Raw genomic sequence first — 115,343 nt, 5'->3', positions numbered from 1 at the left:
TCTCAGTAGGTATTATGTTTTATACCGAAACTAGAAAATCTAATAAAGTTCCAACCAATAAATTATTTGGCATAACTACTGGTTTTTTGGCAGGTTTTACAACTATGATTGGTAATCTCGCTGGGCCAATTTCAAATATTTACTTTCTAGCTATGCGTTTCCCTAAAAATGAATTTATAGGTACTGCCGCATGGTTGTTTTTTATAATTAACGTGTTTAAACTACCCTTTCATATTTTTGTTTGGAAAACGGTTACAAAAGAAACACTTATTTTAAATTCGGTTTTGGTTCCAACTGTTATTATAGGATTCTTCTTAGGAGCATATATTGTTAAACTCATTTCAAATGTAAACTACAGGCGTTTTATTTTAATTGTAACAGCTATTGGTGGTATTATAATGTTATTTAAATAAAATATTAATTGTTTTGTAGTGAGCAATTTAAGTGACATACTAATTAGAAAGCAACTTATTTTTTATTAGCTTTACAATCTAACCTAAAAAATAATATTAAAATGTCTGATGAAAAAAATTTAAGTGATGACCTAAATGATATGTTAGGTGATGCTAAAGATAGGGCTAAAAAAGCAGCTGATAAAGCAAGTGAAATTGCTGACGACGCTAAAGAAAAAGCAAAAGAGTTTGCGAGTGAAGCCAAAGAATCTGCTTCTGAGTTTGCCCAAGATGCTAAGGAAGTTTTAAGTGATGGTAAAAATGTTGCAATAATAGCACATATTACTATTATAGGTTGGGTTATTGCCTTAGTAATGAATAATAGTGATAAAACTGACCTAGGGTCTTTTTATATTAGACAAATGTTGGGTCTTTTAATATTATCATTTGTTTTATGGTTTATTCCTGTTGTAGGATGGATTTTAATTTTAGTAATGATAATTCTTTGGATAATGAGTTTAGTAGGTGCATTAAGTGGCGAAAAAAAGCTTACACCTGTATTAGGAGAACATTTCCAGAATTGGTTTAAAGCACTATAAAAGTTAAAAAAGTCAAAAAATTTCGTTTTGGCTTTTTTATTTAAAACCAACATCGTAATATTGCAATATATAAATAGAATAGTGGGAGTTACAAAAACACAAATATTTACAGAAAAGCAAAATGATTTGGCGCAGTTTTTTAAAGTTCTTGGTCATCCAGCGCGTTTAGCTATACTAGAGTATATTAGTAAACAAAATGCATGCATTTGCAACGATTTGGTTGAAGAAATTGGGTTAGCTCAAGCCACAATATCTCAACATTTAAAAGAACTTAAAAGCATTGGCTTGCTTAATGGGGAAGTTGAAGGAAAGAGTATGTGTTACTGTATAAATGTGGAACGCTGGACGGCCATTCAAAACCAATTGAACGCCTTTTTTAATAACACTAAATATAATTGTTGCTAGCCCTTAAAGGGCATTTTATTATCTCACTCAGGTGAATAAAAATTTTAAACTTATGAAAACACAAGAATTATTTAATGTATTAGAACAAAACAAAGACAAATCATTAATATTTGAATATGTACCAGGTTTGTTAGTTGGTGCTAATTATCACATTACTGAAGTAAAACACATTACTGTAGATTCTGTAGACTGCGGAGCTCAAACTGATGCTTGGAAAGAAACTATTGTGCAACTTTGGGAAAGTCCAAAAGAGCTAGATAAAACAGAATATATGACTGTTTACAAAGCCATAGCTATTTTAAAAAAAGTGGGTTCTATAAAACCTTATGATTTAGATTCTGAGGTGAAATTTGAATATAGTAATGCAAACTTTCATACAGCACAATTATTTGTTAATGATTTTGAAATACAAGGAAGCAATTTAATAGTTAAATTAGCCATCGAAAAAACAGATTGTAAAGCGAAAGAACTTTGCGGAGTACCTGAAAAAGTAGTTGAAATTGCTGAGAAGATTACAGAAAAAGCTGAAGCTTGTTGCTCACCTAGTTCAGGTTGTTGTTAATTAAAAAAATATATGAATAACACCATTTTATTTGAAGCCATTTCTAATACCATAAGAGCATTAGAGATAACTGAAATTTCAGAAGACAGAAAAGCAATTCTTAAGCCTTTAATAGACTATTTGAATGATAAGATAAAAACAAATAAATCTATTCGTTTAAATTTTATTTGCACACACAATTCTCGTCGTAGTCATTTGTCACAAATTTGGGCACAAACTATGGCGGCCTATTATGATGTTAGTAACGTATCTTGTTATTCTGGAGGAACAGAAGCCACAGCCATGTTTCCAAAAGTTGGAGAAATTTTAAATAATCAAGGGTTTAAAATCAGCAAGCTTTCTGAGGAAAGTAATCCTGTTTATAGCATTAAGTTTTCAGGAAATGAACCTGCTATTATAGCGTTCTCAAAACAGTTTAGTGATGAATTCAACCCGGCTTCAGAGTTTGCTGCAATTATGACTTGCTCTTCGGCAGATAAAGGGTGTCCTATGGTTTTTGGAAGTGATAAACGTATAACAATTACTTATGAAGACCCAAAAAAATCTGATGGAACACCGCAACAAACCGAAACCTATTTTAATAGAAGTTTGCAAATAGCTACTGAAATGAAGTATGTTTTTTCTAATTTAAGATAGATAATATATTTTTAAGAACTAGAATAAGAGGCTCTTAAAAAAAGCCTCTTATTCTTTTGTATCATTATTACCAAAAATTTTCTGTTCTAATTCTGCTTGAAACTCTTCCATAACTGGTTTTACAGTACTTTCAGGTAAATCTGCAATTCGGATGTACATTAAGCCATCAACCGAGTTATTAAATAAAGGATCTACATTAAAGGCAACTAAACGTGCATTTTGTTTAATGTATTTTTTAAGTAGAACAGGTAAGCGTAATGCACCTGGTTCAATTTCGTCAATAAACTTATCAAATTTATTTAAATCGGCTTCGGCTTCATCAAATACAAAATCCTTGTCAGCGTCTTTCAGCTTTACTTTAAATTCTTTTTTAGGATGTACATATTGTGCAATATAAGGGTCGTAGTAATGCGATTTCATAAACTCAACCATCAACGATTTCGAGAAATTTGAAAACTGATTACTTATGCTTACACCTCCTATTAAATATTTATGTTCTGGATGGCGTAACGTAGTATGCACAATACCTTTCCAAAGTAAAAATAAAGGCATTGGTTTTTGTTGATATTCTTTGATAATAAAAGCACGCCCCATTTCAATGGATTGGCTCATCATTTTGTAAAGTTCTGGTTCAAACCTGAATAAGTCTTGCAAGTAAAACCCATCAATACCATAGCGTTTAAAAATCTGCGAACCAAGACCCATTCTATAGGCACCAGCAAGTACATTCTTTTCATTATCCCACAAAAACATATGGTGGTAATAATTATCGAAAGTATCTAAATCTATGGCCTCATTAGTGCCTTCTCCTACTTCTCTAAATGTAATTTCTCTTAACCGCCCAATTTCACGAAGCATGTTAGGCATATTTTCGGATTGAGCCAAAAACACTTCATAATTTTTACTTTGTAAAAGCCTAGAATCATTTTCTCGAAGAGCATCAACTTCAGCAATCATTAGCCCATTATCAACAGGGGTAACAATGTTTTTTGGAGCCTTAGGAACTTTTAATGTGGATGATATATTGTCTAATATTTTCGATTTGTCTTCAAAAGCATTAGAGAGCATATATGTTTTTCGTCGTAAAAATTCTGAAAATTCTTCAAGTGTTCCATACTCTTTTTGGTCGGTTACCGAAATAGATTTCCCAATTCTAACTTTAATGGTACGGTGTTTTTGAGTTAGTAATTCTGATGGTAATTTGGCTGTTCTAAACGTATCACTAATTTTAGAAAGTTTATAAAACAGCCTACTGTTTTTAGCATGAAAATAAATTGGAATTACTGGAACTTCAGCTTTTTTAATCAATTTCATAGCAGCTTCTTCCCATGGTCTATCTATAACTAATTTTCCATCTCGGTAGGTTGATACTTCTCCAGCAGGGAAAATACCTAAAGGATGTCCGTTTCTTAAATGTAATATGGCATTCTTAAACCCTGAAATACTAGATTTTACATCTTTCCTGTCTTCAAATGGGTTAACAGGCATAATGTAGGGTTTCAAAGGTTCTATTCTATGTAATAAAAAATTTGCTATTATTTTAAAATCTTTGCGTTGTTCTAACATTAATTTTAAAAGCAAAATACCGTCAATTCCTCCAAGTGGATGGTTAGAGATAGTAATATAGGCACCATCTTTTGGTAAGCGTTTTAAATCTTCTTCAGGAATTTCAAACTTAATTTGAAAATCATTTAAAATAGCATCTAAAAAAGGGAGTTCATTGAGGTGTTTGTTACGTTTGTATATTTTATTTAATGTGGATATTTTAAGTACTTTCATTAAAAGCCAACCTACAAAAGTTCCAATAAATCCATATTTATCAAGTTGAATGGCTTTTGCAACTTCTTTTGCGGTTACCAATCCTAAATTTTGCGGTTTGCTCATGAGTGTAAAAGTACTAAATAAACTATTTAGTTATTATTTGAACGGTTTCTTGTGTTAATTGTTTTAGTAGCACCGTTTTACCAGTTTCAATTTGGTTTATTGCTGTATTATTATAATGGCGAATGGTATAGAGTGATACATTTTCATTACAAGTAACCTTGAATTTTGCTTTTAAATGCTGCAATAGTTTATTAAGATTGTTATAAATATTATCAACACATACAGAAAAACTAATTGCTGAATTTTGAATAACATCTACCTTCATTTTGCATTCATGTAATAGATTAAATATTTCACTTATGTTTTCTTCAACTATATATGAAAAATCTAAGGATGATAATGAAATTAAAACCTGATTTTTCTTCACTATAAAACAAGGAATCATAGGTTCTAGAGTTGTATTTTTGCCTATTTGAGTTCCTGAGGCTTCGGGGTTTAAAAATGATTTGACAAACAAAGGGATTTCTTTGCCTTGCATAGGTTGTAATGTTTTTGGGTGAATGACTGAAGCGCCATAAAACGCTAATTCTATTGCTTCTCGATAAGATATTTTATTTAGAAGTTGAGCGTTTTCAAAATAACGGGGGTCTGCGTTTAATACTCCAGGAACATCTTTCCAAATAGTTACGTTATTTGCATTTAAACAATAGGCATAAATTGCAGCGGTATAATCACTACCTTCTCTACCAAGCGTGGTGGTGAAATTATTTGAATCACTACCTAAAAAACCTTGAGTTATATTTAAGATAGAGGTGTTAAAATTCGAAGAAACTAATTGCTGTGTGTCTTTCCAATTTACATTTGCACGCCTGTAATAATTATCTGTTTTAATTTGAGTTCTAGCGTCTATCCAGTTGTTTTTTAATCCAATTAAATTTAAATATTCGCTAATTATTGTTGTGGATACTAATTCGCCAAAACCTATAGTTTGGTCGTAAACAAAATTATAATCTGGAGATTTATTAGTTTTTAAAAAACTGTCTAATTCATCAAATAAATGGGTTACTTTTTTAAAAGCTAAGTGGTTAACATTTTCAAATAAATCAAGTAAAATTTCATTGTGATATTTTTTTACTTCTTGAAGAGAACTTTGAAACTCTGCTTTATTATCAAAATAGTTTTTTATAACAAGTTCTAGAGCGTTAGTGGTTTTTCCCATTGCAGAAACCACAATAAGTGTATTATTATAACCAACCTTTTTTAGGACTGATGCTAAATTTTTTACACCTATTGCATCCTTTACTGAAGCACCACCAAACTTAAATACTTGCATTATAAATTTGCTACATAATTGTTAATTCCTGTTTCATCTAGCCAAACTACATCCCAATCGCGCAGTACTTTTGCTCCTTTTTTTTCATAAAAGTTAATAGCTTTTTCGTTCCAATCTATAACTTCCCAATTGATGCGTTTAACGCCTAATTGATGTCCGTGTTTTACAACTTGATTTAAAAGGGCAGTACCCAAACCAAATCCGCGCATGGATTTACTTACAATTAAATCTTCAAGGTGAATAATTTTTCCTTTCCAAGACGAATAGCGGTTGTAAATTAAAGCAATACCTTCAATTTTAGAATTGACTTCTGCTACGAAACATTGAAATGCTGGATGCTCACCAAAACCATCATTTTGCAAATCTTCAACAGTTACTTCAACAGCCCTAGGTTCGTTTTCAAAAACAGCTAATTCATTTATTAAATGATGTACCTGAGGCATATCATTTTTTTTTGCGTTTCTAATTTTGAATTCCATACATACAAGTTAATATGTCAAATATAGTTGAAAGTAGATTAGTTAATAGTATTAATTTATAACGAAAACACTGTAATTTGTTAAAATTTATAGATATTTGTGGTAAACAATACCAACATTTATGTCTCAAAAAAAGCAAACATTAGGGGAGTTTATTATTGAAAATCAATCATCATTTCAGTACTCCTCAGGAGAATTGTCTAGTCTTATAAATTCTATTCGATTAGCGGCAAAAGTGGTAAATCATGAGGTTAATAAAGCAGGGTTAGTCGATATTCTTGGTGCAGCTGGTGATACTAACATTCAAGGTGAAGATCAGCAGAAATTAGATGTTTATGCTAATGAAAAATTTATCCAAACGTTAACGAAAAGAAATATTGTTTGTGGTATTGCTAGTGAGGAAGAAGATGATTTTATAGCTATTAATAGCCAAGATGAAAATCATCAAAACAAATATGTTGTATTGATTGACCCTTTAGATGGGTCTTCAAATATTGATGTGAATGTTTCGGTTGGAACTATTTTTTCTATTTATAGACGAGTTACTCCAGTAGGAACGCCAGTTACATTAGAAGATTTTTTACAAAAAGGAAGTGAGCAAGTTGCTGCAGGTTATGTCGTCTATGGAACGTCAACGATGCTAGTTTACACTACTGGAGATGGTGTTAATGGATTTACACTTAACCCAGCCATTGGATCTTTTTATTTATCACATCCTTCAATGAAATTCCCTGAAGATGGTCATATTTACTCTGTTAACGAAGGAAACTATATTCATTTCCCGCAAGGCGTTAAAAATTATATAAAGTATTGCCAACAAGAAGAGGACGATAGACCTTATACTTCAAGGTATATAGGTTCTTTAGTGTCCGATTTTCATAGAAATATGATTAAAGGAGGTATTTATTTATATCCGCAAAGTTCTAAAAATCCTGATGGGAAGTTACGTTTACTATACGAATGTAATCCTATGGCTTTTTTAGCAGAACAAGCCAATGGAAAGTCTAGTGATGGTTTTACTAGAACTTTGGATGTTGAACCAACTGAATTACACCAGCGTGTACCGTTTATTTGTGGTAGTAGAAATATGGTTGAAAAGGCAGAAGAGTTTATGAGGAATGTATATTAGTAAAATGAATACAAAAAAATGCGAACTAAAAAGTTCGCATTTTTTTTGAAGTTAAAAACCTTTTTCAAATTAAATAATAGATTAATTCGAAAGGTTATTATTACCTAAATTTTATTAAAAACCATCAATTAAGATTGGATATAGGTTTACATCTATATCAAGTCTATTAGCTTCATCAACAACATCTTTTAAAGAATAATTTGTTAAAGACCCTTCTAATGGTGGGGCATCACCAATTACTATTACTATTCTTTCAGAAGTTGAAGACCACGACATTTGGTTTAGTGTCAAATAAAGACCATCATAAACTGACTCTGGATAATCACCGCCTCCAAAAACAGAAATACTGTTCAAAAAATTTATGGTATTAGTAAAATCTGTATCTAAACCTATACTGTTATACCAATCAGTTGTAGTATTGGCATCATTATAAGTAGCCATGCCCAACCTAACTCCAGAAGGTAACTCTGCAATGATATTATTGATAGAGCTTTTTACTTGGGCAATATCATCAGACATACTAAGCGTATTATCAATTAAGAATACCAAGTCTGTATTAGCTACTGCATTATCATTTATAATTTCGATTATTGCATCTGGCACCTCTGAAGCATTATTAGCATCGTAAACTGATCCACCAGTATATTCAGCTAAAATATCAAAGGCTTCTTCGGCAGTTATAACTCTAGTTTCGCCTATGCTTTCAACAGATAATTCGCTGACTACATTGCCATTAAAAGCTTCAATTCTGTAATAGTATTGTGAACTTGAATTAACAGAAATATCAGTATAAGTTTCCAAGCCTTCAACTTTATCTATTAAAGTAAAAATGGCATCTTCTAATACGAAATCATAATCAGCACGATAAATATTATATCCTAATGCACTTTTTACTTCATCCCAAGAAAGTTCAATTTTTAGAGCAAATTCTGATGATACAGTTAATGCTTCGGGTTGAGATAGCTCTATTGGGGTATCTTCAGAACAATTGGTTAAAAAGAATAAAGAAGTAAATACAATTAAATACGAGATTGTTTTTTTCATTTTTTGTTGGATTTAAGTTATTGATTAATAGCGTAGTAAAATTAAGGGATAAACCCTCCGAGCCATAATTTTATTGATGTAAAGGCTAAATACTAGATTAACGGGCTTTAATTTTAAAATGAAGGAGAATTAAAAATAAGATGAACTTAAAAGCACATACATGTTCTTCCTTTTTTATTAATGGATAGAGGAAGTGTTTATTTAATCATCTGTATATGAGATGCCCTTAAATATGCCATCTGTAACAGTATAAGTTTTTTCATTTCCAATTTCGTCTTTAGAAATTTCAATAAAATTGAATTTGCCAGAAATTAATTTATTAACCTTATCAATATTAGTTATCTCTAATCGTATGGAAACATTTTCTACAAACTCGTAATCCTCGTTTGCAAGTTCTCTATAAACGCCTATAAGAAAAATGTTTGAATCAGTTGGTGTAAACACCATCCCGTTTTTAAATTCGAAATTGTCTTCAACAACAGAAAGCGTAATTCCTATGGCTTTACTCGAACTAATATTTTCAACTTGTGTAGCTATAATTGCTAGTCCACTTGCGCCAGGTGAATATGCTATACTTGCTCCAACAAATTTCTCACTAGAATTAAAATCTATTCCATTAACTTTTGCGAAGAAGGAATTATCGGTATTTATTTTTGAGTCATCAATAATTTCATCTACAATATCGTTGTTACTTGAGCAACTTAAGGTAATACATAAAAAAAGAAAGGATATTTTTAATATGGTTTTCATTATTATTAGTTTTTAAGCTATTCAAGTTTTAGAGTTATATTTTTTAATATGTTTACAATACGCCTTGCATTTTCAATATCTGTAGCTTGTATTGCAATTTTATACGCATAACTTTTTATACTTCCATCTTGATAGGTTTTAATTATTTTTTCTAGATGTTTAGTATTGATTTCTACCATAACTTTCTTTCCTGACGTTGCTATAGATATATTTTTTGAGTTTATGTCTCCCAAACCAAATTCGTAAATAGTTTCTTTACTGCTTTTTAAATTAGAAAAAACACTTGTTATTTTTAAGACATAAGGTGATGTATTAACCGTTTCAAGAGATTGGTCATAATTATCATCTCCAATCTTAACTAAGGTAACCTCGTTTTTCAAAGCTTCCAAACCACTAGTTATACTGTTAAAATCGGTTTTCACTTTTGAAAGCTCGCAATTCTTTGTAATATTTTGTAAAGCCTCTTTAGCTAACATAGCATCTTCAATACTGTTTACATAAAGTTTAAAATCATTAGTGTAATTTTGAAGTTCGTCATTTTTTACATGACGTATAAAATCAGCTTTTTTTCGTGTATTTACTTCTATGTATAACCGTGTTTTATTTGTATTGAAATCAATATTATCTAAATTAATATCATTAAAATTAAAGTTGTACTCGTTATTAATAGTTTCTTTAGGATTGGTTTCTTGAACAATAATTTTTGTAACACAATCGCCATCTATACTTTGTACTATAGTATTATCGTTGGTTGAAATATTTTTAATAATTCCATTTAAATATTGATAAGCACTTGCTGTTGATGAAATATTAGGTTTTGAGTTAGAAAAAGCTTCTTCTGCTATTGGTATAATTTGTTTTAGAACTTTATAAATGTCTTTTCCGTTTTCAATACTACCGCTATAAAAGCGTACTTTATTGGTAAAACTTTCTTGAACACCATTCTTGAATACTTTAATGGTCTTTATATTTCTTCTGCTGTTTGCTTCAATATAAAATTCATCACTATTTATTTTAAATATAAGACTGTTAGGATTTAAAGTGGCTAGATTAAATTCGTATTCATAAGTTGTTGTTTTGCTTTTAGAATTAATGGTTGTATTGACTTTTAAATGCCCATTATTGGTGTCGCTTGGGTCGATTTTTTGTACGAATTGCGTTTTAGTATATTCAACATCTTGCACATTATCTATTATCCAATTTTGATGGTCTATATAAGAATTTAAGGCAAGTTTGTTTTTTTCAAGAGTTTCATTGATTGGAATAATATCTTTAATAGCTCCTACCAAATCTCGACCATTATCTATGTTTTTAGCGTAAAAAAATGTATTGTCGACATAACTAACTTTTTCGCCACTATTGGATATTTTTTTTATTAGTTTTTGTTTACCTTTTATTAGTAATTGCACTACGATTACATCTTTTTTAGTAATCGATCTTATTGTATTAATATCTATATCGGCAAAACTAAAATTATAATCAATTACTTCTGTTTTTCCTTTTGAGTCAACAGAAGTTACTGTGTAAGTAACATAGTTTGTAGTCGATAGTTTTAAGTTTTGAGAGTATTCAAGTTTTGAAGCTTCAACCGTTTCCAAGGCAGATGAAATGGTTTCAATATGGCTATCTAATGCTTGCCCACAAGTAGATGTTGGAACCATTAGTATACACGCTATAATATATATAATTACATGTTTTTTTAATAAAATTAGCTTTTCCATTTTAATTTTTTGTTTAGTATTGTCATAGGCTTAGCTTTTAGTTAGGCCCGATTTATTTAATAGAATATTTATAGGTTAAAATAGTAGTGAATACCTCCACCCCAGGCAAAACCAGCATAGCTTCCAAAGCCGTTATCAAAAGAACCACCAACATATCCTAAATCTGCACTAAAAGCAAGACCGTCAACAAAATTTTCAAAGGTAAATTCAATTCCGCCACCTATACCAAATGATATAGTTGAAGCATTAGAATTAGCGCCTAGAAAACTTGATTCAACCGAGAAATATCCTAATTGACCATACGCATAAGGTTTATATATAAAACCAGAACCATTTTCTTCAAAATTATACAGATATCTTCCTGTTAAAGCAAAAGAACTGGTACCAAAGCCATATGATGCTCCTCCTACAGTAATTTGTCCTGTATGAGTTTCTGTAAAATTGTACTTTGCACTTAATCCATAAGCAGGAAAAGAAGAGGCTAATCCTGCTCCTAAGGAGCCAGCTTCTGACATACCTTGAGCATTAATTGATGATGAAAATAATAAAGCTATTAAAGCAAGGGATAGTAAATAGATTTTTTTCATTATTTATTTTAAAATTATGGTTGATTGATTGTTATAGTTTTCGAGATAAGTTAATAATAATCTTTTTTAAAGGTTTGTTTTACTTTTATAAATTTAATTGCAATTAAAAATACAGGAGTGTCTTAGGAATAACACTATACACTTATTAAAAAGATTCATTAGGATTAAATTTAAATTGTTAATAGCAGGATAAACTTAAGGAAAAAAATCTTACATTTTTTAATTTTAAGGATTTAAGTTATTTTATTTGACAAAGTGTGTTTTTTCTGGATGAAGGTAGTTTAAAAAAAACCTCTATAAGTTTTTGCTTACAGAGGTTTTATGGGTAACTTAAATCTATGAAGCTCAAAATTAGTTACATAGCAACTAAATCTCCAGCAACATTTTTGGAGGGCAAATCAGATTTACCCATTAAATAAATATCTACTTGACGTGCCGCTTCTCTACCTTCTGAGATGGCCCATACAATTAAGGATTGTCCTCTACGCATATCACCTGCAGTAAATATATTAGGTATGTTTGTTTGGTATTTGCCATATTCCGCTTTGTAGTTAGAACGAGCATCTTTTTCAAGTCCTAATTTATCAGCTAAAGTACCTTCGGGTCCTGTAAAACCTAGTGCTAGTAAAGCTAAATCGCAAGGCCAAGTTTTTTCGGTACCTTTAATTTCTATAAGTTTTGGACGTTCACCAGGAATCATTTCCCACTCGACATTAACTGTTTTTAAAGCAGTAAGTTTTCCATCTTTGTCAGTTACAAACTCTTTAGTGTTTATTAGCCAGTTTCGTTCAACACCTTCTTTATGAGATGATGATGTTTTTAACTGTAATGGCCAGAAAGGCCAAGGTGTAGTTGGAGAACGATGCCCAGGAGGTTTTGGCATAATTTCGAAATTAACTACCGATTTTGCGCCATGACGGTTTGATGTTCCAATACAATCTGAACCTGTATCTCCACCACCAATTACAATAACATTTTTATTGGTTGCTTTTACTTGATTTTTTATGTCTTGACCAAAAACAACTTTAGTTTGTTGGGTTAAAAAGTCCATAGCTTGTACAACCCCATTAGCGTCAATACCTGGAGTTGGTAAACTTCTTCTTTCTGTAGCTCCGCCACAAAGTACAATGGCATCAAATACCTTTAATTCCTCAACGGAAACATTAACACCTACGTTTGCATTTACTTTAAACGAAATGCCCTCAGCCTCTAAAATAGCAACGCGACGATCTATAATGCCTTTTTCCATTTTAAAATTAGGAATTCCGTAGCGTAATAGTCCTCCAATGGCATCATCTCTTTCAAAAACGGTAACGGTATGCCCAGCTCTATTTAATTGTTGGGCAGTGGCTAAACCAGCAGGTCCAGAACCTACAATAGCAATGGTCTTACCCGTTCTATTTTTTGGTGGTTGAGGTTTAATCCAACCTTCTTTAAAGGCACGCTCTACAATATTTTTTTCAATATTTTCAATAGAAACAGGATCTTCTATAATTCCTAAAACACAAGCTTGCTCACAAGGAGCAGGACATAATCGACCTGTAAATTCAGGAAAATTATTTGTTGAATGCAAAATCCATGAGGCTTTTTGCCATTCTCCTTGATGTACCATGTGATTGAAATCTGGAATTAAATTACCAAGTGGGCAACCACTATGGCAAAACGGAATACCACAATCCATACAACGCGAACCTTGTTTGGTTAGTTCTGGTTCACTTAACTCAACAGTAAATTCTTTATAATGTTTTACACGATCCTCTACAGGTGTGTATGTTTCATCTTTTCTTTCGAATTCTTTAAAACCTGTTACTTTTCCCATGTTTTATACTATTTCTAATTCTTCAACCATTACTTCTCCTTTTGCTAAACGCTCTAATGCTTTCTTATATTCAGTTGGCATTACTCGAACAAAGTTCTGTAAGCTGTTGTCCCAATCGGCTAATAATTTTTTACCTAATTCACTATCGGTGTATGACACATGTTTTTCAACCCATTCTTTTAAATCAATAGCATCTTCAGCTAAAATATCTTCAAAATCGATGGTTTCTGTATTACATAAACCGTTTACAAATTTATTTTCTGGATCGTAAACATAAGCAATACCACCACTCATACCTGCAGCGAAATTTCTACCTGTGCTTCCCAGGACAATTACTTTTCCTCCAGTCATGTATTCACAACAATGATCTCCTACACCTTCAACAACTGTTGTAGCTCCAGAGTTTCGTACTGCAAAACGTTCACCTGCAATACCATTGATGTATGCTTCACCTTCAACTGCACCAAATAAACATACATTACCAACAATAATGTTGTCCTCTGCTACGAAATCGGCTTTAGCTGGTTTTTTAATAATTAGTTTTGCTCCTGATAAACCTTTACCTAAATAATCATTAGTGTTTCCTTCAAGGTTGAACGTTAATCCGTGAGCACCAAATGCCCCAAAACTTTGTCCTGCGGAACCTGTAAAATTAATATTCAATGTGTTTTCTGGTAGGCCTAAGTGACCATGTGCTTTAGAAATTTCGTTACTAATAATGGCACCGACAGAACGGTCAATATTATTAATAGGAAATTCTAAAGTAGTAGGTACTTTATTTGCAATTGCTGTTTTTGCATGTTTTAGGATTGTAAAATCTAATACATTATCTAAATTGTGATCTTGCTTTCCTGTATTTTTAACGGTCATTTCATTATAAGCTGCTGGTCTGTGTAAGATTGAAGATAAATCTAATCCTTTTGCTTTATAATGCTTGATTGCTTTATTGGCATTTATTTTATGAGTTTGCCCAATCATTTCAGCCATGGTTCTAAACCCTAACTGTGCCATGATACCTCTTAATTCTTCAGCTATATAATAGAAAAAATTAATAACGTGTTCTGGTGTGCCTTTAAAGTTTTTACGTAACTCTTTATCTTGTGTTGCAATACCAACTGGACAAGTATTTAAATGACACTTACGCATCATGATGCATCCTGAAGCTACTAAAGGTGCGGTTGCAAACCCGAATTCTTCTGCTCCTAAAAGGCAAGCTATAGCAACATCGCGACCTGTTTTTAATTGGCCATCACATTCAACAACAATACGAGAACGTAAATCATTCAATACTAATGTTTGTTGTGCTTCGGCTAAACCAAGTTCCCAAGGAAGACCAGCATGTTTTAAAGATGTTAATGGAGAAGCTCCTGTACCGCCGTCGTAACCAGCAATAAGTACAACATCTGCTTTTGCTTTTGATACACCTGCAGCAATAGTGCCAACACCAACTTCTGAAACTAATTTTACATTAACTCTAGCTTCGCGATTTGCATTCTTTAAATCGTAAATTAACTGAGCTAAATCTTCAATAGAATAAATATCGTGATGTGGTGGTGGCGAAATCAATCCTACAAAAGGTGTTGAATTACGCGCTGCGGCAATCCATGGCAATACTTTTTCGCCAGGTAATTGGCCACCTTCTCCAGGTTTTGCTCCTTGAGCCATTTTTATTTGAATCTCTCTAGCATTTGTTAGATAGTGAGATGTTACTCCAAAACGACCAGAAGCAACTTGTTTAATAGCAGAGTTTCGACTATCTCCGTTTGCATCTGGAATAAAACGCTTTCTGTCTTCTCCACCTTCACCAGAATTAGATTTTCCTCCAATTCGATTCATGGCAATGGCTAAGTTTTCATGTGCTTCTCTTGAAATAGAGCCATAAGACATGGCTCCAGTTTTAAATCGTTTTACGATATCGGTCCAAGGTTCTACTTCATCTAAAGGAATCGGGTCTAAATTATCAAATTCAAATAAACCACGAATAGTCATTAAGTTTTCAGCTTGGTCATTAACTGCTTTTGCGTAAACGTTATAACTGTCTTGATCACTCAATCTAACAGCTTGCTGTAATTTAGAAACTGTAGTTGGGTTAAACAAGTGACGTTCACCATTACGTCTCCATCTATAATCTCCGCCAATATTTAAACCTAAACGTTTATCTATGTACGTATCTGGATATGCATATTTATAACGTTCTGTAATTTCTTTTTCAATTTCATATAAGCCAATACCTTCAATTCTTGAAGCTGTATATGGAAAATATTTTTCTACAAATTGCGAGTTGAAACCTACAATTTCAAATATTTGAGAACCTCTGTACGAGTGTAACGTTGAGATTCCTATTTTGTTCATGACTTTTAATATACCTTTTCCGATAGCTTTATTGAAGTTGTCAACCGCTTTTTGCTCATCTATACCAGTAATGAAGCCATCTTTAACTTGCATTCTGATAATTTCGTTTACCATATAAGGATTAATAGCACTTGCACCATAGCCAAATAAGGTAGCAAAATGATGAGGTTCACGAGGTTCTGCTGATTCGATAATAATATCGAAATAAGAACGCTTACGTAAACGATTCATTTGGTGGTTTACATAAGAACAAGCTAATAAAGATGGAATAGGAGCAAATTCTTTATTTACACCTCTATCTGATAAGATAATGATGTTGGTGCCTCTTAATAAAGCTTTTTCTATTTGTACTATAATATCTTCTAAAGCATCTTCAAGTCCGTTAAGACCTTTTTCTTTAGGATATAACATTTCAATAGTTTCGGCTTTAAAACTTTCTACTGAAATACTTCTGATTTTTTCTAAATCGGCATTAGAGATAACAGGGTTTTGAATTTTTAATTTTCTACACTGTCTTTCAGTAATGCTAAAAATATTCCTGTCTTTTCCTAATGATAAACTAATATCGGTTACAATTTCCTCACGAATACCATCTAAAGGCGGATTGGTAACTTGAGCGAACAATTGTTTAAAGTAATTTGAAATTAATTGTGGTCTATCTGATAAAACAGCCAAAGGCGTATCTATTCCCATAGAGCCTAAAGCTTCTTTGCCAACAATAGCCATTGGAGTAATTACTTCTTGAATATCTTCAAAAGTATAATTAAATAAACGTTGTCTTGTTTTTATATCGATAGTTTCGATAGGACAAGTTTCATTGTTATAAGGAATGTCTTTTAAATGCAATCTTGTTTTATCTAACCATTCTTGATATGGTCTTTCTGAAACAATTTTACTTTTAATTTCTTCATCTTCAATAATGCGTCCTTGGTTCATGTCCACAAGAAACATTCTTCCTGGCTCTAAACGACCATGACTTTCAACATCCTCAGGAGCAACTTCTACTACACCTATTTCTGAAGACATAATTAATTTGCCACTTTTTGTAACGGTGTATCTTGAAGGGCGTAAACCGTTACGGTCTAATAATGCTCCAATATAATCGCCATCTGTAAACGGTACAGAAGCTGGACCATCCCATGGTTCCATAAGGCAAGCATTATATTCGTAGAATGCTTTACGCTCTTTAGACATGGTTTTGTGTTTTTCCCATGCTTCAGGAATCATCATCATCATCACTTCAGGTAATGAACGTCCTGTATGTGTTAGTAATTCCACAACCATATCCATTGATGCAGAATCTGATTTTCCTGGTAAAATGATTGGGAATAATTTATCTATTTGAGGGCCAAAGACATCACTTTTCATAATCTCTTCACGAACACGCATTCTACTTACGTTTCCACGCAAAGTGTTAATCTCTCCATTTTGACACATAAAACGGAATGGCTGAGCCAATTCCCATGCAGGCATTGTGTTTGTTGAGAAACGTTGGTGTACTAAGGCTAAACGTGTTACTAAATCTTCTTGCTGTAAATCTGTAAAGTAAGGCCCAATATCTTCGGGCATAATTATACCTTTATATATTAAGGTTGTGTTTGATAAACTTGGTAAGTAGAAATAATCGCTTTGCGACATTTTAGACGTTCTAATAGTATGCTCTGTAATTTTACGAGCGGCATACAATTTAGCTTTAAAAGTAGCTTCATCAATAGCGTCTGTTTTTCCAATAAATATTTGTTCAATATTTGGTTCAGATGCTAAAGCTATTTCTCCTAATTGTGATGAGTCTACTGGAACTTCTCTCCATCCTAAAATAGAAAGTCCCTGTGCTTTAATTTCTTTTTCGAAAATATCTTTGCAGAACTGATATTGGTTTTCAACTTTAGGTAAAAAAACCATACCTACAGCATATTCTCTTTGTGTAGGGATATTAAATTCGCAAACGCGTTTAAAATAATCATGAGGAATATCAATCAATAAACCAGCGCCATCACCTGTTTTTCCATCAGCACTTACCCCACCACGGTGCTCTAATTTTACTAGAATTTCTAAGGCATCGTGTATAATTTGATTTGTTTTCTCTCCTTTGAGATTACAAATAAAACCTGCACCACAGTTTTCATGTTCGAATTCTGGTAAATAAAGTCCTTGTTTCTTAATCATAATCAACAATAAATTAATTTAAAAACTTGAGTTGAAAAGCTAAGATACGTGCTAAGGTTTGAATTACAATAGGGTGCTTTTCATTATTTCGATTTTAGAAGTCAATAGGTTATAAAAATATTTATATATCAATATTACACTCCTTGTATTAATAAATATTCAAACTGTAAATTTTTATTAATAAATACATATATCTGAATTTATTGTAGGGATTTATGAGGTAAATGAGAATTATAGCGTAAAAACCTAGAAAAAACTGACAATTATTCAATTAATCTTGTTAGTAATTTTTCATAATTTCAATTTATAAACTTAATACCCTCAAAAAAATAGGGTTAAAATTAAAATATCAATAAAAATAACTCAAATACCCCTGTTTTTTTTAGGGGTTAAAAATATTTACCATAGTTTAGCCCTGTTCTTAAGGAAAATTAGATCTAGAATTTTAAAAATCAAAATAAAAACTAACTCAAAAAGATCTAAGAAATTAAATAACTTAAAAATTAACAATGATGAAAAAAATTATTACACTTTCAATGTTTTTTGTAGCAACGGCTTTGTTTGCACAAGAAGAAGCTAAAAAATTAACAATTAGTGGTAGCGTTGACGCTTATTACCAAACTAATTTATCGTCTACCGATAAGGCTATTGTACCTGTATTGGATGACAACGATGTTCCAACTGGAGAGTTTGTTCCTCAATCTTTCGGAACGTCTTTTGCTAACGAAACAGGATTTGCTTTAGGTATGGCAAATATTATTCTTTCTTATGAAGGAGAAAAATCTGGAGTTGTTGCTGATGTGGTTTTTGGGCCAAGAGGAGATGATGCAATAGGGGGCTACAACCTTAATCAATTGTATGCTTACTGGAATGTTTCTGAAGGAACAACTTTAACAATGGGTCGTTTTAATACGTATTTAGGGTATGAAGTGATTTCTCCAACAGGTAATTTTAACTACAGCACTTCTTATTTATTCTCTAACGGACCATTTTCTCATGTTGGTTTAAAAGCTGATTTTACTTTGGGTGAAGATTTTAGTTTAATGTTAGCTGTTATGAATCCTACAGATGTTAATAATAACTTAGTTGGAGGTTATGCTCTAGGAGCCCAATTAGGTTATGCAGGTCAATTCTTAAATTTCTACTTTGATGATAATGAGGTATTGGGTTTTGAGATAGATTATACTGGTGGATTTGATTTGTCTGAAGATTTCTTTTTAGGAATTAATGGTGCTTACCAAACTAGTGATGATGCTGGGTTTTACGGTGTAGCATTATACCCTCAACTAGCAACTTGTGATTCTTTTTCTTTAGGATTAAGAGGAGAGCTTTTTGGACGCCATGCTAAAGATGGTAGCGATTTACCTAGCGTATTTGCTGCAACATTAACAGGTAGTTATTCTTTAGAGAACTTAACTATTAAGCCTGAGGTAAGATTAGATTCTTGGAGTAATGCTATGCCTTACTTTGATTCTGACTTAGCTGCAACTGAAAGCTTAGCAGCATTTACTTTAGCAGCTATCTACTCATTCTAATAAAAAAATATAAACATCTCCATAGCAATATGGAGGTGTTTTAATTCTAATAACTAATCAATTAACACATATATAATATGAAAAAAATTGAAGCAATAATAAGAAAGTCCAAGTATAGCACTGTTAGAGATGCACTACATAATGTTGGCGTAAATTTTTTCTCTTACTGGGATGTAACTGGTTTAGGAAATGAAAAAGAAGGTCATGTTTATAGAGGTGTATCATATAGTACAAGTGATATTCAACGTAGACATTTATCAATCGTTGTAAACGACGATTTTGAAGAAATTACCATTAAAACGCTTCTTGAAGCAGCTAGTACTGGTGAAGTTGGAGATGGTAAAGTATTCGTATCAGATGTTAACGAAGTTTATAGAATAAGAACAGGAGAAAAGGGTGGAGACACTTTAAAATAATAACAATAAAATAATTTAAATTATGGAAGGATTATTTACAGCTAATAACGTATGGATGATGATCTGTACTGCACTCGTTTTCTTTATGCATACAGGATTTGCATTTTTAGAAATTGGGTTAACAAGACAAAAAAATACAATCAATATTTTATTTAAAAATATTTTTATAATTACTGTTGGGTTGCTACTTTATTATTTGGTAGGATTTAACATGATGTACCCTGGTTTTGCAGAAGATTCTTCAGGATTTTTTGGTTTTGCAGGATTTGGTATAGCACCTCCTGAAAATGGAATGACGCCTGATTACGCTGATGGCGGTTACACATGGTGGACAGATTTCTTATTTCAAGGTATGTTTGCTGCAACTGCTGCAACAATTGTTTCTGGAGCCGTTGCTGAGCGTATGAAAATAGGTGCGTTTATGATATTTACAGTGCTTTATGTTGGATTAGTTTATCCAATAGCAGGTTCTTGGAAATGGGGTGGTGGATTCTTAGATCAACTAGGGTTTTATGATTTTGCAGGTTCTACACTAGTACACTCTGTTGGAGGATGGGCCGCTTTAGTAGCAGTTTATTTATTAGGTTCTAGAATTGGTAAGTTTAAAGAAGGAAAGCCACAAGCTATACCTGGTCATAGCATTCCGCTAGCAACTGCAGGTGTTTTAATCTTATGGTTAGGATGGTTTGGATTTAATGGAGGGTCTGTTCTTTCTGCCGATCCAGAATTAACTTCATTAACTTTAGTTACTACTTGTTTAGCTGCTGCTTCAGGTGGTGTAATTGCGGCTCTAGTATCTTTTCTAAAATATAAGAATTTAGATTTAACCATGTTCTTAAATGGTATTTTAGGTGGTTTAGTAGGAATTACTGCTGGGGCTGATGTTATGACTCCTGAAAGCGCTATTATAATTGGTGGTATTGCCGGTGCACTTATTGTATTTGCAGTTAGCTTTATTGATGCTATTAAATTAGATGATCCAGTTGGTGCTATTGCAGTGCATTTAGCGTGTGGTATTTGGGGAACTTTAGCTGTTGGAATATTTTCAACTAATCCAGATCACAATTTTATGGCACAATTAACGGGTGTAGCTTGTTATGCAGTATTTTGTATTGTAACATCATTTATCATCATTTTCACACTTAAGAAAACGATTGGTATTAGAGTTTCAGAAAGAGAAGAATTAGAAGGATTAGATGCACATGAGCATGGTATGGATGCATATCCAGATTTCAGGTTAAATGAGCATTAATAACTAAAAAATAGTTTGGTTTAATTAGTGTTAAAAGGATGTCTTACATTTTGTAGGGCATCCTTTTTTGTTTGATATCTGGATATATTTAGGGCGATAACTTAAAATGTTGCAAATATTTTTTACTTTTATATAAAAGATTAATAACCTTATTATCATGAAAAAAATAGAAGCTATTATTAGAAAGTCAAAGTTTACAGAAGTTAAAGAAAGCCTTCATAATGCTGGGGTTAATTTTTTTTCCTACTGGGATGTTACAGGAATAGGAAACGAAAAGGAGGGGCATGTGTATAGAGGTGTATCATATAGCACCAGTGATATTCAACGTAGGTATCTCTCTATTGTAGTAAATGACGGTTTTGAAGATATAACCGTTAAAACACTTCTGGAAGCAGCAAGCACAGGAGATGTAGGAGATGGTAAAATATTTGTATCAGACATTAAAGAATGTTACAGAATACGAACCGGAGAAAAAGGGCAAGATGCTATAAATTAAAAATAGAGCTTTAACGGCATAAAAAAACGCTTATTCCATAAATGCAGAATAAGCGTTTTTTTTATGATTCAAATATTTATACTCTAATTATGCAGAGTTTCTACTAGCATTAATATTACCAAATAAAGAACGCGTTACAATTTTTTCGTAAATTACTTTATCAGGATTATCAGCCGGAACTCCTTGCTTTTCTAGCTCTTGTATTTTTTTAAGTGCGTATTGCTGAATGGTTAATAATGGTAAAACTATAGATTCTCTAACTTCAATTGAAGCTTTTCCAGAGGGTTCGTTTTCCATTAATTCAGCGTAACCTGTTAGTTTCAACAATAATCTTTTAGTGATTTTGTATTCTTCAAAAATGATGTTCCAAAAATCTCCAAACTCTTCGTCTTTAGACATGTATTTTGTTAAATCGAAGAATGATTTAGTTAAAGACATCATACTGTTTTCTAAAAGTGTTTTAAAGAATTTAGAGTTTTTGTAAAGGTCTTCAACCTTATTCCATTCACCTTTATCTTCGTATACTTTTAATGCTGTACCAACGCCATAAAAACCAGGAACGTTTTGTTTTAACTGACTCCAAGAGCCTACAAAAGGAATGGCTCTTAAATCTGAAAACACTAATTTATCTGATGTTCCTCTTTTAGAAGGTCTACTACCAATATTGGTTTTTGCGTAATATTTTAAAGTACTCATACGCTCCAAATATGGAATAAACATGGGATGGCTTTTAAAGTCTTTATAGGTTTCATAACTTGTTTCAGCAAGATTATTCATTACCTTTCTGTCTTCATTTGATAAACGATTCTTTTCTCCATCAATTCTATTCTTTATACCAGAACTGATTAATTGCTCTAAGTTGTATTGTGAAGAATCATTTGTTCCAAAATTAGAACTTACCGTTTGTCCTTGGATAGTTATCTGTACTTCTTTATCCTCGATAGTTGGTCCTAAAGAAGAGTAGAAGTTATGTGTTTTTCCACCACCACGCGCAGGAGGTCCACCACGGCCATCAAAGAATATAACGGTAATATCATATTTTCTAGACATTTCAGTTAGTAATTCTTTAGCTTTATAAATCCCCCAGTTTGCCATTAAGTACCCACCATCTTTTGTTCCGTCAGAGAACCCTAGCATAATGTGTTGCTTATTGCCTCTAGCTCTTAAATGAGCCATATATTTTGGGTTTAGGTATAATTGTTCCATAACCCCTGGAGCATTTTCTAAATCAGGAATGGTTTCAAATAGTGGTGCTACATCAACTGTTAAATTATCTTTAAAAGCAACCATTTTTAACATAGCAAAAAGTTGCATTACATTAAGTGCTGTTTGGTTGTTACTAATGATATATCGGTTAGCACCGCGTTCACCATTACTTTTTTGAATATCTTTTATTATAGCTATGGTTTTTAAGGTATTTCTAACCATTTCATCTTCAAAAACATCTAAATCTCTAATATCATCAGTGGCTTTAGATAGTATTTCAACTTGTTCAGCTTCTGATAAATCATGATAATTATTTGGGAAAGATGAGTGTCCTGTTTCAATTAAATGGTCTATGACTGTTGTAAATACGTTGTGGTGTATTCTACTGTCTTGTCTTATATCTAAAGAAGCAAATCTGTAATCAAAAAGGTGAACTCTATTTATTAAGTTATTAATCTCATTTACGTATAAGGACTGGTGTTGATCAACAATAACATCTCTTATGCTTAAAAGTTCTGTTCTTAGTTCTTTTGCGGTAATTGCTTTTTTTGTTTTTAAGTTAATGCTGTAATCGTACATAATGGTTTCAAGACGAATAATACGCTCTTCAACACCTTTAAATGTTAACTTTCTTCTTAAGTTTTTTAAATCTTGATAATACTTTTTAAGAATAGATTTTTTTAATTTTTTAGCAACTTTTAAAGTGGTTTCTGGTTTTACAAATGGGTTTCCATCACGATCTCCACCAGGCCAGAATCCAATATTTATAATGTCGTTGTGTTTTTTACCATCATCATAAATATTAGTTTGAATGTAATTATAAATATCACCAAACGATTGATAAAATACATTTTCAAGATACCACATTAAACTTTTAGCCTCTTGGTATGGAGTTGGTTTCTTTTGTTTGAAAAAAGGCGTTTTTCCTAACTGACCAAAAAGATTGTTTATTTCTGTTAAATCGTTTCTTTTAATAGCATCGGTAAGATCTGTAATAATACCTAAAACTGAACCTGGGTAAAATTGTGTTGGATGCGCAGTTAAAACAATACGTACTTTAAATTCTTCAAGAAATTCTTTAAGTTCTTCTAACTTTCCTTCAGAACTTGAAGTGCCTTTAAGGTTTCTTAAAGTACCTACACCCTCCATGTTATTTACTACAGGAAAAGCGGCATCTTCAATAGCATCAAATAAAACAACTTGTCTTTCTATGTATTGAATAAATCTGAATAATAAGTTTATTTGACTTTCCTTATTCCTTCGCGCTTGGTATTTTGAGAAAAATGTTTCTACTATTGTTGTTGGATTGTCACCTCTTTTAAACCCTTTTTCACAAGTTTCATGAAATAAAGGCAGTAAAACACCTGTTTTGGTTACGGCATCAAAAGGTAATGTCATAAATATACTATTGTATATCTGATATTTTGATAAAACACTTTGATTGAATCTAGTTAATTTTGGCTCTACGGACATATATCTTTCTGTTGAAGAATTTAACGATAAAAATAGTGAAGCTTTGATTAAGGAGCATAGTCATATTAAAGTTTTATCAATTTTTGTTGTTTAGCGAACTCTTATTATGAATAATGAAAAAAAGAGTAGTTATCTCTGAATTTTTCTAATGAATTTAGTGTGAAAAAGGTGTTATTTTATTTTAATCGCAGTATTCAATACTTCAGAGTATGATATTTATCATATTCTAAACTTGCTGGCCATGATATCTTTGTAGGTTAATACCGTTCAAAAATTAAATGGTGTAAAATTATAAATATGAAAAAAGCACATTCGTTTCACATTCCAGTAATGGGTATTGGTTTTACAATCGATACGCCTTTAAAAGTGGCACAATATGGTATGGATTCAGTAATTTCTTTAGTTGATGATATTCTTTTAGAGAAATTAAGAAAAATGTATAGTGAAAAATTTGAAGTTCCCTACAGTGAAATTACGGATAAAATTGATGATTTTAGAGCAAAAAGAATAACATCTTATTTAAATTTAATAAGTGATTTAGCAGATAAAAAATTTGAGTCATTAAAAAATATTACTGCCGAGAAAAGCGATGAGCTTTGGGCATATATCAATATGCTTCCTTCTAATTCTAAAATAAAGGCAGAGTTTAAGAAATTAACATCAAAAGATTTTAATTTTTCTGATGTTAAAGAATGGGCTGTAAATAACTTAACAATGGGAAATATTGATGTAAATATTATGACCAAAGTTGATAAAGATAATTACAAGAAAGATGAAAAGTTAGCTATTAAATACAATGATGCTCATGCCGCTTTACGAGGTTTTGCAGAAAGCAAATTGAATTCTTCTGTCGTTCTTTCAGCAGGGTTAAATCCAAGGTTATATAGTTATATGGGGCAATTTGATGATTTTTATCCAGATGAAAACGGGTACATCAAAAAGCGAATCATTTTAAAAGTAAGTGATTATAGGTCGGCCTTAATTCAAGGGCGATTTTTAGCTAAAAAAGGTTTATGGGTTTCAGAATATAGAATTGAATCTGGGCTAAATTGTGGAGGGCATGCCTTTGCTACAGAAGGTTTTTTGTTAGGCCCAGTTCTGGAAGAGTTTAAAGAAAATAGAGAAGTGCTACGAGAGACAATACAATCTGTTTTTGAACATGAAATTAAAAATCAAAACAGGGTTATACCAAAAGAGCCTTTATCTATAGAAATTACAGCTCAGGGTGGTGTTGGAACTCAAGAAGAACATAGCTTTTTGTTAGAACATTATAATTTAGATTCAGTAGGTTGGGGAAGTCCATTTTTATTGGTTCCTGAAGCCACTACAGTTGATGATAAAACATTACAAAAATTAGCAAAAGCCAAAGAAGAAGATTTGTATTTAAGTGATATCTCTCCATTAGGTGTGCCGTTTAATAATTTAAAGGGTAATACTAAAGATGTTGAAAAACAAAGATTGATGGATAAAAATAGACCAGGGAGTTCTTGTCCTAAAAAATTTGTGGCCATGAATAAAGAGTTTAAAGAGAAAGGTATTTGTACAGCCTCTAGAGAATTTCAATATCTAAAAATAAAAGAACTAGATGAAAAAGGATTGCCCCCAGATTTGTACCAAAAAGCGGTTGATAAGATCACAGAAAAATCTTGTACCTGTGTGGGGCTTGGGACATCTGCTTTATTAAAATATAATTTAGATACAAAAACTGAGGGCGAAGGTGTTTCCATTTGCCCAGGGCCTAATATGGCTTATTATTCTAAAATTATGAGTCTTCAAAATATTACAGACCATATTTATGGAAGAGCAAATATGGTGTCAAATGCAGACCGTCCAAACCTATTTGTTAAAGAATTACATATTTATATAGATTTCTTAAAAAATAAATTGGAGGATGCTAAAATTTCCATGAACAAAAAAGAAGAAAAGTATTTGAAAGCCTTTACTCAGAATATGAAAATAGGTGTTTTGTACTATCAAAATTTATTTAATGGGTTCAAGCATACATTTGAAGATATTAAAATAAGTGTTTTAAATGAATTAGAAAAAAGCGAAACAGTTTTGAATCAAATTCAAATGGATATTCAGAATTTAGCTATTAAAGCTTAATATTGTCGTTTCAATGTTATAGTTTTAGCAATTATTCTGAAGATTTTTTAAAATGGATTTAGTAAAAGAAATACAACGCCTTAAAAAAGAAAAGAACGCCGTTATTTTAGCACATTATTATCAAGTACCAGAAATACAAGATATCGCAGATTATGTGGGAGACAGTTTAGGTTTATCACAAAAAGCAGCAGAAACAGATGCCGATATTATTGTATTTGCAGGGGTACATTTTATGGCAGAAACGGCTAAAATATTAAATCCAACCAAAACAGTTGTATTACCAGATTTGGAAGCAGGGTGTTCATTGGCAGATTCGTGCCCTCCTGATGCTTTTGAAGAATTTACTAAAGCACATCCAAATCATGTAGTGATTACTTATGTAAATTGTTCTGCAGAAATTAAAGCTTTAAGCGATATTGTTTGTACCTCTTCAAATGCTTTAAAAATTGTAGAATCTATTCCAAAGGAAACACCAATTATATTTGCGCCAGACAGAAATTTAGGTAAATATATTATTAATGAAACAGGCAGAGACATGTTGCTTTGGGATGGTAGTTGTATTGTTCATGAAGCATTCTCTATGGATAAATTGATAGAGCTTCATAAAAAATATCCAGATTATAAAATTATAGCTCACCCAGAATCAGAAACACATATTTTAGATACCGCTACTTATATTGGGTCTACTTCCGGAATGATAAATTATGTAAAAGAGCATCAAGACCAAAAATTTATTGTAGCAACCGAAGCTGGTATTTTGCACAAAATGCAACAAGAAATGCCTAACACAGAATTGGTTCCAGCACCCGCAAAAGAAGATAATACATGTGCTTGTAGTGAATGTCATTTCATGAAAATGAACACGCTTCAAAAATTATATGATTGCTTACTTAATGAGTCGCCACAAATTAATGTTGAAGAAGCTATACAAGAACGCGCTTTATTACCTATTGAACGTATGTTAGAGTTGTCAAAATAATATGGTAACAACTGATTATTTAGTTATAGGTTCAGGCGTTGCAGGGTTAACATTTGCTGTTAAAATAGCAGAAAAGTTTCCTGATAGAAACGTAGTAATCGTTACCAAAGCAAGCGAAGACGAATCAAATACTAAATACGCTCAAGGCGGTGTGGCAATTGTTATAAACAAAGAAGAAGATTCTTTTAAAAAACATATAAAAGATACTATAATAGCTGGAGATGGTCTTTGTGAAGATGCTGTTGTTGAAATGGTGGTTAAAGAAGGTCCAGACCGATTAGAAGAATTATTGCTTTGGGGCGCAAATTTTGATGTGAACGACTCTGGTAAATTTGATTTAGGTAAAGAAGGAGGGCACTCGGAATACAGAATAATACATCATAAAGATATAACAGGTTACGAAATTGAAAGAGCCTTATTACATAGGACACATCAGTTATCAAATATCACTTTACTACCATATCATTTTGCAATCGATTTAATAACAAATCATCATTTAGAGCATCAAAAACCTAAAAAAGATGCCTGCTACGGTGCTTATGTTTTAAATCAAGAAACAGGAGAAATATTTACTGTAAAAGCGAATAGTACATTGTTGGCTTCTGGAGGTATTGGTTGTGTTTATGGGCATACTACAAATCCGGTAATAGCTACTGGCGATGGTATTGCTATGGCATATAGAGCCAAAGCACGTATTAAAGATATGGAGTTTGTACAGTTTCATCCTTCTGCATTATATGAAGCAAAAGGAGAATCTTCTTTTTTAATATCTGAAGCTGTAAGAGGTTTTGGAGCCTACTTAAGAAATAAGAAGGGATATCGATTTATGCCTGATTATGATGAACGTGCAGAGTTGGCTTCACGCGATATTGTATCTCAAAGCATTGATAGCGAATTGAAAAAATCTGGTGAGCCTAATGTTTATTTAGACTGCACACATTTAGATATCGATACTTTTAAAAAGCACTTTCCAAATATTTATAAAAAATGTTTAGAACATCATATTGATATAAAAACCGATTGGATTCCTGTAATTCCTGCATCTCATTATTTATGTGGTGGTGTAGTAGTAGATAAAAAAGGAAATACAACTATCGATAATTTGTTTGCCTGTGGAGAGTGTTCTAGAACGGGGCTGCATGGTGCCAATAGATTAGCTTCAAATTCCTTATTAGAAGCGTTGGTATACGCACACAATATTTTTAGGTCGCTTTCTAAAAATGATAATAAGTCTTTAAATATTAATATTCCAGATTGGAATGATGAAGGAACTGTTATTCCTGAAGAGTACGTATTAATTCAACACAATTTAAAGCAATTACAAGCATTAATGCGTGATTATGTTGGTATTGTTAGAAGCAATAAACGTTTAAAACGCGCTATAAAGCATTTAGATTTACTATATAATGAAGTAGAAGATTTATATAAAGAATCAAAAATAACCACATCGCTTTGTGAACTTAGAAACATGATTAATGTAGCGCATTTAATTATCAATCAATCTTTAGCTAGAACAGAAAATAAGGGTGGCTATTTTAATATTGATAATGTAAAATAATAAACGAGATTCTTAAAAAGAGTCTCGTTTAAAAAACATTTTGGACAAAAAAGATTCTATTTACCCAACATCAACAATTCACCACATACAATTTCTGTGATATAGCGTTTATTCCCATCTTTATCGTCATAACTTCTTGAAGTTAATTTACCCTCAATAGCAATCTCTTTGCCTTTAGTTACATATTTTTCAATAATTTGTGCTGTCTTTCCCCATGCCACGATATTATGCCATTGTGTATCTGTTATTTTTTCACCTTTATTATTGGTGTAGCTTTCGTTTGTAGCAATATTAAACTTTGCTAATGTTTTTCCTGATTCAAGATTGATGATTTCAGGATCGTTTCCTAAGTTACCAATCAACTGTACTTTGTTTCTAAGTGTGTTCATAATTTTAAATTTTAATTGTTAAACAGTTAATACTATCGAGTTCTTATGTTTCGACACTGCAAATATGTGATACTTTAAAAGTTTTAATCGGTTAGTAAACGTTTGTGTTCGTTTGTAAATAATTGTAGTCGTTTAAATCGTTTTAATTGTAAGTTATAATTAAAAAGTTTAATTCATGTAAAATGCATATATTTATAAAAAATGAAAATTATGACGGCATCTATATACAACAAGGGACAAACAAATAAAATAGAATCTCGCACTTAGAAACGTGCTTTTTTTTGAAGAATGTAAGACGTTTAAAACTTTCCTTTGACCACCGCTAAATCAGTAATTCCCAGAAACAAGCATCTTGCTAGATAAACTCTCACTTATCAATGAGCGTATTATTCCTTTGTTTTAGGCTTAGGAACGGAAGCCTTTAATACGTCGTCTAAAGAGGTGTTGATTTTTAACTTATCGTTGTACTCTTTTGGTTTTTCTTCTTTGTTCATGATGTAAATATAATGTAAATTTGTAGTTATATTTACACAAAACTCATATATGGATAAAACATATAATATATATATTGATGAAAGTTGTCATTTAGAAAATGACGATTCAGAAGTAATGTGTATTGGGTATACAAAAGTTTCACAAGATAATTACGAGGATTTGAAGAGGGTTTTAAAATCCATTAAGTTTACTCATAGAAACCCTATGGAATTTAAGTGGAACAAACTTTCTATGTCAAGATGGGATTTATACAAAGAATTGGTAGATTTCTTTTTTAGAAGTGATATTGAATTTAGGAGCGTTCTAATAAAGAAAAAGAAAAATTTAGGTAGTGCTAGATATAATAGAGAAGACCAAAACAGTTACTATTATAAAACACTAAAGATTTTACTTAATGATAAGTCATCTCACGATAGTGATATTTACAGGGTGTATCTCGATGTTAAAGACACAAGAGGGAAGACGAGACTTGATTTATTAGAAAAAGAATTAAATATAATTTACAATAACAATCCTCCTTTTAAGCACTTTCAGCATATCCATTCAAATGAAAGTGAGTTTTTACAACTTACAGATTTTTTTATTGGTGCAATATGCTACAAAGCAAGAAAAGAACACTTAAAAGACAATGCTTCTCCTGTAAAAAAGAAGATTATTGATTATATAGAGGATGTTTCTGGATATCTGTTGGATGATGGCACTGAGCCTTGGGATACTAAGTTTTTTATTCATGATTTTCAAATAAAACCTATTTCAAATGATTGATTTAGATGATTTGGATTATCTATTTGATGATTTAGATGAAACAAAACCTACAAAAAAACAGATTGCCCAGATGTATGAAATATATAGGGATGATTTTGTGAATGATTATGTTGAAGTTGATGGACGCAAAATTACTTTAAAGCCACAAAAATCATGGGTTAAAGGATTTGAAGGTATGCCTGAAACATTCGTTCATCTAATAACAAGAGAACAAACTTATGGTAGGCCAAGAGTTTTTGATAAGGATAGGGCTAATAAAATGCATTGGACGAAGTGCGTTTTAGCACAAAGGGATAGTGAAAAGATTTTATATTTCGAGAAGAAAGATAAAGGATATTTAAAAAAACACTATTGGTTTAAAGAAAAAAACTTTGTTGTTATTTTAAAACCAGTTAGTAAAGATTTACTTTTAGTTACTGCATTTCATGTAGGTAAAACAAAAAATAAAGATTTTGAATGGGACTATAATACTTATAATGAAAGTTTATTGTAAAAAAAAACCCCATTTCGGTGAATGAGGTCCACATTTACGGTTCTGTGGGCAACCACGTCCTTTACACTTTGTGTATTGACAGTACAAATATACAACTATTTCGGCGAAAAAACTAACAAGAAAATGATGAAATGTATTAAAAATCAGTTGAAATACATAAATTTAACTTTTTTAACATATTTACTAACAACTTTATAAACATTCAATCGACGAAATACATTGTACTTTATTAAGTAGTTAGTCGTTTATAAGTTAATATACTTTCACTATCAACCAAAAACTTCTCGAAACGCTCCTGACTAGATAAGTCTCTAGTATTAAAACGTGAACTATATTCATCTAAAAACGCTCTAAATGCTTTTCGCTTACTTGGTGGTAAACACCGTATAAATCACGTTTCAAAACACACCAAAATTTTCAATAGTATTTTGTATGAACAGAACAGATAAAAAAGTATATGTCTATGGTGGAGGTTTTAATCGTTTGTAAACGGATAATTTTTACTAAATTTAATATCTAAAATTAATGGGCTTGTCCCTCAATGTATATAAGTGCCAAAAATGAAAATTATGACTAAAGTTTGTTTAGAATGTAGTGAGAAATTAGTAGGCAGAAGTGATAAAAAATTCTGTAGTGATTATTGCAGAAATGCTTATAATAACACCATTAATAAAGATTCTAAAAACCTGATTCGTAATATAAATAATAGGCTAAGAAAAAATTGGAGAATTTTAGAAACTTTAAACCCCAAACAAAAAACAAAAACAACAAGAACAAAACTTATTCAAAACGGTTTCGATTTTAATTATTTCACAAGTATTTATACCACTAAAGCAGGTACTATTTATTACTTTATTTACGATCAGGGATATTTACCTTTAGAGAACGATTTTTATGCGCTTGTAAAAAGGGAGTAATTTTACTGTAACTTTTTTGCTAAGCGTTATACTTATAAGTGTTACCAAAAAACTTTTAAACTAAAAAAATGAGTTCACCATTTATTGTTGTTATAGCCATTAGTGTTTTTGCTATAATTGCTTTTCTGATTTATTTTTATAGCCCCAAAACAATTATTTTAAGACGACTTAAGAATCTTCAAAGTCAACGCATAGGAAGTTTAAAAACCAAAACGTATTCTAAAATTGAAGGTAAGGCCTTAAATATTGAAGATCCATTAATAGCACCTTTAAGTAAACGCAAATGTGTTTTTTATAAAATGCAGATTCAAAAAAAAGTGAGTTCTGGTAAAAACTCAAGATGGAAAACAATTGTTAGTGAAGAACGTATTCAAGATTTTTTTATTGAACAAACAGGCGAGCGTATTGTTGTTCTACCTATCAAAACACCTAAAGACTATTATGACTATTTAGTAACCGATAAAAAAGCAAGTTCGAGTTTGTTTAAAGAACTCACTCCAGAATTTGCATCGCTTTTAAAAGTACATAATATTAAAACTGATAATTTATTTGGTTTTAACAAACAGCTACGTTATAAAGAGGCAATTGTAGAAGTTGGAGAACGCATTATAGTTGCTGGGTATGTTAACTGGGTAAAGTTAGAAAACCCAGTTAAGGATTATAATTATTCAAGTATTGCTTCGGTTACCGCAAAAGGAAAAGATAAAATATTGATAACAGATAGCCCAGATGCTTTAAAACCAAAACATGGGCGTGTATAAAAAAAGAAAAGCTTTTGATTACAAATGAATCAAAAGCTTTTTAATAAGTTAATGATAGACTTTATTTTATTTCCAGTTTTGTCCTTTTAATTTCATAGCGGCTTTTAGTATATCCATCTGGCTTATTTGCCCCACTAATTTTCCGTTTTCAACAATGGGAAAACGGCGTCTAGGACTTTCAGCAAATAGACTCGCAGCATCAAAAATATTCATATTACCATCAATAGTATCCACATCTTTAGTGATGTATTTTTCAATGGTCATATCTTGCATTGGCATATTATAATAACGACTTTCACTAATTTGTTTTATACAATCACTCTCAGAAATTATTCCAATTAATTCACTTCGGTTATTAATTACTGGACCTCCAGAAATTCGATTTTTAATTAATGATTGCATAACATTCTCAATAGTTTGTTCCGGAGTAAACGTTATTAAATCCCTTGTCATATAATCATTAACTGTTAAAAGGGTATCATCTTCATCATTTCCCTGTTGTCTCCTAGCCCCTTGAAAACTCTTTATTCCCATAGTTTTTAAATTTTAAAGTAATTTTAAATATACTTATTATTTTTTAGATTTCCTAAAAAGAAAAATTTAACATGAATAAAGAAATGTATTTGATTTAGGTTTTTTTAATTCAAATTAGTGAGACACAGAAACATAAGTTAATGCAGACAATTCAACTAAAAAAATAATTGAAGTTAGAACTATTCATTAAGGCTTTTCTATAGATCGGTTATCAAATTCAACTTTTTTGTTCATTTGAAAACTTAAATTGGAGAACGCTACTAAAAATTCTTTTATACTGTCAAGAAGTTCTTCTTTGCTAGTTGTCGTTAAGTTTGATAAACTTTCAAGTTTAAGAAGCTTAGTTTCTAAAACTAAAATTCTAGAGTTAATAGATTCCGACTTTAAGGGTGCAGGAATATTTTGTTTTAATTCTTTTAAAAGTAACTGAATAACTTTCTCATTATCCTTAAAATAAACTAAATCTCCCTTTTTTATATTAGTAATAATCTCTTCTAATTGAACGTATTCTTGCCAATCTTCAATAATATCTTCAGTTTTAAAATCTAAAATATATTCAACATACTTTAAATTAGAAATATCTGTCTCAGCTATCTCATGACTCTTATTTTGTTCAATTTGGTTTTCGGAAACGTCTTCTTGAGTTTTTTTACAAGCCGAAAATAAAATTAGAAAACTTAAAAGTGTTAAGATTTTAATATGCATTATGATTCATTTAAAATAATGTGGTACAAATATATAGTAATTGTTTATTTTTTAATCAATTAATAAAAAATGAAATTAATAATATTTTACATTATAAATGAAGTATTATCAATAAGAACTTATTATTTTTGAATTATCTCTATAAAAAAGCAGTTTAATGAGCTCAAAAATATTAATAATTGGTGCTGGTGGGCAAATTGGTTCAGAATTAACATATAAGCTAAGGCAGATGTATGGTGAGGAAAATGTAATTGCTACGGATATTAATCGAAATAATTCAGACCTAGTAAATTCTGGAACTTTTAAAACTTTAGATGCAAAAGATTATGAAGGCGTAAAAAAATGTGTTGAAATGTACAATATTGATACGGTGTACTTAATGGCCGCCATGTTAAGTGCAACTGGGGAGAAATTTCCAGAAGAAGCATGGAATTTAAACATGGATTCTTTATTTCATGTCTTGAATTTAGCAAAAGATAAGATTATTAAAAAAATATTTTGGCCATCAAGTATTGCGGTTTTTGGACCAACAACACCAACAGAGTACACACCCCAATACACGACAATGGAGCCTACAACTGTTTATGGTATTACCAAACAAGTAGGAGAGCGTTGGTGTGAATATTATTTTAATAAATACAATGTTGATGTGAGGAGTATTCGTTACCCAGGAATTATAAGCTGGAAAACCATGCCAGGCGGAGGTACCACAGATTATGCTGTTGAAATATACCACGAAGCCGTAAAAACAAAACAATATAAGTGCTTCTTAAAAGAGGACACCGAGTTGCCTATGATGTTTATGGACGATGCCATAAAAGCAACCATAAATATTATGATGGCTAGAGCAAAAGATATAAAAATTAGGTCGTCATACAATATGGCGGCTATAAGTTTTACACCAAAAGAAGTTGCAGAATCTATAAAAAAACACATCCCTGAGTTTGAAATTAATTATGCGCCAGATTACAGGCAGGATATTGCCAATAGCTGGCCAAAAAGTATTAACGACTCTTATGCGAGGCAAGATTGGAAGTGGAAACATTCGTTTTTATTAGAAGACATTACAGAGGAAATGCTTTTTCAGTTAGGTAAAAAATATAGCACTATTTTAAAAACGTCTCAATAATTGTATATTTGGTCAGCCCCGATTAACCCTAAATATTAATTAGTATGCTAGAAAATTTTTGGTTTAATGTAGAATATGGTATTAATCATGTACTAGATATTAATGCCTACGACCATGTTTTATTTCTCATTGTTTTAACAGTGTCGTATGTTTTTAAAGACTGGAAGCGCGTACTATTACTAGTGTCTCTATTTACTTTAGGGCACACACTCTCTTTGGTGTTGGCAGCCTACAATGTAGTAAGCGTAAACGCTACCATAGTAGAATTTTTAATACCTATTACCATTTTAATTGTTGCACTTTTTAATGTGTTTACTTCTGGTAAAGGCGCACAACGCGAAAAAGTAGGCATCCTGTTTTTATCAACACTATTTTTTGGTTTAGTACACGGCTTAGGCTTTGCCCGCGAATTCCAGATGCTTTTGGGTGATACAGATAACAAACTAATATTACTTTTAGAATTCGCTTTAGGTATAGAAATAGCTCAGGTTATCATTGTATTTGTCGTTCTATTTTTAGGCTATGTTGTGCAAACTATTTTCAGATTTACAAAACGCGATTGGATTATGATAATATCAGCCATTGTAGTAGGTTTGGTTATACCCATGATATTGAATAGCGATTTTTTAACTTAACGTATTAGTTTTTTAATTTCTTTTAAAAAGAAGAAAATCTGTGTTTGGGCGTTACCACAAGGGTCGGGCTATACGTTGCAAGTCCTCGCTCGTGCCTCGCTGTGGGCTATCCACTGCTATCCCTAACGCACACCCGAACAACCAAATAAACTTTCGTAAAACTTTAACGAATTCACGTTGTAATTAAAATACTAACCCAGTATATTCGTTATTTAGTTTTTGCGTTAAGGATTGTAGAGAAAATCCTTTTGCTTTTTTGCAAAAGATTGAAACGTAAAGCCTGACCCGAATTGTAATAAAGCTAAAAGCTTACGTGAATTTTAAATGAGGGTAACGCCCAAATAAATAAAATTAATGCCAGACAACAAACAGTTAAAATATGATAAGGCGTATCTGCGTATAGCGCAAGAATGGGGTAAGCTTTCGTATTGTAAACGCAAGCAAGTAGGTGCCATTATCGTTAAGGATAGGATGATAATTTCTGATGGTTATAATGGTACACCTTCGGGTTTCGAGAATTTTTGTGAAGACGAAGAGGGTTACACCAAATGGTATGTTTTGCATGCAGAGGCTAATGCTATTTTAAAAGTAGCCGCATCTACACAATCCTGCAAAGGTGCTACGCTTTATATAACCATGTCGCCATGTAAGGAGTGTAGTAAATTAATTCACCAAGCTGGTATTGTAAAAGTGGTTTATAATAACGCATATAAAGATGATTCTGGATTGAAATTTCTAGAAAAAGCAGGAATAGAATTGGAACTTATTGAAGATTTAAAAGCATAATGCCATATCAAAAAAAATATTTACCATTAGTTTTAGGTGTTGCTATCGCAGCCGGTATTTTTATTGGCGGAAAGTTAGATTTTAACGATTCATCAGACCGATTATTTTCTACAAATAGCAAAAAAGATAAACTCAACAGACTAATAGATTACATCGAGTATGATTATGTTGATGATATTGATACAGATAGTATTGTTGATGTTACCGTAAATGGTATTTTAGAAAACCTAGATCCGCACTCGGTTTACATTCCTAAAAAGGATATGGCTCGTGTTGCCGAAGAAATGAAAGGTGATTTTGTTGGTATTGGCGTGAGTTTTTACACTTATAAAGATACTATAGCGGTTATTCGTGCTATAGAAAACGGGCCAAGTGCAAAAGCAGGTATTAAAGGTGGTGATAGAATTATTATGGCCAATGGCGATTCTTTATATGGAAGCCATTTAAAAGATGGCGAAATTATTAAGAAATTAAAAGGCGCCATAAATTCTAAAGTGAAGTTAAAAGTATATAGAAGAGGTGAACCTAAACTTTTGGATTTTACAGTAAAGCGAGGAGAAATTCCTATTAAAAGTGTTGATGCAGCTTATATGTTAACGGAAAAATTAGGTTATATAAAGATTAACCGTTTTGCAGAATCTACGTACAAAGAATTTAAAGCAGGTATTGAAAAGTTAGAGGCTTTAGGTGCTACCGAAGTTGCTTTAGATTTACGAGATAACCCTGGTGGATTTTTAGGTATTGCAGAACAAATTGTAGATGAGTTTCTTGAAGATGACAAGCTTATTTTGTTTACAAAAAATAAAAGAGGTGATGTCGAAAAAAGTTTTGCTACAAGCAAAGGTGATTTTGAAAAAGGTAAAGTATATGTGCTTATTGATGAAAACTCGGCATCGGCAAGTGAGATTGTTGCAGGTGCATTACAAGATAACGATAAAGGGACTATTGTTGGAAGGCGTTCTTATGGGAAGGGACTCGTACAGCGCGAAATGGATTTAGGCGATGGTAGTGCGGTGCGCTTAACGGTATCTCGTTATTACACCCCAACAGGACGTTCAATTCAGCGCCCATATACTAACGGTAATAAAGATTATTACGATGAGTATTTGGATAGGTTAAATAGCGGAGAACTTTTAGATCCAGAAAAAATAAAAGTAGATGACTCGTTAAAATTTACTACGCCTAAGGGCAAAATTGTTTACGGCGGCGGCGGTATAATTCCTGATGTTTTTGTGCCTATTGATAATAGTATGCAAAACGAAACTTTATCCTTTTTACAGCGTCGAGGGTTTTTTGGAAATTTTGTATTTGAAGAGTTAGAAAAAGACCGACATCTTTATGATAATACAACAAGACAAGATTTTATAGACTCCTTTGAAGTAGGAGACGACTTAGTTTTTGCTTTTCAAGATTATTTAAACTTACGTACAGATTCTAAAGTTACTTTTGTGGCCTATCATAATGAAGTAAAACAATACATAAAAGCCACGCTTGCCGATCAGCTTTTTGGTATTGGCGCTTTTGAGGAAGTTTTCAATCAGAGAGATATTATGATTGATGAGGTTATTAAGTTGAGTGATGGGAATGAATTAGACTAAATATCAATTTTATCATGCACTTTAGTATGTTTTCCACCATTCCAAAGCGTTAAAATATCAGTTGCCACATGCGCACCACTACCAGAGGCCATTGAAAACTGACTGCGCCACCCAGCTAAAGTACCAGTAACATATAAATTTTTTTCAATAAGGTGGTCTGTGTTTTTTAACCAAATACGATGCTTTTCAATAGCGGCTCTTGGGTGTGGTTCAATGTATTGTTCTAAACCTTTTATGGTCATTAAATTGGTGTATCCAACAGCAATTATCACAATTTTAGATTGATACGTATTTTTGTTTGTTCTAACTTCAAAATAATTATCACTTTTTGAAACCTCTAAAACTTTTTCATTTTTAATTTGTTCAATATGAGGATATAAATTTGAAAGCTGTTTTTTTCCGTTTTCTAAAATAGAAGTGCCAGTAGTTCCTGGAGCTAATCCTAAAACATTATTGAATAAAGCCGTTTGTAAATGAGATGTTTTTTGATGCGTAATAATACCAATAACTTTGTTTGTAGCAAAGGCTTTTGGTTTAGCAGAACCTAAAACCAGTGCGCAAGACATACCTGCTGCACCACCACCAATAATTAAAGCATCATACATAATTATTAAAAAAAAGTATTCTTCGAGGTTTTGCCTCGGGGTTATCATTGAAATTATTATTCCCTTAAAAGCGAGAATCTAAAATAAAGAATTTTACTGTTACCCTTTTTAAGTAAAATTTCAATTTTTTTATTTGCGTCCTTTTACTTTTTCCTCAATACGTTTTGAGGTTCTTAAAATAGCCATCATAACTATTACACAAAGTGAAGCTAAAATGGTAATTATAGCAATAATACTATCGCCCTCAAAAGGAGCATCAAAATTAACTTGAGTAAAATTAAAAATGATTAAACCTAAAGCAATTACACTAAGAATTATGGTAAAAATTTTCATATTTTTTTAATGTTTTTAGATGGTGTTTTTTGCCAAATGCAATTATTGGCTTTATACTATGTCAAACAATGCTTTTATATTGTGTGCAAATAACTTTACAGCAATAGCCAATAAAATAACACCGAATACCTTTCGGACAATGTTAATACCATTTGCACCTAGAAAACGTTCAATTCTAGAAGATGTTTTAAGTACTATGTAAATAATAATTACATTCATTAAAACAGCAACAATAATGTTTTCTATGCTAAACTCTGCTCTTAAAGATAATAAAGTTGTTAAACTTCCTGGTCCAGCAATAAGCGGAAATGCTAAAGGAAAAACAGCAGTTGTCATGGAAGTGTTTTCGTCCTGTTTGTAAAGTGTAATACCTAAAATCATCTCTAAGGCTATAAAAAATAAAATAAAAGCACCTGCTACAGCAAATGAGTTTACATCAATACCAATAAGATTCAATATGCTTTTGCCTAAAAATAGAAATATAATCAAAATAATTCCTGCTATTAAAGAGGCTTTTTCACTTTGAATATGCCCAGCTTTTTTTCTTAAATCAATTACAATTGGGATATTACCAACAATATCTATTACTGCAAACAATACCATGAAAACTGTGAATATTTCTTTAAAATTGAACTGCATAATTAGAACATTTTATATTAGAAAAAGGTCTTGCAAATTTTTGTACCCCCTATTGAATTGTCATTCTCGTGAATACGGAAACCTAAAATTAAGAAATCCAGTTTTAGGGAATCCTTGGTTTTCCACAAAAATATAGTATTAATAACTAATTATCTTAAAAATTAAAGGCAAAGTTTGTCTATTTTTGTAAACTATTTTAATAGAAATGTTATGTTTCAGTTAGGTAAGACTATAGTGTCTGAAGACATTATTGAAAAGGATTTTATGTGCAATCTATCGGCATGCAAAGGTGCGTGTTGTATTGATGGAGATGCTGGTGCTCCTCTTGATGCCGATGAAGCAGAAATTCTAAAAGCCATTTATCCTAAAGTGAAGCCTTTTTTACGTCAAGAAGGTATTGATGTTATTGAATCTCAGGGTACATTTATTACCACTGATGACGGTGAATTAGAAACACCATTAATTAATGGAGCCGATTGTGCCTACGTTATTTTTGATGATAAAAAAGTGGCGCTTTGCGGTATTGAAGAAGCTTATAATCAGGGCGAAGTGTCATGGAAAAAACCAATTTCATGTCATTTATATCCAGTTCGGGTTCAAGATTATAGTGAGTTTTCTGCAGTTAACTACCACAAATGGCAAATTTGTGATGATGCATGCGCTCTTGGAAAAGAATTACAAATTCCTATCTACAAATTTGTAAAAGAAGCGCTCATAAGAAAGTTTGGTGAAGATTGGTATATGGAACTAGAAAAAGTTGCTAAAAACTTTTAAAAAACTACGCTTACTAGCTGTAAAAATAAGGCTTGAGAGGCATGTAAATCTTTTATTTGAATTCCTTTTGAGATTCTAGTATTTTAACCATAAACAATTGATTATCAATACAATGTGTTTTGTATTTTGGTAAGTCATTTTTTTTGTTTAAGATTTTGCATTGTTAAAAACTTGTTGAAAAGGTTTCATTGAGTTTCTTAAATCGTGTTAATCATTTTGCAATCTTTGTTGAGAACAAAAAACAGAATCTATTTTTGTTTTTCATTCTGAAAAATAAAATATCAATTTTTTTTTCATTTTACCTTTTTTCAAAGGGAATTATAACCAGTTTTACGGAGATTACTGAATAAATTTAGAAATAGCACTAATATTCTAATGAATATTTAATCTTTTAAATTAAAATTTTTATGGAAATCACTCAGATTATAAAAAGAGATTATGAAACAAGCCCGTTTGTTTTAAATAAAATTTCTAATGCCATTGAAAAAGCAATGCTTTCTGTTGGGAATGGTACAAAAGAAGATGCAAATACAATTTCTGTAGATGTTTTGAAAACCTTGTTAGAACGAAAAGGACAAGATCATAAATATTTGCCTACGGTAGAAGAAGTGCAAGATCTTGTAGAAGAAAAACTAATGGTAAGCTCTTTTCCTAGTGTAGCAAAAGCATACATTTTATATAGAGACGAGCAGGCAAGAAGTAGAAAAACAAACATTTTTGAAAAACGTATAAATTTAAAACCTTACGAATACCCTGCGCTTTATGAGTATGTAGATGCGATAAGACATTCGTATTGGATTCATTCAGAATTTAATTTTACGAGCGATATTCAAGATTTTAAAACAAGACTTACTATAGTCGAGCAAAATGCTATAAAAAATACAATGCTTGCTATTTCGCAAATTGAAGTTGCCGTTAAATCATTTTGGGGAGACATTTATCATAAAATGCCAAAACCAGAAATAGGATCTGTAGGTGCCACATTTGCAGAAAGTGAAGTACGTCACCACGATGCCTATTCTCACTTATTAGAAATACTAGGTCTTAATAATGAGTTTAAAAACTTAAAGAAAAAACCTGTAATAATGAGACGTGTTCATTATTTAGAAACAGCTTTGAAAAATGCTAAAAGTGAGGATAATAAGGAGTATTCAGAATCTATTTTATTGTTTTCGCTTTTTATAGAACATGTGTCTTTGTTTTCTCAGTTTTTAATAATCATGGCTTTCAATAAGCATAAAAACATGCTTAAAGGTGTTTCGAATGTTGTTGAGGCAACTTCTAAAGAAGAGCAAATTCATGGAGATTTTGGAATTGATATTATTAGAATTATTAAGGATGAAAACCCAACTTGGTTTGATGAAGAACATAGTATTGTAGTAAGAGAATTGTGTAGAGAAGCTTTTAAGTCTGAAAGCAAACTTGTCGATTGGATTTTTGAAGCAGGAGAACTAGATTTCTTACCAAAAGAGGTTATTAATGAATTTTTGAAAAATAGATTTAATAATTCTTTAGAAAGTATTGGCATTGAAAAAGTATTTGAAGTTAACGAATCATTAATAGCACAAACCGAATGGTTCGATGATGAAATTATAGGAACAAAACATGGAGATTTTTTCGTGAAACGTTCCATCAACTATAGTAAAAGAACAAAAAGTATAACCAGTGACGACCTATTTTAAACTATGAGCAACCACATTAATCCAGACCTTGAACAAAAATTGAGTCAAGAAGCAACAAAAACCTCTAACCACGATGAATTAATTAAAGCCAGAAAAGAGACTATAAAAGAAGCAAAGTCAGAACCAGAAATAAAATGGTTAACAGAGCATAGTCGTCAATTTTTGGCATCGGGTTATCTTACAGAAGATACAACACCCGAAGAACGTATCAGGGAAATAGCTAACAATGCAGAGAAAATCTTAAAAATAGATGGATTTGCAGATAAGTTTTATGGCTATATGGCAGAGGGTTACTATTCATTAGCTTCACCTGTCTGGTCTAACTTTGGTAAAAAACGTGGTTTACCAATTAGTTGTTTTGGTTCGCATATTTCTGATGATATGGGAGATATCCTTTATACACAATCAGAAGTAGGTATGATGTCTAAGTTAGGAGGTGGTACTTCTGGTTATTTTGGTAAACTTCGTCATAGAGGAGCTCCAGTAAAAAATAATGGAGAATCGTCAGGAGCAGTTCATATTATGCAACTGTTTGAAAAAATGGTAGACGTTGTAAGTCAAGGTTCTGTTAGAAGAGGTCGTTTTTCCCCGTATTTGCCTATTGAGCATAATGATATAAATGAGTTTTTAGAAATAGGAACAGAAGGTAATCCAATTCAAGAGTTAACACATGGTGTTACAGTTGGTAATGAGTGGATGCAAGAAATGATTGATGGTGATACTGATAAAAGAGCGATTTGGGCAAAAGTTTTACAACGTAGGGGAGAAATAGGCTACCCTTATATTTTCTTTAGAGATAATGCGAATAATGCTGCGCCAGATTGTTACCAAGATAAAAAACATGAAATCTACGCAAGTAATTTATGTTCAGAAATTATGTTGCCTACAAATGAAAAATGGTCTTTTGTATGTGTATTATCTTCAATAAATCTATTGCATTATGATAAATGGAAAGATACCGATGCTGTTGAAACCATGGTATATTTTCTAGATGCAGTTTTAGAAGAATTTATCACTAAACTAGAAGTGTATAGAGACTCAACAGATCGTGATGATAGACAAACATTCATGTTTATGGAGAAAGCCTATAATTTTTCGAAAGAAAATAGAGCTTTAGGAATGGGAGCATTAGGTTGGCACTCATTATTACAATCTAAAATGCTAGGTTTTGATAGTCAAGAAGCTTTTAATTTAAATAGTGAAATATTTAAAACCATTCAAGAAAAATCAAACAAAGCGTCTGTAGAATTAGCAAAATTATTTGGAGAGCCAGAAGTTTTAAAAGGTTACGGAAGACGTAATACAACTTTAAATGCTGTAGCTCCAACAACATCATCTGCTTTTATTTTAGGGCAGGTATCACAAGGTATTGAGCCAATTTGGTCAAATAGTTATGTAAAGGACATCGCAAAAATTAAAACGACTATTAAGAATCCTTTTTTATTAGAGCTTTTAGAAGAAAAAGGAATGAATACGCCAGAAATATGGAGAAGTATTCGTGATTACGATGGCTCTGTTCAACATTTAGAAGGACTTACAGAGCATGAGAAAGATGTATTTAAAACATATTCTGAAATTGATCAAATGACCATTATTTATCAGGCAGCAAACAGGCAAAACCATATAGACCAGGGGCAATCCTTAAACATTATGGTACACCCAGATATGCCAGTTAAAGACATTAATAAAATTTATGTTAACGCATGGAAATTAGGTGTTAAATCATTGTATTACCAACACAGTATGAATGCAGCACAGAAGTTTAAGCAAAAGAAAGAGTGTACAAGTTGCGAAGGGTAAAAATTTTATATTTTGCAAATTATAATTAGCATTACCATTGGGTTTGTTCCCCCGCAAGGGGGAACCCCAAATTTTTTAAAAACCACCTCTATAGAGGTGGTTTTTAAAAAATTTATGGAATAGTTATTATAATACAACAAGTTAAATGTATTGAGATACTTATATTAAAAGAGTTGAATTAATAAAATAATTTAAAAAAAAGAGATAATAAAAAACACAAAAAAAGGGATACTGGAAATATCCCTCTTGATAATTTTTTCTATAAATTGGCTGACCACCGAATTTTAATAGATTAATAGCAAAATAAGAGACTTATCAATCTCCCATTTCTTCTTCAAAGAAACGAAATTAGATTATTTCTGCCAAGTTAAATATTTCCATAAATAAAGAAATAGTTGTTAAAGCTTATAACATAAGACTTTATGACTCTTATAATTTATCAACTATTTTCTTAAAATGTTAATAACTAGAGTTTATTATAACTCTGAAATAATTTAATTTAATATGAAAAGTAATTATGTAATATCGATTAATCAATTAGCTGCTTTTTCTAAGGCAACTGAAGCTGGTAAAAGAAGAATCATTAAACAACAAAAACAGCCAAATAAGTTTATGGTTGCTTGGTATCAATTACCAAAAGCAAGAATTAGAAAGGCAATTGCAAATAATTGTGATTTAGAACCTATATTAAGTGGAATTGAAGAATTAAAACTTAGAAAACCAGAGAAACCTAGACAGGTTTTGGATAGAGAAGTTTCGTTAGAAGCTTTGAAACGTTTTGTAAAAATTAAACTTCCTCATTTACTTAAAGATGTACCACATGAAGTTATAAAAAAAGTAGAAACAAAGTCTATAATAATAAATGGAGTTGAAATTATTATTTCTCCTGATGTTATTTATAAGCTAAAGTTAGATGGAAAAACTTATGTAGGTGCTGTGAAAGTTCATATTTCAAAAAGCAATGTTTTTGATAATAAACAATCAAGGTATATTTCGAGTCTTGTATATAGATACCTTAAAGAGGTTGTAATTGGAGAAGGTGAAGAAGTCATAGAAGAACTATGCCTTTCAATAGATGTATTCGGTGAGAAGGTAATTCAAACTCCTAACAATTTACCTAAAGCAATGACAGATATTGAAATCCTTTGTGAAGAAGTAAAATCAATTTGGAATGTTGCCTAAAGCAAAAAACACCTCAAAAGGGGTGTTTTTATAATATTAGTAATGGATTAAATTAATCTAATATATTGTTTTCGGCAATTGTATTATCGTTTTCAGACATTAAAGCAAAAAACTTATCAATGTTTGGAAGAATAATAATTCTTGTACGTCTGTTTTTAGATCTGTTTTCTCTAGAATTGTTTTCAGCAATAGGTTGGTAACTACTTCTACCAGCTGCAATTAATTTTTCTGGAGATACGCTATATTTTTCTTGAAGTTTACGTACTACAGAAGTGGCTCTCATAACACTTAAATCCCAGTTATCAGAGATGTTTGCAGTATTAATAGTTCTTGAATCCGTATGACCTTCAACCATTACATCTAAACTTGGCTCAGAGTTAATAACATCAGCTAATTTTTGTAACACGGTATCAGCTTTAGAACTCAATCTGTAGCTTCCAGAGTTAAAAAGCATATTATCTGCAATAGAAATCATTACAACTGTTTCGTTAATGTTTACAGCAAAATCTTCATCTTCGTTAATATTACTTTCGTTAATAGTCTTTTTAAGATTATAAGCCACTGCTAAATTCATAGAATCTTTAAGTGTTTTAGCACCACTTAATTTGCTAGCATCAACATTTTTTAAAGTTTCACGCATTTTTACTTTAGTATCGTTCGATATAACAGCAACGTTACCAACAGCATCTAACTTTGTGTCGTTTTCTTGTTTAAGTGTTGCTATTTTGGAGTTGTAGGCATCAACTCTAGCCTGAATTTTATCAAAATTAGCTTCTAAATCTTCTTTAGCTATTCTTGTTTTTTGTAATTCACTTTTAATCTCACCATTTTCTTTTTCTAAAGCCAAGTACTTCTTTTTTGAAACACAAGAAAAAGTGAGGGCAACTAGTAATAAAATTGAAATTTTCTTCATAATAATAAGCTTTTGATTTACATTATTTACGACGAAAAGGTGATTACAGATGTTGAAATATGATTTATTTTAACTTTTAATTTCTTTATAAATTCTTGCTATATTTTAAAGTGCTTGATGTCAAGTTTTTGTGTTAAAAAAGCACACTTTTAAGTGTGCTTTAACTTATTCTATTTTTTTTAAAATTATTTATACTGACACAAATAAGCCGTTTGCTCAGAAACTTTTACTTGAAATTTTTCATTAGCATTAATTTCATAAGCTTCTCCATCTTTATAAGTTTTCCAGTTGGATACTCCAGGAAGTTTTACAGTCATTTCACCTTCTATAACAATCATTGTTTCGTGTGTAGATGTTCCAAATTCGTATTCGCCAGCTTCCATTACACCAACGGTAGATTTTCCTTTTGCTGAGGTATAACCTAAAGATTTTACATTGCCTTCAAAATATTCGTTTGTAGAAATCATATCGTTTTTATTTAATAGTTATTCTTTTTGATAAAACGAAAAAGCACCTATTAATAAGGCGCTTTTTCTATTATTATTGTTTGTGTTTATGCTTCTTCTGAATCTGGACTAGATATTGTTGCTGGCTCAACAGAAGCATCATGAGAGTTATGATATTCTTCTAAAAGGCTCATAGTTGCTTTAAGTAAATCTTTAGTCTCAAGTAATAATCCAAAATAAAGCGTTGTATTTTTTGGACTAGACTCTTCAGTTCTTGTTCTTGCTACTTGATTAACGATTTTTTCGGTTACTAAATCAAGAACTTCTTTTTTACGATTAAGGATTGATTCAATTTGTTCAAACGAACGAGAATCAAATGCTGCTTTGGTATCTCTAAAAAGAATTTCTAGTGTATCATCAATGACTTTTAGTTCTTTTATTTGGCTAAACTTAAGCTTTTGATGATTGTTATTAATATGTTTATGACTTGCTTTAGATATATACTCAAGAGATTGTGTCATGTCTTCTAAATACCCCAAAATATTGATATAAAAACTACTTGCGCGTAAACTTGTTTCGTCTAAGTTTTTAATAAAATAGAATATATTATCACGAAGGCTATCTACTTCTTCTGAAAGTTTTGTGACTTGTTTTTTATTTTTCTTAAGCGAAGTTAAATCTTGTTTTGCTAAACCATTAATAGCGTTAGAGTAAATTTTATTACCACGTTTTACAACATTTGCAATATTCCCTGCGCTTTCAAGAATAACACCTTGTACAGATCTGCTACCAGTTGTTTTTAAACTATCTTCATCTGGTGTTTTAGACGATTTGTTTTTATGAGATTTGTAATTTCTATATAATAGTATTGCAGTTAAAAGCAATAAAATGGGTATCATAACCTTAGGATTCCAACTAATTAAGAATACTACCGTTCCTGCAGCAATAAATGCACCGAGTGCAGTACCAAACCATCCGCCAATTACGTTTAATACACCGGCAACTCTATACACAGCACTTTCTCTTCCCCAAGCTTTATCTGCTAAAGATGTACCCATTGCTACCATAAACGTAACATAGGTTGTAGATAATGGTAATTTCATAGAAGTGGCTATTGCAATTAATACACCAGCTACCATTAAGTTTACAGATGCTCTAATCATATCAAATGCAGGCGCATCAATACTCTGATCTTTAGTTAAAACTACTTCTGGTTTATCAAAGCTTTTAGCAAATTTATTTTGAACTGATTTTGGTAAAAGAACACTAAAATAGTTAGATAATTGACTAGATCCTTTTACGATTGATCTAGATAATAAATTAGGCTCAAATTTTTCGTGAGTTTCACCTTGGCGAGATAAGCTTAATTCCGTTTCAGCAACTGTTTTTGCTTTTTTAGAAAACCATAGGGTTAATACCATTATAGTACCAGCTATAAAAAGTAATAAAGGTTCTGCAGGTACTTTTTTGTCTAAAACTTCCATAGACATGGCTGCATCCATACCGCCAGCAATCCATGCTTCATAAGAATGATAAGCTGCCATAGGTACACCTATAAAGTTTACTAAATCGTTTCCTGAAAATGCTAAGGCTAATCCAAATGTACCAATACCAATTACAACAAGTAGTACAGTTTTTTTAGTCAATTTTTCGAATATGAATGAAAACAATGTCCAGAACACAAAACTTCCAAGAATGGTATATACCTCATTGCCTTCTAATAATCCTTTTAATTCTTTATAGTAAGGTGTGCCTTTAAGTCCTTTTAAAAAAATAAAGTAAGTAATTGCAGTAAGTGCAACACCACCAAAGATAATTCCAAAACTCTTTATTTTTTTTTCGTAATTAAACGTAAAAATAAGTCTAGAAACCCATTGCACAATTGCACCTACAGAGAAAGCAATAACAACAGATAATAAAATACCTGAGATAATTGTAATAGCCTTTTCAGTGTTTATATAGTTAGCTAAGTCTGCAAAAGTTTCGGTTTCAGAATGACTTATTTTAATTAAAGACATTACTACAGCTGCACCTAATAAATTAAATACAATAGAAACTGTTGTTGAGGTTGGAAGCCCTAGTGTATTAAAGAAGTCTAGTAGTAAAATATCAGTAATCATTACAGCCATAAAAATGAGCATAATCTCACCAAATTCAAATTGTGCTGGAACGAATATACCTTTTCTGGCTACTTCCATCATTCCGCTAGAAAAAACGGCTCCAATAAAAATACCTAAACTAGCAACAATCATTATTGTTCTTAAAGACAATACTTTAGAACCAATTGCAGAATTTAGGAAATTAATAGCATCATTACTTACACCAACAATAATATCAAACACAGCTAGTGCAGTTATGGCAATTAGCATTAATAAATAAATATTATCCATAATTTTTTAATTAAAATAAGTTTGCAAATATCATTTTACTATATGAGTATAAGGTTACCTAAATGTTATGTTTTAGAAATGGAAATCAAATCCTAGTCTAAATGTAATGTTATCTTCATTTCCATCAAGGGATGTATAACTTATATCACTTTGTACTTTTAGTTTATGCCCATGTACAAATTTATTAAAACCAAGTGTATATTGCTTTACTGGAAGTTTTTTAGTTACAGATTCGTAGTTTATAGTTGTAAATCTACCAGCAATTTCGTAGTTGCTTTTAAATAAATAACCAGCTTGTAAGTTTAATGCGTTACCTGTTAATACGATATGTTCGATATCATCATCAGTAGTTGAAGGGTCTCCAGAGTTGGTAAAGATAGGGTCGGTGGCAGTACGTTTAGCATATTCTCCCATAAAAGAGAAACCATTATGCTTATACATAGCATCAACGAAAACGGTAGTTTGATCTGTTTCGTGTAAAGGTCCATTTTTAGACTCATCTTCAGTTGTAAACATATAATCACCAGTAAAACCTCTTTCTCTAACCGCATTTTCATTAAAGTTATATGTAAATGTTAACGATAGTTTTGGTTTTTCTTCTCTTTTTAAATCAGATGCACTGTAATCACCTTTAGATTTGAAAGCACCGAAAGGCAATAATTCTAAACGGCCTGTGTATTGTAATCCACCTTCGTTTCCTTCAGTAACGTTTCGTCCTTCACCTTGCGATAAAGCCACTTTTTCGCGAATTAAAAAATTGTCTCCTAAATAAAATTTATGACGTAATTGAATACCAATATCACGGTCTAAAGTAAAACGGCTGTTAAGTAGAGAGCGGTCTATAAATTGAAGATTACCAGAAGATATAACACGCTCAACGTTACCAGGTAATTTAGTTTGTCCTGCCCAAAGTTCCCAGTTTTTAGCAAAATGCCACATTAAAACAGCATCAAGTATATAACGAGGTGTATTTCGATTAAATTGATTACCCCCAGATAAGTCTCGATTAGAAAGCCCTAACTCAATTTTGTATTTTAATTTTGGGCTATAAGCAAAACCGTCAAATTTTAAACGTGCACGTCTTATAAGTATGTTATGTTCTGGAGAACCATATTGATTTCCATCATGATTCCATGATCCCATGTATCGCATTTGAAAACGTGGCGCAAACTTAATACTGAATGAACTGTCTTTAGCAGTAAAGTTAATTAGACCTTTACCAAATGATGTATCACTTATTTCTTGTGATGTAACTGATAGAATAGTGCTTAAACATAGCACTAAAAAAAAATTAAATTTCATTATTAAAATATTAGTTTTTGTCGCTGCAAATAACCAAATATTTTGCGAGGCTAATGTTTCCTAATTGTTAAATAATTTAACAAAAAAAAGACTGCCTTGGCCAAGGCAGTCTCGTTAGAAATCATGATAATGTAGTCGACAAAAACTAATAGTTATATGAAATACTAATTGATTTAGTCTTAAGACATAGCAAATATCGCCGTTTAAGGTAATCTTAATGTAACCGCTATATTAAGTAATTATTAATATTTCAATGTTAAATGTTTAGTATTAATCAATTTAAAACCAGTTGCTTACATTTTTAATGTTAAATTAATGTTACGGGAGAGTTGCGTAAATGTTATGTATTTTATATCTTTATATCATAATGTTAAAACCCCCATAATTATGAAGAAGTTATTATTTGTTTTTGCCTTTTTAATTACTGTGGTCTCTTTTGGTCAAAAAGAAAGAGAATTAAAACTTAATAAAGACACAAACTTAATTGATGTTGTTTATTATCATGACAATGGTGTTGTAAGCCAAACAGGTTCTTACACAGCAGATGGTAAATTACAAGGTGTTTGGTTAAGCTTTAACACAGAAGGCAAGAAAACAGTTTCTGCAAATTATGATAATGGAAAAAAAGTCGGCAAATGGATTTATTGGATTGACGGATCTAAAAAAGAAGTCAATTATGAAAATAATGTCGCTTCGTTATAGTTTTATAGCCAAGTGAAAAACAAAAAAAGCATCCTGATTTTCAGGATGCTTTTTTTATACGTATCTTTTTTTAGTTATTATAAACTAGCACTTTTCCATGCCCATGCAGAGATGTCTAAAGCAGTCCCATCTTTTCCTGAGTTTAATGTGTACTTAGACGTTTCACCAGAAACTAAAGTAGCATCAGCATCGGCTCCATTAATTTGTACGTTAGATAAATCTCCAGCGTCTTTCATGTCTAAATCAACATCATATCCAGTTAAGTGTAATCCTGTTATTGTTCCACCAGAAGTTTTCTTGAATTGTAATGCAGTACCTCCAACAGAAGATATTGCTGTAATATTACTAAATGTTGGGTTTCCGTTTGCTTTGTCTCCTTCAAAAACTGTAGAGAATCCAGCAATTGTATGCGAAATGTAAGCATTAGTTACAGATCCGTTCCATCCTTCAGTCCAGTCAATAGCATCATCGCTATTGTTTTCTAAGTAAATGTTAGTTACAGATGCAGTTCCTCCAAAGAACTCAATACCATCATCATCACCATTAATTACAGAAATGTTTTCTAGTATTGTTTCAGAACCTACAGCGTATAACGATACACCATTATATTGAGACTCAGAGTTAATTTGAGCACCAGTTCCTTTAAGAACAAGGTATGTAATAGAACCTGAATTATCAGTATCATTAGTTCCACCATATATAAATCCACCAACTTCAGCAACAGCATCAACACCAGCAGAGGTCGTAGCATTACCACAAATTGTTAAACCTCCCCAATCACCTGGGCTAGCAACTGCAGAAGCAATTACTACTGGGTTGGTAGAAGTACCTTGTACATCTATTTCACCACCTTGTAAAATGGCTATGTAAACTCCAGTTCCACCATCTCTAGCAGTAATTCTTGTACCAGCAGGAATTGTTAATTTTCCACCATCTTGTACAATATAAGAAGAATTAAGGACATAGGAAATAGAAGCATCAAGAGTAACATCACCAGTTACGGCACCTTGAAGTATGCTGCTCTCAAAAGAAATATCTGAACTTACCCATGGAAAATCATCTAAAGTTGTGTTGCCAACTGCAGTTGTACTTAAAGAGTAAAAGTAGCCGTCTGTTGCAGGGTCTTCATTAATAGCAACTGGAATATAACCATCAGAAAAAGTAACGTTTGTTACAGTTCCACCATCTTTCATATCTAAATCAACATCATAACCTACTAATGAAAGACCATCAATTGTTCCGCCAGAAGTTTTCTTGAATTGTAAAGCAGTTCCACCAACAGTTGATACAGCTGTAATGTTATTAAATTCTGGGTTACCATTATCTTTATCTCCTTCAAAAACAGTAGAGAAACCAGCAACGGTATGCGAAATGTATGAGTTCGTAACGCTACCACTCCATCCTTCAGTCCAATCAATAGCATCATCACTATTGTTTTCTAAGTATAAATTAGAAACTTCAACAGTTCCACCAAAAAACTCAACACCATCATCATCACCATTTATTACGGCAAGGTTGTCAACTAAAGTACCAGAACCAACTGCGTAAAAAGAAACACCATTGTATTGAGACTCAGAGTTAATTTGAGCACCAGTTCCAGATATTTGTAAGTATCTAATAATTCCTGAACTATCAGAATCATCATTACCACCATAAATAAAACCGCCAACCTCTGCAGTTGCATCAACACCAGCAGTAGTTGTAGCTTTACCACACAATGTTAAACCTCCCCAATCTCCAGGATTACCATCAGCAGATGACATAATAACTGGATTTCCAGCAGATCCATTAATATTAATCGTACCACCCATTAAAGTTGCTATATAAACATCAGTTCCACCATTATCTGCCAGTATTCTTGTTCCTGCAGGAATGTTTAATGTTGCACCATCATCAATAATAAATTGACCAGTTAAGTTGTATACAGTTGACGCAGTAAGTGTGTAATCTTCGTCCAACGTTCCTTTTAGTATTCCTGCTTCTAGATTTTCTATAACTTCTGTTGTTTCTCTAGTTATAGGATCTGGATCTTCAGAGTCACAACTTGTTAAAGTAAAAGCTGCAAAGGCCATGGATATACTTAATAGTTTTACAAATAAATTTTTCATTCTAATTTTTATTTAAATTTTGATTTATTATTTTTATTTACTCTGCAAATTAAATGGATTGGTGTTGCTTTCTGATTAATTAAATATTAAGCATAGGTTACCTTTCGTTAGCTAAATAAGCATTTATGTTAAGCCTGTGTTAATTGCTAATTTTCCCTTAAGACTTGTCTAAAAATGAACAATCCTCAATATTATTTATTGAGGATTGTTCTATAGTTTTAAACCTTTTTATAGGTTTTGTAAATTTTAAATAGGTGCTTATTTACAATTAAAAATCGTATTTCAAACTTAGGTTTAATTGAGCTCCTTTTTTGTATGATAGAACCACTTCATCAGTTTCAACACCTGTATTAATATCTCTTATTAATTGTGTTTGTTGAATGTCTGGGTTAAGTAAATTTCTACCAACTAATTTAATTTGTAATTTTTCGGTTAACATTTTACTTAATACAAAATCAAGAGTAAAAAATCCTTTTTCAATAATTTCATCATTATAAAGAACATCACTGTTGCTAAAGTCTTCTGGAGAACCTAGAGCGAAAACCTTATCTGAAGAATAGTTGCCTGTTAAGGTAGCATTAAACTCTTTTTCGGTTTTACTATTATAACTTAATGAACTGTTTAAGATTAAATCTGAAGCACCTTGTAAATCAGACTCCGTCATATTGTTATATTGAAATTCTTCTAGTAAATTTTGGTTAAACCACATTTTTGTAATGTTGGTGTTAAAATCTAAAATACTTTCTTCATCTTCATTTTCAAGAAGTCCTAATCTAGCTTCAAATTCTAAACCAAAAATATTAGCGTTTTCACCTGTATTGGCATATTCAAATATTCCTGAAGACCCTCTTGTTTGCGCTAAGTTAATAGGGTTTTTAATGTCTTTGTAAAAAGCCGTTGCAGAAAGTAATTGCCCTTTTGAAGGGAAAAATTCATATTTTAAATCGGCATTAATAACAGTCGATTTTTCTAAGTCTGGATCACCTCTTGTAACACGACCTGTTGGTGATACATATTCGAAAGGTGCTAATTCTTTAAACTCTGGTAAAGTTTGAGTTAAGCTAGAAGCAAAACGTATAGCATGCTTATCGTTTAATTCGTATTTTAAGTTTAAACTTGGGTATAATTCAGAATATTCTTTTTTAATAGATCCAACTCGTCCAACATAGTTGGAAACATCCCATAAAACGTTAATTTCATCGCGCTCAAATCTTACACCAGCATTACCAGAAATTTTTTCGCCAAAATGAAAATCTAAATTTGCATAACCAGCCATAACATTTAAGTCTGCATCGTATCTATCTGCTTCCCTTTCTCTTAGAACTAGTCCGTTATCAAAATTCTCATCAGTAAATGTTTCTGAAAATTGGTCTACAGAGGGTACTTGAAAATCTCTTGCTCTTACACCAATAAATAAAGAGCTAAATACTCTGTCTTTTTGACGGAAGTTTGCCCCAAAATTTAATTTAAATGGATGATTTTCATCTTCATCTAATGTCCCAAAAGAAATGGCATCGTTTATATAGGCATTGTATTCTATGTCTTTAATTTTTTGGTTTGATTTTCTTTGTTGAAAATCTCCAACGTGAGCATATTGTACTGTATTTGCATCCAATATATTAGCTTCGTTTCTAATTCTATTTGGTTCTTGTGCTAATACATAGTTGTAACCTGCAGCCCAAGTTAGTTTGTTGTTCTCTTTTAAGTCATGTGAACCTTGAATTTGGTTTACTAATAAAATGGTTTGTTTAAAGTTTTGGTCCCTAACAAAAGCGCCATCTTCCTGTGGGTCTTGATCGAATACATAACCTTCACCATTTCTACCTTGTTCGTAAACATTATCATTACTTGTATTAACAGATAAACTGCTAATTTTAAGCCTGTGATTATCGCTTAATTTTAGCCCTAGATTTACATAACCAGTAGTGTTTGTTTTGGTACTAAAAGATTCGGTATCAGTAAATTCGTTATCTAAGATATTAGATCTATAACTTCTAAAAATTCCTTCTTGATATTGTGATGTTTTAGAGTGAGAACCAGCAACAAATACTTTAAGTTCTTTTCCAAATACATCAAATTTTTGAGCTCCAGAAAGTGATATTCCGTAATTCCCAATACTGTTTTGTTTTATAGGATCCCAACTTTGATTTGTAATCAAATCTACAGGAGCAAACTGTTTTTTATGAAAACCTAGAGTTACGTCTTCTGTTGCAACACTTCTTTTAAAATCACCATCTAAGTCTAAAACATTAGTGTTGTATCCAGAACTAATACTAATAGAGGCTCCTTTCTTAGAATATCCTTTAGAAGTAATATCAACATTACCTGAAGTTTGGTCTGCATAACTAGGCGTTGTATATGTTTTACTAATCCCTACATTTTCAATCATATTAGTTGAAAACAAACTCAGATTAATATTTTTATTATTAACATCATCAGAAGGTATAGGTAAACCATTCATGGTAGTTGATAGGTATCTATCTCCCAAACCTCTAATATATATGTCTCCAGATCCTTCACTTTTAGTTACACCTGAAATTTTGGTAGTTGCAGTTGCAGCGTCAGACACTCCTATTTTAGATAAACGTGTTGCACCAATACTTTCTTTAATTACAACCGCTTTCTTTTGTTCAAATAATAAAGCAGTTTCACTTTCTCTAGATTTAGTTGTTGTAATTACAACTTCGTCTAGAGATGCAGCACTGGCACTCATAATTACATTAATTTCTGTGGTTTTTCCAGCTTCAATAATGGCGCTGATTTCTTGAGTTTCGTAACCAACAAAACTGAAAATGACAGTGTAAGTTCCTGGTTCAATATTTTCAAAGCTATAAAAACCATCAAAGTCAGACGTTGTTCCAATGGTTGTTCCTTTTAAAAGTACATTGGCAAAAGCTAACGGCTCATTATTATATTCTTTATCGGTTAGTTTTCCCCTTACAGAACCTGTGTTCTGAGCATGGATAAACGCTGTGATTAAGAGTGTAAATAATATTAAAATTTTTCTCATTAGTTCATTTAATTTCTTGCCGCAAAGAAACTACCGTATTATGAACAGTATGTTACCTTAGGATTAAAGAACCGTAATAAAAGTGTTAGGATAGTGTTAACTAATCAGGTGTATTTTCAATATTGGTTACATTTAGTTAACATTAAAATGTAGTTCCTTGATAATCAATACAACTATTTTTATTCCAAGAAAGTATTCGGAATTTATATTTGAATAGCAGTAGTAGTTCTATTAAAGAAGTAAAAACAAAAAGTAGCTTTTTATAATGGAAGCTGCTTTTTGTTATATATAGTGTTCAAGACACACTACTAGCTAATTGTTTATTGTAGATGTTTGAGGTTTGTCAACACTAGCAACCGTCATCATTAAATCCTCCAAAGAAATAGTACTAGGTTCAAGTATTATTTTAAAAGTAGTTGTTTGATTTGATGCTACTTTTATTTTTGATTCTTTCGTTTCATAACCTGTAAAGCTACTTACCAAAGTATATTCTCCATCATTTAAGTTTTCAAACTTAAAAAAACCTTTTTCGTCTGATAAAACTTCTGCCCCCGTTTCTTTAATTAAAACTTTAGCAAACATTAAAGGCTCGTTATTAGATTCAAAATCCAATAATTTACCGTTTATTTCACCTGTGTTCTGCGCAAAAGAAACTACAGAGATAAAAAAGATGGCGATGTATAAAATGTGTTTCATGTATATTATTAATTACAGTGCAAAAGTACACTCAGACATCATTATTTTATGTTATCAAATCATTAAAGAAAAATGATTAAAAGGTTACCTTAATGTTAACAAAGGATAACTTTGTTTTTTACCTTTTTTTGGGTATTTCATCCGGAGGAATTGATTTTTGTTTATGAAAAAAACACAAAACATGGGTGCGTTTTAAAATAATATAAAGGAAATTCTTTGCTATATTGCTCCAGCTTTAAATGAATATTATGAACTGGGAACAACTTCTATCCTTAAAACGCTTTGGCGACACTAATAAACGACTAAGAAAAGAACAAGACGAAACCCGTTTGGTATTCGATTCCGATTATGATCGCGTTATTTTTTCTTCAGAATTTAGAAGCCTTCAAGATAAAACACAAGTAATCCCGTTATCTGAAACCGATTTTGTACATACCCGTTTAACACACAGTTTAGAGGTTAGCGTGGTTGGACGGTCTTTAGGACGTCGTATTGGTAAAAAAATATTAGAAAAGCATCCACATTTACAAAACACACATGGTTATCAAGTTAATGATTTTGGAGCTATTGTTGCAGCGGCATCCTTAGCACACGATATTGGAAACCCACCGTTTGGGCATTCAGGAGAAAAAGCTATTGGCGAATTTTTTAAAACAGGAAACGGGAAGCAATTCAAATCGCAATTAACCGAAAAAGAATATCAAGATTTATGCGATTTTGAAGGCAACGCCAATGGATTTAAAATCTTAACCGAAAGCAGAGTCGGTAGGCACGGAGGATTACGATTAAGTTACGCTACACTAGGCGCATTTATGAAGTATCCAAAAGAATCTCTTCCCAAAAAACCAACCAAACATATAGTAGATAAAAAATACGGCTTTTTTCAGTCTGAAAAAGATGGTTTTATTGATGTAGCCAATGAATTAGGTCTATTAAAAAGAAGCCAAACAGATTTAAGTTTTTCAAGACATCCATTAGCATTTTTGGTGGAAGCTGCCGATGATATATGCTATACTATCATCGATTTTGAAGACGGTATTAATTTAGGACTTATTCAAGAAGAATTTGCTTTAGAATATCTGTCTAAAATCATCAGAGATAATATTAAACCCGAAAACTATTATGCGCTTTCCACCAAAGAAGATCGTGTAGGGTATTTGCGTGCTTTGGCTATAGGCTCACTTATAAATGAGGCTGTTGATATTTTTATGGAAAATGAAGATGCTATTTTAAAAGGTAATTTCGATTGTGCCTTGCTTGATAAAAGCAAATACGAAGCGCAAATAAATGATGTCATTAAAATTAGTGTTGAAAAAATCTATCAATCTACCGAAGTTATAGATAAAGAAATTGCGGGCTACGGCGTTATAAATACACTATTAAACACCTATACAACTGCCATAAATAACTGTTTCATTAATAAGGGATCAAACTATGATAAGCTAATTTTAAAAGGATTACCAAAAACTATAAAAGTTGATGAATCAAGCTTATATAATAGATTGTCTAGTGTTTGTTATTACGTGTCATTATTGTCAGATAGCAAGGCAATATTAGATTATAAAAAAATAAAAGGTATAGAGTTTTAAGTTATTAGTTTGAGCGTTACCACTCCCGATAGCTATCGGGAGGTCGGGCTTTCACTACTCAATCCCTCCTACGGCGGGGATTTCAAACATGCCGTTCAATCCCTAACGCAGAGCATATTTACTAAAGTTAATTTATATTTAAAGACACAAATAAAAAACTAGAATACTTACATAAAGTAAAATAATATGAAAATAAAAATAGTACTTATCACCTTGCTAGTAGCATCTTGTAGCTCTAAAGCGTTCTTAGAACGCCCCTTTTTCAATACAAAAAAAGATATTTTAATTGCGCAGTTTGATAGTAAACCCGATCCAGATGATCTCCATGCACAAGCAGCTTTAGGGTGTATGCTATTACATAAAGACCTTAATGGTGTAAACTATTATGCGGTTGCTGGAGCAATAGGTATACAGGAAGGAAATTTTATTGATTCAAGTAGTTTATTAAATATTGCCTTTGGTAATAATTGGACAAACGCACATAAAGATTGGGAAGCGGCAGTAGAAAATATTACAAATAAAGTAGTTTCTATATTGAAGGAAGGCGGAAAAGTTTGGGTTCAAGAAGCAGGACAATCAAACATTACAGCAGATTGGATATTAGAAGTATTAAAAATCATTCCAGAAGCAACAGTTAAGTCTAATATAATTATTGTACAACATAGTAAGTGGAATGAAGACCATGCCGATTCTAAAGATTTAGAGTATGTAAAGACCAAAACCACCTATTTTGCTATAGATGATGGTAATATGGCTTTTGCTTCAGAGGAGAAAGATAGAGGTATTTATTCAACTCCTGGGTATAGAAGTAAAGACAAAAAGTGGATGCTACAAGCTAAAACTTCATCAAACATAAAAGCGAGGGTACTCTGGACAGAAGCATATAATTTAATTGATAAAGCGTTTCCAAATAAATTTCCTCATGAGTGGTCCGATATTCATTATGATGGTGTAGATTATTCAGATTGTGTAGAAAATTGGTGGATTTTTAATATAGAAGACCAAGCAAATAGTCATGCTAAATTTTGGAATCGTTACGTTTTAAATTAAGATTTCTTGTTATCTCACACATTTAAGTAACTTCTTTTAGACTACAAAAGGTGTTTTTTAACCCCTCTACATCTAATCCAATTAAGGCCTGCAATTCGCTAACTTTTCCATGCTCCATAAAAGCATCAGGAATACCTAATATTTTAATGGTATTTTTATAATTATACGTTGCCGCAAATTCTAGAATAGCAGAGCCAAAACCACCTGTAATAGCATTATCTTCAACGGTTACAATGTTGTCGTGGCTTTTAAAAATGGTGTGTAATAAGTTTTTATCTAAGGGTTTTACAAAACGCATATCGTAATGCGAAATATCTAAACTTGTAGTAGCTTCAGTTACATTTTTGGCAATAGTACCAATACTTAAAATAGCCAATTGTTTACCCTGTTTAATTTGTTTACCCTTACCAATTTCTATTTTACTAAAAGATTGTTTCCAATCTAAAGTTACACCTCTACCACGCGGGTAGCGAATGGCAATAGGTTGCTTTAAACCCAATTGCGCCGTATACATAATGTTGCGTAGCTCCACTTCATCTCGTGGTGCAAATATGATGAGGTTTGGGATGCAACGTAAATAAGAAATATCAAAAATACCGTGGTGGGTGGCGCCATCTTCGCCCACTAAACCAGCACGATCTAAACAAAATACAACAGGTAGTTTTTGCAAAGCCACATCATGAATTATTTGGTCGTATGCCCGTTGTAAAAATGTTGAGTAAATGTTGCAAAACGGAATTAACCTTTGTGTTGCCATACCTGCCGCCATAGTTACAGCATGTTGTTCGGCAATCCCTACATCAAAGGCCCGGTCTGGAATTTCATCCATCATATATTTTAACGAACATCCTGTTGGCATTGCCGGGGTAATACCAACTATATTTTTATTTGCTTTTGCTAATTCTACAATAGTATAACCAAATACATCTTGATATTTTGGTGGCTGCGCTTTATTAGATTTAGCTGCCAAATTACCTGTTTTAGCATCAAATTTCCCAGGTGCATGATATTTTACTTGGTTTGTTTCTGCTTGTTTTAGTCCTTTTCCCTTTGTTGTTATAACATGCAAAAATTTAGGGCCTTTCACATTTTTTAAACGTTCTAATTCTGAAATAACCGTATTAACATCATGCCCATTAATAGGTCCAGAATAATTAAAATTTAAAGCTTCAAAAATATTATCTTGCTTTTGAGTACCCTTTTTTACGTTGGTTAAATATTGTTTTAATGCGCCAACACTTGGGTCGATGCCAATAGCATTATCATTTAAAATTACAAGAAGGTTAGCATCAGTAACACCAGCATGATTTAAACCTTCAAATGCCATTCCGCTGGCAATCGAAGCGTCGCCAATTACGGCAATATGCTGTTTATTTTCACCTTTTAACTGCGAAGCTATTGCCATACCTAAGGCTGCCGAAATAGATGTGGAGGAATGTCCAGTTCCAAAAGCATCGTAAATACTTTCTTCACGTTTTGGGAATCCACTAATACCGCCTAATTGTCTGTTTGTGTCAAATATGTTTTTTCGTTCCGTTAAAATTTTATGTCCATAGGCTTGATGTCCAACATCCCAAATTAGTTGGTCAATGGGTGTGTTAAAAACGTAGTGTAATGCAATAGTAAGTTCTACAACACCTAAGCTGGCACCTAAATGTCCTTCTTTGATGGCAACAATATTAATTATAAACTCACGCAACTCTTTTGCAAGTAGAGGCAACTCTTTTTGATTTAAAAGACGGAGTTCTGTTGGGGACTTAATATGGTTTAATAGACTTTTTTGCACAGGGCAAAAGTACAAGAATGAATTTGTATTTTTGCTATTATGATAGAACCTTTTGATGACTCTTATTTTATGAAGAAAGCGCTACAGGAAGCTGAGGCTGCTTTTGAAAAAGGAGAAATACCTGTTGGTGCTGTTATTACTATTGATAATAGAATTATTGCACGCGGCCATAACCTAACAGAAACCTTAACTGATGTTACGGCACATGCAGAAATGCAAGCTATTACGGCCGCAGCTAATTTTTTAGGTGGTAAGTATCTTCAAAAATGTACGTTATATGTAACGCTTGAACCTTGCCAAATGTGTGCTGGAGCTTTGTATTGGAGTCAGATTTCTAAAATCGTGTATGGTGCTAGAGATGTAGAGCGTGGTTGTATTAATTTGAAAACGAAGTTGCACCCTAAAACTAAGATTGAGGGTGGTATTATGGCAGATGAGGCTTCTGCACTCATGAAACTTTTTTTTGTTGAGAAGCGGAATTTGAATTGATGTATTTTAAAGAATGGAATGACTTTAACAAATTTTCCCGCCCCCTTTTTTAGAGGGGTACACTCAAATATTAATACTTTTTTAAACGTTGATTCTCTCTCATTTTATCTAAATTTTCTTTTGTGAGCATATAATCTTTCATGTTTTTATCTTTCCAGCTATAATATGTGTACAAAGGGAAAACTACTAAAAATAGACCAGATACACCGAAACCAATGAGTTTTTCAGAATAATTAACATCTAAAGTAAATCCTAAAATGATACTTACTAAGGCTGAGATTGTTAATATGAGAATAATATATTTCATAATTAAAACTACTATGTAAAGTTGATTAATTGCTGTCTGTATGCGGTTAATAGTTTGGATTTTGAAATGTAACCATAATATTTACCGTCTTTAATTACTGGTAAATTCCATGCGCCACTTGATTTAAATTTATCCATGATTACGGTCATGTTATCTTCATCATAGTTTATAATCCCTCTATCAGCATGCATGAGGCTAGAGGCTTCTACTTTACTGTATAGGTTTGCGTCGAACATCATGTGCCTTATGTCGTCTAAACGGATTACGCCTAAAAACTCGTGTTTATCATTTACTACAGGAAAATGATTCCTGGAGGATTTAGCAACTGCATTTTTTAGGATGTCTCCCAGTTTCATTTCGGGTTTTAAAATTATAAAATTAGTTTCTATCACTTTATCAATATCTAAAACCATAAGAACGTTTTGGTCTTTATCATGCGTCATGAGCTCTCCGCGTTGTGCTAATTTTAATGTATAAATGGAGTGGGAGATATAGTACTTTGTAATAGCAAATGATATGGTAGATACAATCATAAGTGGTAAGAAAAGCTCATAACCACCTGTTATTTCTGCAATTAGGAAAATGGCGGTTAAAGGTGCGTGTAATACGCCCGCCATTAAACCTGTCATTCCAATTAATGTAAAATTAGATTCTGAAACGTCAAATCCTAGACCTAAATTATTAATGATTTTTGCAAATGCATTTCCTAAAACATTTCCCATAACTAAGGTTGGAATGAATACGCCACCTACACCTCCTGCCCCGAAAGTAGTGGTCATGGCTATGGCTTTAAAAAAACCAATACCTAATAAGAGTCCTATAACTATCCAAATGTTTGATAAATCTAAATTAAAAGGTGTGGTGCCTATTGCAGATAAATGATCGCCTTTTAGTAGATTATTCATAATACCGTAACCCTCACCAAAAAGAGGTGGAACAAAATATAACATGGTACCAATGGCTAAGCCACCTATTAATAATCGTATGGCTCGACTTTCAAATTTTTTAAAAAAGTTTGTAATGCCAAAAAACACTTTGGAAAAGTATACGGATGCTAAACCTGTAACAAGTGCTAAAAGAATATAAAAAGGAATGTCGTTAACAACAAATTTATCGGTTAACTCAAAACGTAATAATACATCGGTTCCTAAAAACATATATGATGTAACAACAGCAGAAACTGATGCTAATAAAAGTGGTACTAATGAGGTAAAAGCAATATCAAGACTGAAAATTTCAATAGCGAATACAATAGCTGCAATTGGGGCTTTAAACATTGATGCCATTGCGCCTGCGGCAGCACAGCCTATTAAAAGCATTCGCGTTTTTGTATTCATGTGAAAAAGGCGCGCTGCATTTGAACCTAATGCAGAACCTACGCTAACAGCGGGGCCTTGTAACCCAACTGATCCACCAAAGCCAGCCGTTAGTGGTGCTGTTATTAATGCTGCATATATATTATATCTTGGGATGATACCGTTTAGTTTGGAAATGGCATGTAAAGTTGTTGAAATACCATGACCTATATGTTTTTTTAACCAAGTTTGTTTAATAATATATACCAGCAAAAGCCCAATAATAGGCAATACAAAATATAATGTGCTTTGATAGTCTTTAAAAATATATTGACTAAAAAAATGCCCTATGTAGTGTGTAAGGTTTTTTAAAGTAACGGTTCCAATACCTGCTAAAAAACCTACCAAAACACTAAGTATATAAACAAACTGCCGCTCTGAAATATGTTTGTATTTCCAGATTAGAAATTTGCGCAACAGTTTTTTAGTGTATGAAGGCATGTATAAAACTAATAAAAAAATCCTGCAAAAGCAGGATTTTAATTTTATGATTTCAAATTAAGTTTTAAACTTAATTCTGTTAATTGTTCATCGTCTATTTTAGCCGGAGCATCTATCATAACATCTCGACCAGAATTGTTTTTTGGGAATGCAATAAAATCTCTTATGGTTTCTTGTCCGCCTAAAATAGCAACCAATCTATCCAATCCAAAAGCTAAACCACCGTGTGGTGGTGCGCCATATTGAAAGGCATCCATTAAGAACCCAAATTGTGCTTTAGCTTCTTCTGGGGTAAAGCCTAAATAATCAAACATTAATGCTTGTGTTGCTGCATCATGAATTCTGATAGAACCACCTCCAATTTCATTTCCGTTTAAAACTAAATCATAAGCATTGGCTTTTACAGCTCCTGGGTCTGTTTTTAATAATTCTAATTGCTCTGGTTTTGGTGATGTAAATGGGTGATGCATGGCATGATAACGTTCTGTTTCTTCATCCCATTCTAATAATGGAAAATCCATCACCCAAAGCGGAGCAAACTCATTAGGTTTACGCAAACCTAAACGTTCTGCTAATTCCATACGTAAAGCACTTAGTTGTGCACGCACTTTATTTGTATCGCCAGAAAGCACACAAATTAAATCACCTGGTTTTGCTCCTGTTACCTCTGCCCATTTTGCTAAGTCGTCTTGATCGTAGAATTTATCTACAGACGATTTAAAAGTTCCATCATCATTACAACGGGAATAAACCATACCTAATGCCCCTACTTGTGGACGTTTCACCCAGTTAATTAATTTATCAATCTCTTTTCTGGTATACGTGTTTCCTCCAGGAACAGCAATACCAACTACGAGTTCTGCTGAATTAAATACATTGAAATCTTTATGTTGGGCAACCTCATTTAACTCACCAAACTCCATCCCAAAACGAATGTCTGGCTTGTCGTTTCCATACAAGCGCATGGCATCATCGTATAAGATTCTAGGGAATTTTTCAACTTCAACTCCGTTTACTTCTTTTAGTAAATGGCGTGTTAAACCTTCAAACGCATTTAAAATATCTTCTTGCTCGATAAATGACATTTCACAATCAATTTGTGTAAATTCTGGCTGTCTATCGGCACGTAAATCTTCATCTCTAAAACATTTTACAATCTGGAAGTATTTATCCATACCACCAACCATCAACAATTGTTTGAAGGTTTGAGGTGATTGTGGTAAAGCATAAAACTGTCCCTCATTCATTCTTGACGGGACTACAAAATCGCGAGCACCTTCGGGGGTCGATTTTATCAGATAAGGTGTTTCAACTTCAATAAAACCCTCTTTGGATAAATAATTTCTAACTTCTTGAGTCACTTTATGTCTAAAAATTAAACTCTCTTTTACAGGATTTCGACGAATATCTAAGTAACGGTATTTCATTCTTAAATCTTCACCACCGTCTGTTTTATCTTCAATAGTAAAAGGCGGTAATTTAGCTTCGTTTAGAATGGTTAATTCTGAAACTAAAATCTCAATATCACCAGTGGGTATATTTGGGTTTTTTGATGCACGCTCAATAACAGTTCCTTTTACTTGAATAACAAACTCACGACCTAGACTTTGAGCTTGTTCTATTAAGGTTTTAGTCGTACGTTCCTCATCAAACACTAATTGAGTTATACCGTAACGGTCGCGTAAATCTACCCAAACAATAAATCCTTTATCCCTAGATTTTTGAACCCAACCTGATAAGGTAACTTCTGTATTTATATTTGCAACTCTTAATTGGCCACAATTATGACTTCTGTACATAGTGAAATTTTGATGTGCAAATTTACATAACTTCTAGAATTATTAATCAAAAAGCCCCAACAATTGTTGGGGCTTTTCTTCGCTATTAACTAATTCTTTTGAAATAAGAACAAAAGGATCTTTTTTAAACAACTTGAATCAAGTTGTTTAATTCATTGTTTAGAAATTAATCTAAGCGTTTATCCATATTGAAATTTTCTTGAGCAATCAATTCTTCATGAATTGAAACTCTATCTTTATACAACCACATTTTGAAATTAGTTACTAAGTAGAATAAAATAGGTACTACTATTAAGGTTAAAAATGTAGCTACTAAAAGCCCGTAAATAACGGTCCAAGCCAAAGGTCCCCAGAAAATAACATTGTCGCCTCCCATATAAATATTTGGATTAAACTCTTTAAACATAGTAAAGAAGTTAATATTAAACCCAATGGCTAACGGAATAAGTCCTAAAATTGTAGTAATTGCTGTTAATAATACAGGTCTTAAACGTGCTTTACCAGCAGTTACTATGCTTTCGAATAAATGGTTTTTGCTTAGATATGCGTTATCTTCTAAATTTAAATCGTGTTTTTTTCTATCAATAAGTAATTGCGCATAATCAAGCAATACCACTCCATTGTTTACAACAATACCTGCAAGGGAAATGATTCCCATCATGGTCATCATAATTACAAACGGATTGCCTGATATAACTAAACCACCAAAAACACCTATTAAACTTAAAAGTATAGCAATCATAATGATTGTTGGTTTTGAAATGGAATTAAATTGAAAAATAAGGATGAAGAAAATGAGACCTAAACCTGTAAATAATGCTCCCATTAAAAAGGCCATTTGTTTGTTTTGTTCTTCAATTTGTCCTGTATAATCAATCTTAATATTGCGTGGTAAACCTTTATAGGCTTTCATTTCATTCTGAACCTGATTAACAATAGCACCTGCATCTGTAAAACCAGGAGATAAAGCAGAGTACACAGTTACAACACGCTTAGTATCTTTATGTTTTATAGCACTAAATCCAGAATTATTGGATTGCTTTGCTAATGTAGAAACAGGGATTTCTTTAATTTGTCCAGAAGCCATATCTCTAAATGTGATTTTCTGATTGAAAATAGCACTTGTATTATATCTATTTTCTTTATTGAAACGTACATATATATCATAATCTTCCCCATCTTCTTTATATATACCTGCTTTTGCACCAAAAATAGAGTTACGTATTTGTTGTCCGACTTGAGATGCACTAACACCTAATTCACCAGCTTTTTCCCTGTCAACAAAAACTTTCATTCCGGGTTTATCTTTATTAACATCAATTTTTAATTCATCAATCCCAGGAATATTTTTAGTGTTAATAAAATCACGCATTTTTTCGGCGGTAGCGATTAGCTCGCCATAATCGCTCCCTTCAATTTCAATATTAATTGGGGCTCCAGCGGGTGGGCCGGCAGCATCCTTTTCAACCGAAATTAAAACGCCGGGATAAATACCAACTAATGCTTCTTGAACTTTTTGACGCAGTAACTCACTATCCTCTCCTTTTCTGTATTTATACTCACGCATTGAGGCTGTAATTTTTCCTTTGTGTGGCATTTCTGCTGCAGAACCACCATCAGTTTGAGGGTTACCTGCTCCTTCTCCTACTTGCGAAACAGCACTTTCTACCAAGAAATTGTGCTCACCATCCATATATTCTGAGCTGTTTAAAGTAGTATATACTTTTGTTTCAATTTGTTTAGTAATGGCATTTGTTTTTTCTATATCTGTACCCTGAGGATATTCTATATAGACAATAATTTGATTAGGTTTATTGTCTGGAAAGAACTCTATTTTTGTTCGTTGGGAACCAACAGATGCACCAAAAGACATAAATGAAGCAATTAGTAATGCAAATGTACCAGCAACTAACCAGTATGGTTTTTTACCAGATAAAGCACCTCGTAAAATACCTTCATACCAATTTTCTAATCTGGGTAATACTTTATTTTGAAAAGCATTTGCCCATTTACGTAAAAACAATCTGTATACCCAGAGCATAATAACTGTAAAGATCATTAATGTGCCCAGAGCTCTGTATTCACCGCCAGTAACAAAAATTAGAATACCAATTGAACCTATTATAATTGAATTTTTAATAATTTTTTTAAGTGGCAAATCTTTGTCTTCAGTACTCATAAACTCTGAAACTAGAACTGAATTAAAAAAGATAGCTACAAATAATGAGGAGCCTAAAACTGTTGCCAAAGTTATTGGTAGTAACTTCATAAATTCCCCCATAACCCCTGGCCATAAACCAAGCGGAATAAAAGCAGCTACAGTAGTTGCTGTGGAAATAATAATTGGAAATGCAATTTCACTTATTCCTTTTTTTGCAGCTTCAACTCGACTCATACCTTCTTGGTCCATGAGTCGATATACATTTTCTACTACTACAATACCATTATCCACAAGCATACCTAGTCCCATAATAAGACCAAATAAAATCATTGTGTTAAGTGTATAGCCAAACATGTTTAATATCATTAAAGACATAAACATTGACATTGGAATGGCAAACCCAACAAAAATAGCGTTTTTAAAGCCTAAAAAGAACATAAGTACAGTTACAACTAATATAACACCAAAAATGATGTTGTTAACCAAATCATCCACTTGCCCGATGGTTTTGTTTGATTGATCATTAGCAACAGTGACTGTTAAATCTGAAGGAAAAACATTGGCTTTTGCATTATCAACTATTTCGTAAATTTCGGTTGCTGCTGCTACCATATTTTTGCCTGCACGTTTTTTTATATCTAGCATTATAACACGATGGCCGTATTCTCTAGCATAAGTAGTTCTGTCTTTCGATTTAAAAGAAACTTCTGCAACATCTTTTAAATAAATAGGATTATTGTTTTCAGATTTAACAACGAAGTTTTCTAGTTCTGAAGGTTTTTCAATTTCGCCCAAAATTCTAATGGTTCGTCTTTGTCCGCTAGAAATAAGATTTCCAGCAGACATAGTTACATTACCTCCGTTTATAGCATTGATAATATCGCTGTAGCTAACCTGCGCCGCCATCATCTTATAAATATCTACAGCAACTTCTACTTCTTTGTCTTGTACGCCTCGAATATCAACTTTCTTAATCTCCTTAAGGTTTTCAATTTCATCTTGAAGATATTCGCCAAACTCTTTTAGTTTTTCTACAGTATAATCTCCAGAAATATTGATGTTAAGAATTGGCATTTCTTCACTCATACTTAAAGCAAAAACGTTAGGTTCAACTTTAGCACCATTAAATGTAGGCCAGTCCTCACCAGAAGTTTCAGAATCAATTTCGTCTTTAACTAATTGTTTAGCCTCTGGAATGGTTACACCTTCATCAAACTCAACAATAACCATAGAATAATCTTCTTGAGATGTTGAAGTAATTTCTACCATACCACTAACTGTTTTTAGTTTGTCTTCTAATGGATCGGTAATTAATTTCTCAATATCTTCAGCTGTATTTCCTGGAAATAGTGAGCTTATATAAATTTTAGTTTCTTTTATTTCTGGGAAATTTTCTCGAGGCATTTCAAAAAAAGCAGATACACCTAAGAAGAACATAACAGCCATAACCACATACATAGTGGTTTTATTGTTTATTGCCCATGACGATAAACCAAACTCTTTTTCAACTTTCTTTTTGTTTTTCTTTTTAGTCATAATGGATGGTTTATACGTCTAATACTTTTACAGTTTGTCCATTTTTTACACTTCTGGCACCTTCCTGAATAATTTCAGTTCCATTTTCAATACCTTTTAAAACTTCGATGACATCGCCTTGTGTTTTTCCTGTTTCTATAATAACACGCTCAGCAACACCTTCTCCATTTGCATTTTTGGTGTTAACAACATAAATATATTGTTCTCCATTTGCATTTTCTGATATTATACTTTGCGGTATTAAAAGTGCTTTCTCATTAGTGTAATCGTTTATTTTAACCTTTGCGGTAAGATTCGGTTTTATGCTTCTGTCTTTATTTGGTACTCCTATTTCAACTTTAAATGTTCGGTTTGCAGGATTGATAAAATTGCCAGCTTGTCTTACTTTGGTATTTATCGTTTTTCCTAAAACAGGGAATTCAACTTCAACATCTTTGTTTTTGGTGACATTAGAAATGTAACGTTCTGGGACGTTAGTCTCAATATACATGTCTTGTAAATTTACAATGCGTATCAGTTGTGATTGACCAGCTCCAACAACACTACCTTGTTCTGTAATAATATCATCAATAGTACCTGTAAAAGGAGCTCTTACTATTGTTTTTCCTATTTGTTGTTTGATTTGCTTAACAGCTTGCTCTTGCGCTTCATAAGTTGATTTAGCTTGTAAAAATTGAATTTCACTACCTATTTTTTGATTCCATAAACGCTCTTGACGCTCAAAAGTGGTTTTAGCTAAACTTGCTTGAATTTCTATCTGTGCCAATTGTTGACTCATTCCGCCATCATCAATTTTTGCTAAGGTTTGTCCTTTAGTTACTTTTTGTCCTTCTTTAACATAGACACGAGTTAAAATCCCTGAATATTCTGGAAAAATAACTAGATTGTTTTTTGTGCTTACGTTTCCTTGAAGTTCTAAATAGTGATTAAATACATTCAACTTGGCTGTAAAAGTTGTGATTAGAGGTACTTTTTTGGTTGTATCCAACACAGCTATTTTTTCATCTAATTGCTTTAGTTGCTCGGTTATTTCTTGCTGTTTAGCAACAATTTCACCTCTTTTTAATCTGATTTTTTCTAAGTTTTCAGTCGCTATAACATCTTCGATAGATTGTTTTTTGTCTCCTCCGCAAGATGCAAGTAGTAGCGTTATAATTAGTAGTGAAAATAGATTCTTCATTTTTTATTGTTTTTTGAGTTGATTATTTTATTGTGTTTAATACCGTTTCTAATTCAGCTTTTTTGTTTATAACGTCAAGCATAGCTTGTAAAAATTCTTGTTGACTTGCATAAAGTTGTGTTTGTGCCTGTCTCAAATCAAAACTGGAAGCAATCCCTTCAAAATATTTAGTTTGATTTTTTTTCTCAATGCGTTCTGCTAAGTTTAAGTTTTGTTTTTTATTCTCGTAATCTTCGATAGCAAATTTATAGTTGCTTTTTGCAGATGCCATTTGAAGTTTTAATTTTTGTTCAGTTTCAGTTAGGTCGTCTTCGGCTTTTTCAAGATTTATTTTAGCACGCTGTGTTCTTGCACTTTTTAATCCAGAACCAAATATTGGAATGTCTAACGTAAAACCAAAAGAAGCAATTCCTGCCCAAACTTGGTCATTATTTAAAAACCTAAATTTTTCGTTATTTCCAATATATGAGCCAGATAAATAACTACTTAAGGTTGGCAATGCTCTACTTTTTTCAAGTTTTAAGAGTAACTCTTTAGAGATTTTATCGTTTTTAGCAATTTTATAATCAATATTTTCTTCAATATTTTCATCAGCCTCTAATAAAGAAAGTATGGTATTTTGAGCTGCTAAACCAATCAAATTATCCGAAAGCGTAGTTTTGTTGTTTATGTCTAAACCTAATGTAATATTAAACATTTGATAGGCAAGATCTTTCAGACGAATTGTGTTACTCAAGCTACTCTTTACTCCAGATAATGTAATTTGTAATTGTTCTACACTTTCTTCCTCACCAAGCCCGTTTTCAAATATTTTAGTAGTTTCATTTAAGTTTTTTTCTAATACTAAAATATTTCGTTCAAAGATGCCTAAACTTTCTTCGGCTAACAAAACATTTCCGTAGGCATTTATTACTGCTTTTCGGATTTCTAAATCTGTTTTTTCCTTAGCATTTTTAGAGATTTCTAAAAAAACCTTGGCAGACTGTAAACCAACTAAATAGCTGCCATCAAAAATAAGTTGGCTTAATGTGGCTGTAGGCGTAACGCTTTGTTTAGCGCCAAAATCGACAACGCCGTCGTTATTAAAGTCAATACCAGGAAATTGTTGTTTTATATTGTTTACATAGCTAATACTTCCATTAATTTGAGGAAGACCAGTAGCTATGGTTTCCCATTTTTGTTTTTCGGCGGCTTTAATATCTAGTGCTGCGTTTTTAGAGGTTCTATTGTGTTCTAGTGCATAATCTATAGCTTCTTGTAATGTGAAACTTTGAGTGTTTTCCTGCGAAAACAGGGCAATAGAACTTATTAAACTAAAAACTAAAATTAGTTTGTTCTTCATTTTATGATTGATTTGATGTTATAAATTTATTTAATGTTTGTAACCCTTTTTCGGTAACAATGGCTCTTAAGTGATATTCTAAGTAGCTTTCCATAAGGTAATCCATAGTGTAAATCTCTTTTGGAAATATGGCATCATCTTTTATGCCCATCATGCCATTAAAATACATTCTAGAGATAAAATCGACATTAATGTTGGACCTGAACAGCTTAGTGTCAACTCCTTTTTGAAGACTATCTTTAACGGAATCGTGCATTTTTTCAAATTGCTTAAATTTTAAGACATGGTGTATCTGAGGGTAATATTTTTTAAGCTGAAATTGAGGTGATGTTTGCTCATTTTTTAAGTGATGCATCACAAACATTTTGATATCGTACAATTCCTCTATTGGGTTATTTGAAGCTTCGCAAATGCCATCAATACCATCACAAATAGTGTCAAAAAGCTCAAAAGTGACAGCTTCAACTAATTTAGTTTTATTAGCAAAATGTACGTAAATGGTTTTTTTAGATATTCCCATTTCTTGAGCAATATCATCCATTGTAACACTTTTAAAACCTAATTTTAAAAATAATTCTGCCGATTTATGTATAATTTTTTCTCTCATATTTCCGTGCAAATATAAGTATGGAAACTATGAAAACAAAAAAAGTTTCCAAAGTTTTAATGTTTTTTTAACATATCCCTTACTTTGAAAATTTTTAATTATGCCGAATTAATCTATTTTTGTTTGATGCTTTCAATAGAAAAATACCAAGACCAATTTATTTCTTATTTACAAGAATATTCAACCGTTACTGAGCCTAAAAACCTATATGAACCTATTGATTATATTTTAGGTTTGGGCGGAAAACGTTTACGCCCTGTTTTGACTTTAATGACTGCTGATATTTTTAACGGCGATTACAAAATAGCATTAAATGCAGCGTTAAGTATTGAAGTTTTTCATAACTTTTCGTTAGTTCATGACGATATTATGGATGATGCACCCTTGCGAAGAGGTGAAGAAACTGTGCATGAAAAGTGGGATATTAATACAGGAATTCTTTCGGGAGATGCTATGCTAATTATGGCATATCAACTTTTTGAGAATTATGAAGCGAATACATTTCAATCTTTAGCTAAATTATTTAGTAAAACTGCCTTAGAGGTTTGTGAAGGCCAGCAATATGACGTAGATTTTGAAACCAGAAACGATGTAACAATCCCTGAGTATTTAAAAATGATTGAGTACAAAACAGCTGTATTAGTTGGTGCTGCAATGAAAATGGGGGCTATTGTTGCTGGAGCTTCAAGTGAAGATCAAAATAGTATTTATGAATTTGGACGAAATTTAGGTATTGCTTTCCAATTACAAGATGATTATTTAGATGCTTTTGGCGATCCTAAAACATTTGGTAAGCAAGTTGGAGGGGATATTATTGAGAATAAAAAAACCTATTTATATTTGAAAGCTTTAGAATTTTCAAATGATACTGATAAGATTGAATTAAGTCAGCTTTTTAATTCTATTCCAGAGGATGTAGCTACTAAAATTGAGGTTGCAAAACAGTTTTTTGTCTCTACGGGTTCTGCTGATGCTACAAAAGAGGCTATAAAAGATTATACAACTAAAGCTTTTTTAGGTTTGGACTCTTTAAACATTTCTGAAGATAAAAAAGATTTGCTTAAAACCTTTGGCAGTAATTTAATGAATAGAGCGGTTTAATGCAGTTACCAAATACTTTTGAAACTTTAATTGAAGAAGCCAATCAATTAGATTTATACAGAAAATTAATTCTTCAACTAAATAAAGATTTTCTTTTGGCTAATATAGATTTGGATTTTCATGAGGAGGTTTTACCATCAAGTTTAAAATTGATGCTTCATGAAACGGTTTATAAATTAATTCAAGAGAAATTTACTGACTATTTGAACTTGCTATACATAATTGATGTTCCAGAAAAAGCAGTTAAAGCTTTAAATGGTGATGATACTTTAAAACTTTCGGAAGATGTAGCTTTTTTAATATTAAAACGCGAATGGCAAAAAGTGTGGTTTAAAAATAAATATTCCTAAACCACACGTTTTTATTCAATCTAATTTAGATAAAGCTTTGCTCTAATTGCATTGCTTTAGGGTGTAAAATATTGTTTTCCAAATGAATGTGTTGATGCAAATCTTGTTCAAATTCATCTAGTTTTGCATACAAAGCTTTAAATGTATTACATGCACCTTCAGGTGGCGTGTAATTATTTGTAAGTTGTGCTATGGTTTTAAAAATATCACCTGCAGATTCATGCTCTTCTTCCATCATTCGTATTGGATTATCTACTGAGCCAAATTGTGGTTTTTCAAAATCTAAGTTTCCATTTTTTACTTTTAGTAATTTTTTAATATATGGAAATAATATAAGTTCTTCCTTTTTTAAATGAGCAGCCAACTCATTCGCAACTTCAGTGAAAAGTTTATTAATTTGAATGACTTCTGCGTAATGATGCCCATGAACTTTTGCAACACGATTTGAATATTGAATAATTAACGGAATGGACTCTTCAACGTAGGTGTGATGAATATTAACAATATGGTCAATTAAAAAATCAAGATTCCATGAGTTATAATCATAAGCCTTAGGTGCATCGTCAACCGCTAAAATCTCAGACTTTAATGTTTCGTAGTTTAGCTGATTTTTTTCACATGCTTTTTAAATACATGAGCGGTTTTTATATTTCTGAAACAACTTCGGCTACTGTTTTATTTTCTATAGTGTTCATAATTTAAATAGTTTTTATAAAAAAGATATTTTTATCTTTTTTATGATAAGCCAAAAATATTCATTCAAAAAACGTATAAATATGACTTTTGTTAGCCTTTTATATTATTTTAATTTGCCTTAAATCTAGAATACAATAAATGAAGCGTTCATATAGAAATTTCGTCCTTGTCTCGGGATATTATTCCAATCAGCGTATGTTGAATAATTAGTGTCAAGTATATTTTCGATACCATATTTAAAAATGAGTTTATTATGATTAATGTAAGCTACATTTCCTAAGTTGAGGTTTAATACAGTATAAGAAAGGGTTTCATCTTCTCCATAAAATGGGCTGTATTTGGTTTGGTTACCATTACCTTCAAGTTGTAAAATGGCATTAAATTTTGCTGTACTATAATTGACTTCGGCTAAATAAGAAAATGGTTTTATTAAAGGTAGGTTTTTATTATTGCTACCACTTCCATAATTGTATCCAATAGAACTGTTGAACGAGAATGCATTAGAGAAGTCTATACTAGAATTAAAATATATATTGAAAATAGAAGCGTGATTAAGTGCGTTGTAAACTCGAACACCATTAGCACCAATAGTCATTGGGCTAATACTATTATCAATTTCTCCAATAATATAGTTTGAAATATGAAAGAAAGAAGATTCAATTCCTAAGGAAATGGTATTGAACTTATAGTTTGTTTTGGCATTAATTTCGATAGCTTTTTCATTTTTTAAGTTTGGGTTTCCTATATAATCGTACCCATCGAAACTATTAAATAAAAAATTTCCATAGCCTTCACTTACTGTAGGGGCTCTTTCTCCGTAACCAATACCAAAAACAGCATTCCAGTTTTCTTTTTTATAGGTGTAATCTGTAGATAAACTTGTTAAAAATCGAGTTTGAGTATCTTCGAGTTTAGGGTAAAATATCCTTAAACTATTGAACCCCAATTTATTTGCAATTTTGTTTTTATGATAGCCTAATCGTATACCTGCTGAAATCGTTTCGTTTTCATTTAATGCAATGTTATCCTTAACAAATAACCCCGAATAGAGTGTTCTAACATCTGGCCAAGTGTGCATAAACATATCTGGTTGACTTGTATCATTTGAAAACATGGTCATTTCCGCTAAAGAACGATTATAAAAACCATTTAGATTTACTAAAATGTTGTGCTTATTTTCTTTTAAAGTTGCTTTAGTATAAAATCCGTAAGTATCACTCCACCCCGGCATATCCATTCTTATAGGTACATCCGGACGTTTGGTGTCATCCATAATATGGGTTATGGTATTAAAATAGAGTTTGGTTTCTAAGGATTTAATGGTGGTTAATTCGTTTTTGTAAATATGTGTTGCCGAAGTAATTAAAGCTTCTGCTAGTGACACATCCATGGGAAGCGCTGGGTAGCCAACATCTGTGGCTTTGTCATAAATAATATGGGTTTCAATGGTATGATTAGTAGATAGCTTATAGCCACCATTTAGAGAGATGTTATATTTTTGAAATTGCGAATAGAGCACTTCTTGGTTTCCCCCAGCAGAGTAGTTGTTAGATTTTCTAAAAATACCATCTGTGGTTAAATAAAATTTATCTCCAGAATATTCTAAATCAAGACCTGCCGATTTATAATTCCCGTTAGTTTCATAACCTAAATCAGTACTTGTTTTTAATCCAGAATTATTGAATTTTGAAGCTGCTATTTGTAAATCAATACTACCACCTATACAATGTCCGTTTTCGGTACCCTCTTGACCAGAACTAACACTAATTTGTTTCAGGTTAGACACATCAACATAAGAGGTTATAGGATCCATTTTATCAGTACAAGCTCCAAATATTTGCATACCATTTATGGTAACATTTAATCTGTCACTGACCATATTGTTAATTGATGGTTCCCAAGCATAATTACCACGTTTTATCATAGTAACTTGGTTTGATTTTTCTAAATAGGCATCAACACTAGAGAGTGTTTTTTTTTGCCTGTAATTGCTCAATTTACGTTGCGCTACCAGAATTATTTGACTCAATTTGGTGGTGTCTTTGGCTGTAACCAAAGTGTCCTGTTGGGCAAAAAAAGAATGACAACAAAAACAGCAAATACCTATGTAAACAAGATGCTTCATGAGGTTGTTATTAATAAAAATGATGATTAACGAAGTTGCTTAAATATGTTTAAGCAACTTCATTAAATGAATTGAAAGAATTGGAATGTTTTAAAATTCTAATTCTAAATAAAGCGAACTTTTTTCATTTTGTTCAGTTACATCCTCTCCTTTTAAAATGTCGTCTGAACCATTTAAAAGTTTTAAATTAAGAAACCAATACCCCGTCATGGTTAAAGATAAGTTACCATGATACATGGCGTCATCGGCATTAAAGCTTAAATTAGTATTGTTTGGCGAACTATGATTTCCCATTCCTGGCATTCTAGGATCAAGCATGATTTTGTAATTCTCAACAGCTGGGAAAGACATCATGTTTTCCATTTTGTAAAGACCAACCATCATGTCATTTATGCCAATTGTTGGTTCTAATGGCTCAACAAGTGCAACTATGTATCGCTTGTCATCTGAGCCCATAAAGCTAGTTACGTTTTGTTTTTCTGCTTGAGAAACAGAAATAGTTTCTGTGACCGTATAATCAACGTTGTCAATAGAATAATTAACTGTTATGGACCATCCTGAACCATCTGTATTTGTCATTTGATATATTACTGAACCTGTATATAGCGTTTTCTTATCAGAAACCTTTGAGATAGTAGAATGAGGGCATGAGTGTTGCATCATTGGCATTTGCATTATTGGCATCCAAGAAATGCTAGCGTTTTCAAAGTAGGTTTGATCGTTATTATTTTTAATTCTAATATTTACATTGTTATAACCTGTTTGGAATGCACCTGTTTTACTATATAATTCAATAGTTTGATTATTATTAACAATGTCTTGTATTTTTATAAGACCTTCAGTTTCATTACTGGTTTTAGGAGATTCATCATCATCAGTTGAACAAGCTGTTGTAAATAAGGTAATAAAGATAATGGGAAAAATATATTTTAGTTTCATTTTTAAATGTTTTGTGTTTTATACGTATGTAAGTATCCTATTAACGTCATTAATAATGCGCTAACAGGAAGGGCAAAGCTCATGATTTGGCTTTTTTGAACAATAAAAATTAACTAAATATAGGAGGAGGTGTTTCTACCTTAAAAGATGTCTTAATAATCCGAGATGAATTATGAGGTATGATTGTTTGGGGTAAAATAAAAGTATTTAAACGCGTGTTAAAAGCATTATAAGAAACCAGGTAAAAAGTATCTAAAGAGGTTCTTTTATTTTCTTGAGTAGGAAATTCACTTGAAGTATCTGAATTATTTTTAGCAAGCTGTTTTTTTAAGTGACATTTACCGTTACACCCTTTCTGATTCTCTTTTTGAATACATAAAGTTTTGGCAATAAAATCTTGATTGACAACAAAGCTTCCAACAATAGCTAAAGTGTTTATATTGTTTGCTAACAATATAGTTATCAAAAGCAATGAAATGATTTTATATAAAAAACCTTTAATCATGGGGCTAAAATAGAATTTTTATATTTTTTAAAAGATGATACATGTCACTCAATTTGCTATTTTTTGTTAAAAATCTTTCTTTTTTGCTTTAAACGTAATTCTTAAAACTGGTAATACCACCCAAACAGTTAGCATTATAAAAGAGACAATCAGTCCAAAATTGGTTCCAAAAAATTGTTTAAAAACCGCTCCCGTGTATCCTAACAATGCAGAAATATCTAGCTTTAAAAGAATAAGTGTTCTTGATAAATCTATAGGATTTAGCATGGTACCAACTAAGGATAATTTATCTAGAGGATAGTCCTCAAACATAATTAATGTCATTAAAAATAAGCCGTCATAAATTACTGCTAGAAATAACCAAAGCAAAATAGCATACCCAAAACCTTTAATTTTATTTTCGTTTGATAGAGCGATATTAAAAGCTAAAGCCGTAAATATTAAGGTTAAAAATGTTCCAGTAATTAGTAATAATGAAAAATCCCAAATGGCACTACTTTTAAATAAACCATAAAACATAAATGGGATTCCTAAACCTAGAATTAAGCTCATAGAAAGTGATAAGGCAACGCCTAAATATTGTCCTAAAAAAATGGATGAACGTTTTAAGGGTTGCGCTAATAAAAGCTCAGTAAATTCTTTGGAATTATAATAATACATCACGCCAAAAATGGTGCCAATTAATGGGACAAGAATAATAATAACATTCATTAAAGTGATGACTGCTTTTGAAAGGTCGTTGTTTAAAAACAGTAACACAACGCCCAATAATAAATAAAAAGCGAAATATACATAACTCCAGCGGCTACGCATTAAATCGTAAAAACTATATTTTAATATTTTAAGCATGATTATCAGTTAATATAGACGCAATCGCATGTTCAAAATCGGGTTGATTGGTCTTGGTTTTTAATTTTTGAATGCTACCTTTAAAGTAGATTTTACCTTCGAGAATAAATACAATTTCATCTGAAATATCTTCAACAAAACTCATAATGTGAGAGGTAATGAGTATGGTTTTTCCTTTGGTTTTTTCAGTTTGAATTAAATCCTTTAATCTTATTAAAGAAATTGGGTCTAATCCCGTGGTGGGTTCGTCTAAAATAATTAGTGGACTATTAAACATAAAGGTTAAAACAATGTTTACTTTTTGTTTTGTACCTCCGGAAAGATTGCCTAGTTTTTTATCTAAAAAAGGTTCTAGTTTAAAGAGCTCTATTAATCGTTGGTCTTCGGTTGTAGATTTTCGTAAATCTTTAATCATTTTAATTAATTCTTTCACTTTTAAATTACTAGGAAAGTTTGCGATTTGTGGCAGATAATCAATTTTATGTCTGTAATCTGAGTTTTTTTTAATGTCTTCTCCCAATACGGTAATAGTTCCTTTATTAGGAATAACCATACCCAAAACTGATTTTATTAGCGTGGTTTTACCTGAGCCATTTGGTCCCAGTACTGCAAAAATTCCACCATCGGTAATGGTTAAATCCACACCACTTAGTACTTGGTTCTTTCCAAATTTTTTATGTAAATTTTCAATAGTTACCATGTTAGTTTTTTTATTTGTGGGTTGTTGTCTAATAAATCATCGGGTGTAAACACAGGAGATACTTTCTCAGAAAAATCAATAATATCTATAAACATACTACGCAATAATATGATGGTTTCTGGTGTGCGATTTACGATGTATGAAAACAGTTTTACAGGTCTGTAGGGTACATCCCCAATGCCATTTTTGTCGAGGTCGTAACCGGTATAATTACTCCAGTAGTTTTTATTAAATTCATTGTCGTTTACATTACTATTGTAAGCAATATCAAAAGAGTTGTACAAGAAGTTGTTTTCAATAAATTTATTAGTGTAGCATGCACCTTTTACTTTAATTGCCCAACCATTATTTGTAAATGTATTGTGTTTGTAATTAATACGGTTAGAGCCTTCTATGTTTATACCAATGGTATTGTCTTCAAAAATATTGCCTATAATTTCAGCATCATTTATTTCTTTTAGAAGCATGCCATAAGATGCTGTTCCCCAATTTTCTTTAAAAAGATTTTGATACATCTTAATTCGTTTTGAGAACATAACAGCAACACCAGCACCATTATTTTCAAATGTGTTGTTTTGGTAAGTGTCATCATTAGAGAACATAAAATGCAATCCGTAACGCACATTTAGTGTACTTACGTTGTTTTTAATTAGACAATCGTCAGAAAATTCTAAATAAATACCATCGCGAACGTGCTGAACAAAATTATGTTCTATTTGTATATTTTTACTGTACCACAATTGTATACCATTGCCTGAATTATATTCTTCCACAGCATCACCAATAATTTTATTGTGAAATACTTTTCCGTCTCTTGATTTTTCTATATAAATTCCGAAAAATAATTTTTCTAAAACTAAATTCTGAATGAAGAAATTTTTGCTTTTTTGAACTCTAATAGCTGCGTAATCTTCTGTATAACTTGTGCCAACATTAATGATGAATAAACCATCAACCGTAACATTGTCTGATATTATTGTGATGATTTCGCCTTTTAGTTCTCCATCAATTACTGGATACTTTTTACCAATAATGGTTAAAGGTTTGTTTATAATAATATTATACTCTTTGTAAGTGCCTTTTTTTACTATAATAGTATCAAAATCTTTAGCTTGTGTTATTGCATCTTTTAAAGATGAAATAGGGCAGCTTTTGCAAACTTCTATAGTTTGGGCAATAGTTGAGCTAGCCATTAAAATGGCAGCTATAAAACTGAATAGATGTTTCATATGATTACTAGTCTTTAAATTTTACTAGTAAGGTTTTCCAAGTGTACAAATCACCTCCTTTTTCAGTTTGAAACTGTTCAGCATCTGTTTTATTTTTGAAAGCAGAAAGGAAAGCTCCCATTGGGCTAGGGATATTTTTACTAATTAAAAATGTTGCTTTTGTGGCATCAATAAGTACTTCAGGTTCTGTATAGTTATTTGATAAATAAAGTTCTATTTCTGAAGTATCAACAAACTCCTTCATGAAGTTTATCATACATTCAGTAGCATCAAATTTATAAACTTTTCCTTTTTTGGTTACAATTTCTGCGGCATGAACTTTATCAACAATTGTCATGCTACAAAAATAACAACCATCATTTCTATAATCTATAGGTTTTGGAGATACATTACAGTTGAAAAATAACAAGAGTAGTGCAAGCGTTAAATAGTGTTTTAGTGTTTGCATTTTTTTAGTGTTTTAGTATTTTTTCGATTTCTAAATCCTTCCCTGAGAAAGGATTTTATTATGGGGAAAATATTTTTTTCTTTTTCTTACCTACAATATAGGCTAAAAATCCGGCAGCAATTCCTAATGCTAAAAATAGCGCACCAAATTGCGGATATGAATGTGCCTTAAAGTTTAAAATATCTTTAGATCCAAAAAGAGGAGGCTGAAAACCCATAACAGTACCATCTTTGTTTGTGAATTTCATAATGGCTTTCGGGTCTAAATTATGTCCGTAGTCATGTTCCCATAAATAGAAATCGTACATTCCAGCGGTACTCAAAACTAACATAAGTATAAACCACCCTAAAAACCATTTATAGTTGCCTTTCCATGCAATTAGTAAGCCTAATACGGTTGTTATAATTATTGCTACTGGAAAAACTTTAAACTCAGGTATAGCATCTGGTATATATTGCATACCCACATAATGATTCATTAAGTTAATGTTTTTAATGTCGTGTGGATGCACGTCAGAAAAATCATTTATATGAATATTCATTGCTAATGGTGTTGGGTATTGAGGGGCTTCTAGAGTAATTCTCCAAAGCGGAAAAAGAAATAATCCTAAAGGTAGCAATGCCGCTACAATCATAATGATATTTTGCTTTTTCATAATATTAAGTTTGAATCTTTGTAAGTTTAGTGTTTAAAAAAATAAAGGCGAGAGCGAAAAATCAACTCTCGCCTTAGTTAGAGAAATAAACACTAAAACAACATCTCTCTAAGTTTTATAGATTTTTCATTCTATATCTTCTCCCATTGACCATTTTAATGGTGTGGCTGCATTTGCAGGAGATACTCTTATATAACCTTGCATTTCTTGGTGTAATGCAGAACAGAAATCTGTACAATAAAATGGCCAGACACCAACTTTTGTAGGTTCCCAAACTGATGTTTTGGTTTGTCCTGGCATAATTAATAATTCAGATGTGTTTTGTCCAAGTACAGCAAATCCATGTGGTACATCAAAATCTTGTTCTAAATTAGTAACGTGGAAATAAACTTTGTCTCCTAACTTAATACCTTCAATATTATCTGGTGAGAAGTGACTTCTAATGGTTGTCATATAAATATGAACTTCATTACCCTTTCTCACTACTTTAGTTTCAGAATCAGATTTAGCAGCATAAGGGTGCTTATTATCTTCTAAATTATAGATTTTCTGAGAACGTTTTTTAATTAGATCTGCTCGCATAGCGGCTGCATAATGAGGCTCTCCGTGTGTTGGGAAATCTAATAGTAATTCCATTTTCTCTCCCGAAATATCATATAATTGTGCAGAGTGTTCCATTTCTGGGCCAGTTGGTAAGTATCTATCTTTAGTGATTTTATTCATTGCAAACATATATTTACCTTGTGGTTTTCTAGAGTTTCCTCCAGGGATTGTTAAGTGACCAACAGAATAATAAGTAGGTTTTCTGTCAATAACTTCCCAAGTGCCTAATTTCCATTTTACGACTTCCGAAGAAATAAAGAAGGTTGTATATGCATTTCCTTGACCATCAAATTCTGTATGTAAAGGTCCTAAACCTGGTTGCTCTACTGAACCAGCTAAAACATCTTCAAATTTTAAAATAGGAATACCATACGCTTCACCATCAAACTTTTCGCCTTCAATTGCAGCTAACATTTTTGTAAATGAATGCACCGTTAAATTTGCTGAAAGTTTACCATTACCAACAATGTATTCTCCAGAAGGATCAACATCACAGCCATGAGGCGATTTTGGTGTTGGTAAGAAAAATACAGCTCCAGGAACTTCTGCTGGATTAACAACACGTACTTCTTTTTTCATAGTAGATGTTGCTGTGTGTGTGTGCTCATCATATACGTTATGTGCATAATCAGCTGGCATCATAGTTCCACCACCATTATTTACGTATTCTTCAATTTTTTTCCAGTTTACCGCAGCAATAAAATCTTTATCGTTTTGAGATGCATTAACCTCTAATAAAGTGCTTGCTTCCTCTGTATTATAAGTGGTAAAGAAAAACCATCCATGAGATTTTCCACGTCCAGGATGTGATAAATCGTAGTTGAAACCAGGCATTAGAACTTGGAATTTTATATCCATATTACCCGTTTCTGGTGCTACACTAATAAATGATAGTGCGCCTTGAAAGTTTCCTTTGTATTCTTTTATTGGCATATCACGTTGTGGAATTGGTACAGAAAAACGCGTACCTGCAACAACATACTCTGTATTTTCAGTTACAAATGAAGAACTGTGGTTACCTGCACTGTTTGGTACTTCGATAATTTCAGTAGTTTCAAATGTTTTTAAATCAATTTTCGCAATTCTAGGTGTGTTGTTTTCATTGATGAAGATGAAACGGCCATCAATTTCTCCCGCAGTTTGTGAAATGTCTGGATGGTGAGAATCTCCCCAAGGAATAAAACCATGAGATGTGTTAAGCATTGGTTTTGTTTCTTCTGAATAGCCATATCCAGAGGTTGGGAATTGTGAAAATACAGGAATTTCTTTAAACATTCTTCCAGATGGTAAACCATAAACCGTTAAGTTGCCACTATAACCACCAGAGATAAAGGCGTAGAATTCATCGTGTTCGCCTGGTGCAACATATACTTTTTCTGCCACATTGCTAGATAAGGCTCCAGATTTACCGTTAGTCTTACCTGAGTTAGTACAACTTGTAAATGCTGTAAGAACCGTTACAATGGCAATAATTGATGTTAGTATTTTTTTCATTGTTGTATAGTTTTAGTTAATGTATATATTATTCTGAAGGTGGTAATAGAACTTTGTCTATGACATGAACTATTCCATTTCCTGCTTTAATACTTGCTAGTATTTTTGCGCCACCAATTATAGGTTCGCCATCCACAACTTCTATTTTTACATAGTCATTGTTAGCTTGCCCTAATTTTTTAAACTTCTTTAAAAAATCTTTAGAATAGTTTCCAGGAGTAACGTGGTATTTTAAAATATTTGCTAAAGCATTTTTGTTTTCTGGTTTCAATAAATTTTCAACGGTACCTTCAGGCAATGCTACAAAGGCTTCGTTTGTTGGTGCGAAAACCATTAATGGTCCAGCATTTACTAAGGCATTTTCTAAAGATGCTGCTTGAACAGCGGCTACTAGTGTAGTGTGATCTTTAGAGCCTATGGCAATACTTAAAACAGTGGGTTTGCCAAGATCATCTTTAATAAAAGCTTGACCAGACTCTTTAGAAAGTGCTTCAGTATTTACTTCTGAACTTGTGGTTGTAACGTCTTTGTTTGCATCTTTACATGAGCAGAAAAAAACTGCAATTGCAAAAACAAGAAATAGGTTTTTGATTAGTTTCATGATTTATTATTTTAAGGTTCTAAAATATTCTAATACTGCTCTAGCATCCTCTTCTGAAAGTCCCTGGTTTGCCATAGGAGCTCCATTGAATTCCATCAATAATTCTTTAGCTAATGGGTCCTCTTTTGTCATTTGTTCTGGGTTTAGAATCATGTTCATTACCCATTCTGGTGTTCTTCGCTTTAATATGTTTGCTGGTGCTGGTCCAATGAATTTTTTATCTGTTCTATGGCACGCTGTACACATTTTTTTATAAACGTCTGCACCATGAGTTACCATAGCTTGGTTAATTTCAGAAGGCAATTCTAAACTAGTAATAGGACCGATGCCCTTGTTGTTTAAATCTACTTTTTTTGAGGCTGGAATTTTTTCAGCAGCATTACTTACTTGGGTTTCTGTTGGTGTTTTTTTATCGTAAGAGAATCCTTCTTTTTTATTTTCTGCTTTCCCGCCACAGCTCATAAGTATAATGGCAAATAGAATAGTTGATAGTTTTAGTGTTGTTTTCATTATAAATGGTTTTTAAGAAAACAAAGCTATTGTGTTAATAGACAATATTTTATGATAAAAATCATATTTAAGACGAAATTATCTTTTTTATTTTTGTTGAAAATGTGTAAATTTGATGATGCTTTCAAATTCATCAAAATATGCGGTTAAAGCAGTCTTATATTTGGCTTTACACTCCAATGAAGACCATAAAATTATGGTTAAGGATATTGCAAAACCTATAAACGTTCCTCAAGCATACATTGCAAAACTATTTCAGCAATTGGTTAAGGAAAGTATAATTTCATCAACCCGAGGACCTAAAGGAGGGTTTTATTTAACTACAGAAAATAAAAATCAATCTGTTATAAAAATTTTAAACATTATTGATGGAGAAAAGAGACTTACTAGTTGTATGTTAAGTTTAGAAAAGTGTGATGAAGATAAGCCTTGCCCGTTACATGCTATTTTAAGCCCTTCAAGAAATAAAATAATAGAAAATTTAAAAGATAAAACATTAGAGGAGTTAGCATTAGATGTTAAACAGGGGTATTCTTATTTGCCTTTATAAACTAGAAATAGAACCTAACAAAAGGCGCCCAAGGCTCGGCATAAATGCTTTTTTTAGTATCATATAAAACATCATATCTAACTCCAAAAGTAACGTTTCCATTTCTGTATCCTGCACCAAGGTATAAGGCAGGAACCCAATAGTTTTCATCTATAGTATTTAAATTAACATTGTAGCGTCTATTAACATTAAGTTGTTCAAATTCTGCTGAAATTTGGATGTCTTGAATGGGGTCAAAAAGTCCAATTATACTTCCACCTAAAATTGTGGATTTATAGGTGTTTTTAAGACTATTAAAAGTAAAATTTGCACCTATTCCAAGTGAGAAATTTTTATCAAATTCATATATACCACTTGGTGCCATAGTTGCACTAAAAAAACCGTCGCCAAAGTTTAAACCTAACCCTCCGCCAAAGCGAACATGATTCCAAAAATCATTTTTAACCTCTTGTGCGTTGCTGTTTTGGCAGCAAAAAGTGATAAAAATTATAATAAGAGCAACTTTTTTAATAATAGAAAGAATTAAATTCATGAGAATGAGAAATAGTTAAAAAAATAACAAGAATTTAAGCATTTTCGCTAAACGCATATTACGTTGGTATAAATATAGTTAAAGAAACATCTATTTTTCGTAAAAGTTGTATTTTTGGCAAAAAAAATACTAAATCGATATAGTATAAAAAAAGTAATGGATAAATTTTCATTTTTAAATGCAGCACATACAGTATATTTCGCTGATTTATACGAGCAATATCAACAAAGCCCTGATTCAGTCGAACCAAGTTGGAGAGCCTTTTTTCAAGGCTATGATTTTGGTAATGATAATTACGGTTTAGAGGGCGAAATTATAGAAGGTGTTTCCACTCAAATACCTGAACATGTTCAAAAGGAATTTCAAGTTGTTAAACTTATTGATGGTTATAGAATGCGTGGGCATTTGTTTACTAAAACAAATCCAGTTCGCGACCGTCGTACTTATACGCCAGATTTAGAAATTGGAAATTTTGGACTGCATGAAAACGATTTAGGTACTGTTTTTAATGCTGGAGAAATTTTAGGTATTGGAGCAAAAACACTTCGTGAAATTATTAACCATTTAGAAAACATATATTGTAATTCTATTGGTATAGAATACATGTATTTGCGTAATCCTGAGGTAATTGCATGGTGGCAAGATCAATTAAATAAAAATGATAATCAGCCAAATTTTTCGACTGATACTAAAAAATATATTCTTTCAAAATTAAATCAAGCAGTTACTTTTGAAAACTTTTTGCAAACTAAGTATGTTGGGCAAAAACGCTTTTCGTTAGAAGGAGGAGAATCTTTAATTCCAGCAATTAGTAATGTGCTTTTTTATGCCGTTGAAAAATATGGTGTAAAGGAATGCGTTTTAGGAATGGCACACCGTGGACGCTTAAGTACACTGGTAAATATCTTTAGAAAACCTGTTAATGAGCTATTTAGCGAATTTGATGGAAAAGATTTTGAAGATGAAAATATTGATGGTGATGTTAAATATCACTTAGGGCTAACACTTGATAAAACTTACCAAAACGGAAAAAATATTAAGATGAATTTGGTTCCAAATCCATCACATTTAGAAACGGTAGCACCAGTTACAGAAGGTATTACACGAGCAAAAATTGATAGCGAGTATGGAGGTGATGATTCTAAAATATTACCTATCGTTGTACATGGCGATGCTGCTATTGCTGGTCAAGGTATTGCATATGAGGTAGCGCAAATGAGTCAATTAGCAGGATACAAAACAGGAGGTACTGTGCATATTGTTGTAAATAACCAAATAGGTTTTACAACTAATTATCTAGATGCGAGATCTAGTACATATTGTACCGATGTGGCAAAGGTTACTTTGTCGCCAGTTTTACACGTAAATGCTGATGATGCAGAAGCTGTTGTTCATGCAGTTGAAATGGCATTAGAGTATAGAATGAGATATAAAAAAGATGTTTATATAGATTTATTAGGTTATAGAAAATATGGTCATAACGAAGGAGATGAACCCCGATTTACGCAACCTAAATTATATAAAGAAATAGCAAAACACCCTAATCCGTTTAAAATTTATGCCGATAAACTAATAGCAGAAAACACTATTGACCAAGCGCATGTAGATAAAATTATTTCGAATTTTAAAGGCACGTTAGAAAGCGAATACACAAAATCTAAGAAAGCGAAGTCATCTAAAGTGCGTGAGTTTATGCAAGAGCGTTGGACTGATTTTGAACGTCAAGGTATAGATTCGATGCTTAAATCTGAAGACACCTCTTATTCTAAAGATAAATTAGAAAGTATTTCTAAGATAGTTTCAACAGTTCCTGAAGGTGTAAAGTTTTTGCGAAAAGCAGTGAGAATTCTTGCTGGGCGAGAAAAAATGGTTTTTGAAACCGATACTTTAGATTGGGGAATGGCTGAAACTTTAGCATATGGTAGTTTACTAGAAGAAGGTTTTAATGTGCGTATTTCTGGGCAAGACGTAGAGCGCGGTACATTTAGTCATCGTCATGCTATTTTACGTGATGAAATTTCAGAAGAGCGTATTAATTTATTAAATACCAATCCAGAAAATAAAGGTAAAATGGATATTTATAATTCATTCTTATCAGAATATGGTGTGCTTGGTTTTGATTATGGGTATGCTATGGCTAACCCAAATACCTTAACTATTTGGGAAGCACAATTTGGAGATTTTAGTAATGGTGCTCAAATTATATTCGACCAATATTTATCGGCTGCCGAAGATAAATGGAAAGCCCAAAATGGAATTGTAGTCCTGTTGCCTCATGGGTATGAAGGTCAAGGTTCAGAACATTCATCAGCAAGAATGGAACGCTATTTGCAATTATGTGGTGAGGATAATATGATTGTTGCAGATTGTACAACACCTGCAAATATGTTTCATTTATTGCGTCGTCAAATGAAACGCAATTATAGAAAACCTTTAATAGTTTTTACTCCAAAAAGTTTATTGCGTCATCCTAAAGCAGTATCTAGTTTAAAAGAATTGGCGTCAGGTCAATTTGAAGAAATCATTGATGATACTATAAAGCCTACAAACGTTAAAAAGTTAGTGTTCTGTACAGGTAAATTTTATTATGACTTATTAGCTGAAAGAGAAGATCTTGGGCGTAATGATGTTGCATTAGTAAGAATAGAGCAATTATTCCCGCTTCATTTAGAAAAAATTCAAAATGTTATTGATAAATATCAAAATGTTGAGAATTATGTTTGGGCGCAAGAAGAACCAAAAAACATGGGAGCTTGGAGTCATATGGCTCAGCGCATGGATTTAGTAAAACTTGAAGTAGCTTCACGTCCATATAGTTCTGTGCCAGCACCAGGATCAAGTACTAGAGATAAAAGAAGACAACGTGGTGTGATTAATCAAGTTTTTGGAAATTAAAAGAAAAGAATAAAATTCATATACAATTAAAATTATAAAGAATGATTTTAGAAATGAAAGTGCCTTCTCCAGGCGAATCTATTACAGAAGTAGAAATAGCAACGTGGTTAATTGAAGATGGTGATTATGTTGAAAAGGACCAAGCTATAGCTGAAGTAGATAGTGACAAGGCAACATTAGAATTACCAGCTGAAGCTAGCGGAACTATTACGCTTAAAGCGGAAGAAGGGGATGCTGTTGACGTTGGAGCAGTTGTTTGTTTAATTGATACAAGTGTAGAGAAGCCAGCAGGAGGTGATGTGCCAAAAGCCGAAACTAAAGTTGAAATTCCAAAAGTTGAGACACCGAAAGTAACTGAAACTAAAACTTATGCAACAGGTTCTGCAAGTCCTGCTGCTAAAAAAGTACTAGCCGAAAAAGGAATAGATGCTACAACGGTTAAAGGAACAGGAAAAGCTGGTCGAGTAACTAAAGATGATGCTGTAAATGCTGTGCCTTCAATGGGAACGCCGGCGGGAGGTAGTAGAGGTACTTCTAGAAGTAAAATGTCTATGTTACGCAGAAAAGTAGCAGAACGTTTAGTTGAGGTGAAAAATACAACGGCCATGTTAACTACTTTTAACGAGGTTGATATGTCTCCTATTTTTGCATTGCGTTCAGAATATAAAGAAATTTTTAAAACTAAGCATGGAGTAAGTTTAGGGTTTATGAGCTTTTTTACATTAGCTGTGGTTAGAGCATTAGAAATGTATCCAGCAGTGAATTCAATGATGGATGGTAAAGAAATGTTATCTTATGATTTTTGTGATATTAGTATTGCCGTTTCTGGTCCAAAAGGATTAATGGTACCTGTAATTAGAAATGCTGAAAATTTAAGCTTTAGAGGCGTTGAATCAGAAGTAAAACGATTAGCCCTCCGTGCAAGAGATGGTCAAATTACTGTTGATGAAATGACTGGTGGTACGTTTACAATTACTAACGGCGGTGTTTTTGGCAGTATGTTATCTACGCCAATAATTAACCCGCCTCAAAGTGGTATTTTAGGAATGCATAATATTGTTGAGCGTCCTATTGCTGTTGATGGACAGGTTGTGATTCGCCCAATAATGTATGTTGCTTTATCTTATGATCACAGAATTATTGATGGGAAAGAAAGTGTTGGCTTTTTAGTTGCTGTTAAAGAAGCATTGGAAAATCCGATAGAATTATTGATGAATAATGATGTTAAAAAGGCTTTAGAACTGTAATTTTAATTAGGTATTATAAAAAAGGGTGTTACATAAATTATGTAGCACCCTTTTTTAGTTTTGGTAAATGGGACTAGACTAACTAAACTAACTAAAACACATAACAATATTTACGGTAATAACTATTACAACTAAAACAGTTAATCCTATTACAAAATATTTATTAAGAATATTATTCTCTTTTTCCATTTGAGTCTTAAGCATTTGTTTGATTTTTTTTGATTTAAAAACTCTGCACTATTACAGTGCAGAGTATCTAAAAAATTCTCTCTCAAAAGAATTAATTAATAGCACTGTAAATGTAGTGTGGATTAGTGATAAAAAAAATAAGCACTTCTACGTATTTTTTATATTCATTTGGTGTTATAAAAAGTGAAAGCTCTAAATCATTACAATTTAGAGCTTTCTTTAATTCTCCCTAAGAACTAATTAATAGCACTGTAAAGATAAGTTATATTATTTATATAAAAAATACGCACTTCTACGTATTTTACATTTAGCTTAAAAAATCTTTATTTAAAGTAGACCAAATAGATAGAGAAGTTGGTTTGTTGTCTAATTCTAATTTCTGTACAATATTGCTACGATGTTTGTCTACCGTTCTAATAGAAATGGATAGTTCATTAGCAATATCTTGGCTTGTTTTATTCTCAGAAATAAGTTTTACAATTTTTAATTCAGACTTTGTAAGAGATTCCAGGGACTCAGGTTTTTTATCTAAAGTACTAGCTTTTAAGTAAGACGCAATTTCTTCACTAAAATAAGGCTTACCACTAACAACTTGACTAATACAAGTCTCAATTTCTTCAACAGCAAACTCTTTTAATATATAACCAAAAACACCAAATTCTAAGGCTTGGTCATAAACGTCTTCTTCTTTATCAAAAGTTATAAGAATCACTTTAGTATTAAGATTATTCTTTTTACAAGCTTCGGCAATTTCTAATCCTGTTTTGTAAGGCATTCTAATATCAAGAATAGCTAAGTCTGGCTTTAGTTTAACAATAAGATTGTAAGCAGCATTTCCGTCTGTAGCACTCCCAATAATATTATAACTTTTTGAGGTCAGAAAATCGGTTAAACCGCGTAACATTAACGGGTGATCGTCAGCTATAACAATAGATGTATTCATTTTGTTTAAGAGAGAGAATTTATTTGCTAAAAATTTATAACTTTAAATATAGATATTTCTTTTCATAATCTATTACGGCTTTCGCTTTTTTTAAAATATCTGCACCAATAATACCATCAACAGGTTTAGAATTATGGTTGATGAGTGCCGTATTTACATGTGTAAGATCAAACAAAACTAAAACAACTTTGTTACTACTCCATTTTCCAATTTTAAGTTTATTTTTTTTGGATGTTTGTGTATCCATGTCCGTAGCTCCAGCCCCAGCGGCTTTAATTTTAGAGTCCTCAGCTTTTAGCTTAAAGGTTTCAATACCTTCAAACCCAACGCAAGAATTTGATGCACCAGTATCTAAAATAAAAAGCCCTTTCTTACCATTTATAGTAGCTTTTATTTCAAAATGATTTGTTTTAGTGAGGTGCAATTTTATTTTGGTATACCCTTTTTTCTCAAGAAATTCTTTAAGCATCTTTATCTAATTAATTTAAAACAAATATAATCCTATAAAAACAATTATTTTTACAGAACTAGGATACTATAAAACATTGATTTTGATAATAACAGATACACATACACATTTATATAGTGAAGCTTTTGATGAAGATAGAGACGAGGTAATTAATCGGGCTCTTAAACAAGGTGTTTCTCGATTTTTTATCCCAGCTATAGATTCAACATATACAGAAGTAATGTTTCAGCTTGAAAAGGATTTTCCTAAACATGTTTTTTTAATGATGGGATTGCACCCAACACATGTAAAAGAAAATTTTAGGGAAGAATTAAATCATGTCGAGGAGATGCTAGCTAAGCGAAAATTTTATGCTGTAGGTGAAATTGGAATTGATTTGTATTGGGATAAGTCAACCTTAAATATTCAGAAAGAAGCCTTTAAATATCAAATACAATTAGCAAAAAAATATAATTTACCGATTGTAATTCATTGTAGAGAGGCTTTTAATGAAATTTTTGAAGTTTTAGAAAGTGAAAAGAGTGATAATTTGTTTGGTATTTTTCATTGCTTCACAGGCACACTAGAACAAGCTGAACAAGCTATTTCATATAATATGAAATTAGGGATAGGTGGAGTTGCAACTTTTAAAAATGGAAAAATTGATCAATTTTTAAATCAAATCGACCTAAAACATGTGGTTTTAGAAACAGATGCTCCATATTTATCTCCAGTACCATATAGAGGAAAACGTAATGAAAGCGCGTATATAATAAAGGTTTTAGAAAAATTATCAGGCATATATAATGTCTCTCAAGAAAACATTGCTGAAATAACAACAAATAACTCTAAAACTATTTTTAAAATTTAATTCAGATGACTAAATCTAAAGTAAAAATACTTCTCCTATATACTGGCGGTACTATAGGTATGGTAAAAGATTTTAAAACAGGGTCTTTGAAAACCTTTAATTTTAAAAATCTATTAGATAGAATTCCTGAATTGCAATTATTAGATTGTAAGATAGATACAGTTTCTTTAAAAACCCCTATCGATTCAAGCAATATGAAACCGAAGTATTGGTTGCAAATAGCAGAAATTATAGAGTCTAATTATAGTAAGTTTGATGGTTTTGTTGTGCTTCATGGAAGTGATACTATGAGTTATTCGGCTTCAATGTTAAGTTTTATGTTAGAAAACTTGGCAAAGCCAGTGATTTTTACTGGGTCTCAACTTCCTATAGGAGATTTACGAACAGACGCTAAAGAAAATTTAATAACATCTATTCAAGTTGCTTCAATGCAAAAGAAAGGTAAACCTGTAATTAAAGAAGTGTGTTTGTATTTTGAATATAAGCTTTATCGAGGAAATAGGACAACCAAACTTAATGCAGAACATTTTCAAGCTTTTGTGTCTTCAAATTATCCTGATTTGGCTGAATCTGGAGTACATCTAAAAATTAATGATGAATATTTATTTAAACCAAACCTGAGAAAATTTTTTAAAGTCAATAAGAACCTAGATGAAAACATAGCTATTATTAAACTATTTCCAGGGATTAAAAAAGAAGTTTTAGAAAGTGTTGTTAATATTTTAAATTTAAAAGCCATAATTATTGAAACATTTGGTACTGGAAATTGTACTACAGAAAAATGGTTTATTGATTTATTAAGGCAAGCTATTTTAAAAGGAATATACATTATCAATATTACACAATGTACAGGAGGAAGTGTTATGATGGGGCATTATGAAACGAGTAGTGAGTTGAAAAAAATAGGAGTAATTTCAGGAAAAGATATGACTACAGAGTCCGCTGTGGCAAAATTAATGTATTTGTTAGGTCAAAATATATCTCATAACACATTCAAAATCAAATATGAAATGTCTTTAAGAGGAGAATTGAGTTAAAAATAGTCTAAAAAATTTTAGTCTTCAAAGTTTTTTTTGTTATTTGACCCCCTGTAATTAAGTATAATGAAATTTAGAGAGGTGGCCGAGTGGCTTAAGGCGCACGCTTGGAAAGCGTGTATATCTCAAAAGGGTATCGAGGGTTCGAATCCCTTCCTCTCTGCTGATATTTTTTTACTTTTAATTGCTTTTTTTTTATATCTTTAACACTTTAACTAATAAAATTAAGATCGTGAACATGAAAAGATTATTTTCTATCCTTGCCTTAACCTTAATGGTGGCATTCGGAACTGCTAATGCAACTACAATTGCAAACACTAGTACAGCTGTAACAACAGTTACAACAATGACACAAGAAGAGGCTCCTGCCGAAGAACTTGGGTTTCATCAAGAATTAAAGAAACGTTTTATTGAAGGAGGTGCCGGATTTATGGGTATTGTATTATTATGTTTAATTCTAGGATTAGCAATTGCTATAGAAAGAATTATCTTTTTAAACCTTTCTACTACCAACACAAAAAAATTATCTCAATCTGTTGAAGATGCTTTGGCTTCAGGTGGTGTTGAAGCAGCGAAAGAAGTTTGTAGAAATACAAAAGGACCAATTGCATCGATTTACTATCAAGGTTTAGATAGAACTGATGAAGGCTTAGAAGCTGCGGAAAAAGCTGTTGTAGCTTATGGGGGAGTTCAAATGGGACAATTAGAGAAAAACGTATCATGGATTTCGTTATTTATAGCACTGGCGCCAATGCTTGGTTTCATGGGTACGGTAATAGGTATGATTCAAGCTTTTGATAAAATTGAAGCTGCTGGAGATATGCAACCGTCACTTGTTGCAGGTGGTATTAAAGTAGCACTTTTAACAACGGTATTTGGTTTAGTAGTAGCCATTATACTTCAAATTTTTTACAATTATATTATTGCTAAGATTGATAGTATTGTTAACAACATGGAAGATGCTTCTATTACGTTAATGGACCTATTAATTAGACACAAAAAGTAATATAATTTAAAAACTAAAAAAATGGGTTTACATAAAATTTTAAAAATAGTTGCATTTGCGCTCGCTATAATTGGAGCAATTATTGTGATGGTAATTATAGCAGGTGATGATGACTCAGCTTTAAGTATGAGTGGAAACTTACTATATGTTGCCTATGCAGTACTAGGAATAGTAATAGCATTGGTACTAATATTTGTACTAAAAGGATTGTTTGCCGGAGATATTAAGAAGACATTATTAACTGTTGGTGCATTTGCAGGAATAGTATTGATATCTTACGCTATGTCATCTGGGGCAGATTTAGATTTAACACCTTTTACAGATAAAGGTTTAGATGTAAATGAAGGAACATCAAAGATGGTAGGAGCTGGATTGTATGCTTTTTATGCATTAGCTATTCTAGCAATTGGATCTATGCTATTAGGTGGATTAAAAAAAATCTTAAATAAATAAGTTATGGCAAAAAGAGCAGCACCAGAAGTTAATGCAGGCTCAATGGCCGACATTGCTTTTTTATTATTAATATTTTTCTTAGTAACAACAACCATTGAGACGGATTCGGGAATTAACCGAAAACTACCTCCAATGGAAGAATCTGATGAGGATGTTATAATTAAACAAAAAAATATTTTTACTGTGTTATTAAATGGTAAAGATCAATTACTTGTTGAAGATAATATCATGGAACCTAAAGATTTAAGAGCAGCAGCCAAAGAGTTTTTGGACAATGGTGGCGATAAGTCTTGTGATTATTGTAGAGGGAAGAAAGATCCTTCATCATCTGATAATCCAGATAAAGCTATTATTTCTTTAAAGAATGAACGCGAAACATCTTATAAACAATATATAGCCGTACAGAATGAATTAGTAGCAGCATATAATGAGTTAAGAGATGCCAGAGCTCAAAGTTTATATGGGAAGTCATTTACTGAAATGCAAGCCAACTACAAAGATGTAAATTGGCCAGGTAATAAAGAGAAGTTAAAGGAGAAGATAGATAAAATAAAACTTGACTATCCTCAAAAGCTTTCAGAAGTTCAATAGATTAAAATTTAACATTTATAAATATGTCTAAATTTAATAAGAAAAAAAGTGGTGATATGCCTGCAGTTAATACGGCATCGTTACCAGATATTGTATTTATGTTATTATTCTTTTTTATGGTAGCCACAGTAATGAGGCAAAATACCTTAAAGATTGATAATAATTTACCATTCGCAGATCAAGTTGAAAAACTTGATAAAAAAGATTTGGTAATGTATATATATGCAGGTAAACCAAGTTCAAATTATAAGCAATATGGAACAGAAGCAAAAATTCAATTAAATGATAATTTTGCCGACGTTAATGAAATTGCTTCTTTTATTGCTGCAGAGCGCGCTTCAAAGCGTGAAGAATTAATTCCATTTTTAACAACTGCTTTAAAGGTAGACAGTGATGCTAATATGGGCTTAATAGGTGATATTAAGCAAGAACTCCGTAAAGTTAATGCTCTTAAAATTAATTATACTACTAAAAAGGGTAGTGTGTTTGGAAGAGATTAATTTTATTATACTTAATTTTATATAAGGGCGTTTTGATTTTTCAAAACGCCTTTTAATTTTTTAAAAACCTTTACAATTTTAATTAGTATTGTCAGGTTATAATAATAAACTCCTACTAATATTAGTTTTAGATGAAATTTCTATTTTTTATATTGTTTTCTTTATCTGGTATTTTATTTGGTTTTGCTCAAGAAACTGTAGTTAAAGATGTAGATTCACTTTATAAAGAAGATCAGTTTTATGCTGGTGTTACATATAATTTATTAGTTAATAAGCCTAAAGATGTTAGTCAGAATGGATTCTCGCTAGGTTTTCATTTAGGAATTATTAAAGATATTCCTTTAAATAAAAAAAGAAATGTTGCCATTGGTATTGGGCTAGGATATTCAGCTAATTCTTTTATTCAAAATATACTTATTAATAAAAATAATGTAGGTGATTTTGAGTATACTGTATTAGATGATAGCAATTCATTTTCAAAAAATAAATATTCTAATCATTTATTGGAGGTTCCTATAGAGTTTAGATGGCGTACTTCAACCCCAACCAACTATAATTTTTGGCGTATTTATACGGGTTTTAAGTTTGGGTGTGTGTTTTCTAATACAACACAATACCAGGGAGATTTAGGGAATTTAAGTTACACTGATAATAAAGATTTTAATAAGTTTCAATATGGTTTAACATTAAGTGCTGGGTATAATACTTGGAATATATATATGTATTATGCACTAAATCCAGTTTTCTCTAAAGATACCCAGCTAAATGGAGGTAATTTAGAAATTAACGAGGTTAAAGTAGGGCTAATGTTCTATATTTTATAACCAATAAGTTACCAATATTAATTGTGGAATAACGCCAATAAACACCCCTATTATTAATTCTATATACGAATGTGCCTTTAGGTGAATTCTTGAGGTCGCAATAGCTCCCATTATTACAGACACTAATGCTAATGTTCCATTTATATTAATACTAAAATGGATACTAAGCGCAATGAAAAACATAAAGATTCCAGATATAGCTATCATGTGGATACTGGCTTTAAATTTCATTATTGCAAGAAATAAACAAGTAAAGTTCGATACAAGAATACCTAAAAAGAAAAAATAAAGTTCAATAGACTGTGAGGGTGTTAATATGCGTTGCAATACTATTAATAAAACAATTCCATTAAGCAGTAAGGGGTAAATGCGTTCTTTACTGGTTTCTAAATTAATGGTCTTAACTAGTCCAATTGTTTTTAATAATAAATAGAGTAAAACAGGAAGTATTATGGTTAATATTAAAAGTGATACTATTTTCGCATGAATAATTTCAATTGGGACATAACGTGGAGATTTTGAAAAGTAAAAAATAACACCAAGAAGAGGCATTATTAATGGATGAAAAATATATGAGATACTCTTTAATAGTTTATCCATTATATTTTTTTACGTAATCGGGCTACAGGTATATCTAGTTGTTCTCTATATTTTGCAACTGTTCGACGAGCAATAGGATATCCTTTTTCTTTTAAAATTGATGCTAAATTTTCGTCAGTTAAAGGCTTTTTCTTGTTTTCTTCTTCAATTACGGTTTCAAGTATTTTCTTAATTTCTCTTGTTGATACATCTTCTCCTTGGTCATTTTTCATAGATTCGGAAAAGAATTCTTTAATTAGCTTAGTTCCGTATGGTGTATCCACATATTTACTATTTGCAACTCTAGATACTGTTGAAACATCCATTTTTATTTCATCGGCAATATCTTTAAGAATCATTGGTTTTAAGTTGCGCTCATCACCAGTTAGAAAATAATCTTTTTGGTAATGCATAATGGCACTCATAGTTACAAATAAAGTTTGCTGACGTTGTTTTATAGCTTCAATAAACCATTTTGCTGCATCTAGTTTTTGTTTAATAAAAATAACAGCATCTTTTTGAGACTTTGATTTGTCTTTAGCATCTTTATACCCCTTAAGCATATTGTTGTATTCTCTTGATACATGAAGTTCTGGTGCGTTTCTTCCATTTAGTGTCAATTCTAATTCACCATCAATAATTTTAATAGCAAAATCTGGAACTACATGCTCAACAATTCTGTTATTTCCAGCATAAGAACCACCAGGTTTAGGGTTTAAATGTTCAATTTCAGTTATAGCATTTTTGAGTTGATTTTCAGAAATATTAAACTTATGTAGTAATTTTTTATAATGCTTTTTAGTAAATTGATCAAAAGCATTGTCAATAATATTAATCGCTAATTCAGTATCTACTGTTTTTTCTTTTCTGTGCAATTGAATGCTTAAACACTCCTGTAGATTTCTAGCACCCACTCCCGCAGGATCTAATTGATGTACAATTTTTAAAACTTTTCCAACTTGTTCTTCGTTAGTATAAACACTTTGCGTAAACGCTAAATCGTCTACAATATCACTTAATTCACGTCTTATATAACCGCTTTCGCCTACACTCCCTACTAAAAATTCCGCAATATCTCGTTCCTCATCAGATAGCCTATAAGTATTTAATTGATTGACCAAATGCTGTGTGAATGATGTTCCAGCTGCATAAGGCATGGTTTTTTCTTCATCGTCAGTACTGTAATTATTCACTTGTGTCCTGTAATCAGGTACTTCATCATCACTCAAATACTCGTCGATATTTATATCTTCGGTATTAGATTCATTGTCATCAAAGTCGTCAGTGTTATCAAAATCAGAATCTAAATCATCTTGACTATCTTCTTTGCCACCTTCTAAAGCTGGGTTTTCCTCCAATTCTTGCTTTAAACGTTGCTCAAAAGCTTGTGTTGGCAGCTGTATCAATTTCATTAATTGAATTTGCTGAGGGGATAGTTTTTGAGATAATTTAAATTGTAAATATTGTTTAAGCATGTGGTTTATTCAGGTTGTTAATCAAAGATATAAAAAGGGATTAGTATACCAAAGTTGTACCAAGTTTACCTTTTTTAAAACTTTATTTTAAAATTCTGCATTTTGAGGGGTTCTAGGGAAAGGAATAACATCTCTAATGTTACCCATACCTGTGGCAAACATGACTAAACGCTCAAATCCTAATCCAAAACCTGAGTGTACTGCGGTACCAAACTTACGCAAATCTAGATACCACCAAAGTTCTTCTTCAGGAATATTTATAGTTGCCATTCTTTCTTTTAAAACATCTAATCGTTCTTCACGTTGTGCACCACCAACTATTTCTCCTATACCAGGAAAAAGAATATCCATGGCACGAACAGTTTTGCCGTCTTCATTTAAGCGCATGTAAAAGGCTTTAATGTTTGCAGGGTAATCGAACAAAATAACAGGGCATTTAAAGTGTTTTTCAACTAAGAAACGTTCATGCTCACTTTGTAAATCTGTTCCCCATTCATTTATTAAATATTTGAATTTCTTTTTCTTATTAGGTTTTGAGTTTCTTAAAATATCAATAGCTTCAGTGTAACTAACGCGTTTAAAATTGTTGTCTGTTACAAAGTTTAATTTTTCTATTAAAGTCATCTCACTTCGTTCTGCCTGTGGTTTTCTTTTTTCCTCATCTTGCAGGCGTTTATCTAAAAACTCTAAATCTTCACGATTGTTGTCTAAAACGAACGTAATAACAGATTTCATAAAATCTTCAGCTAAATCCATATTTCCCGCTAAATCCATGAAAGCTACTTCTGGTTCAATCATCCAGAATTCTGCCAAATGACGAGAAGTATTAGAGTTTTCGGCTCTAAAAGTTGGTCCAAATGTATACACTTTACCTAGAGACATAGCATAGGTTTCAGCTTCCAACTGTCCAGAAACCGTTAAATTGGTTTCTTTTCCGAAGAAATCTTTAGAGTAATCAATATTACCTTGATCATTTAAAGGCGGGTTTTTAGTATCCAGATTTGTAACCTGAAACATTTCACCTGCACCTTCAGCATCGCTTCCTGTAATAATTGGTGCATGCATGTAATAAAATCCATTTTCATTAAAATATTTATGGATAGCAAAAGAGAGTGCTGAACGTAAACGCATTACAGCGCTAAACGTATTTGTTCTTGTACGCAGATGTGCATTTTCTCTTAGAAATTCAAAAGAATGCTTTTTTGGTTGAATGGGATAAGTTTCAGGGTCAGAATCTCCTAGGATATTTAATTCGCTAACTTTTATTTCAACTTTTTGCCCTTTACCTTGGCTTTCAACCAATTCTCCTTTTATATGCATAGCGGCTCCTGTTGTAATCCTTTTTAGTAAGGATTCATCAAAGTTTTCAAAATCAACTACACATTGAATATTATTAATTGTCGAACCATCATTTAAAGCAATAAAACGATTTGCTCTAAAAGTTCTTACCCAACCTTTAATTTCCACCTCTGGCAGGATAATTTCTTGCGATAATAATTCTGAAACTGTTTTTGATTGCATATTGAAATTTTTATAATGTAAATATAAAATTTTCAAATATTAATCTCAATAGCAATTAAAGTAAATATTAAAAATGATTAGTGCCAAATACCAAAACCTTAAAGTTTTTAATCTAGACTTCATCATCATCATTTTCTTCTTCAGGAATAATATTTATTGAAGGCTTTCTAAGTACTTGTTGGTTAGCAATACTTCGTTCAAGAGATAGTAATAAAGAAGGTAAAAGCAAGAGGTTGGATAACATAGCAAATAGTAATGTGGCCGAGACTAATGCACCGAGTGCAACTGTTCCTCCAAAACTAGAAATTGTAAATACAGAGAAACCGAAAAATAAAACAATGGAAGTATAAAACATACTTACACCTGTTTCGCGTAAAGCACCATAAACCGACACTTTAATTTTCCAGTTGTTTGCTTGCAGTTCTTGCCTGTATTTTGCTAAAAAATGAATGGTATCATCAACAGAAATACCAAATGCAATACTAAATACTAAAATGGTAGAGGGCTTTATAGGAACACCCAAATAACCCATTAAACCTGCTGTTACTAAAAGCGGTAATAAGTTTGGAATGAGAGAAACGATAATCATTCGCCCAGAACGAAACATATATGCCATAAACAAGGCAATTAATAGTATGGCTAGGCTTAAAGATATTACTAAGTTTTTTACTAAATATTTTGTTCCTTTTTGAAATAATAATGCTTTTCCAGTCATGATAACATTATAACGTTCTTTAGGAAATACTTTATCAATTTTGGTCTGAAGATTTTCTTCAATACGTTCCATTTTATCGGTACCAACATCCTTCATAAAAGTAGTGATGCGAGCATATTGCCCTGTGCTATCTACAAAGTTTTTTAGTAAATCGATATTTGAAGATGAGTTTTTAGCGTAAGATAAAATAAAGCTGTTTTCTTGCGAAGTAGGTAGCTGATAGTACTTTGTGTTACCGTTATAATACGCTTGTTTGGAGTATTTAACTAAACCAACTACTGAAACAGGCTTTGATAGCTCTGGAGTTTCAATAATTAAATCTTCAAGTGTATCCATACGTTTAAGGGTAGATAGCTTCATAACTCCTTTTTTACGCTTGGTATCTATCATAATTTCTAATGGCATGATACCATTAAATTCTTCTTCAAAAAACCGAATATCATTCACAAATTCCGATTCTTGAGGCATATCTTCAATTAAACTCCCTGAGATTTTTATTTGATAAATACCAATAATACTTACTACTAGTAAAACGATCGAGGTAATATAAATGGCAATTCGCTCTTGCTTTACCATACGCTCCATCCAATTTACAAAACCACCAATCCAACGCTTGTTTAAGTGTTCTAGGTGACGGTCCTTCGGGTAAGGCATAAAACTATAAATGATAGGAATTATGAGTAAACACAGAATAAAAATAGCTAAAATGCTTAACGATGCTACAACACCAAACTCCTTTAAAAGTTTACTTTCAGTTAGAATGAAAGTTGCGAAACCAGAAGCAGTAGTAACATTTGTCATTAAGGTAGCGTTACCAATTTTTGTAATAACGCGCTGTAAAGATTTTACTTTATTACCGTGTAACTTTACTTCATGTTGATATTTATTAATTAGAAAAATACAATTGGGTATCCCAATAACAATTATTAAAGGAGGGATTAATGCGGTTAATACTGTAATTTCATAATTTAATAAACCAATAATTCCAAGAGTCCACATAACACCAATGCAAACAACAACTAGCGAAATTAATGTGGCTCTAAATGACCTGAAAAAGAAAAAGAAAATCACGGATGTAACCAATAATGCAGCTATAATAAATTTACCAATTTCATCAATAATGTTTTGAGAATTTAGTGTTCTTATATAGGGCATTCCAGATATTCTAACATCTAAGTTATTTTTGGTTTCAAAAGTTTCAATCTCTGGAAGTAGTACCTTAACAACAAAATCTTTCCTTGCCGATGTATTTACAATGGCTTTGTTAATGTATATAGCAGTTCTTATTGTTTTGGTTTCTTTATTAAACAAGAAATTATCATAAAATGGATACTTTTTAAAAAGCTCTGTTTGCAAGGTTTCAATTTGAGCTATAGATGTTATAGAATCTTTAATAAAAGGTACTAAATCGAACTTCTTATTTTTAGTGTTTTTTAAAAGCTTTTGAAGGTCTTTTATCGAAACAACTGTTTCTACAGCGTCATTTTTTTTAAAATTTTCCGAAAGTTTATTCCACGCATTTAACTTCTCTACAGTAAATAAAGTTGTGTCTTTTATACCAAGTATAATAAGATTACCTTCCTCACCAAAGGTTTCTAAAAAATCATTGTAGATGATATTTACTTCATGATCATCAGGCAATAGATTAGCTTCAGTATAGGTAAAACGCATGTTTTCCCATTTCTGCGCAAAAAGAAAAGTAGCAATTACAATACCAACAAGAATTACAATTTTATTTCGTAAAATCAATCTTGCTGTAACGTCCCAAAAATCTTTTGTAAAAAGTTTAAACATGCTTTAGCTAAAGAATTGGCAAAGGTAGAAAAAACAGTGATAATACCAGTTAACAAATAGAATAAACCTAATAATTAGTAATTATTAGGTTTGTAATTTTGAAATAAAAAAAACCGTCTTTATGACGGTTTTAAAAAAAGTTAAATTGTTACTATACGGTCATGATTTCTTTTTCCTTATTATCATATAGATCGTCTACAATTTTAACGTGATTGTCTGTTATTTGCTGCACATCTATTTCGGCATTTTTCTTTAAATCTTCCGATACATCGTCATTCTTTTTAATGTCATTCATAGCATCTTTACGCGCAGACCTGATACTTACTTTAGCATCTTCTGCTTCAGCCTTAGCTTGTTTTGCAAGGTCTTTACGGCGCTCTTCTGTTAATGGTGGCACATTAATAATAATAGTTTCTCCATTATTCATTGGGTTAAATCCAAGATTTGCATAAGCTATACCACGCTCTATTTCTTGTAGCATGCTTTTCTCCCAAGGTTGAACAGTAATCGTTCTACCATCGGGTGTATTTACATTTGCTACTTGACTAAGCGGTGTTTGTGTACCATAATAATCAACCATTACGCTTCCTAACATTGCAGGGCTTGCTTTACCAGCTCTAATGTTTAAAAATTGTTTTTTGAGATGCGCTAAAGCGTTATCCATTGCTTCTTTTGTGCTATCTAATATAAATTGTATGTCTTCGTTCATTGTTTTAAACTTTTTTCAAATTATATATACTTGTTCAAAAACTACGCCAATTATTATACGTTTACAACGGTACCAATATTTTCTCCAGAAATAACTTTAAGTAAGTTTCCTTTTTTATTCATATCAAAAACAATAATTGGTAATTTGTTTTCTTGACTTAATGTAAATGCTGTAGTATCCATAACTTTTAAGCCTTTTCTCAAAACATCATCAAAAGAAATAGAATTAAATTTAACAGCACTAGTATCTTTTTCTGGGTCGGCATTATAAATACCATCTACACGTGTTCCTTTTAAAATCACATCAGCCTCAATTTCTATAGCTCGTAAAACAGCTGCAGAATCTGTAGTAAAATAAGGATTTCCAGTGCCACCACCAAAAATAACTACACGTCCTTTTTCAAGGTGTCGCATTGCTTTTCTTCTTATAAACGGTTCAGCAACCTCATTGATTTTTATAGCAGTTTGTAGTCTAGTAGGTATCTCAGCATCTTCTAAAGCGCCTTGTAAAGCCAAACCATTAATAACCGTTGCAAGCATACCCATGTGGTCACCTTGCACCCGATCCATACCTTTACTAGCTCCGGCAACACCTCTAAAAATATTTCCGCCACCAATCACTATGGCAACCTCAATACCTTTACTGGTAATGGTTTTAATGTCTTCTGCATATTCTGCTAATCGGTTAGGGTCAATACCATATTGGCGCTCTCCCATTAGGGCTTCACCAGATAATTTCAGTAGTATTCTTTTGTATTTCATTTAAATTTGAAGTTTAGCAAAGCTACACATTTTTTTTATTTTTTGAATTTTATGAAACTCGAATTTTAGAATAAAAAAACCACTACTCTAATTTAGAATAGTGGTTTGAATTTTTATTGGATTTTCGCTTTACTTAAAAAAGTCTAGTACGTGTCGCATAAAAAATTATCCTACTGTAGCGCGTTTGAAACCTGCAATTTCAACTTCACCGTAAGTAGAAACATATTCTGCAACAGTTTTCTTTTCATCTTTGATGAATTTTTGATCTAAAAGACATTGCTCTTGATCTAAAGTTGTGTTATCAGAAATAAAACGTTCCATTTTTCCAGGTAAAATTCTGTCCCAGATTTGTTCTGGTTTACCTTCAGCTTTTAATTCAGCTTTAGCAGCTTCTTCAGCTTCAGCAATAACTTCAGGAGTTAATTGAGCCATAGAAATATATTTAGGAACATTTTTAAGTGTTTTGCCTAAACGTCCTAATTCAATATTGTCTTTTTCAATAACAGCAATTCTAGCTTCAGTTTCTGATGCTACAAAAGCAGGGTCAAAATCTTTGTATGATAACGAAGTTGCTCCCATAGAAGCTACTTGCATTGCTACATCTTTAACTAAAACATCAGCATTATCAACTTTAGCAGATAACCCTACTAAAGCAGCAATCTTGTTAATGTGAACATAAGAACCAACATAAGCTGCTTCTAATTTTTCAAAAGCTGTGATTTCAAGTTTTTCACCAATAACACCTGTTTGCTCAACTAATTTTTCAGCAACAGTCATACCTCCAAAATCAGCAGCTAAAAATTCATCTTTAGAATTTGTGTTAAGTGCAATATCTCCTAATTGACTTGCTAATGCTAAAAAGTTTTCGTTTTTACCAACAAAGTCTGTTTCACATCCTAGAACTATAGCAACACCTTCAGTTTGGTCTGCATTAATTTTTGAAATAGCAGCACCTTCAGAAGAATCTCTGTCAGCTCTTTTTTCAGCTACTTTTTGTCCTTTTTTACGAAGAACGTCAATAGCTTTATCAAAATCACCTTCAGCTTCAACTAAAGCTTTTTTGCAGTCCATCATACCTGCACCAGTTGCTTGTCTTAATTTATTTACTTCAGCGGCTGTAATTTTTACTGTAGTACTCATAATGATTATAATTTAAAAAAGTCGTTCAATTTATTCAACAAAGAAAAGAATCAAACGACTTTATAATGTTGTATTAAGTTTTTTTATTCTTCTTCTTCCGCAACAGCTTTTTTAGCAGGTGCAGCTTTAGCTTTAGGAGTAGATTTTTCAACTACTGCTTCAGTTTTTGCTTCTTTTTTAGCTTTTGGAGCTTCCTCTTTAGGAGCAGCAGCAGCTTCTTTTTCAGCTTTACGTTCAGCTAATCCACCAGATACTGCAGATGCTACATGCGTTAAGATTTTATCTATTGATTTAGAAGCATCGTCATTTGCAGGGATAACATAATCAACCTGACGTGGATCAGAGTTGGTATCTACCATTGCAAAAATTGGAATGTTTAATTTCTGTGCTTCTTTAATCGCGATATGCTCACGCTTAATATCTACAACAAATAAAGCACCTGGTAAACGTGTCATATCTGAAATAGAACCTAAGTTTTTCTCTAACTTAGCTCTTAAACGATCAACTTGTAAACGCTCTTTTTTAGATAATGTCATGAACGTACCATCTTTCTTCATTCTATCAATAGAAGCCATTTTTTTAACTGCTTTTCTAATAGTAACAAAGTTAGTTAACATACCACCTGGCCATCTTTCTGTGATGTAAGGCATGTTAATTTCTGTAGCTTTTTCAGATACAATATCTTTTGCTTGTTTTTTTGTTGCAACGAATAAAATTTTACGTCCAGAAGCAGCAATTTTAGCAAGTGCTGCTCCGGCTTCATCAATTTTAGCCGCTGTTTTGTAAAGGTTTATAATATGAATGCCGTTACGCTCCATATATACGTAAGGTGCCATGTTTGGATCCCACTTACGTGTAAGGTGTCCAAAGTGTACACCTGCTTCAAGTAATTCTTTTACTTCTACTGCCATTTTGTAATAGTTTACGTTCTGTTGAATTAGCAATGTTCCATTTGGCTTTTAGCTTTTTTGCTTTTGGCTCTTGGCTTCATTTAGATGCTAAACTAAATCCTGTTTTTACACTAGGACAACAATAACTGTTTTAATTTATAATTTTGATTTGAAAATGATAAAGAAATCTGGTAAACAGATCCTGAACCATGTCCAGAATATTAACGTTTAGAGAATTGAAACTTCTTACGAGCTTTCTTCTGACCGAATTTTTTACGTTCAACCATTCTTGGGTCTCTTGTTAATAAACCTTCTGGTTTAAGTGTTAATCTGTTCTCTGCATCAACTTCGCACATTGCACGAGAAATTGCTAAACGAACAGCCTCAGCTTGTCCAGTAATACCACCTCCATATACATTTACTGTAATATCAAAGTTGGCGTCATTGTTAGTCAAAACTAATGGTTGTTTTACTTTGTACTGTAAAGTAGCAGTAGTAAAATAATTAGCTAAGTCTTTTTTATTGATTGTAATGTTTCCTTTTCCTGGGGCAACATAAGCGCGCGCAACAGCCGTTTTTCTACGGCCAATTTTGTGAATTACTTCCATGTTATTTAAATTCTTCTAGATTTATTGCTTTTGGCTTTTGAGCTGCATGAGCATGCTCTGTTCCAACAACAACTGTTAAATTACGGAATAAAGCCGCTCCTAATTTGTTTTTAGGTAACATGCCTTTAACCGCTTTTTCTACTACTCTTGCAGGATCTTTTCCAAACAATTCTGTAGCAGTTAAACTTTTTTGACCTCCTGGGTATCCGGTGTGACGAATGTATGACTTGTCAGTCCATTTGTTACCAGATAACGTGATTTTTTCGGCATTGATAATGATAACATTATCTCCGCAATCAACATGAGGTGTGAAGTTTGGCTTGTGCTTACCTCTTATAAGTTTTGCAACTTTAGAAGCTAAACGACCAAGCGCTTGACCTTCAGCATCAACCAAAACCCACTCCTTATTTACAGTAGCTTTGTTTGCTGAAATCGTTTTGTAGCTTAATGTGTCCACACTTTGATTTTTTAATTATTAAACATTCCTCTCTTAAAAAAGAGTTTGCAAATTTACGATAAACTATTGGATTACCAAACCTAGTTTGAGGTTTTTTTATGGTTGAAAATCAGGTAGCTGGAGCCAAAGAAATTTAACTACTAAATGTAGCACGTTGCAACCTGTCGTTAATTGATTTTCCTAGTCCAAAATCTGGAAATTTTTCAGCGATTATAACGTCTAAATTTTGATGGTCTAAATCGTGCATAGCATCATAAAGTTTTGATGCTGCTTCTTGCATATCGCCTTTTTTAGATAAGATGATTTGTGTGGTTATAGTTTCGTCATTTAAGTCTTCTTTGAAAGTAAGAATGCCAATGTTTTTGCCACGGTGCTTTTTTATTTCTTTTGAAATAGCATCCGTTAAGAAGGTTTTCGTTGCCGGAGCGTAATGACGTTCTAACATCCCTGGGGCATCTGGACTCTCTTCTTTTTTGTTTTTTATGGCTACTTTCCCCACAACAGATTCAATATCTTCTATAGCTAATGCGCCTAAACGATAAATGATTGGTTCATCATTTTTAAAGCCTATAATGGTTGATTCTATACCATTTGTACATGCGCCACCATCTAAAACTTGACCGATAACATCTTTAAAATAACGCTCTACATGTTCTGGTTTTGTGGGGCTAATGTTTCCAAAAGGATTTGCACTAGGTGCTGCTAAAGGGAATGGTAACTGCTTTAAAAGTTCTAAGGTTACTGGATGATTTGGTACACGGACTGCAACGGTAGTTTTTCCAGCAGTGATTAAATCAGGGATTATAGATTGTTTTTTTAAAACTAAAGTCATTGGCCCAGGCCAGAAGGCTTCAGCTAATAATTTTGCTTTTTCTGGGATATGACTTACAATATCATTTAAGGCACTTATTGATGGTATATGAACGATTAGCGGGTTGAAAAATGGGCGTTTTTTAGTTTCAAAAATACTTTTTATTGCTATTTCACTAAAAATGTTGCCTGCGAGACCATATACTGTTTCGGTAGGTATGGCAACGAGTGTATCTGCACTTAGTAGTGAAATGGCTTTTTGTATGTCTTTTGAAATGATACTCATTTTTGTAAATCAGGTTGCAAAATTAGTTAAAATAAATATATTTTGTTCATTTTGCCTTGATGCAAAACGAACCAAAAAATCAAGTTCAAGCCGAGGAATTTTTTATTCCGATAGAATAGGTATTAAAACCGATTTGAAAACTCCGCGTAGAACTGCGTTCTCCTGTTCTCGGAACTTTTCTTCATCTATTCTGCGCCTTGACGTTCAATTCTGCGAATTGATTAGGGTGTTGACCTTTTTACTTAGGTATTGTTTTTGGTTATTCGTTTCATTCTTTATTTTGACTAATGACTAGAGTAGTGACTCTTGCAAGCAGGCTTGCGTTAGGGATTGAACGGCATGTTTGAAATCCCCGATATAGGAGGGATTGAGTAGTGAAAGCCCGACCCTTGTGGTAACGCCCAAATTAATTGACTTATAATGTGTAAGCGTTGTTTTTTGCTTATTTTTGCAGTGCTATGGAGGAATTAAAGCTTTCGGATTGGTTGCCTACCACAAATAAAGAGGTGAAAATACGCGGTTGGGATGCGCTGGACGTGATTTTGTTTAGCGGTGATGCTTATGTGGATCATCCGTCGTTTGGACCTGCCGTTATTGGTCGGATTTTAGAGAGTTACGGTTTGCGTGTGGCTATTGTGCCGCAGCCTAACGTGAATGATAATCTTCAGGATTTTGTGAAATTGGGTGCTCCAAAATTGTTTTTTGGGGTAACTGGTGGTTGTATGGATCCCATGATTAGTAATTATAATGCGAATAAAAAACGCCGCGATAAGGATGCGTATACGCCAAATGGTGATATAGGGTTTAGGCCGGATTATGCGAGTACGGTGTATTCGAATATTTTAAAGGAAAAATGGCCTGATGTGCCGGTTTTAATTGGGGGGATTGAAGCATCGTTGCGACGTGTAACCCATTATGATTATTGGAGTGATAAGCTTATGCCTACTATTTTAGAATCTTCGAAAGCGGATATGTTGGTGTATGGTATGGGCGAGCAACCCTTACGAGAAGTGGTACGTTTGTTGCAAAAAGGGGTTCCATTTTCTAGTATTACTACTATTAAGCAAACTGCTATTTTATTGGATGCGGATGCTAAAGTTCCAAAAAATAGTAATTGGGAAGATGTTGAAATTGTATCGCATGAGGTTTGCTTAAAGGATAAAAAGAAATATGCTTCTAATTTTAAAACAATAGAGCAGGAGAGTAATAAATTGGCTGCTAGACGTATTTTTCAGAAGGTAGGTGATAAGACCTTGATGATTAATCCGCCTTACCCTACAATGACTGAGGATGAAATTGATGCGTCTTTTGAGTTGCCTTATACACGAATGCCTCACCCAAAATATAATAAGCGCGGACCAATACCTGCGTTTGAAATGATTAAGTTTTCTATTAACATTCACCGTGGGTGTTTTGGAGGGTGTAGTTTCTGTACTATTTCTGCTCACCAAGGGAAGTTTATTGCGTCTCGTAGTCAGGAATCGGTATTGCGAGAGGTAGATAAGGTTGCAAATATGCCAGATTTTAAAGGCTATTTGTCTGATATTGGTGGCCCAAGTGCGAATATGTACAAGATGAAAGGGAAAGTTCAGTCCATTTGTGATAAGTGTGTAGCGCCTAGTTGTATTTCGCCTGTGATTTGTAGCAATCTGGATACGTCTCATAAGCCTTTAACAGATTTATATCAAGCGGTTGATAGTCATCCGAAAGTGAAGAAATCGTTTATTGGTAGTGGTATTCGCCACGATATGTTGGTGCCTGAATTTAATAAAAATGCCGACCCTAAAGAGTTGGATGATTATACCGAAGAGGTCATGACAAAACACGTTTCTGGAAGACTTAAAGTAGCGCCAGAACACACAAGTGATCCTGTATTGAAATTGATGAGAAAACCGTCTTTTAGTTATTTCCATAAGTTTAAGGAACGTTTTGATAAGATTAATATTAAGAAAGGGTTGAAACTACAATTGATACCTTATTTTATTTCGAATCATCCAGCTTGTGAAGCTGAAGACATGGCTAATTTGGCTGCAGAAACTAAAGACATGGGCTTTCAACTTGAACAAGTTCAAGGCTTTACGCCTACACCCATGACGGTGGCTACAGTTATTTATTATAGTGGTTATCACCCATACACTCTAAAAAAAGTAAACACGCCCATAACTCGCAAAGAAAAAGATGAGCAACATCGTTTTTTCTTTTGGTATAAAGATGAAAACAAAGCGTGGATTAAAAAGACTTTGAATAAACTTGGGCGACAGGATTTATTAGATGTCTTACTTCCTGAAAAGACAGAAAAGTGGCGTAAAAATAAACCTAGTGGTGAAGCAAAACATACTTTTGATGATGCTATTCCTTTTAATAAGCGCAAGAATAAAGCTAAATTTAAATCAAAGAAAAAGCGACGCTAACTTATGTCTTTAGTAGTTAATTTTTTTTTTATAAATTTTAATGATGACATTTTTAATTTATGTTTATGTATACATAATAAACATAAAATTAAATTCAAATGAAAATTATTAAAATCATTACTTTATCATTTTTGCTATTTACATTATCATGTTCAAATTCTTCTGATGATACTGAGGATAAAAAAAACGAAGTCAATCAAATTGTTGGGTATTGGGTATTATCAGATTTTGTGATAGATACTTCTATTACGCCTGAAAAACAGGAAGAAGCCCTAGGGCTGCAAACAGCATTACCTAACTTAGCTTGTTATGTGCTTTCTATAGATTTAAGAGCAGATAATACTGTTACTTTGGAAGTTGCAGTTTTAGATTTGGTTATAAATACAAATCCTACTAATCCAATCTATACATGTGTTGATGTTAATGAACAAATAGGAACCTGGAGTTTTGAAGATAATACCCTTACACTTACTTCTACAGGCGGATTATCTGATTCAGCAACAGTTAGGTTTGTAGGAGATAGAGCAGCTTATGTGTCAGCAGATCCTTTTGGTGAATTAAGTGATATAGCTACAGAACTTCTTTTTGAGAAATTTATAGAAATCTAGTATTAAAAAAGGCTGAAATCAAAATTTTGATTTCAGCCTTTTTTAATATGTCTATAATTAAGTGTAGATTTCTGGATTTGGATAAAATGCAGCAATAGCAAACCAATAACTAACTACAGATTTAGCTTTGCCTAAAGATTCTCCAGCATTTGGGCCAGATATAATTTCTCCAAAAATAGACCATGCATTTCCAGAATCATCGATAAAAATGGTCCCCTCAGCCTCATTAAATTCGTATTGGAAATTGGTGTTAGCATATTCAGGTGAAAGCTCGAAAGCATTAATTATAAATTCATTACCAACTATTAAATAATCTTTCTCATTTAAGGAGTCTTTAATTACTTTACCTCCAGCAAAACTTGAAAATTGATAAGCTTTTGATGTGTTATCATCAATTATGCAATATACACGTTCTTTATGGGGTAGTGTAGAATTTATAATATCAGGTCTAAAAATAAAAAAATCATTATTAGTGGCGTAATTACCATAGGGTGATGTCCCATAAGTTCTAGAAAATCCAGTTTGCCTATTCAAAATTTTAGAATCTGGATACAAAGCTTTCCATGTTTTCCAGTCTGTTTCAACTACATCTAGCAAAATAGGTTTAGCACTTATTAGTTCTCCATTAATACACTCTAAACCCAATTGAGACCAATTGCTATCTGTATTTCTATCATATAAAATCAAATTAGCATTATAAAGTAATCCAGATACACCAAAAGAACTTCGTGTTCCATCTGCTATACTTTCCCATGCAAAAGCGGTACCAGTTAATGGGCAGTAATTTATAGTAACAAAATCATTGCCAACTTGATCATTACTAACTTCATGCCAATCCATAATGATATGCGGATAAGCTTTTACTTCATTATTATTAATAATACCAATTACTAAATCATTATCATTTAAAAAATCAACATCCTTTGCATTTGTAAAGTTTGGGCTGTCTATAGAAGGAATACCATCTTTTCCTGGTCCACCATCTCTTATTTCGTTAATAGGAATTAACCATGAGTTATCATTTGTTGTTTCGTTTATAGGAGTTGAACTTGGACCGCCAATTCCATTTTGGTCATTATCATCAGAGATGCTACTACAAGAAATGATTAATAGCATTACAATAAGTTTTAAGATATACTTTTTCATAGTTTTATAATTAAGTTTGGATAAAAAGCTTTTTTGTTTTTGGCTTAATTTTGAATAAAAATCCAGTTGTAATTCTGTATGTGGGTGTTAATTGTGTGCCAATAATATTACTGTAAAGCGGTAATTCTGCTCTTGTAGAGAAAGCTATATTTGGTGTAATATCTATTGAAAAATTTGGAATTATAAATATCCAATCTCCTCCAGTATTTTCTAATGCTTCTCCATCTACTTGATCTTTTACCGCATTTCTGTATTTAAACGATAGACTAGGGTTTATAAGAGCTTTAAAAAAAACAAATTGATCTGAAAAACTTAAGAATCCTTGAAATTCATTACCATATTTATAGGTTGAGTTTCCAAGGTATTCATTGTCAGTTCCAGTATTTCTGTAAGTGAATCGAAGCGATGTATTCAATGAAGGTCTAAAATTAAAGCGTTTTGAAGTTGATAACCAATAAATAAAGTCCCAAGCATTGCTTCCGGGTTGTAAATCGTTTATCAATAGAATACCTCTTGAGTCTAATTCAGTAGAAGAGCCTAAAGGCATTTTTGTTCCAAAGCCTAAAGTTAAGTCACTGTTTTTAGAATAGATATCACGAAAGCGATATTTTAACAAAAGGATAGCATCTCCTATTCCTGATGAGGCTTCTATATTTTTGCTATTATCAAACTGACTTGTAATAATTCGACGTTGGTTTACCCATGTTAATAACCCTTCTGCTGAAAAGTTATTAGTAATTGCATAGCTTGTATTTAATAATACAGAGTGCGTAGTTCGCAATCTGAATTTTTCATTTAATTTTTTTAGCCCTGATTTTAGAGTATTTAAATTATTGTAGTCATAATTTAAACCTATTTGTAGCGTGCCTTTATCTTCTTGTGATAAGCCTAAATTGTTTGATAAAGGGACACCACCAGAACAGCATTGCGCACTAATATTTATCGAACAAAAAAGAAAAATACTAAGTAGGACTTTTTTAAAAAACATAGTGAAAGCTTATTAACTAATAAGTTGTCGCTATATATTTTATGTCCTTACCAATTTTAACATTTTTGATATTAATGAGTTTTTAATCAAGCATAATAAGTTTCTAAAACACATGAAATAGCATTTACAACAGTCTTAGCATTTTCTTTAGTAAAGCATAAAGGCGGTTTAGATTTTATCACACTATCATAAGGGCCATCTGTACTAACTAAGATGAAACGATTGCGTAATTCATTTTTTATATGATGCGCCAATTCTGTATTTGGTTCTATAGTATTTTCTTTGACAATTTCTACACCAATAAATAAACCAGAGCCTCTTATATCTCCAATACAGCTATATTTTTTCTTTAAAGCTCTGAATTGAGAGCGGTAGTACTTGCCAACATCTTTTGCGTTTTGTTGTAATTTACCAGCGTCAATTTCTTGTAATACTGCATTAGCAATGGCACACGATACTGGATTACCACCAAACGAACTAAAAAACTCCACACCTTTACTAAAACTATTGGCAATTTCTGTTGTACAAACTACAGCCCCCATTGGATGACCGTTTGCTATGGGTTTTCCTAATATCACGATATCAGGTACAACTTCTTGAGCTTCGAAACCCCAAAAAACATCTCCCAAACGCCCAAAACCAGTTTGTACTTCGTCGCTAATACAAACACCACCTTGTTTTCTAATGGCTGGGTAAATGTGTTTTAAATAGTCTTTTGCTAAAGGCACCTGCCCACCACAACCCACAACAGGTTCTGAAATAAAAGCAGCGATTGACTTCTCGCTTTGTTCTATAGCTCTAATAGCATCTTCGGCATATTGTTGTCCAGCTGTACCATTGTTATTGGTATATTGACCTCTGTAAGTGTCCGGAATTGGTGTTTTTATAATATGATTTTTTTGACCTTGCCCTTTTTTATTACTAAACTTATAATCGCTAATATCTATAGATAGTTGGGTATTACCATGGTAACCATGTTCCATAACCATTACATGTTTTTTATTGGTGTGCGCATGGGTTAAACGTATTGCTAAGTCGCTTGCAGCACTTCCAGAATTCACAAAAAACACTTTGTTTAAAGCATTAGGGAATTTAGATAAAAGCTTTTCAGCATAGTCTTGAAGTTCATCATATAAATAACGTGTGTTGGTATTAAGTTGCGCCATTTGTTTAGTGCCAGCAGCTACTACATTTGGGTTAGAATGTCCCACATGTGGAATATTATTATAGGCATCCAAAAAAGTATTTCCATGAGCATCGTACATATATTGAAACGCAGAGCCTTTCATATAGATAGGCGAATC

General features: G+C 32.1%; 103 protein-coding genes and 1 tRNA gene (2 of these 104 running past the window's edge). 44 read left to right on the top strand and 60 right to left on the bottom strand.

Translation table 11 applies throughout. The features are described 5' to 3' along the window. The 5 genes from Q0870_RS00960 to Q0870_RS00940 all read left to right on the top strand — a co-directional run. Positions 1–413, top strand: the 3' portion of a protein-coding gene (locus tag Q0870_RS00960; protein WP_298550228.1) for a sulfite exporter TauE/SafE family protein. It extends 352 nt beyond the left edge of the window; 413 of the gene's 765 nt are visible here — the last part of the coding sequence; its start codon lies beyond the left edge, outside the window; the stop codon is at positions 411–413. Positions 414–514: 101 nt separating this feature from the next. Then, positions 515–991 carry a YtxH domain-containing protein gene (locus tag Q0870_RS00955; protein ID WP_298550227.1) on the top strand — a complete coding sequence of 159 codons (477 nt, stop codon included), beginning with the start codon at positions 515–517 and terminating at the stop codon, positions 989–991. Positions 992–1,072: 81 nt separating this feature from the next. After that, positions 1,073–1,396: a metalloregulator ArsR/SmtB family transcription factor gene (locus tag Q0870_RS00950; protein WP_298550614.1), complete on the top strand. Its 324-nt coding sequence runs from the start codon at positions 1,073–1,075 to the stop codon at positions 1,394–1,396. 52 nt (positions 1,397–1,448) lie between these two features. Beyond that, on the top strand, positions 1,449–1,958 hold the full coding sequence (locus tag Q0870_RS00945) for a DUF6428 family protein (RefSeq protein WP_298550226.1): 510 nt from the start codon (positions 1,449–1,451) through the stop codon (positions 1,956–1,958). Positions 1,959–1,970: 12 nt separating this feature from the next. Then, positions 1,971–2,594, top strand: a complete 624-nt coding sequence (locus Q0870_RS00940; RefSeq protein ID WP_298550225.1) for a protein-tyrosine-phosphatase — start codon at positions 1,971–1,973, stop codon at positions 2,592–2,594. A 48-nt stretch (positions 2,595–2,642) separates the two neighbouring features. Here the strand turns inward: Q0870_RS00940 and Q0870_RS00935 are convergent, their stop codons facing one another. Genes Q0870_RS00935 through Q0870_RS00925 form a run of 3 tightly spaced genes read right to left on the bottom strand, consistent with a single transcriptional unit; the run spans position 2,643 to position 6,230 of the window. Next, positions 2,643–4,478, bottom strand: a complete 1,836-nt coding sequence (locus tag Q0870_RS00935) for a lysophospholipid acyltransferase family protein (RefSeq protein ID WP_298550223.1) — start codon at positions 4,476–4,478, stop codon at positions 2,643–2,645. 22 nt (positions 4,479–4,500) lie between these two features. After that, positions 4,501–5,751 (bottom strand): aspartate kinase, encoded by a 1,251-nt coding sequence (locus Q0870_RS00930; protein WP_298550221.1) that lies wholly within the window; start codon positions 5,749–5,751, stop codon positions 4,501–4,503. Beyond that, the gene (locus tag Q0870_RS00925; protein ID WP_298550219.1) at positions 5,751–6,230 is read right to left on the bottom strand and encodes a GNAT family N-acetyltransferase; all 480 of its coding nucleotides are present in this window, start codon (positions 6,228–6,230) and stop codon (positions 5,751–5,753) included. Before Q0870_RS00925 ends, Q0870_RS00930 begins: the two co-directional genes overlap by 1 nt. Before the next feature lie 121 nt (positions 6,231–6,351). Between Q0870_RS00925 and fbp the strand changes: the two genes are divergently transcribed. Further along, positions 6,352–7,359, top strand: coding sequence for a class 1 fructose-bisphosphatase (gene fbp, locus Q0870_RS00920; protein ID WP_298550217.1), 1,008 nt, complete (start codon positions 6,352–6,354; stop codon positions 7,357–7,359). A gap of 114 nt (positions 7,360–7,473) precedes the next feature. Here the strand turns inward: fbp and Q0870_RS00915 are convergent, their stop codons facing one another. The 6 genes from Q0870_RS00915 to gltB form a co-directional block, all read right to left on the bottom strand. Beyond that, entirely contained in the window at positions 7,474–8,403 is a 930-nt protein-coding gene (locus Q0870_RS00915) for a VWA domain-containing protein (protein WP_298550215.1), read from the bottom strand. A 201-nt stretch (positions 8,404–8,604) separates the two neighbouring features. Further along, the gene (locus tag Q0870_RS00910) at positions 8,605–9,153 is read right to left on the bottom strand and encodes a hypothetical protein (protein WP_298550213.1); all 549 of its coding nucleotides are present in this window, start codon (positions 9,151–9,153) and stop codon (positions 8,605–8,607) included. Positions 9,154–9,170: 17 nt separating this feature from the next. After that, complete coding sequence (locus Q0870_RS00905) at positions 9,171–10,874, bottom strand: hypothetical protein (protein WP_298550211.1); 1,704 nt, start codon at positions 10,872–10,874, stop codon at positions 9,171–9,173. Positions 10,875–10,942: 68 nt separating this feature from the next. Further along, positions 10,943–11,461, bottom strand: coding sequence for a hypothetical protein (locus Q0870_RS00900; RefSeq protein WP_298550209.1), 519 nt, complete (start codon positions 11,459–11,461; stop codon positions 10,943–10,945). 355 nt (positions 11,462–11,816) lie between these two features. Further along, positions 11,817–13,280 (bottom strand): glutamate synthase subunit beta, encoded by a 1,464-nt coding sequence (locus tag Q0870_RS00895; protein ID WP_298550207.1) that lies wholly within the window; start codon positions 13,278–13,280, stop codon positions 11,817–11,819. A 3-nt stretch (positions 13,281–13,283) separates the two neighbouring features. Beyond that, positions 13,284–17,798: a glutamate synthase large subunit gene (gene gltB, locus Q0870_RS00890; RefSeq protein ID WP_298550205.1), complete on the bottom strand. Its 4,515-nt coding sequence runs from the start codon at positions 17,796–17,798 to the stop codon at positions 13,284–13,286. A gap of 512 nt (positions 17,799–18,310) precedes the next feature. On the opposite strand from gltB, the gene Q0870_RS00885 reads away from it, so the two are divergent. The 4 genes from Q0870_RS00885 (at position 18,311) to Q0870_RS00870 (ending at position 21,497) form a co-directional block, all read left to right on the top strand. Then, complete coding sequence (locus tag Q0870_RS00885; protein ID WP_298550612.1) at positions 18,311–19,333, top strand: outer membrane beta-barrel protein; 1,023 nt, start codon at positions 18,311–18,313, stop codon at positions 19,331–19,333. A 77-nt stretch (positions 19,334–19,410) separates the two neighbouring features. Then, positions 19,411–19,749 (top strand): P-II family nitrogen regulator, encoded by a 339-nt coding sequence (locus Q0870_RS00880; protein WP_298550204.1) that lies wholly within the window; start codon positions 19,411–19,413, stop codon positions 19,747–19,749. A 22-nt stretch (positions 19,750–19,771) separates the two neighbouring features. Next, positions 19,772–21,001, top strand: coding sequence for an ammonium transporter (amt, locus tag Q0870_RS00875; RefSeq protein WP_298550202.1), 1,230 nt, complete (start codon positions 19,772–19,774; stop codon positions 20,999–21,001). 157 nt (positions 21,002–21,158) lie between these two features. Then, the gene (locus tag Q0870_RS00870) at positions 21,159–21,497 is read left to right on the top strand and encodes a P-II family nitrogen regulator (protein WP_298550200.1); all 339 of its coding nucleotides are present in this window, start codon (positions 21,159–21,161) and stop codon (positions 21,495–21,497) included. Positions 21,498–21,584: 87 nt separating this feature from the next. Here the strand turns inward: Q0870_RS00870 and Q0870_RS00865 are convergent, their stop codons facing one another. Beyond that, positions 21,585–24,176, bottom strand: coding sequence for a phosphoenolpyruvate carboxylase (locus Q0870_RS00865; RefSeq protein WP_298550198.1), 2,592 nt, complete (start codon positions 24,174–24,176; stop codon positions 21,585–21,587). A gap of 297 nt (positions 24,177–24,473) precedes the next feature. Here Q0870_RS00865 and Q0870_RS00860 point away from each other — a divergent pair, with 297 nt between their 5' ends. The 3 genes from Q0870_RS00860 to nadB are packed head-to-tail and all read left to right on the top strand — an operon-like array spanning position 24,474 to position 28,819. Next, positions 24,474–26,282, top strand: coding sequence for a hypothetical protein (locus Q0870_RS00860; protein ID WP_298550196.1), 1,809 nt, complete (start codon positions 24,474–24,476; stop codon positions 26,280–26,282). A 52-nt stretch (positions 26,283–26,334) separates the two neighbouring features. Then, positions 26,335–27,261 carry a quinolinate synthase NadA gene (nadA, locus tag Q0870_RS00855; protein WP_298550194.1) on the top strand — a complete coding sequence of 309 codons (927 nt, stop codon included), beginning with the start codon at positions 26,335–26,337 and terminating at the stop codon, positions 27,259–27,261. Position 27,262: 1 nt separating this feature from the next. Next, the gene (nadB, locus tag Q0870_RS00850) at positions 27,263–28,819 is read left to right on the top strand and encodes an L-aspartate oxidase (RefSeq protein WP_298550192.1); all 1,557 of its coding nucleotides are present in this window, start codon (positions 27,263–27,265) and stop codon (positions 28,817–28,819) included. A 56-nt stretch (positions 28,820–28,875) separates the two neighbouring features. Here the strand turns inward: nadB and ssb are convergent, their stop codons facing one another. Then, the gene (gene ssb / locus Q0870_RS00845) at positions 28,876–29,208 is read right to left on the bottom strand and encodes a single-stranded DNA-binding protein (RefSeq protein ID WP_298550190.1); all 333 of its coding nucleotides are present in this window, start codon (positions 29,206–29,208) and stop codon (positions 28,876–28,878) included. 543 nt (positions 29,209–29,751) lie between these two features. Here ssb and Q0870_RS00840 point away from each other — a divergent pair. The 4 genes from Q0870_RS00840 (at position 29,752) to Q0870_RS00825 (ending at position 32,639) form a co-directional block, all read left to right on the top strand. After that, positions 29,752–30,468: a DUF3800 domain-containing protein gene (locus Q0870_RS00840; protein WP_298550188.1), complete on the top strand. Its 717-nt coding sequence runs from the start codon at positions 29,752–29,754 to the stop codon at positions 30,466–30,468. Continuing rightward, positions 30,461–30,961, top strand: coding sequence for a hypothetical protein (locus tag Q0870_RS00835; protein ID WP_298550186.1), 501 nt, complete (start codon positions 30,461–30,463; stop codon positions 30,959–30,961). The genes Q0870_RS00840 and Q0870_RS00835 overlap by 8 nt, the downstream gene beginning before the upstream one ends. A gap of 569 nt (positions 30,962–31,530) precedes the next feature. Further along, on the top strand, positions 31,531–31,878 hold the full coding sequence (locus tag Q0870_RS00830) for a hypothetical protein (RefSeq protein ID WP_298550184.1): 348 nt from the start codon (positions 31,531–31,533) through the stop codon (positions 31,876–31,878). Positions 31,879–31,946: 68 nt separating this feature from the next. After that, complete coding sequence (locus Q0870_RS00825; protein WP_298550182.1) at positions 31,947–32,639, top strand: hypothetical protein; 693 nt, start codon at positions 31,947–31,949, stop codon at positions 32,637–32,639. A 66-nt stretch (positions 32,640–32,705) separates the two neighbouring features. Here Q0870_RS00825 and Q0870_RS00820 read toward each other — a convergent pair whose 3' ends face one another. Continuing rightward, positions 32,706–33,173, bottom strand: coding sequence for a CBS domain-containing protein (locus Q0870_RS00820; RefSeq protein ID WP_298550180.1), 468 nt, complete (start codon positions 33,171–33,173; stop codon positions 32,706–32,708). A 186-nt stretch (positions 33,174–33,359) separates the two neighbouring features. Next, positions 33,360–33,878 (bottom strand): hypothetical protein, encoded by a 519-nt coding sequence (locus Q0870_RS00815; protein ID WP_298550178.1) that lies wholly within the window; start codon positions 33,876–33,878, stop codon positions 33,360–33,362. A 157-nt stretch (positions 33,879–34,035) separates the two neighbouring features. Between Q0870_RS00815 and Q0870_RS00810 the strand changes: the two genes are divergently transcribed. From Q0870_RS00810 to Q0870_RS00795, 4 genes are all read left to right on the top strand, one after another. Next, on the top strand, positions 34,036–35,007 hold the full coding sequence (locus Q0870_RS00810; protein ID WP_298550176.1) for an NAD-dependent epimerase/dehydratase family protein: 972 nt from the start codon (positions 34,036–34,038) through the stop codon (positions 35,005–35,007). A 44-nt stretch (positions 35,008–35,051) separates the two neighbouring features. After that, positions 35,052–35,642 (top strand): HupE/UreJ family protein, encoded by a 591-nt coding sequence (locus Q0870_RS00805; RefSeq protein ID WP_298550175.1) that lies wholly within the window; start codon positions 35,052–35,054, stop codon positions 35,640–35,642. Between the two features lie 354 nt (positions 35,643–35,996). Continuing rightward, a complete protein-coding gene (locus Q0870_RS00800) occupies positions 35,997–36,428 on the top strand; it encodes a dCMP deaminase family protein (protein WP_298550174.1) in 432 nt (143 codons plus the stop codon). Then, entirely contained in the window at positions 36,428–38,026 is a 1,599-nt protein-coding gene (locus tag Q0870_RS00795) for a S41 family peptidase (protein ID WP_298550173.1), read from the top strand. The genes Q0870_RS00800 and Q0870_RS00795 overlap by 1 nt, the downstream gene beginning before the upstream one ends. On the opposite strand, the gene Q0870_RS00790 is transcribed toward Q0870_RS00795, so the two are convergent. From Q0870_RS00790 to Q0870_RS00780, 3 genes are all read right to left on the bottom strand, one after another. Next, positions 38,023–38,631 carry an NAD(P)/FAD-dependent oxidoreductase gene (locus tag Q0870_RS00790; protein ID WP_298550610.1) on the bottom strand — a complete coding sequence of 203 codons (609 nt, stop codon included), beginning with the start codon at positions 38,629–38,631 and terminating at the stop codon, positions 38,023–38,025. The two genes, Q0870_RS00795 and Q0870_RS00790, sit on opposite strands and share 4 nt — an antisense overlap. 129 nt (positions 38,632–38,760) lie before the next feature. Beyond that, positions 38,761–38,964 (bottom strand): hypothetical protein, encoded by a 204-nt coding sequence (locus tag Q0870_RS00785; RefSeq protein WP_298550172.1) that lies wholly within the window; start codon positions 38,962–38,964, stop codon positions 38,761–38,763. A 51-nt stretch (positions 38,965–39,015) separates the two neighbouring features. Beyond that, the gene (locus tag Q0870_RS00780) at positions 39,016–39,603 is read right to left on the bottom strand and encodes a MarC family protein (protein WP_298550171.1); all 588 of its coding nucleotides are present in this window, start codon (positions 39,601–39,603) and stop codon (positions 39,016–39,018) included. A 210-nt stretch (positions 39,604–39,813) separates the two neighbouring features. Between Q0870_RS00780 and Q0870_RS00775 the strand changes: the two genes are divergently transcribed. From Q0870_RS00775 to Q0870_RS00760, 4 genes are all read left to right on the top strand, one after another. Further along, positions 39,814–40,377 (top strand): DUF3109 family protein, encoded by a 564-nt coding sequence (locus tag Q0870_RS00775; protein WP_298550170.1) that lies wholly within the window; start codon positions 39,814–39,816, stop codon positions 40,375–40,377. Positions 40,378–40,784: 407 nt separating this feature from the next. Further along, complete coding sequence (locus tag Q0870_RS00770) at positions 40,785–42,059, top strand: ribonucleotide-diphosphate reductase subunit beta (protein ID WP_298550169.1); 1,275 nt, start codon at positions 40,785–40,787, stop codon at positions 42,057–42,059. Positions 42,060–42,062: 3 nt separating this feature from the next. Then, a complete protein-coding gene (locus Q0870_RS00765; protein WP_298550168.1) occupies positions 42,063–43,859 on the top strand; it encodes a ribonucleoside-diphosphate reductase subunit alpha in 1,797 nt (598 codons plus the stop codon). A gap of 504 nt (positions 43,860–44,363) precedes the next feature. After that, entirely contained in the window at positions 44,364–45,041 is a 678-nt protein-coding gene (locus tag Q0870_RS00760) for a hypothetical protein (RefSeq protein WP_298550167.1), read from the top strand. Positions 45,042–45,093: 52 nt separating this feature from the next. Here the strand turns inward: Q0870_RS00760 and Q0870_RS00755 are convergent, their stop codons facing one another. The 4 genes from Q0870_RS00755 to Q0870_RS00740 all read right to left on the bottom strand — a co-directional run bounded on the left by Q0870_RS00755 (position 45,094) and on the right by Q0870_RS00740 (position 50,092). Next, on the bottom strand, positions 45,094–45,954 hold the full coding sequence (locus tag Q0870_RS00755; RefSeq protein WP_298550166.1) for an OmpA family protein: 861 nt from the start codon (positions 45,952–45,954) through the stop codon (positions 45,094–45,096). Between the two features lie 185 nt (positions 45,955–46,139). Next, on the bottom strand, positions 46,140–46,421 hold the full coding sequence (locus Q0870_RS00750; RefSeq protein WP_298550165.1) for a pyrimidine/purine nucleoside phosphorylase: 282 nt from the start codon (positions 46,419–46,421) through the stop codon (positions 46,140–46,142). An 86-nt stretch (positions 46,422–46,507) separates the two neighbouring features. Beyond that, the gene (locus Q0870_RS00745; RefSeq protein WP_298550164.1) at positions 46,508–48,790 is read right to left on the bottom strand and encodes an inorganic phosphate transporter; all 2,283 of its coding nucleotides are present in this window, start codon (positions 48,788–48,790) and stop codon (positions 46,508–46,510) included. 72 nt (positions 48,791–48,862) lie between these two features. Then, positions 48,863–50,092, bottom strand: a complete 1,230-nt coding sequence (locus tag Q0870_RS00740; RefSeq protein ID WP_298550163.1) for a porin — start codon at positions 50,090–50,092, stop codon at positions 48,863–48,865. Between the two features lie 387 nt (positions 50,093–50,479). Here Q0870_RS00740 and Q0870_RS00735 point away from each other — a divergent pair, with 387 nt between their 5' ends. Then, the gene (locus Q0870_RS00735) at positions 50,480–50,794 is read left to right on the top strand and encodes a nicotinic acid mononucleotide adenyltransferase (protein ID WP_298550162.1); all 315 of its coding nucleotides are present in this window, start codon (positions 50,480–50,482) and stop codon (positions 50,792–50,794) included. A gap of 77 nt (positions 50,795–50,871) precedes the next feature. Here the strand turns inward: Q0870_RS00735 and Q0870_RS00730 are convergent, their stop codons facing one another. The 3 genes from Q0870_RS00730 to Q0870_RS00720 form a co-directional block, all read right to left on the bottom strand. Next, on the bottom strand, positions 50,872–52,902 hold the full coding sequence (locus tag Q0870_RS00730; RefSeq protein WP_298550161.1) for a hypothetical protein: 2,031 nt from the start codon (positions 52,900–52,902) through the stop codon (positions 50,872–50,874). Between the two features lie 268 nt (positions 52,903–53,170). Further along, positions 53,171–55,912 carry a TonB-dependent receptor gene (locus Q0870_RS00725; RefSeq protein WP_298550160.1) on the bottom strand — a complete coding sequence of 914 codons (2,742 nt, stop codon included), beginning with the start codon at positions 55,910–55,912 and terminating at the stop codon, positions 53,171–53,173. A gap of 312 nt (positions 55,913–56,224) precedes the next feature. Then, complete coding sequence (locus Q0870_RS00720; protein ID WP_298550159.1) at positions 56,225–56,608, bottom strand: carboxypeptidase-like regulatory domain-containing protein; 384 nt, start codon at positions 56,606–56,608, stop codon at positions 56,225–56,227. A 248-nt stretch (positions 56,609–56,856) separates the two neighbouring features. Between Q0870_RS00720 and dgt the strand changes: the two genes are divergently transcribed. Both dgt and Q0870_RS00710 read left to right on the top strand, forming a co-directional pair. Next, on the top strand, positions 56,857–58,197 hold the full coding sequence (dgt, locus tag Q0870_RS00715) for a dGTP triphosphohydrolase (RefSeq protein ID WP_298550158.1): 1,341 nt from the start codon (positions 56,857–56,859) through the stop codon (positions 58,195–58,197). 186 nt (positions 58,198–58,383) lie between these two features. Beyond that, positions 58,384–59,247 carry a hypothetical protein gene (locus tag Q0870_RS00710; protein ID WP_298550156.1) on the top strand — a complete coding sequence of 288 codons (864 nt, stop codon included), beginning with the start codon at positions 58,384–58,386 and terminating at the stop codon, positions 59,245–59,247. Between the two features lie 22 nt (positions 59,248–59,269). On the opposite strand, the gene dxs is transcribed toward Q0870_RS00710, so the two are convergent. Next, the gene (gene dxs, locus Q0870_RS00705) at positions 59,270–61,033 is read right to left on the bottom strand and encodes a 1-deoxy-D-xylulose-5-phosphate synthase (RefSeq protein ID WP_298550154.1); all 1,764 of its coding nucleotides are present in this window, start codon (positions 61,031–61,033) and stop codon (positions 59,270–59,272) included. A 39-nt stretch (positions 61,034–61,072) separates the two neighbouring features. On the opposite strand from dxs, the gene Q0870_RS00700 reads away from it, so the two are divergent. Then, the gene (locus tag Q0870_RS00700; protein WP_298550152.1) at positions 61,073–61,522 is read left to right on the top strand and encodes a nucleoside deaminase; all 450 of its coding nucleotides are present in this window, start codon (positions 61,073–61,075) and stop codon (positions 61,520–61,522) included. Positions 61,523–61,592: 70 nt separating this feature from the next. On the opposite strand, the gene Q0870_RS00695 is transcribed toward Q0870_RS00700, so the two are convergent. From Q0870_RS00695 to Q0870_RS00665, 7 genes are all read right to left on the bottom strand, one after another. Then, positions 61,593–61,829, bottom strand: coding sequence for a hypothetical protein (locus Q0870_RS00695; protein WP_298550150.1), 237 nt, complete (start codon positions 61,827–61,829; stop codon positions 61,593–61,595). Positions 61,830–61,840: 11 nt separating this feature from the next. After that, positions 61,841–63,625 carry a chloride channel protein gene (locus tag Q0870_RS00690; protein WP_298550149.1) on the bottom strand — a complete coding sequence of 595 codons (1,785 nt, stop codon included), beginning with the start codon at positions 63,623–63,625 and terminating at the stop codon, positions 61,841–61,843. A 44-nt stretch (positions 63,626–63,669) separates the two neighbouring features. After that, positions 63,670–65,424 (bottom strand): aspartate--tRNA ligase, encoded by a 1,755-nt coding sequence (aspS, locus tag Q0870_RS00685; protein ID WP_298550148.1) that lies wholly within the window; start codon positions 65,422–65,424, stop codon positions 63,670–63,672. A gap of 166 nt (positions 65,425–65,590) precedes the next feature. Beyond that, entirely contained in the window at positions 65,591–69,121 is a 3,531-nt protein-coding gene (locus Q0870_RS00680) for an efflux RND transporter permease subunit (RefSeq protein WP_298550146.1), read from the bottom strand. Between the two features lie 10 nt (positions 69,122–69,131). Continuing rightward, positions 69,132–70,301, bottom strand: coding sequence for an efflux RND transporter periplasmic adaptor subunit (locus Q0870_RS00675; protein ID WP_298550145.1), 1,170 nt, complete (start codon positions 70,299–70,301; stop codon positions 69,132–69,134). 22 nt (positions 70,302–70,323) lie between these two features. Beyond that, on the bottom strand, positions 70,324–71,643 hold the full coding sequence (locus Q0870_RS00670; protein WP_298550144.1) for a TolC family protein: 1,320 nt from the start codon (positions 71,641–71,643) through the stop codon (positions 70,324–70,326). A 1-nt stretch (position 71,644) separates the two neighbouring features. Continuing rightward, positions 71,645–72,250, bottom strand: coding sequence for a TetR/AcrR family transcriptional regulator (locus tag Q0870_RS00665; protein ID WP_298550143.1), 606 nt, complete (start codon positions 72,248–72,250; stop codon positions 71,645–71,647). Positions 72,251–72,376: 126 nt separating this feature from the next. Between Q0870_RS00665 and Q0870_RS00660 the strand changes: the two genes are divergently transcribed. Further along, a complete protein-coding gene (locus Q0870_RS00660; protein ID WP_298550142.1) occupies positions 72,377–73,351 on the top strand; it encodes a polyprenyl synthetase family protein in 975 nt (324 codons plus the stop codon). After that, the gene (locus Q0870_RS00655) at positions 73,351–73,701 is read left to right on the top strand and encodes a hypothetical protein (protein ID WP_298550141.1); all 351 of its coding nucleotides are present in this window, start codon (positions 73,351–73,353) and stop codon (positions 73,699–73,701) included. The genes Q0870_RS00660 and Q0870_RS00655 overlap by 1 nt, the downstream gene beginning before the upstream one ends. A 25-nt stretch (positions 73,702–73,726) precedes the next feature. Here the strand turns inward: Q0870_RS00655 and Q0870_RS00650 are convergent, their stop codons facing one another. From Q0870_RS00650 to Q0870_RS00595, 12 genes are all read right to left on the bottom strand, one after another. Then, complete coding sequence (locus tag Q0870_RS00650; RefSeq protein ID WP_298550608.1) at positions 73,727–74,158, bottom strand: hemerythrin domain-containing protein; 432 nt, start codon at positions 74,156–74,158, stop codon at positions 73,727–73,729. 363 nt (positions 74,159–74,521) lie between these two features. Beyond that, on the bottom strand, positions 74,522–76,522 hold the full coding sequence (locus Q0870_RS00645; protein WP_298550140.1) for a TonB-dependent receptor: 2,001 nt from the start codon (positions 76,520–76,522) through the stop codon (positions 74,522–74,524). 90 nt (positions 76,523–76,612) lie between these two features. Further along, the gene (locus Q0870_RS00640) at positions 76,613–77,461 is read right to left on the bottom strand and encodes a hypothetical protein (protein ID WP_298550139.1); all 849 of its coding nucleotides are present in this window, start codon (positions 77,459–77,461) and stop codon (positions 76,613–76,615) included. A gap of 109 nt (positions 77,462–77,570) precedes the next feature. After that, on the bottom strand, positions 77,571–77,966 hold the full coding sequence (locus Q0870_RS00635; RefSeq protein WP_298550137.1) for a hypothetical protein: 396 nt from the start codon (positions 77,964–77,966) through the stop codon (positions 77,571–77,573). 66 nt (positions 77,967–78,032) lie between these two features. Then, complete coding sequence (locus Q0870_RS00630; protein WP_298550136.1) at positions 78,033–78,815, bottom strand: ABC transporter permease; 783 nt, start codon at positions 78,813–78,815, stop codon at positions 78,033–78,035. Continuing rightward, on the bottom strand, positions 78,808–79,515 hold the full coding sequence (locus tag Q0870_RS00625; protein WP_298550135.1) for an ABC transporter ATP-binding protein: 708 nt from the start codon (positions 79,513–79,515) through the stop codon (positions 78,808–78,810). Before Q0870_RS00625 ends, Q0870_RS00630 begins: the two co-directional genes overlap by 8 nt. After that, positions 79,509–80,744, bottom strand: coding sequence for a nitrous oxide reductase family maturation protein NosD (locus tag Q0870_RS00620; protein ID WP_298550134.1), 1,236 nt, complete (start codon positions 80,742–80,744; stop codon positions 79,509–79,511). The genes Q0870_RS00625 and Q0870_RS00620 overlap by 7 nt, the downstream gene beginning before the upstream one ends. Positions 80,745–80,751: 7 nt before the next feature. Further along, positions 80,752–81,192: a nitrous oxide reductase accessory protein NosL gene (locus Q0870_RS00615; protein WP_298550133.1), complete on the bottom strand. Its 441-nt coding sequence runs from the start codon at positions 81,190–81,192 to the stop codon at positions 80,752–80,754. A 58-nt stretch (positions 81,193–81,250) separates the two neighbouring features. Then, positions 81,251–81,847: a hypothetical protein gene (locus Q0870_RS00610; protein ID WP_298550132.1), complete on the bottom strand. Its 597-nt coding sequence runs from the start codon at positions 81,845–81,847 to the stop codon at positions 81,251–81,253. Positions 81,848–81,973: 126 nt separating this feature from the next. Continuing rightward, the gene (gene nosZ / locus Q0870_RS00605) at positions 81,974–83,944 is read right to left on the bottom strand and encodes a Sec-dependent nitrous-oxide reductase (protein WP_298550130.1); all 1,971 of its coding nucleotides are present in this window, start codon (positions 83,942–83,944) and stop codon (positions 81,974–81,976) included. Positions 83,945–83,972: 28 nt separating this feature from the next. Beyond that, positions 83,973–84,545 (bottom strand): fasciclin domain-containing protein, encoded by a 573-nt coding sequence (locus Q0870_RS00600; protein WP_298550128.1) that lies wholly within the window; start codon positions 84,543–84,545, stop codon positions 83,973–83,975. Between the two features lie 6 nt (positions 84,546–84,551). Then, positions 84,552–85,055: a cytochrome c gene (locus Q0870_RS00595; protein WP_298550127.1), complete on the bottom strand. Its 504-nt coding sequence runs from the start codon at positions 85,053–85,055 to the stop codon at positions 84,552–84,554. A gap of 115 nt (positions 85,056–85,170) precedes the next feature. On the opposite strand from Q0870_RS00595, the gene Q0870_RS00590 reads away from it, so the two are divergent. After that, positions 85,171–85,605 (top strand): Rrf2 family transcriptional regulator, encoded by a 435-nt coding sequence (locus Q0870_RS00590; RefSeq protein ID WP_298550126.1) that lies wholly within the window; start codon positions 85,171–85,173, stop codon positions 85,603–85,605. A 1-nt stretch (position 85,606) separates the two neighbouring features. Here the strand turns inward: Q0870_RS00590 and Q0870_RS00585 are convergent, their stop codons facing one another. Further along, the gene (locus Q0870_RS00585) at positions 85,607–86,137 is read right to left on the bottom strand and encodes an alpha-ketoglutarate decarboxylase (RefSeq protein ID WP_298550125.1); all 531 of its coding nucleotides are present in this window, start codon (positions 86,135–86,137) and stop codon (positions 85,607–85,609) included. Between the two features lie 156 nt (positions 86,138–86,293). On the opposite strand from Q0870_RS00585, the gene Q0870_RS00580 reads away from it, so the two are divergent. Next, positions 86,294–89,032 carry a 2-oxoglutarate dehydrogenase E1 component gene (locus Q0870_RS00580; RefSeq protein WP_298550124.1) on the top strand — a complete coding sequence of 913 codons (2,739 nt, stop codon included), beginning with the start codon at positions 86,294–86,296 and terminating at the stop codon, positions 89,030–89,032. Between the two features lie 41 nt (positions 89,033–89,073). Further along, the gene (gene odhB, locus Q0870_RS00575; protein ID WP_298550123.1) at positions 89,074–90,279 is read left to right on the top strand and encodes a 2-oxoglutarate dehydrogenase complex dihydrolipoyllysine-residue succinyltransferase; all 1,206 of its coding nucleotides are present in this window, start codon (positions 89,074–89,076) and stop codon (positions 90,277–90,279) included. Positions 90,280–90,775: 496 nt separating this feature from the next. Here odhB and Q0870_RS00570 read toward each other — a convergent pair whose 3' ends face one another. Beyond that, entirely contained in the window at positions 90,776–91,411 is a 636-nt protein-coding gene (locus tag Q0870_RS00570) for a response regulator transcription factor (RefSeq protein WP_298550122.1), read from the bottom strand. A gap of 34 nt (positions 91,412–91,445) precedes the next feature. Continuing rightward, positions 91,446–91,880, bottom strand: a complete 435-nt coding sequence (locus Q0870_RS00565; RefSeq protein WP_298550121.1) for a retropepsin-like aspartic protease — start codon at positions 91,878–91,880, stop codon at positions 91,446–91,448. A gap of 82 nt (positions 91,881–91,962) precedes the next feature. Between Q0870_RS00565 and Q0870_RS00560 the strand changes: the two genes are divergently transcribed. The 8 genes from Q0870_RS00560 (at position 91,963) to Q0870_RS00525 (ending at position 97,141) form a co-directional block, all read left to right on the top strand. Continuing rightward, positions 91,963–92,730, top strand: a complete 768-nt coding sequence (locus Q0870_RS00560) for a TatD family hydrolase (protein ID WP_298550120.1) — start codon at positions 91,963–91,965, stop codon at positions 92,728–92,730. A gap of 5 nt (positions 92,731–92,735) precedes the next feature. Further along, positions 92,736–93,767 carry an asparaginase gene (locus Q0870_RS00555; RefSeq protein ID WP_298550119.1) on the top strand — a complete coding sequence of 344 codons (1,032 nt, stop codon included), beginning with the start codon at positions 92,736–92,738 and terminating at the stop codon, positions 93,765–93,767. A 75-nt stretch (positions 93,768–93,842) separates the two neighbouring features. After that, positions 93,843–93,930, top strand: a tRNA-Ser gene (locus Q0870_RS00550). A gap of 75 nt (positions 93,931–94,005) precedes the next feature. Beyond that, entirely contained in the window at positions 94,006–94,773 is a 768-nt protein-coding gene (locus Q0870_RS00545; RefSeq protein ID WP_298550118.1) for a MotA/TolQ/ExbB proton channel family protein, read from the top strand. 21 nt (positions 94,774–94,794) lie between these two features. Next, entirely contained in the window at positions 94,795–95,226 is a 432-nt protein-coding gene (locus Q0870_RS00540; protein ID WP_298550117.1) for a hypothetical protein, read from the top strand. Positions 95,227–95,229: 3 nt separating this feature from the next. After that, a complete protein-coding gene (locus Q0870_RS00535; RefSeq protein WP_298550116.1) occupies positions 95,230–95,817 on the top strand; it encodes a biopolymer transporter ExbD in 588 nt (195 codons plus the stop codon). Positions 95,818–95,840: 23 nt separating this feature from the next. After that, positions 95,841–96,317 (top strand): biopolymer transporter ExbD, encoded by a 477-nt coding sequence (locus Q0870_RS00530; protein WP_298550115.1) that lies wholly within the window; start codon positions 95,841–95,843, stop codon positions 96,315–96,317. A gap of 131 nt (positions 96,318–96,448) precedes the next feature. Next, a complete protein-coding gene (locus Q0870_RS00525; protein WP_298550114.1) occupies positions 96,449–97,141 on the top strand; it encodes a porin family protein in 693 nt (230 codons plus the stop codon). Here Q0870_RS00525 and Q0870_RS00520 read toward each other — a convergent pair. The 11 genes from Q0870_RS00520 to Q0870_RS00470 form a co-directional block, all read right to left on the bottom strand. Next, positions 97,136–97,741 (bottom strand): hypothetical protein, encoded by a 606-nt coding sequence (locus Q0870_RS00520; RefSeq protein ID WP_298550113.1) that lies wholly within the window; start codon positions 97,739–97,741, stop codon positions 97,136–97,138. The two genes, Q0870_RS00525 and Q0870_RS00520, sit on opposite strands and share 6 nt — an antisense overlap. Then, positions 97,741–99,195 carry an RNA polymerase factor sigma-54 gene (gene rpoN / locus Q0870_RS00515; protein WP_298550112.1) on the bottom strand — a complete coding sequence of 485 codons (1,455 nt, stop codon included), beginning with the start codon at positions 99,193–99,195 and terminating at the stop codon, positions 97,741–97,743. The genes Q0870_RS00520 and rpoN overlap by 1 nt, the downstream gene beginning before the upstream one ends. Positions 99,196–99,282: 87 nt before the next feature. Next, positions 99,283–100,716: an asparagine--tRNA ligase gene (asnS, locus tag Q0870_RS00510; RefSeq protein ID WP_298550110.1), complete on the bottom strand. Its 1,434-nt coding sequence runs from the start codon at positions 100,714–100,716 to the stop codon at positions 99,283–99,285. 112 nt (positions 100,717–100,828) lie between these two features. Beyond that, positions 100,829–103,225 carry an efflux RND transporter permease subunit gene (locus tag Q0870_RS00505; RefSeq protein ID WP_298550109.1) on the bottom strand — a complete coding sequence of 799 codons (2,397 nt, stop codon included), beginning with the start codon at positions 103,223–103,225 and terminating at the stop codon, positions 100,829–100,831. Between the two features lie 151 nt (positions 103,226–103,376). Further along, positions 103,377–103,934, bottom strand: a complete 558-nt coding sequence (gene frr / locus Q0870_RS00500; protein ID WP_298550108.1) for a ribosome recycling factor — start codon at positions 103,932–103,934, stop codon at positions 103,377–103,379. A 53-nt stretch (positions 103,935–103,987) separates the two neighbouring features. Continuing rightward, positions 103,988–104,695, bottom strand: a complete 708-nt coding sequence (gene pyrH / locus Q0870_RS00495; protein ID WP_298550107.1) for a UMP kinase — start codon at positions 104,693–104,695, stop codon at positions 103,988–103,990. A 165-nt stretch (positions 104,696–104,860) separates the two neighbouring features. After that, entirely contained in the window at positions 104,861–105,835 is a 975-nt protein-coding gene (gene tsf, locus Q0870_RS00490; RefSeq protein WP_298550106.1) for a translation elongation factor Ts, read from the bottom strand. Between the two features lie 83 nt (positions 105,836–105,918). Next, entirely contained in the window at positions 105,919–106,746 is an 828-nt protein-coding gene (gene rpsB, locus Q0870_RS00485) for a 30S ribosomal protein S2 (protein ID WP_298550105.1), read from the bottom strand. Positions 106,747–106,946: 200 nt separating this feature from the next. Beyond that, entirely contained in the window at positions 106,947–107,333 is a 387-nt protein-coding gene (gene rpsI / locus Q0870_RS00480; protein WP_282122869.1) for a 30S ribosomal protein S9, read from the bottom strand. 1 nt (position 107,334) lies between these two features. After that, positions 107,335–107,790: a 50S ribosomal protein L13 gene (gene rplM / locus Q0870_RS00475; RefSeq protein WP_298550103.1), complete on the bottom strand. Its 456-nt coding sequence runs from the start codon at positions 107,788–107,790 to the stop codon at positions 107,335–107,337. 133 nt (positions 107,791–107,923) lie between these two features. Beyond that, positions 107,924–108,886 (bottom strand): L-threonylcarbamoyladenylate synthase, encoded by a 963-nt coding sequence (locus Q0870_RS00470; protein WP_298550101.1) that lies wholly within the window; start codon positions 108,884–108,886, stop codon positions 107,924–107,926. Between the two features lie 458 nt (positions 108,887–109,344). Here Q0870_RS00470 and Q0870_RS00465 point away from each other — a divergent pair, with 458 nt between their 5' ends. Together Q0870_RS00465 and Q0870_RS00460 are read left to right on the top strand one after the other, a co-directional pair. After that, positions 109,345–111,297: a YgiQ family radical SAM protein gene (locus tag Q0870_RS00465; RefSeq protein WP_298550099.1), complete on the top strand. Its 1,953-nt coding sequence runs from the start codon at positions 109,345–109,347 to the stop codon at positions 111,295–111,297. A gap of 98 nt (positions 111,298–111,395) precedes the next feature. Next, a complete protein-coding gene (locus Q0870_RS00460; RefSeq protein WP_298550097.1) occupies positions 111,396–111,905 on the top strand; it encodes a hypothetical protein in 510 nt (169 codons plus the stop codon). 57 nt (positions 111,906–111,962) lie between these two features. Here Q0870_RS00460 and Q0870_RS00455 read toward each other — a convergent pair whose 3' ends face one another. From Q0870_RS00455 to Q0870_RS00445, 3 genes are all read right to left on the bottom strand, one after another. Further along, complete coding sequence (locus Q0870_RS00455) at positions 111,963–113,051, bottom strand: DUF3179 domain-containing protein (protein ID WP_298550095.1); 1,089 nt, start codon at positions 113,049–113,051, stop codon at positions 111,963–111,965. A 10-nt stretch (positions 113,052–113,061) separates the two neighbouring features. Then, on the bottom strand, positions 113,062–114,039 hold the full coding sequence (locus Q0870_RS00450) for a hypothetical protein (protein WP_298550093.1): 978 nt from the start codon (positions 114,037–114,039) through the stop codon (positions 113,062–113,064). Positions 114,040–114,125: 86 nt separating this feature from the next. Further along, a protein-coding gene (locus Q0870_RS00445; RefSeq protein WP_298550092.1) for an aminotransferase class III-fold pyridoxal phosphate-dependent enzyme crosses the window boundary here: on the bottom strand, positions 114,126–115,343 show its 3' portion. Its footprint extends 1,050 nt past the window's final position; only the last 1,218 of its 2,268 coding nucleotides appear in the window; its start codon lies beyond the right edge, outside the window; its stop codon occupies positions 114,126–114,128.

Source organism: uncultured Algibacter sp. (genome assembly GCF_947487575.1).
GTDB lineage: Bacteria > Bacteroidota > Bacteroidia > Flavobacteriales > Flavobacteriaceae > Algibacter_B.
The sequence above is the reverse complement of the archived record's forward strand: the minus strand, read 5'-3'. Positions and strand labels throughout refer to the sequence as shown.

Bases quoted from the DNA above. Each gene is read 5' to 3' on its own strand.
- Q0870_RS00620 (WP_298550134.1), bottom strand. From the start codon at position 80,744: ATGAAACATCTATTCAGTTTTATAGCTGCCATTTTAATGGCTAGCTCA.
- Q0870_RS00555 (WP_298550119.1), top strand. From the start codon at position 92,736: ATGACTAAATCTAAAGTAAAAATACTTCTCCTATATACTGGCGGTACT.
- Q0870_RS00780 (WP_298550171.1), bottom strand. From the start codon at position 39,603: ATGCAGTTCAATTTTAAAGAAATATTCACAGTTTTCATGGTATTGTTT.
- Q0870_RS00635 (WP_298550137.1), bottom strand. From the start codon at position 77,966: ATGATTAAAGGTTTTTTATATAAAATCATTTCATTGCTTTTGATAACT.
- Q0870_RS00730 (WP_298550161.1), bottom strand. From the start codon at position 52,902: ATGAAAAATTTATTTGTAAAACTATTAAGTATATCCATGGCCTTTGCA.
- Q0870_RS00860 (WP_298550196.1), top strand. From the start codon at position 24,474: ATGAAAAAAGCACATTCGTTTCACATTCCAGTAATGGGTATTGGTTTT.
- Q0870_RS00690 (WP_298550149.1), bottom strand. From the start codon at position 63,625: ATGCCTTCATACACTAAAAAACTGTTGCGCAAATTTCTAATCTGGAAA.
- Q0870_RS00455 (WP_298550095.1), bottom strand. From the start codon at position 113,051: ATGAAAAAGTATATCTTAAAACTTATTGTAATGCTATTAATCATTTCT.
- Q0870_RS00580 (WP_298550124.1), top strand. From the start codon at position 86,294: ATGGATAAATTTTCATTTTTAAATGCAGCACATACAGTATATTTCGCT.
- dgt (WP_298550158.1), top strand. From the start codon at position 56,857: ATGAACTGGGAACAACTTCTATCCTTAAAACGCTTTGGCGACACTAAT.
- Q0870_RS00470 (WP_298550101.1), bottom strand. From the start codon at position 108,886: ATGAGTATCATTTCAAAAGACATACAAAAAGCCATTTCACTACTAAGT.
- Q0870_RS00535 (WP_298550116.1), top strand. From the start codon at position 95,230: ATGGCAAAAAGAGCAGCACCAGAAGTTAATGCAGGCTCAATGGCCGAC.
- Q0870_RS00760 (WP_298550167.1), top strand. From the start codon at position 44,364: ATGAAAAGTAATTATGTAATATCGATTAATCAATTAGCTGCTTTTTCT.
- Q0870_RS00750 (WP_298550165.1), bottom strand. From the start codon at position 46,421: ATGATTTCTACAAACGAATATTTTGAAGGCAATGTAAAATCTTTAGGT.
- nadA (WP_298550194.1), top strand. From the start codon at position 26,335: ATGGATTTAGTAAAAGAAATACAACGCCTTAAAAAAGAAAAGAACGCC.
- Q0870_RS00785 (WP_298550172.1), bottom strand. From the start codon at position 38,964: ATGAAAATTTTTACCATAATTCTTAGTGTAATTGCTTTAGGTTTAATC.
- Q0870_RS00795 (WP_298550173.1), top strand. From the start codon at position 36,428: ATGCCATATCAAAAAAAATATTTACCATTAGTTTTAGGTGTTGCTATC.
- Q0870_RS00680 (WP_298550146.1), bottom strand. From the start codon at position 69,121: ATGACTAAAAAGAAAAACAAAAAGAAAGTTGAAAAAGAGTTTGGTTTA.
- Q0870_RS00520 (WP_298550113.1), bottom strand. From the start codon at position 97,741: ATGGATAAACTATTAAAGAGTATCTCATATATTTTTCATCCATTAATA.
- Q0870_RS00905 (WP_298550211.1), bottom strand. From the start codon at position 10,874: ATGGAAAAGCTAATTTTATTAAAAAAACATGTAATTATATATATTATA.
- tsf (WP_298550106.1), bottom strand. From the start codon at position 105,835: ATGAGTACTACAGTAAAAATTACAGCCGCTGAAGTAAATAAATTAAGA.
- frr (WP_298550108.1), bottom strand. From the start codon at position 103,934: ATGAACGAAGACATACAATTTATATTAGATAGCACAAAAGAAGCAATG.
- Q0870_RS00530 (WP_298550115.1), top strand. From the start codon at position 95,841: ATGTCTAAATTTAATAAGAAAAAAAGTGGTGATATGCCTGCAGTTAAT.
- Q0870_RS00465 (WP_298550099.1), top strand. From the start codon at position 109,345: ATGGAGGAATTAAAGCTTTCGGATTGGTTGCCTACCACAAATAAAGAG.
- Q0870_RS00505 (WP_298550109.1), bottom strand. From the start codon at position 103,225: ATGTTTAAACTTTTTACAAAAGATTTTTGGGACGTTACAGCAAGATTG.
- Q0870_RS00755 (WP_298550166.1), bottom strand. From the start codon at position 45,954: ATGAAGAAAATTTCAATTTTATTACTAGTTGCCCTCACTTTTTCTTGT.
- pyrH (WP_298550107.1), bottom strand. From the start codon at position 104,695: ATGAAATACAAAAGAATACTACTGAAATTATCTGGTGAAGCCCTAATG.
- Q0870_RS00450 (WP_298550093.1), bottom strand. From the start codon at position 114,039: ATGTTTTTTAAAAAAGTCCTACTTAGTATTTTTCTTTTTTGTTCGATA.
- Q0870_RS00925 (WP_298550219.1), bottom strand. From the start codon at position 6,230: ATGGAATTCAAAATTAGAAACGCAAAAAAAAATGATATGCCTCAGGTA.
- rpsB (WP_298550105.1), bottom strand. From the start codon at position 106,746: ATGGCAGTAGAAGTAAAAGAATTACTTGAAGCAGGTGTACACTTTGGA.
- Q0870_RS00540 (WP_298550117.1), top strand. From the start codon at position 94,795: ATGGGTTTACATAAAATTTTAAAAATAGTTGCATTTGCGCTCGCTATA.
- Q0870_RS00885 (WP_298550612.1), top strand. From the start codon at position 18,311: ATGAAAAAAATTATTACACTTTCAATGTTTTTTGTAGCAACGGCTTTG.
- Q0870_RS00700 (WP_298550152.1), top strand. From the start codon at position 61,073: ATGATAGAACCTTTTGATGACTCTTATTTTATGAAGAAAGCGCTACAG.
- nosZ (WP_298550130.1), bottom strand. From the start codon at position 83,944: ATGAAAAAAATACTAACATCAATTATTGCCATTGTAACGGTTCTTACA.
- Q0870_RS00935 (WP_298550223.1), bottom strand. From the start codon at position 4,478: ATGAGCAAACCGCAAAATTTAGGATTGGTAACCGCAAAAGAAGTTGCA.
- ssb (WP_298550190.1), bottom strand. From the start codon at position 29,208: ATGAACACACTTAGAAACAAAGTACAGTTGATTGGTAACTTAGGAAAC.
- Q0870_RS00670 (WP_298550144.1), bottom strand. From the start codon at position 71,643: ATGAAGAACAAACTAATTTTAGTTTTTAGTTTAATAAGTTCTATTGCC.
- Q0870_RS00955 (WP_298550227.1), top strand. From the start codon at position 515: ATGTCTGATGAAAAAAATTTAAGTGATGACCTAAATGATATGTTAGGT.
- Q0870_RS00895 (WP_298550207.1), bottom strand. From the start codon at position 13,280: ATGGGAAAAGTAACAGGTTTTAAAGAATTCGAAAGAAAAGATGAAACA.
- Q0870_RS00625 (WP_298550135.1), bottom strand. From the start codon at position 79,515: ATGGTAACTATTGAAAATTTACATAAAAAATTTGGAAAGAACCAAGTA.
- Q0870_RS00800 (WP_298550174.1), top strand. From the start codon at position 35,997: ATGCCAGACAACAAACAGTTAAAATATGATAAGGCGTATCTGCGTATA.
- Q0870_RS00825 (WP_298550182.1), top strand. From the start codon at position 31,947: ATGAGTTCACCATTTATTGTTGTTATAGCCATTAGTGTTTTTGCTATA.
- Q0870_RS00545 (WP_298550118.1), top strand. From the start codon at position 94,006: ATGAAAAGATTATTTTCTATCCTTGCCTTAACCTTAATGGTGGCATTC.
- rpoN (WP_298550112.1), bottom strand. From the start codon at position 99,195: ATGCTTAAACAATATTTACAATTTAAATTATCTCAAAAACTATCCCCT.
- Q0870_RS00775 (WP_298550170.1), top strand. From the start codon at position 39,814: ATGTTTCAGTTAGGTAAGACTATAGTGTCTGAAGACATTATTGAAAAG.
- aspS (WP_298550148.1), bottom strand. From the start codon at position 65,424: ATGTACAGAAGTCATAATTGTGGCCAATTAAGAGTTGCAAATATAAAT.
- Q0870_RS00615 (WP_298550133.1), bottom strand. From the start codon at position 81,192: ATGCAAACACTAAAACACTATTTAACGCTTGCACTACTCTTGTTATTT.
- Q0870_RS00820 (WP_298550180.1), bottom strand. From the start codon at position 33,173: ATGGGAATAAAGAGTTTTCAAGGGGCTAGGAGACAACAGGGAAATGAT.
- nadB (WP_298550192.1), top strand. From the start codon at position 27,263: ATGGTAACAACTGATTATTTAGTTATAGGTTCAGGCGTTGCAGGGTTA.
- Q0870_RS00865 (WP_298550198.1), bottom strand. From the start codon at position 24,176: ATGTCCGTAGAGCCAAAATTAACTAGATTCAATCAAAGTGTTTTATCA.
- Q0870_RS00805 (WP_298550175.1), top strand. From the start codon at position 35,052: ATGCTAGAAAATTTTTGGTTTAATGTAGAATATGGTATTAATCATGTA.
- Q0870_RS00835 (WP_298550186.1), top strand. From the start codon at position 30,461: ATGATTGATTTAGATGATTTGGATTATCTATTTGATGATTTAGATGAA.
- Q0870_RS00610 (WP_298550132.1), bottom strand. From the start codon at position 81,847: ATGAAAAAGCAAAATATCATTATGATTGTAGCGGCATTGCTACCTTTA.
- Q0870_RS00710 (WP_298550156.1), top strand. From the start codon at position 58,384: ATGAAAATAAAAATAGTACTTATCACCTTGCTAGTAGCATCTTGTAGC.
- Q0870_RS00585 (WP_298550125.1), bottom strand. From the start codon at position 86,137: ATGAATTTAATTCTTTCTATTATTAAAAAAGTTGCTCTTATTATAATT.
- Q0870_RS00630 (WP_298550136.1), bottom strand. From the start codon at position 78,815: ATGCTTAAAATATTAAAATATAGTTTTTACGATTTAATGCGTAGCCGC.
- Q0870_RS00940 (WP_298550225.1), top strand. From the start codon at position 1,971: ATGAATAACACCATTTTATTTGAAGCCATTTCTAATACCATAAGAGCA.
- gltB (WP_298550205.1), bottom strand. From the start codon at position 17,798: ATGATTAAGAAACAAGGACTTTATTTACCAGAATTCGAACATGAAAAC.
- Q0870_RS00565 (WP_298550121.1), bottom strand. From the start codon at position 91,880: ATGCTTAAAGAATTTCTTGAGAAAAAAGGGTATACCAAAATAAAATTG.
- Q0870_RS00880 (WP_298550204.1), top strand. From the start codon at position 19,411: ATGAAAAAAATTGAAGCAATAATAAGAAAGTCCAAGTATAGCACTGTT.
- Q0870_RS00725 (WP_298550160.1), bottom strand. From the start codon at position 55,912: ATGAGAAAAATTTTAATATTATTTACACTCTTAATCACAGCGTTTATC.
- Q0870_RS00655 (WP_298550141.1), top strand. From the start codon at position 73,351: ATGCAGTTACCAAATACTTTTGAAACTTTAATTGAAGAAGCCAATCAA.
- Q0870_RS00525 (WP_298550114.1), top strand. From the start codon at position 96,449: ATGAAATTTCTATTTTTTATATTGTTTTCTTTATCTGGTATTTTATTT.
- Q0870_RS00675 (WP_298550145.1), bottom strand. From the start codon at position 70,301: ATGAAGAATCTATTTTCACTACTAATTATAACGCTACTACTTGCATCT.
- Q0870_RS00915 (WP_298550215.1), bottom strand. From the start codon at position 8,403: ATGAAAAAAACAATCTCGTATTTAATTGTATTTACTTCTTTATTCTTT.
- Q0870_RS00930 (WP_298550221.1), bottom strand. From the start codon at position 5,751: ATGCAAGTATTTAAGTTTGGTGGTGCTTCAGTAAAGGATGCAATAGGT.
- Q0870_RS00740 (WP_298550163.1), bottom strand. From the start codon at position 50,092: ATGAAATTTAATTTTTTTTTAGTGCTATGTTTAAGCACTATTCTATCA.
- Q0870_RS00570 (WP_298550122.1), bottom strand. From the start codon at position 91,411: ATGAATACATCTATTGTTATAGCTGACGATCACCCGTTAATGTTACGC.
- Q0870_RS00790 (WP_298550610.1), bottom strand. From the start codon at position 38,631: ATGTATGATGCTTTAATTATTGGTGGTGGTGCAGCAGGTATGTCTTGC.
- Q0870_RS00460 (WP_298550097.1), top strand. From the start codon at position 111,396: ATGAAAATTATTAAAATCATTACTTTATCATTTTTGCTATTTACATTA.
- Q0870_RS00590 (WP_298550126.1), top strand. From the start codon at position 85,171: ATGATGCTTTCAAATTCATCAAAATATGCGGTTAAAGCAGTCTTATAT.
- Q0870_RS00600 (WP_298550128.1), bottom strand. From the start codon at position 84,545: ATGAAACTAATCAAAAACCTATTTCTTGTTTTTGCAATTGCAGTTTTT.
- Q0870_RS00595 (WP_298550127.1), bottom strand. From the start codon at position 85,055: ATGAAAACAACACTAAAACTATCAACTATTCTATTTGCCATTATACTT.
- Q0870_RS00900 (WP_298550209.1), bottom strand. From the start codon at position 11,461: ATGAAAAAAATCTATTTACTATCCCTTGCTTTAATAGCTTTATTATTT.
- Q0870_RS00735 (WP_298550162.1), top strand. From the start codon at position 50,480: ATGAAGAAGTTATTATTTGTTTTTGCCTTTTTAATTACTGTGGTCTCT.
- odhB (WP_298550123.1), top strand. From the start codon at position 89,074: ATGATTTTAGAAATGAAAGTGCCTTCTCCAGGCGAATCTATTACAGAA.
- Q0870_RS00695 (WP_298550150.1), bottom strand. From the start codon at position 61,829: ATGAAATATATTATTCTCATATTAACAATCTCAGCCTTAGTAAGTATC.
- Q0870_RS00640 (WP_298550139.1), bottom strand. From the start codon at position 77,461: ATGAAACTAAAATATATTTTTCCCATTATCTTTATTACCTTATTTACA.
- Q0870_RS00945 (WP_298550226.1), top strand. From the start codon at position 1,449: ATGAAAACACAAGAATTATTTAATGTATTAGAACAAAACAAAGACAAA.
- rpsI (WP_282122869.1), bottom strand. From the start codon at position 107,333: ATGGAAGTAATTCACAAAATTGGCCGTAGAAAAACGGCTGTTGCGCGC.
- Q0870_RS00645 (WP_298550140.1), bottom strand. From the start codon at position 76,522: ATGAAGCATCTTGTTTACATAGGTATTTGCTGTTTTTGTTGTCATTCT.
- Q0870_RS00910 (WP_298550213.1), bottom strand. From the start codon at position 9,153: ATGAAAACCATATTAAAAATATCCTTTCTTTTTTTATGTATTACCTTA.
- Q0870_RS00720 (WP_298550159.1), bottom strand. From the start codon at position 56,608: ATGAAACACATTTTATACATCGCCATCTTTTTTATCTCTGTAGTTTCT.
- fbp (WP_298550217.1), top strand. From the start codon at position 6,352: ATGTCTCAAAAAAAGCAAACATTAGGGGAGTTTATTATTGAAAATCAA.
- Q0870_RS00770 (WP_298550169.1), top strand. From the start codon at position 40,785: ATGGAAATCACTCAGATTATAAAAAGAGATTATGAAACAAGCCCGTTT.
- Q0870_RS00815 (WP_298550178.1), bottom strand. From the start codon at position 33,878: ATGCATATTAAAATCTTAACACTTTTAAGTTTTCTAATTTTATTTTCG.
- Q0870_RS00765 (WP_298550168.1), top strand. From the start codon at position 42,063: ATGAGCAACCACATTAATCCAGACCTTGAACAAAAATTGAGTCAAGAA.
- asnS (WP_298550110.1), bottom strand. From the start codon at position 100,716: ATGCAATCAAAAACAGTTTCAGAATTATTATCGCAAGAAATTATCCTG.
- Q0870_RS00870 (WP_298550200.1), top strand. From the start codon at position 21,159: ATGAAAAAAATAGAAGCTATTATTAGAAAGTCAAAGTTTACAGAAGTT.
- Q0870_RS00660 (WP_298550142.1), top strand. From the start codon at position 72,377: ATGCTTTCAATAGAAAAATACCAAGACCAATTTATTTCTTATTTACAA.
- Q0870_RS00810 (WP_298550176.1), top strand. From the start codon at position 34,036: ATGAGCTCAAAAATATTAATAATTGGTGCTGGTGGGCAAATTGGTTCA.
- Q0870_RS00830 (WP_298550184.1), top strand. From the start codon at position 31,531: ATGACTAAAGTTTGTTTAGAATGTAGTGAGAAATTAGTAGGCAGAAGT.
- Q0870_RS00840 (WP_298550188.1), top strand. From the start codon at position 29,752: ATGGATAAAACATATAATATATATATTGATGAAAGTTGTCATTTAGAA.
- amt (WP_298550202.1), top strand. From the start codon at position 19,772: ATGGAAGGATTATTTACAGCTAATAACGTATGGATGATGATCTGTACT.
- Q0870_RS00745 (WP_298550164.1), bottom strand. From the start codon at position 48,790: ATGGATAATATTTATTTATTAATGCTAATTGCCATAACTGCACTAGCT.
- Q0870_RS00665 (WP_298550143.1), bottom strand. From the start codon at position 72,250: ATGAGAGAAAAAATTATACATAAATCGGCAGAATTATTTTTAAAATTA.